A 115,343-nucleotide genomic window follows, 5' to 3' on the forward strand; every position below is an offset into this window, starting at 1 on the left:
GGCAACGGCGCCGTCTACGCGGCGCTCGGGCTCGCGCTGGTCATGACCTTCCGGAGCTCCGGGGTCGTGAACTTCGCGACCGGCGCGATCGCACTGTACGTGGCGTACACCTACGGGTTCCTGCGCAAGGGCGAGTTGCTCAATCCGATTCCGGGGATGCCGACCACCGTCGACCTCGGCGGTCCGTGGGGATTCGTGCCGGCACTGGCACTGTCCCTGCTGATCGCCGCGGTCCTCGGCGTGGTGCTCTACGGCCTGGTGTTCCGGTTGGTGCGGAACGCCCCGCCGGTCGCCAAGGCGGTCGTGTCCATCGGCGTGATGCTGGTCGTGCAGGCGCTGCTCGCGCTGCGGGTCGGCACCACCCCCGTCTCGGTCAAGCCGATCCTGCCCAACGGTGCGCTCACCGTCGCCGGCATGCGGATCCCACAGGACCGGTTGTGGTTCGCGGTCCTCATGATCGCGATGACAGTCGTACTCGTGTGCCTGTTCCGGTACACCCGGTTCGGACTCGCGACCCGCGCGGCCGCCGAATCCGAGAAGGGCGCACTCGTCACGGGTCTGTCCCCCGATCGGATCGCGCTCGGCAACTGGGCGCTGAGCACCGTGGTCGCCGGCATCGGCGGCATCCTCATCGCACCCATCGTCCCGCTCGTCCCGGTGTCCTACTCGCTGTTCGTGATTCCGGCACTCGCGGCGGCGTTGGTCGGGAACTTCACCGCGATGGGCGTGACCGTCGCAGCCGGGTTCGCGATCGGCATGCTGCAATCCGAGATGACCCACCTGCAGGCGACCGTCGACTGGTTCCCTCGATCGGGGATGGCGGAACTCGTTCCGCTCGTGCTGATCCTGGCGTTCCTGGTGGTGCGCGGTAAGCCGTTGCCCACCCGCGGGGCGATCGTCAAGTCGTCGCTCGGTCGGGCACCGCGGCCGCGACGGATCCTGCTACCGACACTGGTCGGGGTGGTCGTCGCGGTCCTGGCCCTGACCCTGACCTCCGGAAGTTACCGGGCCGCCGTGATCGTCAGCCTCGTCCTCGCGATCATCGGCCTGTCGCAGGTCGTCGTGACCGGTTTCGCAGGCCAGATCTCACTGGCGCAGCTGCCCCTGGCCGGTGTCGGCGCGTTCACCCTCAGCCGCCTGACCACGGACTGGGGTATCCCGTTCCCGATCGCACCGATCATCGGGGCGCTGGCCGCGACGGTCATCGGCGTGGTCGTGGGACTGCCCGCGCTGCGGATCCGCGGATTGCCCGTCACCGTGGTCACTCTCGCGCTGGCGGTCTTCCTCGAGTTCGTGTGGTTCCGTAACACCGATCTCAACGGCGGGATGCAGGGCGCCCAGGTCGAACCACCGACGCTCTTCGGCATCGACTTGTCCATCGGGTCCGGTGCGGGTTATCCGCGGGTGGCCTTCGGATTCCTCTGCCTGGTGGTGCTCGTGATCGTCGCGGTGGCCGTGGCGAAGCTGCGGACCGGGAGGCTGGGGGCGGCGATGCTGGCGGTGCGCGCCGACGAGCGTGCCGCGGCGGCCTCGGGCATCGACGTGTCGCGCACCAAGCTGCTGGCCTTCGCCATCGGGGCGTTCATCGCGGGTCTGGGCGGGTCGCTGATGGCCTATCAACAGACCGTCGTGACCGCGGAGTCGTACACGACGATCGGTGGTATCGCGTTGTTCGCGATGATCTACATCGCCGGGGTCACTCTGGTCAGCGGCGGCATCCTCTCCGGTGTCCTCGGTGCCGGCGGACTGATGTTCATCCTGCTCGACCGGCTGCTCGGTTTCGCCGACTACTACGCGATCATCGGCGGGGTCCTGCTCACCGTCACCGTGATCAGCTACCCCGAAGGCATCGCCGGGCACTTCGCCGAGCGGATCGCGCGGCTGCAGGCAGCCCTTCGCGCGCGGTCGGGACGCCCGGAGAAGACCGACGTCGCCGTCCCGATCGACACGCAGGCCGAGCTGTCGACGATGCTGTCCGGCGGACCGGAAGGCGCGGTGGTGCTCACCGCGGACGGCCTGACCGTCACCCACGGTGCCGTCACGGCGCTGGCGGACTTCTCGATCGAGGTCCGTTCGGGCGAGATCGTCGGGCTCATCGGACCCAACGGTGCCGGCAAGACGACCTGCATCGACGCACTGAGCGGTTTCGCGGACGCCGCGGGATCGGTGACCCTCGAGGGCCGGCGGATCGACGGTCTCGTCCCGCACCGGCGGAGCCGTCTCGGGCTCGGCCGCACCTTCCAGGACATGTCGCTCTACGAGGACCTGTCGGTGCGCGAGAACGTGGCAGTCGGCACGTTCACGGCAGGTCCGCGAGCCGGTAAGACGGGTGGCCCGTGGATCGACACGCTCTTCCGGATCCTCGACCTGGAATCGTGCGCCGACGATCCGGTCGCCGAACTGTCGCAGGGCCGAAAGCAATTGGTGTCGGTCGCGCGCGCACTGGCGGGTCGTCCCCGGATGCTGTTGCTCGACGAACCGGCAGCAGGGCTGGCGAGCTCCGAAAGCCGTTGGCTCGGGGAGAAACTGCGCGCGGTGCGCGATGCCGGGGTCACCGTGCTCATCGTCGACCACGACATGGATCTGGTGCTCGAGCTGTGCGACCGCATCGTGGTGCTCGACCTCGGACGCATCATCGCCGACGGCACACCCGACGAGATCCGTGGCAACCCGGCAGTCGTCGCGGCCTACCTCGGTGCGACCCGGGAGGGGGCAGGCGAGCTCATGACAGCGAGCGACGGCGAACTCATGGCGACAGCGAAAGCGGAGGCGGGCTCGTGACGACGAAGTTCAGTGCCACCGGACTGTTCGCAGGCTACGGCCGCGGACGGCCGTGTGTGCGGGATGTGGACATCGAACTGTGGTCCGGGCAGGTGCTGGCATTGCTCGGCCCGAACGGGGCGGGCAAGACCACGCTGCTGCTGACCCTGGCGGGATTGCTCACCCCGCTCGGTGGGTCGATGGAACTCGACGGCCAACCCGTCGCGGCGGGCAACGCACGCGCGGCGTCGAAGGCCGGCATCGTGCTCGTCCCCGACGATCGCTCACTGTTCAAGTCCCTCACGGTCGTCGAGAACCTGCGCCTCGCCCGCCACAAGGACGGCCCGACGATCGACGAGGTGATCGAGTACTTCCCGGCACTCGGGGAACGCCGCTCGATCGCGGCGGGCATGCTCTCCGGCGGCGAACAGCAGATGCTCGCGCTCGGACGGGCTTTCGTCCAGGCACCGAAGGTGCTGCTCGTCGACGAACTGAGCATGGGTCTCGCGCCCGTGGTTGTCGACTCGTTGCTGCCCGTCGTCCGCAGTTTCGCCGATGAGAGGAACGCCGCGGTCGTGCTCGTCGAGCAGCACGTGCACATGGCGCTGTCGGTTGCCGACCACGCGATGGTGCTGCGGCACGGCGAGGTGACGACGAGCGGCCCCGCCGCCGAACTCGCGGCCTCCCCGCATCTGCTCGAGCAGGCATATCTGGGGGAATCGGCCGGAGCGGATTCGGTCGTCTTCTGATGGCACCGACCGTCGACGAGAACGGTGTGGTGTGCGGAACTCCTCGAAGAATCGCACGCCACACCGCCTCCAGGGTCGTCAGACGGAGGCGAGGACCTCGTCGAACAGGTCGGCGTAGCGCTCCTGCGCCGCGCGCCGACGGGTCGGCACGTGCTCGGACGGGATGCGGTCTGCGGGGGCCTCGTAGCCGCGAAGGATCAGCTTGGCGACGGTGTCGCGGTGTACCTCGTCGGGGCCGTCGTACAACCGTGCGGCGCGGGCCGCGCGGTACATGAAGTCCAGCGGCAGGTCGGAGCTGTAACCGAGAGAGCCGTGTGTCTGTATCGACCGATCGATGATGTCGTGCAGGATTTTCGCACCGTAGTACTTGATCATGGCGATCTCCTTGCGCGCCTCCTTCGTGCCCTTCGTGTCGATCACCCAGGCGGCCTGTAGGGTCATCAGGCGCAGGGCCTGCATCTCGGCGGCAGAGTCGGCGATCCAGTTGCGCACCGTCTGCTTCTCGCCCAGGACACTGCCATGGGCGAAACGGTAGGTGGCGCGCTCGCACATCATGTCGAAAGCGCGGTTGGCCTGCCCGATCCAGCGCATGCAGTGGTGGATCCGGCCGGGGCCGAGACGTTTCTGGGAGATGAGGAAGCCGTCGCCGGCATTGCCGAGCAGGGCGTCGTCACCGACGCGCACACCGCGCAGGACGACCTCGCAATGCGAACCGTAAGTGTTGTCCCGGGGTGAGGGATTCTCCATCGACGCGATGTCACGCACCACCTCGAGGCCGGGAGCGTCGATCGGGACGATGAACTGCGATGCCCGGCGGTGTCGTTCCGCGTCCGGATCGGTGACGGCGACGACGATGACGAAATCGGCGGTCGAGGCGTTGCTGATGAACCACTTGTGCCCGTCGAGCACCCACTCGTTGCCGTCGCGCACGGCGGTGGTCTGCAGGTTCGTCGGGTCGGCGCCGGCGTTGTCGGGCTCGGTCAGGGCGAAGGCGGAATACTTCTCACCGGCGAGCAACGGGTCGAGCCAGCGGCGCTTCTGCTCGTCGGTGCCCACCGCGGCCAGGATCTCGGCGTTGCCGGAATCCGGTGCCTGGCAACCGAACACGAGAGGGCCGAGCGGGGAGGAGCCGAGGATCTCGTGCATCAGGCCGAGTTTGACCTGACCATAGCCCTGGCCACCGAGTTCGGGATCGAGATGAGCGGCCCACAGTTGCTGGGACTTGACCTCCTGCTGCAGCGGCGCGATGGCTTTCAACAGCTGCGGCCAGGTGAGTTCGAGCGTTTCCAGCGGACGGATCTCGTCGCGCACGAAGGTGGTCATCCAGTCCAGCTTCTGCTGAAATTCGTGCTCGGTGGAGAAATCCCATGCCATCTTTCGTACCTCCGGTCGGTGGGTGAAGCGTCAGTCGAGGAACCGCAGAGTGCGGTCGAACAGTCGAAGGGCGTAGCGGTGCAGGCGATCACCGACCTCGGTGGATGCCTGCCCGGAACAGGCGCGCGCGTAGGTGCCTTCGAGGATGATGCCGAGTTTGAAGCCGGCCAGCGCCGTGTACCAGTCGATTGCGCTCAGATCGCGCTCGGTGTTCGCCGCGTACCGGTCGATCAGTTCGGTGCGGGACGGGAGACCACCTGCCGCGGCGAGACGGCTCTCGAGCAGGTCGGATCCGCCGTCCGTGTCCGGCCACATGGCGAGCATCCAGCCGAGGTCGAGGAGGGGATCCCCGATGGTCGCCATCTCCCAGTCGACGATGGCGGTGAGCACCGGATCGATGCGATCGAACATCACGTTGGAGACGTGATAGTCGCCGTGCAGGATTCCCGGTGTCCAGGTCCGGGGTTTGTGGTCGTCGAGCCAGGACGCGATCCGGTCGACACCGGGCAACAGCACTGTCGGGTAGCCCGGCAGCAGCGTGTAGGACTCGAGTTCGCTGCTCCAGCGAGCGACTTGGCGGTCGAGGAAACCGTCGGGACGACCGAAGTCGCTGAGCCCGATCTGCACGGGGTCGACACGACCGAGTTCTGTGAGCGCGTCCACCATGGCCAGTCCCATCCGGTGGCGGGCGCCGCGATCGGCGGCGTGGCCGGGGGCAAGTGACTCGGCGGCGTTGTAGCCGTCCACAGCGTGCATCAGGTAGAAGGCTGCGCCGAGAATGTCGGTGTTCTCGCTGCCGGCGACGAAGGTGGGATGCGGCACGGTGGTGCCGGCGAGTGCGCGGAGCAGCGTCATCTCTCTCGCCATCATCCGATTCGAATGTGGCCGAAGGTGTTTCGGTCCCCTTCGGAGGACGTAGTGGACGCCGGAACGTTCGAAGCCGAGCATGACGTTCTGCGTTCCACCCCCGATAGGCGAGGCGGCGGTCAGATCACCGGACCCGAGGCCCTGCGCGTCCATCCAGTCCCGCACGGCGGTGAGGTCGACCCCGAGGAGGTCGCTGTGTGTGGTGTCGGTCGGCATGAATAGAACGTATCGACCGGATCCGTCGGTGGCACCGTACCTCGTCGACCCTCGTTGTGGATTCCTACAATGGCATCCGGTCAGGGATCTGCGCTGGTCAGCGGGCCGCGAAGTCGAGGATCTGGAAGGCCAGGCGCGCAGCGAGCAGTACGTCCAGACTCGTCGGGTCCAGGCCGGTGAGTTCCTTGATCTTGCCCATGCGGTACCGGACCGTGTTCTCGTGGACCTCGAGCGCCAGCGCGGCGCCCTGCACCCTTCCCTCCGCGGCGACGAACGCCCGCCACGTCTCGAGCAGCACACCGTCGTCGGCACCGCGCACGGCGTGGACGTACTCGTGGGCGAAGCGCACTGCGTCCTTGACGCGTCCGGAACTGACGACGACGCGGAAGAGCCCGAGTTCGGTGACGTCGAGGACACCGTCGGACCAGTCGAACGATCGCGCGATGTCGGCAACCTCTTTCATCTCGCGGGCCGCCTGCGGGAAGCCGGTGATCTCGCGGCACACGCCGGAGATGACCGTGGCGCCGGTGGCGAGCTCGGGTTGCAGTGACTCCCGCACCCGCCCGACCCGGTCGCGGAGGGTCTGCATCTCCTCCGCCGACCCGCCGTCGGGGAGCGGGACGAGCACGATCACGTGGCCGGGCAGTTTCACCGCGGCGGGTTCGTCGATGCCGAAGACCTCCCGGAACCGGCGGGTGACGAGCCGTTGCGCCGCGGAGGCGGTGGTACGCGGGTCAGCGGACAGCTCGAAACGTACCAGCACGTGCGGGTGGGTGAGGTCGATGCCGAACTGGGGGCCCCGGCGCAGCAGATGCTCCTTGTCGCGGGTGTTGCGCAGCAGGTCGGACAGATAGTCGTCTCGCGCTTGACCCTGGGTTTCGATCTGGCGTCGTTCGGACAGGATCTGCAGTGACAGCACCGTCGCGCCGTGCTCGGCCAGATGGCTGTCCACCGTCTCGAGGGAACGCCCGACCTCGACGATGCCGAGATAGCCGTTCGGCCGCCCTTCGATGATCAGCCGGCACATCAGGTGCCGTCGTCCGAGTCCCACCGACAGAGTCGGTGGGACGATCGCGGAGGGACGTTCCGGGCTGAGACCCGCCAGTTCCGCCTCGACCGACGGCATCCTCCGCACCTGCTGGGAGATAACGGGCGGGCGGTCGAGACCGAGCGTTGCAGGAGACGCCCAGGCCAGGACCCGGAAGTCCTCGTCGTAGAGCACTACGGGTTTGGCGGACAAGCTCGACAGCAGCGTCACCACGCTGTGGATGTCGGCGCCTTCGAGGACGGCGTTGGTGAGTTTGCGGTGCACGTCCGCGAGATAGGCAAGCGTGTTGCGGCTGCGGGCGATCTCCGAGGCCTGGCTGCGCAGCCGGACGTTGAGCATCGCCTGACTGATGAACAGCGCACTGAGCTGCGCGAACATCTCCGCGATCTCGACGTCCTCTTGGGTGTAGACGTGATCGCGGTCCTTGTCGTCGACGAAGAGCAGGCCGATGACCTCGCCGTCGAACACCAGCGGCACACCCAGCATCGCCCGCACCCGCCAGTGCTCCATGGTGCGGCGGTGCGGGCGCGGATCGTTGGCGACGTCGTCGATGAGGACAGGGCGCGCGGTCTCGATGACTTCCCGGCTGAACCGGTCGCCCGCGATACCGGACTCCTGGCGTTTGACGGCCTCGGTGATGTCACCCTGGTCGGAACAGTGGCCGGCGGCGCCTCGGAACCGGCCGTCCGGACGTTTGAGGTAGAGCGATGACCGGGAGACTCCGATGACGCTGCACAGCTTCACACACACCGAGCGCAGGAGGTGTTCGAGGTCGGCGTCCCCGATGGCCTCCCCGGTTATCTCGGCGAAGGCGGTGATGACGTCGCGTTCTCGCGGCGGGTCGGCGGAGGCGGGTGGCACAGTGCCGACGGCGTCGGGCCGCGTGGTGCTCTCGGTGCCCGCGCTCGGCAGCAGTGTCATATCGTTCCCTCTCCTCCCAGGATGTGGCGGCCGTTACTCCACATCGTTGAATTGTGGAATATCACAATCTACCGGATCCCGTCACGTGGCCATCGCGTCGGGCAGGCCGTGATCGAGTACGTGGCCCATGCGGTCCCGCTTCGTCCGCAGATACCGCACGTTGTGGGCGGTCGCGACGGTGGGAAGTGCGACCCGACCGACGATGTCAATCGAATAACCTTCGAGTCCACCGAGTTTCGCTGGGTTGTTCGTAATCAGACGCATCCGGCGAACCCCGAGGTCGGCGAGGATGCGGGCGCCGACGCCGTAGCTTCGTGAATCGTCGGGCAGGCCGAGCGCGCGGTTGGCGTCCACGGTGTCGAGACCTTGTTCCTGCAGTGAGTACGCACGGATCTTGTGGGCGAGACCGATACCGCGACCCTCGTGGCCGCGAAGGTACACGAGCACCCCGCATCCTTCGCGAGCGATCTCGGCGAGGGCCTGTTCGAGTTGAGCGCCGCAGTCGCAGCGCAACGAACCGAGGATGTCGCCGGTGAGACACTCGCTGTGCACGCGGACCAGCACGCCTTCGTGGCTGCGTCCGGCAGCGGTGACATCACCCATCACCAACGCCAGGTGTTCGGTGCCGTCGAGAACCGACCGGAACGCCACCGCCCGGAACTGCCCGAACTCGGTGGGCATCGTCGCTTCGGCGACCAGTTCGACGAAAGGTTCGGTCGCGGCGCGATACCGCACCAGATCCGCGATGTGCAGCATCGGTAGATCGTGGACGCGCGCGAACTCGACGAGGTCGTCTCCCCGGCGCATCGAACCGTCCTCGGCGACGATCTCGCCGATCACGCCGACATCACCGGCGCCGGCGAGACGCAGCAGATCGACGGTCGCCTCGGTGTGTCCGGCCCGGGCGAGGACCCCACCCTCGCGGGCGCGCAGCGGGAAGATGTGACCCGGTCGGCGCAGGTCCGGGGACTCGGTGGTGTCGGCGGCGAGCGCCCGCACGGTCGCCGCTCGGTCCTCGGCGCTGACCCCGGTACCGGTCGAGACGTGATCGACGGTGATGGTGAACGCCGTGCCGTGCGCATCGGTGTTGCGTTCGACCATCGGAGGCAGCTCGAGCACATCGGCACGATGGGCCGTCATGGGCGCGCACACGATGCCGGTGGTGTGGCGGACGACGAATGCCATCTGTTCGGCGGTCATCGTGGCCGCCGCGGCGACCAGATCGCCTTCGTTCTCACGCTCGTCGTCGTCCACGACGACGACCATGCCGCCGGCGGCGAGGGTCTCGACGGCGAGCTCGACCTGCTGTGCGGGTGTGTGAGGCATGGCGACTACTCCTGTCCTGCGCTGTGTGTTCCGAAGGCGCGCCGGTGGTAGGTGAGCGGCGGGTTGTCCGTACAGTCGGCGTCCTCGACGTGTCCGAGGACCACTACGTGGTCACCGCCGTCGACGAGATCCGCCACGGTGCAGGCCACCCAGCCGGGGACGCCTTGGATTCGAGGCACGTCGGACGACAGCGACCAGTCGATGCCGGCGAACTTGTCGGTGCCCTTGCGGGCGAAGGCCAGGGCCAGGGCGTCCTGACCGTGACCGAGGATGTTGATGCCGAAGCGGCGCTGCTTGCGGACCACCGTCAACAGATCCGAGGCACGATCGAGTGCGACGAGCACCATCGGAGGAGCCATCGACAACGACGCGAAGGCACTGACGGTGGTGCCGTGCGGTCGATCACCGTCGAGTGCGGTCACCACCGTGACCGGGGTGCAGACGCCGGCCATCACGTCGCGGAACGCGGTGGTGAAGTCCTGGGTGGCAGGGGAGTTCATGTCGTCCTCCGAGGGGAATCGAACGGGCGGTGCCCGAGGGTTCGGGCACCGCCCGGGTCAGGGGTCAGGCGTTGGCCGGAACCGGTGCCTTCATCTTGTGCAGCTCGGGAACGACCTTTTCGCCGTACAGCTTCAGAGCTTTCTCGGCCTGCTCGATGGGAAGGCCACCGAATGCGAACGCGGCGTTGGCGAAGAAGTCGCCGATCTTCTCGTGCCGGGCCGCGTACTTCTCGACGATCTGCTCCGGCGTGCCGTAGACGTTCGCCTCCACGTAGGCGTCGGCGGCGGCCTCCATGCCGGCTTCGCGGATCATGTCCGCCCCCACCTGGTACGTCTCGTAGCCCTTCGTGTTCCGCCAGTGCTCACCGGCGAAGTCGTAGTGCTTGATAACCGAAAGGAAGTAGCGGGCGACGTGCTCGTAGGCGAGCCGGCGGGCCTCTTCGGCGTCCTCGTGGCAGATGACGAAGTCCTGGATGACGGGCGGCAGCGGTTCGGTGCCCCAGCGCTCCCGGTACAGGTCGCGCCAGCGATTGATCGTCTCGGCGTGCTTTTCGAACTCGAACTGCATGAAGGTCATCATGCGGACGCCGAGGTCGGCGATGACGGGCACAGAATCGGGCGACATCGCCGCACCGAACAGACGGTCGCGACCCCACTCGTATGTCGGGTTCGGGGCGGGCCGGATCTCCACACGTGACTGGGGGTAGAACTCGCCTTCCGGGTTGTCGACGACACCGGTGCGTAGGCCCTCGATGGTGATCTTCGCGCCTTCGATGAACCGTCCGCGGGCCTCGTCCATGGGGATCCCGAAGGCGTCGTACTCCATCTTCGCCAGGCCACGGCCCATGCCGTAGAGGGCGCGACCACCGGACATCATGTCGAGCATCGTCATCTTCTCGACGACGCGCACCGGGTTGTTCCACGGCAGGATCACGGCGCCGGTGCCGAGCTTGACCGTCGAGGTGCGCGCGGCGAGGTACGACATGATCTGCATGTTGTCCGGGCACATCGAGTAGTCGTCGAAGTGGTGCTCGGCGGACCAGACGGCGTCGAAGCCGTACTTCTCCGCGTCGACGCCCATGTCGAGCTCGCGAGTGAAGACTTCCTGGTCGCTGACGTTCTCGTGGTAGTTCTGGAAGACCAGCAGCATTCCGACGTCCATGGACGTATCTCCTTGTGTAGGTGAAAGAACGGGATGGGAATGGAGAGGTGTGGGTCAGGGTGCGAGGAAGACGGCCCGGGTGTGTTCGGTGTCGAGGAACTCCTTCACCGACCGGATCAGTCCGTCTCGGACTTCGAAGACGAAGTGGTAGAGGTTGTTGTAGACGCGGCCGTTGTTCATCTCCGAATACGACTCGGTCTCCACCGCGACGCGGTCGCCCTCGGCGGTCCATGCGAGCGGAGTCAGCGCGATCGCGCCGGTCTTCGTGTTCGCCGACAACCCCGAGAGCATCGCGCGGAATTCTTCCTTGGTCTTGGTGCCGGAGATGCCTTCGATGGTGCCGGCAACCCACCAGGTCGCGTCGGGGGAGAGATAGCCGAGGATCGCTTCGACGTTGCCGGTGGAGAAGACCTCCATGAATTCGGCGATGAGCTTCTTGTTGGCCGCTTCGAGGCTTCCGGCACTCGCGACGTTGTCCATCTGAGCTCCTTGAAGAGGGGAATTGGACGAATCCTGCAGCGGGGGAACGAGTTTCTGTGCTGCCAGGGTCGAGAGTAATCGGATTTCTGTGGTGTGGGTCACGCGAGTTCTCCGGTCGTTGTAGGTCGCTACAACGACCGGAACCTCAACTACGCGAGCTGAACGAGCTCATCAGCCCGCCATCGGTGGCCACAATGCTGCCCGTCATGTAGGGCGCATCCGCGACACCCACGACGACCTGCGCAATCTCCTCGGGCCGGCCGGTACGGCCCATGGGAATGGCAGCGACGACCTTCTCGCGGGCACGCCCTGTGAGCGCCGAGGTCATGTCGGTATCCACGAAACCCGGGATGACCAGATTCACCCGGATGTCGCGCGGAGCGAGTTCGACGGCCAGCACCTGGGTCAACCCGCTCAGCCCGGCCTTGGCCGCACCGTAGGCTACATCCCCGGGAAAACCCCGGAAACCCACCACCGCACCGACATTGATCAGTGCGGCGCCGGCGTCGAGTCGCGGCACCACCGTACGCGCGAGTTCGAACGCCCCTGTCAGGTTGGTCGCGATCACCTCGTCCCAGTGCTGCCGGGACAGATCGCCGATCCGTCCGCCGCGGTGCACGCCCGCGGCGTTGACCACGACGTCGAGCGAACCGAACCGGTCGAACACCTCGGCCACCCCACTGCCGACCGAGGCCGAATCGCCGATATCGGTATGGATTTCGACCACCCGATCGGGATGGGTCCACTGCTCGGTGGCCGGTTTGCGAGCGAACACCGCGACGCGGTCCCCGCGAGCGGTGGCAGCCTCGACGACGGCGCGGCCGATGCCGCGCGAACCACCGGTGACCAGCCAATTCTTCGAGTCGCTCATCGGTTCAGGAATCCCGTCAACTCGGCGAGGTAGCGGTCGCGCTCCTCGAGGAAGGGCGCGTGCCCGCTGGACGTGAATTCCACGACCTCGGCTCGCGGGTTGAGCGCAGGTACGGCTTCGGCCGCGGAGAACGGAACGAAGTTGTCGGCCCGGCCGTGCAGCAACAGGATGGGCACCTCGAGGGAGGCGATCTCCTTGCGCAGATCGATCGTGGCCAGATCCCGCAGCGAGTCGTCCCCGCGGGGGCCCATGGCCATGAACATGTCCCAGATCGAATCGAGCACGGCCTCGCCCGGATTCTCGGCGCACACCGCCGCAGCAACGCCGCGGAAGGTCTCGGCGCGGTTGGCGGCAGCCGACGCCAGGACGCCTTCGACATCGGCGACGCTGCCGCCGTGCGGCCAGGCGTCGGTGGCGGTGTAGCGGGGAGAGGCGCCACCGGTCAGGACCAGCGCAGACGCCCGTTCGCCGAGCTGGGCGACCGCCGCGGTGGCAACCGCCCCGCCGAGCGACCATCCGTTGATCACCGGCCGGTCGAGATCGAGATGATCGACCAGGCGCACGATGTCCGACGCCAGCGCCTCGATGGAGACGTCGTCGAAGTCCTTGTCCGAGCGTCCGCAGCAACGCAGGTCGACGGTTACGACCTCGTTGCCGTTGGCGCGCAGGGCCGGCAGGGTCGTGTCCCAGGCCCGAGTGGTGGCACCCCAGCCGTGGATCAGGACGATCGGCCGTCCGTCACCGCGGTGATGTTCGAAGTAGATGCTGCGGTCGTTCTCGACGGGCAGAAATCCCATGGTGTCCTCCTGTGCGAGTGGGGAAGTGGGGTAGGTATGGATTTCGGGTACGGATGTCGCAGTGTGCGAGTCGGATTCGCGCAGCGCGCGGGGGACGACGGGTTCGCGTCCGCGGAAATGCGGGATGACGTGTTCGGCGAACAGTTCCAGCGAGCGCATGACCTTTTCGTGTTCGAGTCCGCCGAAGCGCATCCAGCAGATGAGGTGCTGCAGACCGGTCTCGTCGTGCAGGGTCTCGATCTGGCGGATCAATCCGTCGGGCTCGCCGACGTAGACCACGCCGCCTTCGCGCAGGCCGTCGACGGTCATGCCCCCGGCCTCCTCGCTGGCGGTGACGAGCTGGGCGTAGCGTTCGTAGGTGGCCGGCACGTCCGGTCCCTGCGGCACCGCGGTGAGCGCAGCGTCGAAATACCAGGTCAGGGCGTCGTGTGCGTTCTCGACCGCCGCGTCCTCGGTGTCGGCGAGGTGAATCTGCCAGTTCATGGGGAAGTCGAGGTCGAGGATGTCGCGACCCAGATCGCGCAGCCGCCGTTTGGCGTCGACGACGAAGGTGTTGAGCTCGGGCATCGTCATGAGCGTGGGCGTGACGAGCATGTTGTAACCCTGGTCGGCAGCCAGATCCAGGGTTTCGGGACTGATGGACGCGATATAGATCGGCGGAGTGGGTTGCTGGACGGGCGCAGGCCGGCAGTCGATATCGACGAGGTCGAAGTGCTTACCGTGATGGGAGAACGGTGCTCCGACCGGCTTGCTCCACAGGCCTCGCACGATCTCCAGGGCTTCGACGAACCGCTCGCGGCTCTCGCTCTGCAGATGTCCCACGCCCATGTTGTGGAACTCCTGCGGCTGGTAACCACGACCGACCCCGAAGTCGAGGCGGCCGCCGGACAGGACGTCGACCATCGCGTAGTCCTCGGCGATGCGGACCGGCCAGTCGAAGGTCAGGTTGCTCACGGCGATACCGATGCGCATCCGCTCGGTGCGAGCTGCGATGGCCGCCGCCGCGACCTGTGGCGACGGCATCGAGCCGTAATCGGTTCCGTGATGCTCGGCCAGCCACACCTCGTCGAAACCGAGCTTCTCGGCGTAGGCGATCTGGTCGAGCATCTCGCGGTAGGCCCGCGCGAAGTCGTGGTCGGGGCATTCGAGGACGTAGAAGATCCCGAACTTCACGGTGTTCCTCCTCGGGACGACGGATGCCCCCGGATCGGTGGGCCGGTGGACCCGACGCTAGAGCGAGGGCGGCCTCACCCGGGCGAACCTGCGGTCGAGCTGTTGTGGGTATCCACAAACAACCGGTCTCGGACGGTGCTGCGCAGGCGTTTCTTGTCGAGTTTGCCGACGCTGGTGCGGGGCAGGTCGTCGACCACGACGATGCGCTCGGGCAGCCACCACCGCGGCACGATCGCGGCGAGCGCGTCGGCTACGGCATCCGGAGCGAGCATGGTTCCCTCGGTGGGGCACACGAAAGCCAAGGGACGTTCCTGCCAGCGTTCGTGCGGCACCGCGATCACCGCGGCTTCGGCCACACCTGTGATGGTGGTCAGTGCCTGTTCGAGGGCGAGCGAGCTGATCCACTCACCGCCGCTCTTGATCAGGTCCTTCGCCCGATCGACGATGGTCAGATAGCCTTCGGGATCGATCGTGGCGATGTCGCCGGTGCGCAGCCAGCCGTCGACGAACGCCTCCGGGTGCTCGTCGCGGAAGTAGTTTTCGGCCACCCACGGTCCCCGCATGAGCAGTTCGCCGCGGTCGATGCCGTTGTGGGGAACTACAGTGCCCTCGTCGTCGACGAGCTTCCACCGCAGTCCCGGGAGCAGCCGTCCCTGCCTGCGGATGTAGGAATATCGCAGTTGCGGGTCGTCGTCGGCGGTTCGTGGCGGTCGGGCGAAGGTACCCATCGGCGAGAGCTCGGTCATGCCCCAGCCCTGATAGGCGCGCACATCGAGGTCTTCCTCGATGCTGCGCACCAGCTCCGGGGTCGGGGTCGACCCACCGAGGACGAGTGCGCGCAGGCACGTCAGATCGATGCCCAAGGACACCGCGTGTCGCACGAGGTCTACGGCGACCGTCGGCACCATGCCGGTGTAGGTGACCTGTTGCTCGGCGAGGATGGTGGCGATGTCGGGCACAACCGGATGCTCGCCGGGAAGCACCTGGTTCGCGCCGGTCATCAGGGCGGCGAAGGGGATACCCCATGCGTTGGCGTGGAACATCGGCACCACGTGGCAGACTGTGTCACGTTCGCTGATCGCGTGGCCGTCGGCAAGGCAGGCCGTGAAGGTGTGCAGGTACAGGCCCCGATGCGAATACCCGACGCCCTTCGGTGATCCTGTGGTGCCCGAGGTGTAACACAGTGCGGCAAGGTCGTTCTCGTCCCGTGGCACCGGCTCGGAGAGTGGGTCGACGGCTGCGGCGAGCGCGTCCAGGTTCGGCAGGCCATTGCCGTCCCCGTCGGTGGTGAACACGGGCATGTGGGGACGTTGCGCGCGCGTCGCGTCGAGCAGGGGAAGCAGGGAGGAGTCGACGAAGACGACGCGGTCGTCGGCGTGGTCGACGATGTAGGCGATCTCGTCGGATTCGAGCCGCAGATTGACGGTGTGGAGAACAGCGCCGGCCAACGGAACCGCCATGTACAGCTCGAGATGACGGTAGTGGTTCCACGCGAGGGTGGCGACCCGATCACCGGGACGCACGCCGAGGTCCACGAGCGCCGCTGCGAGCCGCAGCACGCGGTCGGCGTACTCGCCGTAGGTATATTCGAAGACCTTCGCGCCGCCCTGGTATTGGGTGATGGTCTTCGCGGAGAACAGATCTCGCGCCCGGTAGAGGAAATCGGTGATCACGAGGGGAGTGGTGGAGCCGGTGGTCGGCGCCGGGGTCATGCGGATACCTCCTGTCGGGCGGCGGCGACCGCCGCGCGTACCTGTGGGATCACCTTGGAGGTGAGCAGTTCGATACGTGCCGAGCCGCTGTCGACGGATTCGCCCGGCAGTTGCGCCCAGAAATGAACGTCCTTGATCTGCGGGCGTGCCACGAGCATCGTGGTCAGTTCGGAGACCGCGATGTCGGCGTCCCACAGGGTGAACGAGCCCGCGTCGAGCAGGTCCTGGGGAGTCGTGAAAGTCGGGACGGCGTCCGGCGGACCGAACGCGCCCATCTCGATGTACCCGTTGATCTGGTACAGCGCGTGCTCGCCGATGCGTGCCCATTCGCGTTCGGGATCGTCGGCGATCACCGCCCATTGGCCGGCATAGATCCGGCCGTCCTCGCGTGAACGACCGACACGATCGAGGGCGTCCAGATACATCTCATGGTGGGCGTTCTGGGTGCTGAGATAACCGTCGGCAATCCGAGCGGCCCGTTCGATCGCCGGTTCGGCCATTGCTCCGACGAGCAGTTGCGGGGTGGATTCGGGTCGCGGGGTGACGGGCAGGGCGGGGAAGTCGTAGCGCTTGCCATGGAATTCGCCGCACTCACCCGACCAGGCGCGACGGATGAGATCGAGACCCTCCTCGAGCAGACTCGGGCGGTTGCGCAAGTTCTGCCCGAAGGCGGCGAATTCCGGCTTCCAGTAGCCCTGCCCGACCCCCAGATCGAAGCGACCCGCGGTGAGCAGCGAGAGGGTCGCGGCGTCCTCCGCGAGGCGGATGGGATTGTGTAGCGGCGAGACGATGAGATTCGTGCCGATGCGCAGCGAACGGGTGCGTGCTCCGATTGCTGCGGCGAGCACGAACGGCGACGGGGTGTAGCCGTCGGCCATGAAGTGGTGCTCCGTCAACCAGACCGATTCGATGCCCCGGGCCTCGGCCCAGGTGATTTGTTCGAGGGTCTGGGCATAGAAGTCGGTGAACGTCCGCGGCCACCGTTCCGGGTTGCGGAAGTCGTACCACAGGCCGAACGTGCAGTTCTCATCGTTCACGGCGCATCTCCTCGAGCTTCGTCGGCGGGCTTCGGGTATGTCGTGGATCACACGATGCCTTGCCGAGGCTGCACGGTGAAGCGCTCCGTGCCGCCGCCTTTGTGGGCGGATCCAAAGGATCAGAAGTTGCCCTTCGCCGCCCATCCGCCGTCGACGGGGTAGATCTCGCCGGTGAGGAAACTGCCCTCACGCATGAGATACGCGACCATCGATGCGATCTCCGTGGGTTCGCCGAGACGTCGCACGATATGGGCGTTTGCGTTGGCCTGCCGCATCTCGTCGGTGATGTCGGCGAGAATCGGGGTGTCGATCGTGCCCGGGCAGATCGCGTTGATGAGGATGTTCTTCTCGCCGTACTCGAAGGCCGCCTGCTTGGTCAGCGAGACCACCCCGCCCTTCGCGGCGGAATAGGACGCCAGGTTCGGCAGTCCGCGGAGCGCGGCCATGGACGCGATGTTCACGATCCGTCCGCCGCCGCGTTCGATCATGTGGGGAATTACGGCCTGCATGCCGAGCCACACGCCCTTGAGATCGGTGCCGACGACGTGGTCCCACGCCTCTTCGGTGAGTCCGACGACGCTGTCCTCGCTGAGCATGTTGACCACGCCCGCGACGTTGGCGAGCAGGTCGACGCGGCCGTGGCGCTCGACGACCTCGCGGACGACGTTCGCCCAGTTGTCCTTGAGCCGCACGTCGAGATGGTGGGCTTCGGCCTTACCGCCGAGTTTCAGGATCGTGTCGAGGGTGCGGGTCGAATCCTGGATGTCTGCTACGACGACGGTGGCGCCTTCGCCGGCGAGACGCTTGGCGGTGGCCTCACCGATACCCTGTGCGGCGCCCGTGACGATTGCGATCTTTCCGTTCAACGACATCGTTCTCTCGTTTCTGTCCGTGGAGTCGGGTGGAGGAACAGGATCGAGTCCTGTGCCGCCAGACGCTACGAACGCGAGGGTCCCGATGGTGAGAGAACTGTGACGACGATTGGAGAGCGGAACAACGAAAGTGCTCCGTGCAACGATTCGAGGTTGATGTTGTTTGCGATTTCCCACCGGATCTCGCGAACAACATCGGTCTCGATCAGCCCCGGACGAGTCTGGTGCGGGTCGGGCCGTGGTCGTCCCAGTACTGCTCGCGGATGTGGCGTTTGTAGAGTTTGCCGTTCGGGTCGCGCGGCAGGTCTGGCACGAAGTCCACGCTGGTCGGGCACTTGTAGGTGGCGAGTTCGCGTCGGCAGTGGGTGAGCAGCTCGTCGGCGAGCGTGTCGGAGGCGGCATCGGGATCGACGAGTTGCACGACCGCCTTCACCGCCTCACCCATGTCCTCGTCGGGGACCCCGATGACGGCGACGTCGAGGACGGCGGGGTGCCCGATGAGCACGTTCTCGGCCTCCTGCGGGTAGATGTTGACCCCGCCCGAGATGATCATCAGAGCCTGGCGATCGGTGAGGTAGAGGTAACCGTCGTCGTCCAGATAACCCATGTCGCCGAGCGTGCGCCAACCGTTGGGGTGGGTGATACCGGCGGTCTTCTCCGGATCGTTGTGGTACTCGAACGGCCGACCGCCCGCGAAGTACACGACGCCGATCTCCCCGGGCGGTAGTTCCTCGCCGTCCTCGCCGACGATGTGGCATTCCTGCATGGGCAGGCCGACGGAGCCGGGATGCGCGAGCCATTCCGTCGCCGAGATCTGGCTGGCGCCGACATCCTCGGTGCCCGAATAGTATTCGTGCACGATCGGACCCAACCACTCGATCATCCGGTGTTTCACCGAGACCGGGCACGGCGCCGCGCCGTGCGTGACCTCCTGCAGCGACGACAGGTCGTAGCGTGTTCGCTCGTCGTCGGAGAGTTTGAGCATGCGCACGAACATGGTCGGTACGAACTGCGCGTAGGTGACGCGGTGCCGTTCGATCAGTTCGAGGCAGTGCAGCGGATCGAACCGTTCCATCACCACGACGGTCGCGCCGAGACGCTGCGCCGACATGCAGAACACCAGGGGAGAGCCGTGATACAGCGGGGCGGGGGACAGGTAGACGCTGCCCGGTCCGATGCCGCGCGCCGCGACGCCCTGTGCGATCAGCACCGGCGGGGCGGTGGGATCACCGAACGAGGTGCCGGGCAGGGGTTTGCGAACTCCCTTGGGGCGACCGGTGGTTCCCGACGAGTACAGCATCTCGCGGCCTTCGACGGACTCGTCGATCGGGAGCGGGTCGTGACCGGCGAGGATCGCGGTGTAATCGTCGAAACCGGGGAGAGTGCCGTCGGTGCACACCCGGATGTGGGCGGCCGACAGTTCGAGTCCGTCGACGACATCGGTCATCGACTCCGAGGTGATCAGTGCGGCCGCCCCGGCGTCGTCGAGGATGTACTGGACCTCCGACTGGCGCAGATGCCGGTTGATCGCGGTGTAGTACAGGCCCGAGCGCTGGGCGGCCCAGGCGACTTCGAGGAAGGCGCGGGAGTTCTCCATGAGGATGGCGATGTGGTCGCCGGGTGTCAGTCCTCGATCGCGCAGGTAGGTCGCGAGTCGCGCGGATCGGTCGTCGAGTTCCCGGTAGGTGACCACCTCGCCCCGTCCCATGACGATCGCCGGCACGTCGGGGGTGTGCCGAGCGTGCGCGGCGGGGGTGAGTTCGAGCTGGGTCGGATCGGCGGCCGATGCCGTCATGGGGACCTCCGGACATTCACTCTGTGTTACAAGAAGATGATTCTCTTTTGTGAGAGTATCGTTTCGATCCGGTCGTGGCCAGGCTTCGACCGCAACCGATATTCCACCCCGAAGTCCCGCTGCCACAGGCACTGCCGGTGAAGGAGTCCCGATGCTGCACCACCTACGTCGTCGAACCCGACGCACGATTTCGGCGGTTGCCGCGGCCGTGTCGGTGGCCCTGGTACTCACCGCCTGCGGAAGCAATGGTTCCGTGGCCACGGCGGACGCGGAGGTCGGTGACCCGGTCCACGGTGGGACGGTGCGCATCGTCCAGGGCGGGGAGCCGCGTTCGCTCGATCCCGCGACCCTCGTCAACGCCTGGGTCTCCAACAGTCTCATCGGCAACGCCCTGTACGGCACGTTGCTGGTCAACGACCCCGAGACCGGCGATCCGAGCCCCGTCCTCGCGGAATCGTTCGACACCACCGACGGTGGCACCACCTTCGAACTGACACTGCGTGAGGGCATCACCTTCACGGACGGCACCGCCTACGACGCCGAGGCCGTCCGCCACAACTGGGACCGGATGCGCGACCCCGCCGCGGGCTCGCCGTCGTTGATCCAGGCATCACAGATCGAGGCACTCGAGGTCACCGACCCGCTCACGCTGCGGGTGACGCTGCGGGCACCCAACCCGCACTACGGCCAGGCCGTGCTGTGGAGCGGGTTGAACTGGATCGCCTCCCCGGCCGCACTCGACGGCGGCCGGCAAGCGTTCGACGAACAACCCGTCGGGGCCGGTCCGTTCACGATGACGCAGTGGCGGCGGCAGGACCGGATCATCCTCGAACGCAACCCCGGATACGAACCGGCGCCCTATCTCGACGGCATCGAACTGATCCACAACGGCGACACCAACCAGCGGATCAACGCGGTGATCGCCGGGGAGGCCGGCGTCGCCGTCGAGGGGAGCTGGGCGTCACTCGGCCGCGCCGAGGACGCCGGGCTCCGCACTCTCGTCCAGCCGACGGGCGGCGGGCAGTTCCTCGCCCTGAACACCCGGCGGGCGCCTTTCGACGACGAACGAGCGCGACGCGCTCTCGCCCTCGCCATCGACATCGACGCGCTCAACGACGTCGTCTTCGCCGGACGCGCGGAACTCCCGCGCACCCTCTTCGACGAGTCGTCACCGTTCCACACCGACATCGCGGTCCCGGCCCACGACCCGCAGGCCGCGCAGGAGCTGTTCGACGAACTCGCCGCGGAGGGCCGACCGGTGTCGTTCACCTTCCTGGCCTACACCTCCGTCGAGAACAAGGCAGTCGCCGAAGCGGTGCAGGCCCAACTGAGCGCGTTCGACGGTGTCGACGTCCGGGTCGAGGTCCTCGAATTCGCCTCGGCGTTGCCGCGGCTCAACACCTACGACTTCGACGTCGCGATCACCTCGGCCACGATCCTCGATCCTGATACCGCCCTGTGGTCGAACTTTCACGGCGACTCGACCGGCAACTTCACCGGCATCGACGACGCGGAACTGAACACTGCCATCGACGAGGGGCGACGCGCGGCCGATCTCGACGCGCGTATCGCCGCCTACGAGATCGCGCAACAGCGCATCGTCGACCTGAACCCCGTCGTGTGGTACATCCGCACCGCCCCGGCCGCGGTCCTCGGCGACGGCGTGCACGGCGTGCAGATGTACGGGATGGGATCGATCCGTCCGGAACTGCTGTGGACGACGGGCTGACGACCCTCCCGCATCGCGAAGGTCAGCGGGAACGCTGCCGCTTCTTGCGTTTCTTCTTCTTGTTCTTCGTGCGCCGGCGCGCGGGGGCCGGGCGCGGTTCGTCGGTCGGCGCGGCGGCCTCGAGCAGTACCCGCTGCATCTCCCGGCGCAAGCTGTCCATGAGCTCGGGGGAACGCAGCAGGAAGGTCGCCTCCTGCAGCGCCGCGTAGCGGTCCTGAGAGATCAGCACGCCCGTGCCGCGTTTGCCGACGATCTCGACGGCGACGGTGTCGTCGTTGACCTCCCGGACCAGCTCACCGAGCCGCTTGCGTGCGGCTTTCACGGACACGGACGTTGATGGCACTCGCGGCGACTCCGATCTGTTCCCCCGACGCGGGCATCCTTTCATCACCGATGTCGGATTCGGGGGCGGACACGACGGAAAATCCCTTCGATGTCACAACGGAAAGTCCGTTCGATGTCACAACGGAAAGTCCGTTCGATGTCACAGAAGCGCGCGCACGGAGCGGGGCAGCGCGGTCGAGGACCCGGTGATCGGCGACGGGATCGGATCGCCGGCGACGGTACGCAACGGCACCACTCCCGCCCACACGGAGTGGTCGTCACCGTCCCCGGGGTCCTCTCCCGGCCCGGCTGCCCGGACCTTCACGCTCACCTCGGCGAGCGGCAGTTCCAGGACCGTGGTGGCGGCCAGTTCCTTCGGTGTCGGCGACCGGACCTCGTCCCACCGACCGGGAATCAAATGCTCCGTCACCACCTTCAATGCGTGTTCCTTCTCGCCCGGCGCGACGGGTGTGGCCACGCCGAACAACACGGCGCTGCGGTAGTTCATGCTGTGGTCGAAGGCCGACCGGGCGAAGACGAGCCCGTCGAGATGCGTCACCGCGACCGACACCTCGATTCCGGACCGCGCAGCGAGGAACATGCCGGCGCCGGTCGAGCCGTGCAGCAGCAACCGGTCCTCGTCGCGGCCCATGGCCATCGGCAGCACCACGGGCGATCCGTCGCGGACGAAACCCACGTGCGCGATGCGGGCCTCGTCGAGGAGGCGGTGCAGCACCGCTGGATCGTCGGTGCCGCGTTCAGGTTTGCGGGTCAGGCGCGTGCGGTCGCTCATGGCACCGATCGAAGCAGCGACGCCGCGGCCGGGCAACCGGATTCCGAATCGAGTAGTGCGCTACTCGCGACCGTCGACGATCGCCACCACAGACTTCGTGTACAGGCACGAAGTGCGACAGTCGATCGGACGACGGAGATGACGAGATGAACAAGATCGGTGACCACGCAATCGTTCTGGGCGCGAGCGTCGGTGGTCTGCTCACGGCCCGCGCGCTGGCCGAGTCCTACGACGTGGTGACAGTGGTCGAACGCGACGTCCTCCCGTCCGGTGCAGAGAACCGTCACGGGGTACCGCAGGGGCGGCACGGCCACGGGCTCCTGGCCCGCGGTGCCCGCACCATGGACGAGTTGTTCCCCGGCATCCTCGACGAACTGATCGCCGACGGCGCACCGGTGATCGCCGACGGCGACCTGTCGGAGATGCACTTCGTCCTCGGTGGGCACCGGCTGGCATCCTCGGGCCGGTTCCGCGACCGCCGAGCCACCTACGTGCCGAGTCGGCCGCTGCTCGAACACCATGTCCGGCGACGCGTCCGCGCCATCCCGAACATCACCCTCCTCGACGGACATAACGTCGGCGACCTGGCGACGACACCCGACCGCTGCCGGGTCACCGGGGTGCAAGTGGGCAGCCGCGAGGGTGTTCGGACCATGACGGCGGATCTGGTGGTCGACGCGATGGGACGGGGCGCCCGCACCCCGGCGGGCCTCGAGAAACTCGGCTACGGGCGGCCTGCCGAAGAGCACGTCGTCGTCCACGTCGTGTACCGCAGCCAACTGCTGCGACTCGCGCCCGGCACACCGATGGAGAAGATGGTGCTGATCGGTGCCGTACCGGGACGCCCCTCGGGCATGGCGCTGTTCGGCTACGAGAACGACACATGGCTGTTCACGGTCGCTGCGATGGCCGGTCGCGAACCGCCACCGAGCCTGGACGGCATGATCTCCGCCGTGGAGGCGTACGCACCCGACCACGTCGTGGCCGCGCTCCGTACCGCCGAACCCCTCGGCGAGGTGGCACAGCACAAGTTCCCATCCAGCCAGTGGCGGCACTACGAACGGATGCACCGTTTCCCGGACGGGCTGCTCGTCTTCGGCGACGCGATCTGCAGCTTCAACCCGATCTACGGTCAGGGCATGACGGTCGCCGCTGTCGAAGCGATGTCGCTGCGGGAGTGCCTGCGGCGCGGCGAGGACGACCTGTCCCGCAGGTTCTTCCGGGCCGCAACGAAACCGATCGGTGCTGCGTGGCAGCTCGCCGTCGGCTCCGACCTGGCGCTACCCGAGGTCGAAGGACCCCGCAGCGTGCAGACCCGGCTCGGCAACGCGTACGTGGCGCGGGTCCTGGCCGCCGCCGAGAACGATCCCGTGGTCGTCGACCGATTCCTTCGGGTCAGCAGCCTGATGGATCCGCCCGGACATCTGATGCATCCCGCGCTCGTGGGTCGGGTGTGCGTGGGCAACCTCCGGCGACACCGGAGAACCAGCGGCGAGCCCGCGGCCGTCCCCAGCGAGAGGCGGAGGAGCTTCTCGGCCGTCCGCAGATGAATTCCGCCTCTGTCCATTGCGCAGCGGTCCTCCGACGGGTAGAAGTGTCGGATGCCCAGCACGCTCATCGAGGTTCGTACCCGCCACGACCGCGACGTCGAGACCGGCATGATCGACGCAGTCCACGACGCGCTCGTCGCCGCCTTCCGAATCCCGGCGGCCGACAAGCACATCCGGCTCGTGGTTCACGAACCCGGACGCTTCGCGGTGCCGCCGACCCTGACCTCGCCCGAGCTCTACACCCTCGTGATCGTCGACTGCTTCGCCGGGCGCAGCGTGGACGCCAAGCGTCACCTCTACCGCGAGATCACCGAGCGGCTGGGCGCATTCGCGATCCCCGCCGACCACGTGACCGTGATCGTGCGCGACATCCCGACCGAGAGTTGGGGGATCCGCGCCGGACAGGCTGCCTGCGATGTGGACCTCGGCTTCACCGTCGACGTGTGAGGACTGCTCTTATGGAGAGAACTGCGCGTTGGGGAGGGCGGAGGGTTCGAGGGACCCGAGATTCTCGACCACATCCCACAGTGGGTCGTCGAATCCGATGTCGTAGGTGCAGTCGCCTTCCCTCGGGTCGGGCACGAACGCCCACAGCAGTGCACCCGCGGTGCCGGCGGCGCGTTGGCCCTCGATCTTCGTGGTGATGTGGTCGGCGCGGTCACCGAGCGCCCCGCAGGACCCGGCGAGTTCGCCGATCTCCGCCACGAGCAACGGCTTTCCGACGGCTGCGGCCTGTGCGACCCGCCGGGCGAGGCCGTTCCACTGATCGCCGGGCAACGGCACGGCGTCGGCACCGTAGTCGTGGTACTGCACGGCATCGACATAGGGGGAGGCGCTGACGAACTGGTATTCGTCACCCTGGGTTCCGCACTGGCCACCCCCGGTGTAACCGGCCGTGATCAGGGTGCGAGGGTCGACGGCGCGCAGTTCGGCGCCGGCCGTGTCGAAGAAGTCGCGCAGCACCTGCGCGGCGCCGGGTTCGCACGACCGGGTCCACCACTGGCACGCGGCGTCGGTGCACGAACTCGTCTCCGGTTCGCCGATCAGCTCCCACGCCGCGAGGGACGGGGAGTTCCGGTAGCGGGCGACGGCGGTGTGCATCCAGTCGCGGTAGCTCATCACCACCCGCTCGTGACCCGGGGTGAATTCGGTCCACCCGTCGACGTACCACTGCCGTCCCTTGAAGACCTCGTCCTCGCACGCGCCGTCCTGCGGTGCCAGGACCGGCAACAGCATCTGATCGTGCGCTTCGGCGGCCGCGAAGACCGCGTCGATCGGTCCGAAGTCGAGCTGCCCGGTGAACCGGTTGACGGCCAGCGCCTGGAAGAGGTTGAAGCGGGTGAGCGAATTCGGGGGCAGTGCACCGAAATAGGCATCGAGGTCGACCATCGCTCCGCATCCCCAGTTCACCGACCAGTCGGTGGCGAGCTGGTAGGCGTTGAACCCGGTGGGCCACCAGGCCCGACCGTCGAGCGCGAAACCGTCCGGCGACGCGGTCACCCGCGCGCCGGGCTCCGGTGCCGCTGCCGCGGGGCTCGTGCCCAGCAGTAGCCCGGCCACGGTCGCAACGCCGACGATGAGTCTGGATACCCGAAGCCTCGTCATCTTCGGATCGTAGGACCGCGACGCAGGTGAAAGCCCCGATCGAGGCGGAACACGCCGCAGTGACCGTCGTCACGATCAGGCGAACTCGAGGGCCCCCTCCACCGGACGTGTCACCCGCCGGGTCCGCGGAGATCCGAGCGCGCTCTCCAGATCCGACCCGTCGTGCTCGGCGAGCAGTTCGCCACCCGACCACACCAGCAGCGTGGTGGCGACGGTGTGCTCGGCCACCGAATGCGACAGATCGTAGTGCGCACAACCCGGCACGCCGGCATAGGTGATCCACAGGTCGAAACCGGTCATGAACAGATCGAGGTCGAATTGCACGGACAGACCGAGCAATTCGCTGCGGCCGGTGTCGTCGACGCCGGCGAAGGCCTCGTCCAGGGCGAGCAGACGCGGCGCATGCGGGTCGGCGGAATCGAGCATCACGTGCGCTGCGGCGAACAACGGCAGGTGCAGGGAGACGGACTGCTCGCCACCGGACAGCGCCGAATGTCGGGCCGGGGTGAGCCGGTCCTCGCTGCCGTCCGAACCGACGAGACTGAACGAGAACACCCGCCACCGGCGGTAATCCAGCGTCGCGGCGAGGATCTCCGGGTACGACCGTTCCGGATGCGCAGCCCGCTCCGCGCGGATCCGCGACGCGAAATGCGCGCGGATCCCCGCCAGATCCTCCGGAGCCAGCATCGACGCGTCGCGGTCCAGAAGCTTGCACACCGCCCGCGCCGGCTCGTCGAGATGGTCGGCGAGCACCCAGTGCACCCCGATGGTGTTGCCCGAGGACATGTGCCGCTGCCGCATCTCGGTACCCATCCGGGCGATGAGGTCGCGGGCGTCGACGGTGCGTTCGTGGATCTGCTGCGCGAGACCGGTGAGCAGTGCGTCCTCGAGGATGCGCCGTTCGGAGTCGGTGAGCAGAGTTTCCTGTTCCTGCCGCGCCCGCGCGATGCGCTGCGCGAACGCCGCGACGGACGTGTAACCCTGTTCGTCCTGCACCTGCACGACGGTGATGCCGTCGGCGGCATCCCAGTGCAGCCGGTAGTCGCGGCCCCGGGCGAGTTCGGCGTCGAACTCCTGCAGTGCGGAGGTCAGTGCCGAGGCCGTGGACTTGCGGGTCGACTCGGAGGCCGTGACCGACTCGGTGGCGGCGTCGAGTGCCCGGAACAACGCGAGGACCGCGGTGGGCAGCACGTCGACCGTGTCGTCGGGGGACTGCCGGATCCGGTAGGCCAGCTGATCGGCGTCGAGCCACGCGGCCGCGCTGGACGGCCACACGTGCTCGCTCTCCACGCCGAGCAGGGTCAGCAGGTCGCGCCGGGCGAAGGGCGCCAGGGCATCGGCGTCGGCGCGGGCCTCGGTGAGCGCCGACCGCAGCGTCTGCTCGGCGCCCGTATGGGCGGCCTCGGCCTTGCCGATCCGTTCGAGCGCCGATTCGTGGGCCTTACGTGCGGTCCGCTCGGCGGTCTTCGCCACCTCGATCCGGCGCCGGGCCTCGTCGAGCTGGGCATCGATCCGGTCGGCGCTCGCCCCGATCGACTCGCGGAGCGTCTCGAGCTTCTGCTGCTCGTTGGCCAGCGTCTCGGCGTTCTCCGCCGCGAGCTCGGCCGCATTCTCGGCGGAGACCCGCGCCTCGTCGAGCCGAACCTCGGTGTCGCGGAGGCGATCACCACAGGTGACCTGCTCGCGCAGGGCGCGCTGCAGGGCCTGGCCCTGCGAACGGAAGTGCCGCACGGCCGCGTCGAGACTGTCGAGTTCCGTCGCGGTGAGCGGCGCCCGGTGCCGGCCGGCGGTCGAGCGCAGGTGCTGCTCCTTGGTGGCGACCGCGGCGATCGCCTGGTCCAGGTCGCGATCGGCGGCAGCCGCGGATCCGGATGCGGTCCGCAACGCGCCGGCGCATTCGGTGACCTTGCGCAGCGCCGCGAGCACGGATCCGGTGCGCGGCAACGACTTCGCGGCCTCGTCGAGTGCCGTGATCCGGTCGCCGATCTCGCGGTCCTGCTCGCGCAGCGACTCCACGTCGGCGCGGCACTCGGCGATGGTCGTCTCGAGTTCGACGATGCGACGCTGCCGGCGCCGGGCGCGGGCGGTGGCTCCGATGAACTCGGCCTGCTCCTTGACGTGGCGACCGAGCTGCACTCCCTGACGGAACCCGCCGTGCGCATCGACCGACACCCGCGCGTCCGGACGGGGATCGGTGGCCCACGCGATCGACGACAGCACCGCGGCGACCCGTTCCTCGGGCACGGCCGTGTCGGATTCGGGAACGAGCACATCCGTGAGCGTGGGGCCGCTGGGGCGGTGCTCGGGCGCCAGCGGAACCAACAACTGCTCCGACTCGATGTCCGGCAGGTCGCCGGCACCGTCGGTGATCCACCCGTCGAGCAGGTTCGCGGCCTGCAAGGCCGCTTCGATACCGGCGGCGTCGTGCGCCGACACGTCGTCGCGGAACCGGACGAGCTGCCACAGCGGCGCGCCGACGAGATCGTCGCGGCTGCCGGTGCGAGCCGGGAACGCCGGGGGAGCGTCGTCGCGTTCGGCCGCGACGGCGGTGCGTTCGGTCTCGAGTTCGGCGATCCGGGTGCCGAGCGACTCGATCTCCGAGGCGCACACGCGACGCCGGAACCGCAGGTCGTCGAGCACGGGCCCGGTGTGATCGGCGAACACCGCTGCCGGGGACGGGGCATCGTCCTGACCGACGGTGCCGAATGCGGTGTCGAGCGCCTCGAAGGCCGGAGTGGACACACCCACGGCGGCGAAGGTCTCGGCGCGATCGGACCACCACCGGCCCAGCTCGGCGGCGACCTCGCTGCGGGACAGCTCGACCATGGTCTCGGCGGCCTCCACCGCGGCCGACGCGGTGTCGCGTTGCGCGCGGGCACGCACCGCGGCGGCCTCGGCCCGCGACCGCGCGGCGGTCGCACCGTCGAGCTGGGACAGTGCGTTGCGCACCGCGCGCACGTCGGCGTCGCGTTCCTCGGCGAGCGCGTCGATCGCGGCGTTGAGCTGCTCGGTCCGTTCGATGCCGTCGAGGCCGGTCCATGTGATGCCGGCGTCCTCGGCGGCCGCACTCAGTCCGTCCTCGGCGCGACGACGTGCCGCCGTCGCCGTTTCGAGGGCGTCGCGGGCGCTGTCGTGGTCGCGGAGCCGGTCGGCCACGACGGCCTGGGCGCGGTTCGCCTGCTCGGCCTGTGCGGCGGTGGTGCGCTCGAGGTTCTTCACCGCGGACGCGAGGTCGTCGAGTTGTTGTTTGCCCTCGTAGGCGCTGGAGCGGTGCAATGCTTCGAGGGTGGTGCGGGCCTGTTCGTGGTCGCGTTCGGCCACCAGGAGCTGTTCCTCGGAGGCCGTGCGGGCGGCGGCGGCCTCGGTGCGGGCTTCGGTCGCCTCGCACAGCGACCGGACCGCGGTGTCGACTACCCCGAGACGGGTGGCGACCTTGTCGACGGCGGTGCGCGCCTGCTGACGGATGTACTTCGAATACACCTTGACGAACTGTTGCGCCGCATCGTCGGCGGCGGCGAGGGATTCGAGGGTGCGCTCGACCTCCTCGATCGCGGAGAACGAGCGGGCGGCCTCGACGATGAGATCGTCGTCGAGGGGGCGAAGGCCGTCGGTCAGCGCCTGCGACAGGCCCTTCGGGTCGAGGTTCTTGGCGAGTTGGGGGCGGCGCAGCGTGAGGATCAGGTTGATCAGCTGGTCGTAGCGTTGCGCGCCCAGCCCGAACATGCGCGCGTCGATCGCGGCCCGGTAGTCGACGGGACGATCGGCGATCGCGTCGGCTCCGATCTGATCGACGAGCTGCTTGCGGGTGAGCGGGCGATCCTCGTCGTCGAGCAGCGAGAAGTCCACTCCCACACGGCCGTCGACGACGAAATGCCAGCGGGTGACCTTGTCGTTGCCGCGGGTGGCGCGCATCCCGATACCGACGGTGACGGCCTCCGGGTCGTCGGCGCGGCCGCGACAGAACTCCATCCACACGTACGAGTGGGCGCTGTCCTGCCCGCGGTACAGCAGGTTCGAGCGCATGGTGCGTTCCTCGCCGGCGAACGGATTCAGGCGTCGAGGTTCGATCCGGCCGTCGAGCACGAACGGGAACAACACCTCGAGCGCCTTGGTCTTGCCCGACCCGTTCGGCCCGCGCAGCACCAATCGCCCGTCGGCGAACGAGAACTCCTGGTCGCGGTAATCCCACAGATTGATGATCCCGGCACGCGTGGGGCGGAATCGGGCGCTGCTCATGAGATCTCCGTCGTGGTCGTATCGGGGGCGGGAACTGTCGGTGGGGTGGTCGCGGGGAACAGGTCGATCTCCGGATCCCGTTCGCGCACACTGACCGTCACGCCGCGGAAGCGGGCGATCGCGGGCAGGACGAGCACCCCGCCGGGCACCCGGGCCACCAAGCGCAGCCGATCGAGCATGTCCACCGCGGCCTCGGCCAGTCCCGCGGGGTCGGCTTGCCACTGCGCGGCGAAGGTCCGGCCGTAGATGTCGACGAGGCGACCGACCGTGCCCGCCAGCCACGAATCCTCGAGCAGTGGATGCTCGAGCGGAGCGCGAGCGTCGTCGTCCTGCTCCTGCTCGTCGGGGATCGGGGTGTCGGACGCCGCGAGCGGGGTGAACACCGTCGACCTCGGGATCGCGGAATCGACCGCCGCGACGAGGACGTCCTGTATCTGTGCGGGCACCGGCATCCGTGGCGGAGCGGGGGCGTCGGGATCGAGGACGCGATCGCACATCTCCCCGGCCAGCAGCAGCGCGACCTGCGCGACCGTTCCCGTGTTCGGGAACCGCACATCCGACAACCGTCCCGAGGTATCGACCAGCGCAACGCCTTCGGCGCGACGCTCACAGATCAGGCCGGTGAGCAACTCCACTTCGTCGGTGGTGCGCGGCAACGCCAACTGCAGCGCTTCGTCGTCGTCGAGATCGTCGGCGTATACCACGGGACGCTGCACCAGCGCGCGTCGCACCCGCCGCCGAACCTCCGCCGTATCGGAGTGCGGGGCACCGGCATTGCCGAGCAGACCGCGAACCGATTCGAGATGCTGCAACGCCCGCGGCGGTCGGAACAGGGCGTGCACGACCGCACGGTCGACGTCATAGAGCGCCTCACCGCTGTCGGGATCGCTCGCCCACCTGCCTGCATCACCGTCGGCGAGGGTGATCGCGCCGCGCACGCCGAGCCAGGTCACGGCATCGACGAAGGCATCACGATCGGCGGCACGCTCGGTATCGAGCTCGACACCGTCCACCCGGCTCGCCTCGGACGCGACGTGCTCGGCGAGTTCGGACAGCGTGATCTGCCCGGCGCCGCGACCGAGCGCGGCGATCGCCAACGCGAGATAGGCATAGCGGCGCCGGTCGAACGGCCGGCCGGTGTGCGTCGACGTGCCTGCCCCCGCGTCGAGGCGATCGGCGACGGTGAACAGTCGCGCGGTGGTCTCGGTGACCTCGAGCCGGTACCCGAAGGTGGCGAGCAGATCCTCGCGCAGCTCGGTGGCCCAGCGGCGCACCGTCGCCAGCGCCGACCGGTCGGGAAAGGTCGCGGTGACGAGATGGTGGGTGAGCACCAGCCGCGCGGCGCGCTGATACGAATCCAGCTCGACGGACGGAATCGAACGGACCCTCATCGCACCTCCACCGACAGGCCGTCGAGATACAGGCGCCCGCGCGCGGTGTGCACCACCGTCGACTCGCCGCTCGGTCGGAGGGTGAGCTTGACGCCGTTCTGCGTACCGGAGGAGGCATCGTCGCTGCGCACCCGGCCGCTCACGGGCACCCGGGCCGACAGTGCGGCGTCGAGCAAGCTCAACAGCACCTCGGCTTCCGGTTCACTCAGTTTCCGTTCGCGCACACCTCCGGCGGCGAGGGAGCGCGCCGCTTCGGCCCGGCGACGCTGCTTCTCGAGCTGCGCCTCGCGCAGCCGCCGTACTCCGGCGTCGTTGCGCTGGATCCGCCCCGGCGCTCCCGCTGCGGGGCGCCGGCCGGTCTCGGCGAGGGTGCGGGCGATCTCCACGGGAGGCGCGTCCCACCACGACCGGGTGACCGGCACGATGTCGGCATCGGGATGGGCGACGGAGAAGTGTCGGGGCCGCCCCAGGTCGAACACCGCATCGAACAGCGCGTGCGCGGCCTCCTCGGACGGCGCGGCAGCGAACCAGCCCGCGAGATGCCGCAGCTGCGACTCGCGGCTGACACCCCCACGACGCTGCTCGGTGAGCCGGCGCAGCAGCCCGAGCACCGCGGAGATCGCGTTGATGGTCGCGCCGCGCAGGCGTTCGGATTCGCTCGGTTCGGAGCCCACACCGACGAACCAGTGTTCGATGCCCCACCAGCGCTGCGCCCAGTCCGCTTCGCGTTCCTCGAACGAGAGCAGCACCCGCTCGTCGTGCCGGGCCGCGGCCGCGGTGAGCTTCTGAACCCCGGTGGCCTGCACCCGGTCGAGCGCCGCGGAAAGCTTCGGGGCGTAGCGGGCCAGATCGGTGCTGAACTCACGCATGTGGGTGAGCAGCGCGTCCTTGTGGGCGAGGAAGGTCTCCGGGGTGACCTCGGTGGTGCGCAGCAGCTCGCCGAGGACGAGATAGAAACGGGCAGCGCGCTCGGCCATGTCCGACAGCGTCGCGTCGAGGCGACTCAACTTCCGGTAGACCAGTTCGCCGTCGCCGGCCGCGTTCGCATCGGCGAGATCGTTCAGGTCGGCGAGCAGATCGGGGAGGGCCAGACGCGACAGCGAGACGTCCTCCCCACGGGAGGACAGCACGTCCTCCACGGCGCGGAACACCCGGTAACCGGCCTGCCCGAACTGGTAGACGTAGTGCCGGTTGCGGTACTCGGCGAGCGTCGCCGCCCGGGATCCGTCGTAGCTGCGTTCGAGCACACCCCACGCGTGCAGCTGCTCGAGCAGGGCCGGGATCTCGGAGGAATCGGGCACGTCGTCGCTGCTCGCTCCCGGGAGCCGGGCGAGGACGTTCTCGACGTCGCCGGCGTGCAGCAGCACCGAGTAGTTGCCGCGCGCATGATCGAATGCGCGCAGAACCCACAGGTAGTGCACCCTTTTCTCGGCCGTTGCGAACGAGAAGAGGCGCAGGCGGTCGTCCCGCACCAACGCGTCCTCCATCGCGCCGAACCGCGCTCGGCCTGATTCACTCACCGTGACAGGTTAGGCGGCGCAACCGACGGGTCCGGACAACACCCGGCGTGAGTGTCGGCACGATCGTTGCCCGATGGACGCCCCGATCCGCGGCGGCGGCCCGCCCCGAGCCGTTACGGTCGAGGCGGTGCGCTCGGCGAGGGCAGTGCACCCGGACAGACGCCGCAGCCTCCGGAATCGGACACGATGAATCCTCACGAGATCGGACCGGACACCCACAGAGTGGGCGATCCCGGACCCGCCACGCGTGCACTGATCGAGGCGGTCGCCGACCTGTCGACGACGCGGCAGGCCGAGATCACGCAGTACATGACCGAGCGGATCTCGGCCGAGATCGAGGCGATGTCCACCGACCGCCACACCCGCCGCTCCCTCGCCCAGGCCGCGGAGGAGGGTGTCGCAGCCATCACCCGGTTCCTGCGGGACGATCTTGCCGAGATCGAGATCCCGGCGGCGTCCTATTCACTGGTGCGCATGCTGGCCCGGCAGGGATTCCCGGTCTCGGTGGTCGACCGCAGCAACCGGCTCGCGCAGGACAGCATCATGCGCTGGTGCCTCGAGGTGCTGGCGGGACTCAGCGACGACGCCGCGGCAGTGATGCAGGCGGGCGTGGAGATCCTGATGAAACTCTCCGCCGGGATCGACGGGGTGTCGCAGAAGCTGCTCGGGGTCTACGAGACCGAGCGCGACACCTGGCTGCTCAACCGCAACGCCTCCCGGACCGCCCGCATCCAGGACATCCTGGCCGGACGACCGATCGAGGTGGGGGACGCCGAGCGCACCCTCGGCTACCGGCTGGGCCAGCACCACCTCGGGGTGATCGTCTGGACGGACGATATCGAGGTGGTCGGCGGGGACCGGTCCGGCACCGAATGGAACGGCCTCGAGCAGGCAGTGACGGCCTTGGCCGAACATCTCGGGCGGGGAGGTCGGGTGCTGTTCGAGCAGTTCGACGAGTACACCGCCTGGGCATGGATCCCGCTCGGCACGGTCGATCGCATCGACCCGAGCGGATTGTCCGGGATCGTCGCGGCATGGCAGCGACCCGTCGGTGTCGCCGTCGGCGCGCCGCAGGAGGGGATCGACGGTTTCGTCCGCACCCATCGGCAGGCGGCGCAGGCGCGGGAGGTGGCTCTGACATCGGCTCTGCCGGGTCCGCGTCTCGTCTCGATCGACGAGGTCGGCGCGGTCGCGTTGATGTGCACGAATCTCGAGTGGGCCCGCGGCTGGGTGGGGGATGTGCTCGGCCGGCTCGCCGCCGACGATCCCGCCGCCGCGCAACTGCGGCACACGCTGCGGGAATTCCTCTCCAGCGGAGGAAGTTTCGTCGCCACCGCGGAAAAGCTGCATCTGCACCGGAATTCGGTCGCCTACCGGATCAGCAAGGCGGAGGAGCAGATCGGGCACAGTGTCCGCGAGTGTCGACTCGACCTCGAGAACGCGCTCGCGCTGTGCCACTGGCTCGGCGCCGCCGTGCTCGCGCCCGATTCGGAAGGTCCACCTTCGCCCGGATGACGGCCTGTTATCGGGAGCCGGGCACGGCGCTGCGAACGAACCGTCCGATCTCGCCGATCGCGCGGACTCCTTCGGGTAGCAGATCCGCGGCGGCCTGGAAAACGTGTACCTGCCGGTCCCAGACCTGCAGTTCGCACGCGATACCGGCGTCGGCGAGACGGTCGGCCATCGACTCCGCGTCCACCAGGAACAATTCGTGCGAGCCGGCCTGGATGAGCGTGGGCGGCATGCCAAACAGATCCGCGTCGGCGGGGCAGATCCGTCCCGACTCCCCGCGAGGTCCTGCAAGGTCGGCCAGCGCTTCGAGTGCGTTGCCGGGCAGCAGCGCGCAGTGTGCGGCGTTGGAGTGACCGAGCTTGCGGGCGGGATCCAGCTCGGTGAGCGGGGACAGGGCGACGATCGCTCCCGGCACCGGCACGCCTCGGTCCCGCAACGCGAGCGACACCATGAAGGCCAGATAACCGCCGGCGGAATCACCGGCGATCACGATCTGCTCGGGCCGGTAACCGGCGGCGAGCAGAAAGAGATAACCCTCGACACCATCGTCGACGGCGTCGTCGATCGAGTGCTTCGGCAACATTCGGTAGTCGACCATGAGCACGGGGGTGCGGCCGGCATCGGAGATCCGCGAGACGAGGCGGAGGTGGCTGCGCATCCCGCCGCACAGGAAGCCGCCGCCGTGCAGATAGAGCATCACACGATCGAATCCCGTTCTCGGGCCTTCCACCCAGGAACCTGTGCAGTTCGGCAACCGGACGGGAGCGCACACCGTCCCCTCGATCGCGGGGAGCAACGCTCCGGCGGCGTCCAGCAGACCCGTCGGCCAGGGCAGCGTCGTCGAACGGCCCCACAACCCGAGCAGTGGACGTACCGACGTGCGGATCGCCTGCGCCAGAAGTTTGGACTGACGGCTCGACCCGGGGAAGTCGCGTCGGCGGACCGGAGCCGAGCGAATGGGGGAGTGCGGCGGCCGAGGCGTGGGCAGATCGCGCGGAACGAAGGGTGCGCGCACGTCACGTGCGGTCGTCACGGGAAATGGCTCCTCACAACCGGTGGGATATCTACGACCGGTCGATCCACGAAGGGGGGACGGTCGAGCAGCGGCGAGTGGACCCGGCGAAGCGGGTGCCGCCGTCTTCCACGGTAAGGACGAACGTCCCTCGGTTCACCGGTACGGCTGCACACTGTTTCCGTGATGGTTCGGGTCGCGCGCACAGTGTCCGATCATGGCACTGAGTGCCGATGCGAGCCGGATCACGTCCGAACAGGGTGAATCCGCACTTCATCGGCGTATCTCGGGGGCTCGTCCAAGTGGCATTCGGTAGCACCAGTAGCCCGACCGAAAGGCTCGATATTGTGCGCCGCGACCAGCGGGCCCCGCGATCTGTGTGCTCGCGTACCGATGGAAAAGGTCCCGGGCCGACCTACCTTCGTATAGGGGCCGATGCTCGGAGCCACGTCATCGGCCCGTCGGGGGTCCCGCCCCTCTACGGCGGACCACTTCGTGGCTCGGAGATTCTCCGTTGACGGAAGGACCGCGATGGCGCCCCACGCGACGCAGAACTGCATGACGATCCTGCGCTGCGGGAGTTGTACGACGCTTCTCGCTCCCGAGGCAGCGCGCTGCTCCTCCTGCGGCGGCGAGAACCTCGAGTCCGCCAGCTGCTCCGGCACCGGCTCGATCGTGTCCTGGAAGGTCGTCGAGCCGCTCGATGTCGGCGCGCAGGACGACAGCTCGGTCACCCTCGCGATCGTCGAACTCGACGACGGGCCGTGGCTCTACTCGAAGATCGAAGGATCGTTCCCCGAATGCGCCGACGCCCGAGTTCGGGTGGCGTTCCGGTCCACTGCGTGCGACGACGGGTTCCCGGTCTTCGGGGTCTGTGCGGCCTGACACACGACGCTCACTCCCCGAGGATCGCAGTGGCGTCGATCTCCACGAGCACCGCGGGTTCATACAGTGCCGCGACACCGATCAGCGATGCCGGCGGCATCGGATCGGGCAGATCGATCTCCTGTGCGACGGTCTGCACGCCGGCCATGAACTGTTCGATCTTCTCGGGTTGCCAGTCGGTGACGTAGAAGGTCAGGCGCACCACATCGCGGAAGGTTGCGCCGGCTCCGTCCAGGCCTCGTGCGACGCTGCGCAGTGCCTGAGACACCTGACCGGCCAGGTCGGTAGGAATCGGTAAGCCGTCCGGCATGTGTGCGACCTGTCCGGCGAGGTGGACCTGTCGTGTGCCGGTGGAGACGGCGACGTGGTGGTAGGGCGCGTTCGGCAGCATGCCTTCGGGACTGAACAAGGTGACGGGCACGAACTTCTCCTGGGATCGGAACCGAGTGGTATCCGATTTATACTTGTTAGCTGGAAGTCACTTCAACGAAACCAGGTTTCATGTCGGATACCGCTTACCACGATCTGCTCGCCGTCGCCGCCCACCGGGAACTGTTGGGACAGATCCTCGACAAGTGGTCCCTGAGCGTGCTCACCGAATTGTGCGAGGCGCCGCGTCGCTTCAACGAACTGCGGCGCGCGGTTCCCGAGGTCACGCAGAAATCCCTGACGACCACGCTGCGCAGACTCGAACGCAACGGAATCGTCGAACGTCGAGTGGTGAACACCCGTCCCGTCGCGGTCGAATACCGCATCACCCCGCTGGGGAAGACGGTGCGCGAACCGATCGACGCTCTGTTGCTGTGGGCGTCGACTAACCTCCCTCGCATCGAGGAAGCACGGCGCGGATTCGACGGTGATGCCGACGAGTGAGCGCGGCAGCGCTCGGGCCCCGGAACGACGGTGGACCGAGGATGCTAGGCCTGACGCGACCGTGCCTTCCAGGCCGACCAGGCGGCGGTCACGATGATCGCGCCGGCGAGGGAGCCGATGATCCCGCTGGGACGCAGTTCGAGTCCGTCACCTGCGAGAAGGCTGATGAGCAGACCACCGACGAACGAACCCCCTACGCCCGCGACGAACGCGAGCGTCCAGTCGATCCCGGTTCCGGACCTGCCCACGATGAGCTGTGCCGCCGCGCCGACGAGCAGTCCGAACAGAATGATTCCGATGATCAACATTGCGCGAGTATAGGCCGGGATCGATACGGCGACAGTGCTTCCGCGATATGAACACAGCGGCGAACACTGCATTTCACCAGGGGAGTGGCGCTCGGCCACGAATTCACCCTATGGATTCATCCCGAGTGTGTGAGTTGTCCGAGCGCGGTCCGAGGTCGGTCTTCCCCTGCGGCGGTCCGATTCGGATGTTCCTCCCCAGATCCCGTGACGTTCGCGGGTTTCCAGCGCGTAGTCGCGGCAGGGGATGCGGACGGGGCACGACGTGCAGATCCGTTTCGCCGTCCGTTCACGGCGCTGCCGCATCCCGCGCGATTCGTCGTCCGGCGGGAAGAAGATCGAGGGATCGATGAGACGGCAGTCGGCGCGCGACTGCCACGGCTGCAGTTCCACGTCGGGGCTGCTACCGAATGGGGCGAAGAATGGCGTTGTTGTCATGGTGCTCGTCCGGCGACCGAAGTGAAAACGGTGCCGTCCGGTGTCCGACCACGAGGGTGCATGAGCGGACACCGGACGGAGTGGTCAGTGCATGTGGCTGCCGCCGTTGATGTCGACGGTCGTACCGGTCAGGTAGGCAGCGTCCTCCGACGACAGGAACGTGATGACCGAGGCCACCTCACGGGTGGTGGCGGTGCGTCCGATGGGAACGTCGCGGCAGATGGCGGCCTCCTGCTCCGGGGTGCTGCCGACGCGGATGCTGGTGTCGACCGCGCCGGGGGTGACCGCGTTGACGGTGACGCCGCAGTCGCCGAGCTCGCGGGCGAGGGACTTGGTGAATCCGAGGACCGCGGCCTTCGCCGACGAGTAGGGGACCTTGCCGAAGACACCGCCGCCACGCTGGGCGGAGACCGACGACATGTTCACGATGCGTCCCCATCCGTTCTCGATCATGCCCGGCAGGAATACCCGGGTGACGAGATAGGTGCCGGTGGCGTTGACGGCCATCACCTTGTTCCACAGTTCGAGGCTCGTTTCGAGGAACGGCACCGGCGAGGTGATGCCGGCGATGTTCGCGACCGCTCCGACGGGCGGGAGGCTTCCCGCGGCGACTTCCGCGGCGACGGCATCGTGCGCTGCCTGTACCGACGCCTCGTCGGCCACGTCGACCTCGTGTCCGAAGGACGGGACGGAGTACTCGCTGCCGATCTCGGCGGCGACCTTGGCGGATTTCTCACCGTCCAGATCGAGGACGACGACGGCCCAGCCGTCCTCGGCGTAGCGACGGGCGGTGGCGAGGCCGATGCCGCGCTCGGAGGTCGCTCCGGTGACGACTGCGGTGCGTCGGATCGAGGACATGGGTTTTCTCCTTGAAGGTTGGGTCAGGGGATAAGGGTGGTGACGAATCGAGCTGCCCGAGAGGCACTTTCGGGTCGCTCGGGGTCGGTGATGTCGCGGGTCTCGAGTTCGAGGGCGAAATGCCCGGTGTACCCGCGGGCGTCGAGGGCGGCGAGGCCGCCGGCGAAGTCGGCGTGCCCGTTGCCGATGCTGAGCTTGATGTTTCCGGGCACGGCGTCCCGGAGGTGGACGTGCGTGATGCGCGAGGCGAACAGGTCGACGAAATCGATGGGATCTCCGCCCGAGGCGACGATGTGGCTGAAGTCCATCACCACGCCGATGCCGGGGGACAGTCGTGCTGTCAGCCGGGCGGCGCGAGAGATGTCGCAGCACAGTCGGTGGACGTGGAGGGATTCGGTCCACAGGCCCACCCCGAAGTCCCGGGCCCGCACGTGTGCCCGCTCGAGTTGTGCCGCGACGGTGTCGAGGTCTTCGTCGAGGGACCGTATCGGCCGGTCGTCGAGGTGTCCGCACGGCAGCACCAGGGCGCGTGCCTCGATGCGAGAGGTGAGGGTCAGCAACCGGTCGAGATGGTGATCCCGCCGGTCCTGTTCTTCGGGGGTCAACGGCGCGTCGAGGTCACCGATGTCGCCGTTGACGCTACGGACGCGCAGGCCCGAGGCTGCCACGTCGTCGGCGACCCGATCGACGGCGTCCGCGTCGAGCACGAACGGAACGTGATCGCAGACTCCGGGTAGAGCGCCGAGATCGATCTCAGTGAAGCCCAGGCCGGCGATGGTTCGTAGCGCCGTGGGCAGGTCTAGGTGGCGGAAGCTGATCGTCGAGCAGCCGAGCCGATCGTGGAACACGAGAACCTCCTGGAAGGTGATGGGGACCACGCTAACTGTGCTGACTGTCAACAGTCAACCGTTGCCTACTGACAGTTGACATGAGGGGGTGGCCGCGCTCACACTGGGCTCACTGTTGACAGTCGACATCTTCTTTCCCCGTCGCACCAGCGGCCGTATTCTCGGTCCGCAAGGAGAAATTCATGAGCACAGAAGCTCTTAAGATGCGAGGTCCCGTCGAGGGCACCAAGGACGCCAAACGCGTCGCGATCGGTTCCTCTGTCGGCGCCGTCATCGAGACCTACGACTTCATCGGCTTCGGCACCGCCGCAGCGTTGTACTTCGGGACGGCCTTCTTCCCCAGCGGTGATCCCGTCATCGGAACCCTCGCCGCCTTCGCCACCCTCGGCGTCGGATTCGCCGCACGACCTCTCGGGGGGATCCTCGGTGGCCACCTCGGAGACAAGGTGGGGCGCAAGCCGGTCCTCGTCGCCTCACTGATCGTCATGGGCCTGGCCACCTTCGCCATCGGCCTGCTTCCGACCTACGGCCAGGTCGGTCTCGTCGCACCGGCGCTGCTGGTGACCGTCCGCATCATCCAGGGACTCGCCTTCGGCGCCGAATGGGGCGGAGCGATCCTGATGAGTTACGAACACGCGCCGTGGAAATCGAAGGGCCGCTATACCGGCATCGTCCAAGCGGGATTCCCCGTCGGGCTGCTGTTGGCCAACCTCGTATTCCTGTTCAGCGTCCACCTCGGTGGCGACTGGGCGTGGCGGGTGCCGTTCCTCGCGAGCATCGTCCTCGTCGTCGTCGGACTGATCATCCGGTCCAAGGTGCCCGAGTCCCCGGTCTTCGAGGACGTCAAGGACAGCGGCGAGATCGCTGCCTCCCCGATCCTGGACTCCGTCAAGAAGGACTGGCGCGACATCCTCCGCGGCATCGGCCTGCGCGTGGCCGAAACCGCCGGCTACGCCGTCTCGATCACCTACATGATCTCCTACCTGCACGAGAACGGCCTCGCCGGGAAATCGGAAACCCTGCTGGCGCTGTGTGTGGCCTCGGCGATCGGCATCTTCGCCACGATCGGCTGGGCCACCCTGACCGACCGTATCGGCCGCCGCCCGGTGTATCTCGGAGTCTGCGCGTTCGCCGCCCTCTTCGGGGTCCCGATGTTCCTCCTGGTCAACACCGGCACGTTCGTGCTGATCCTGGCCACCGTCGTGATCGCGTACGCCGTCTGCCAGAACGCCCTTGCCGGAGCGCAGGGCGCCTGGTTCCCCGAACTGTTCCAGGCAGCCCGCCGCGCCTCGGGCGCATCGCTGGCCTACCAGATCTCGGCGATGGTCTCCGGGTTCACCCCGTTCATCACCGCGCTGCTCTACTTCGCCTTCGGCTGGATCGGCCCGGCCCTGCTCTTCAGCTTCTACGGCCTCGTCGGTCTCGTCTGCGCCCTCGTCACCCGTGAGACCTGGGGACCGACCGAGCGTCGTCTCGCCGATCAGGCCGGCCGGTCGAACTCACACCCTTCCGATAGCCCCGGGGGCCCCCTGTCCGGTGGGACCGCCGCGGCATCGAGCACCAAGGAAAAGGAACTTCTGTGACCACCACAGCGCATCCCCGTCCCGACATCGCCCCGACCCGGAACGAGCGACTCGCCGCCATCGACGAATTCGCCTACCGACTCCGGCACAACGTGATCGACATGGGCCAGGAACAGGGCCAGGGCTACGTCGGCCAGGCGCTCGGCGCCGCGGACATCCTCGCCACCGTCTACGGAGACCATCTGCGCTTCCGCGCCGACGACCCGCACTGGGACGGCCGCGACCGGTTCCTCCTGTCGACAGGCCACTACGCCATCGGCCTGTACGCGGCGCTCGCGGAGGCGGGGATCATCTCCCACGACGAGTTGCTCACCTACGGCTCGGACGATTCGCGCCTGCCGATGTCGGGCATGTCGACTTATACCCCCGGCATGGAGATCTCCGGCGGCTCGCTCGGCCACGGCCTTCCGATCGCGGTCGGCATGGCACTGGGCCTGCGTCACCAGGATTCGCCGGCACGGGTCTTCAACTTCCTGTCGGACGGCGAACTCGACGAAGGGTCGACCTGGGAAGCGGCCATGAGCGCGCACCACCACCGGCTCGGCAACCTCATTGCGATGGTCGACATCAACGCACTGCAGGCCGACGGCGCCACCCGCGGAGTGCTGAGCACGGAACCGGTCCACGACAAATGGACGGCCTGCGGGTGGCGCACCTACCGGGTCGACGGCAACGACACCGCTGCGCTGCTCGACGCGTTCGATGCGGCCCTCGCCGAGGCCGCCCCGACCGGATCCCCGGCGATCGTCCTGTGCGACACCCGCGTCGGCAAGGGCGTTCCGTTGCTCGAAACCCGGGAGAAGGCGCACTTCATGCGCATCGACGAAGACGAATGGCAGATCTGCCGCGACCAGCTGACCGCCGGCCACAACCGCGAGGACGTCCGATGACCACCACCGCTCCCAAGCTCAAGACCTCGGCGATGATCGCCTCCTTCGTCGACCCGGGGCAGCGGACCACCGCCGCACCGTTCGGTCACGCGCTGGTCGCGGCGGCCCAGGAGGACGACCGGATCGTCGGCCTGTCCGCCGATCTCGCGAAGTACACCGACATGCACATCTTCGCCGAGGCGTTCCCGGACCGGTTCTTCCAGATGGGCATGGCCGAGCAGTTGCTTTTCGGCGCCGCGGCGGGCATGGCCGAGACCGGCCTGATCCCGTTCGCATCGACCTACTCGGTGTTCGCCGCCCGCCGGGCCTACGACTTCCTGTGCCTGGACATCGCCGAGCCGAACCTCAACGTCAACATCGTCGGCGGACTCCCCGGCCTGACCACCGGATACGGACCCAGCCACCAGGCCACCGAGGACATCGCCATCTTCCGCGGCATGCCCAACCTGACGATCGTCGATCCGTGCGACTCGATCGACATCGAACAGGCCGTGCCGCAGCTCGCCGCGAGTGAGGGGCCCACCTATCTCCGCTTGCTGCGGGGCAAGGTCGCCACCGTCCTCGACGAGTACGACTACCGCTTCGAACTCGGCAAGGCGAAGGTGCTGCGCGGCGGGAACGACGTCGTCTTCGTTACCAGCGGGCTGATGACCATGCGGGCGTTGCAGGCGGCGGACGTGCTGGCCACCCACCATGTGGACGTCGGGGTGGTCCACACGCCCACCATCAAGCCGTTCGATGCGGCGACGGTACTGGCGGAGATCGACACCGACCGGCTGGCGGTCACCCTCGAGAACCACACCGTCGTGGGTGGGCTGTTCGAAACCGTCGCTGCGGCGGTCGTGGGGGCGGGTCTGGGAAAAAGGGTCGTCCCCATCGGTCTGCCCGACCGGTTCCTCGATGCCGGCGCGCTTCCGACCCTCCACGACCGGTACGGATTGAGCACCGAGCGGGTGGTCGCGCGGGTGCTCGACGAGCTCGGCTGACCGACACGCTGTACGGGTCCCGTACCCAGCTCGGTGCGGGACCCGTATCATTGTCGACAGACTGTTGTCGACAGTCGGCCGCTGACACCTGGAGGCAACTCATGGCTGCTCAACCCGCTGCGCTGCTGGGGCTCGAGAGGACCAGCCTGCGCCAGCAGGCCGTCACCGCTCTGCGCACCGCGATCACGAGCGGCGCGCTCGCCCCGAGCAGCCCCCTCGTCGAGACCGAGCTGTCCGAGATGCTCCAGATCAGCCGGGGGACCCTGCGCGAGGCGATGCGCCAGCTGCAGCAGGAAGGTCTGATCTCTGCCGGTGCCCGCGGTCGCCTCTACGTTCGCCACCTCGACGCCAAGGAGATCGGCGACATCTTCGCCGTGCGCGCGGCCCTGGAAGCGTTGGCCGTCCGCGACCTCGCGGAGCGGGACGACCGGGCCTCGGTGATCCCGGCCCTGCGCGAAGCTCTCGAGGCGATGGCTCATGCCGAGAACGACCTCGAGGCGCGCATCGAGTCCGACCTGAACTTTCACCGCTTGCTCTGCCGTCTGACCGGCAACGAAACGCTTATGCACTCGTGGCAGTCGCTCGAGGGATCGATCCGCATGTCCATCATGTTCGCCGGTCTGGAGAAGGCGGTCGGAAACATGGACGTCGGGCGTCACAGTGCCATCGTCGACGCCATCGAAACCGGCGATTCCGACACGGCTGCGTCCACAGTGCGATCGCACATGGCGTGGGCGGCAAGCAATCTCGTGTCCTGATCCGTACTTCTCAGGGTGTCGCTGCCGATTCCGGAGGTCTCGTCGGGCAGGATGGTGGCCATGCAGACCACACCTCTGACCTTCGAGTCCTCCGTCGTCGTTTCCGCCACCCCCGACGAGGTGTACGCCCTCGTCTCCGATGTCACCCGCACCGGTGAATGGTCGCCCGTCTGCGCGGAATGCTGGTGGGACGAAGGGCAGGGCCCTGAGGTCGGTTCCTTCTTCACCGGTCGGAACGTCACCCCCGAACGCACCTGGGAGACCCGGTCGGAGGTCGTCGTCGCCTCCCCGGGCCGCGAATTCGCGTGGTCGGTCGGTCCCGGCCTCGTGCGCTGGAGCTACGTCATCAAGCCCGCGGACGCCGGCACGGAACTGACGGAGACCTGGGAGTTCACCGATGCGGGGCAGAAGTTCTTCCACGAGAAGTTCGGGGCGGAGGCACCTGCCCAGATCGCTGCGCGGGAACAGGCCGCCCGCAGCGGAATTCCGGAGACCTTGGACGCGATCAAGCGCATCCTCGAGGGCTGACCCGGGACGGTCGTCGTCCCGTCGCGTTTCCGACGCTCGTCGTCCCGTCCCGTTTCCACGGTATCGCGCAGGTGGGGGCTTGTCGCAAGCCCCCACCTGGGGCTCATACTGCCCGTCCGGTGTCGTGGAGAGGGGCGGACATGCATGAGGTCGCAGTGGTCGGGTGCGGGCCGACGGGAATGATGCTGGCGGGGGAGTTGCGCCTTGCCGGCGCAGACGTCGTCGTACTCGAACGTCGCGAATCGCAGGATCTCGCAGGGTCGCGGGGTGGTGGTATCCACGCCCGCACCATCGAACTGCTCGATCAACGAGGGATCGCCGAGCGCTTCCTTGCCGAGGGGCGAACGGTGAACACCGCGACCTTCGGGGGCACCAGGCTCGACGTGGGCCGTCTGCCCACCCGCCATCCGTACACGCTGGCGTTGTTCCAGAACCACATCGAACGGCTGCTCCTGCAGTGGATCGAGGAACTCGGCGTGCCGATCCGGCGGAACATCGAGGTCGTCGGGGTTCACGCGGACGAGGACAACGTGCACCTTCGGCTCGCATCAGGGGAGACGGCGGAGGCTCGGTACGTGGTGGGTGCCGACGGCGGGCGCAGTGTCGTACGCCGCGAGGCCGGGGTCGGATTCGAAGGGGCGGCTGCGACACGCAGCAGCCTGATCGCCGAAGTACGGGTCACCGAGGAACTCCCCACCGACGCGAAGATCGACGAGCGCGGTGTTCACGGTCTGTATTCGATGGGGGAGAGCCGAGCGCGGGTCGTGGTGACCGAAGCCGAACTGGGACCGCCCACGATGCCGACGCTCGACGACCTGCGACGAGAACTGGTCCACGTGTTCGGCACCGATTTCGGTGTGCACGATCCCACCTGGCTCTCGCGGTTCACCGACGCGACCAGACAGGCGACGACCTATCGCGCGGGCCGGGTCCTGCTCGCGGGCGACGCCGCACACGTGCATTCACCCACCGGCGGACTAGGTATCGGCCTGGGCATCCAGGATGCCGTCAATCTCGGCTGGAAACTCGGGCAGGTCGTGCGCGGGGTCTCGGGGGAGGACCTGCTCGACACCTATCACGCCGAACGGCACCCGTCCGGGGCGCGGGCGCTGAAATTCACGATGGCCCAATCTCTTTTCCAGAAGGCCGATCCGCGCCAGGAGGCCCTGCGCGATCTGATCGACGAGGTGCTTCGCGTCGGCGATGCCGGATCACCGATCGCGGCGTTGATCTCCGGTCTCGACGTCGCCTACGACCTCGGTGAGGGACACCCGCTGCTGGGACGGCGCATGCCGGATCTCGACATCATCGCCGAGGAGAAGCCGCTGCGCGTGTTCGGGCTCATGCACCGGGCTCGTCCGCTTCTGCTGCAATTCGACGGTCCACCAATCGATTCCGGTGATCTTGCTGAACGCGTCGACCTCGTGCGGGTGCGCTACGACGGCGCCTGGGAGTTGCCGTTGCTCGGTGAGGTCGTGGCGCCGTCGGCTGTGCTCGTGCGCCCGGACGGGCACGTGGCCTGGGTGGGGGAGGGCTCGACGGAGGGTCTCGATGCCGCGCTCGCGAAGTGGTGCGGCACTGCGGCCCGCCGAGCAGGAACCGTTGCGTGAACAAGGGATTCCTGACCTACACGGGTAGGCCGTACCGACCTTGCGCGCCGAACCGGGCTTCGCGCGCGTTGCAGCGGCGGCGAGAATCGGTTCGGCGCGCGAGGATCGGCGGAACAGCGATCGATGCGTCAGCGACGAGGGACAGCGACGTACTTGACCTCGAGGAACTCGTCGATACCGATGGTGCTCCCCTCACGTCCGAGACCCGATGCCTTGATGCCGCCGAACGGTGCCGCGGGGTTGGACACGATGCCGGTGTTCAGCCCGACCATGCCGACCTCGAGCGCTTCGCTGACACGGAAACTGCGGTCGACGTCCTGGGTGAAGATGTATCCGGCCAATCCCCAGGGCGTTTTGTTGGCGATCTCGACGACCTCGTCCTCGGTATCGAAGACGACGATGGGTGCGACCGGCCCGAAGATCTCCTCGCTCATCAATGCGGAGTCCTTCGACACGTCGGCGAGGACGGTGGGTGGGTAGAAGTAGCCGGGTCCCTCGGACCGGCTACCGCCGCACACGACGCGCGCTCCGCGTTCCACGGCATCGGCGACGAGACGTTCCACCTTCGCCAGGGCCTTCTCCTCGACCAGCGGACCGACCTGGGTGCCCTCGACCAGGCCGTCCCCGACAACGAGGGCATCCATACGGGCAGCGAGCTTCTCGGCGAACCGATCGGCGACCGCGCGCTGCACGAAGATGCGGTTCGCCGCGGTGCACGCCTCACCCATGTTGCGCATCTTCGCGGCGAGCGCGCCGTCGACGGCCCGGTCGAGATCCGCGTCCTCGAACACGATGAACGGGGCATTCCCTCCCAGTTCCATCGAGCTGCGCATGACGTGCTGGGATGCCTGTTCGAGCAATCGGATGCCCACCGCGGTCGAACCGGTGAAACTGATCTTGCGTGCGATGCCGCTGGACATCCAGGTGGAGACGACCTCCCCGGGTGCGGTGGTGGGCACGACGTTCAGCACACCCTTCGGCACACCGGCCTCGATGAGCACGTCGACCAGGGCCAGCGAGGTCAACGGCGTCAGCTCCGAGGGTTTGAAGACGATGGTGCACCCGGCCGCGATCGCGGGTCCGATCTTGCGAGTGCCCATGGCGAGCGGGAAGTTCCACGGCGTGACGAGGACACAGGGTCCCACCGGTTCCTTGGACACCAGAATACGGGTAGCGCCGTCGCCGGTGCTGGTCACATCACCGCCGATGCGGACGGCTTCCTCGGAGAACCACCGGAAGAACTCTGCAGCGTAGGCGACCTCGCCCTTCGCCTCGGCGAAGGGCTTTCCCATCTCGGTGGTCATGATGGTCGCGAACTCGTCCTGCCGGTCCAGGATGAGCTCGTAGGCCCGGCGAAGGATGACGCTGCGTTCGCGCGGAGCGGTCTTCGCCCACTGTTTCTGCACGCGAGCGCAGGTCTCGATGGCACGCCGGGCGTCGTCGGCGTTGCCGTTCGCGACGGTCGCGACGACCTCCTCGGTCGCCGGGGCGACGACGTCGAATCGTTCGCCGGTGGTCGATTCGACCCACTCACCGTCGATGAACAATCCAGTGCTGACTCGGGACACTGCGTCGGAGACGCCCACCCGTGTCCCGACAATCGTTGCGTCGGTCATGCGCTTTCCTCCTCGGAGATGGTGTTGTTCATCGACATTCGCGGTCCGGGATCGAGCAGTTCTGCGAGATGTTGCCCCGGGGCGGATAAACCGATCTGCGCGACCTGCATCGCGCACGAAAAGCCGTCCGTGACCACCGCGGAATCGTCGCCGGCCGCGCGCAGTGCCGGCGCGAGGGAGGTCTCGGCGACCTTCATGCTGATGTCGTGGTGTTGTTTCTCGAATCCGAAGTTGCCTGCCACGCCGCAGCATCCGACTGCGTCGCGGACGTCGTCGACTCCCGCTGCGGTCAGGATCCGGCGATGGCTTCCGGCGCCGAACACGGAGTACTCGTGGCAGTGCGTCTGCAGCACCATCTCGTTCGGCAGCGGCGGTACAGGGGCGGGTGTCCAACCGTTGCGCACCAAGGTGTCCACGTAGGACGCGAAGCTGTGGACCCGTGCGGCGACGCGACGCGCAGCCTCGGTAGGCACCAGCTCGGGCAGGTCCTTGCGCAGTGCGGCCGCGCAACTCGGCTCGACGACGACGATCGGCCGGTCGGTGCCGTCGTCGAGTGTGCGGGCGGCGTGGGAGAGTTTCTTCTTCGCGGTGTCGAGCTGACCGGTGGAAATCCACGTCAGTCCGCAGCACGCGTCCGCGGAGCAGCTCACCTGCTGATCCGCCGAGGCGAGCACGCGGGCGGCGGCACCGGCGACCTCCGGCCGCAACCCCCGAGTGAAGGTGTCGACGAACAGCACCACGGGCGTCGAACCGGACCGGCCGCTCAGCGCGTCGCTCACGGCCTTCTTCCAGGCTCGCCGGGGGGCGAAGGGCGGAAGTACCCGGTCGGGGGAGATGCCGCCGAGTGCGGCGGCGCGCTTCGCGAGAGAAGTGCGCAGGACCGCGTTGACCAGCGGTGCTGCCAAACCCGTGACGCGGAGCCAGCGTGGCAGCCAACCCAGCGAATAGTGCGATACCGGTCGTCGTGTGCCGTCGTAGTAGTGCGAGAAGAACTCGGATTTGTAGGTGGCCATGTCGACGCCGGCCGGGCAGTCGGTCGAGCAGGCCTTGCACGACAGGCATAGATCGAGTGCCTCACGCACCTCCTCGGACTTCCACCCTTGTTCGAGCGTGCGGGCGCCGCGCACCATCTCCTGCAGGACCCGGGCCCGGCCGCGAGTGGAGTCCTTCTCGTCGCGGGTCGCGCGGTAGCTCGGGCACATCACGCCACCGGAGTCGGATCGGCATCGTCCGACGCCGATGCAGCCCTGGACGGCGTGTATCCACGGGTCGGGGGTGTGTTGCGGCCGCGCGCCGTCGGGGCGGACGGCCTCGATCGGGTGCAGGTCGTAGTGGGTACGCCAGGTGCGTTCGGGAACGCCCGCCAACGCCAGATCGGCATCGATCCGCGCCGGGTCGGTCAGCGATCCCGGGTTCAGGATGCCTTTCGGGTCCCAAATCGTGCGGAAGGCGCGGAATGCGCTCATCATCCGCGGGGAGTACATCACCGGCAGCAGTTCCGAGCGGGCACGGCCGTCGCCGTGTTCTCCGGAGAGCGATCCGCCGTGACGGACCACCAGATGTGCGGCCTCGAAGGTGAACTCGCGGAAGACCTGCCGGCCCTCCTCGGTGCGCAGGTCGTAGGTGATGCGGATGTGCATGCAGCCGGCGCCGAAGTGCCCGTACATCACGCCCTGCAGACCGTGCCGGTCGAGCAGTGCGCGAAAGTCCCGCAGGTAATCGGCGAGGTTCTCCGGCGCGACGGCGGAATCCTCCCAGCCCGGCCAGGATTCGCCGCCGGATGCCAGGCGGGACGAGAGTCCGGCGCCGTCCTCGCGCACCCGCCACAGGGAAGCGCGCTCGGTGGTGTCGGCCGCGATGCGGCCGTCGACGAGACGGCCGTTCCGGCGAAGTTTGTCGAGCAGTGCGTCGGCAGCGGTGGCCACCGAGTCCGGGTCGTTACCGTCCAAGTCGACGTAGAGCCACGCGTTTCCCGCGGGCAGGCCGAGGACGGAGTTCTCGCCCCGGCGGAACCGCATGGTCTCGACGATCGCCGCGTCGACACCCTCGACCGCCGCAGGGGAGAATTCCAGGATGGTTCCGATGTCGCGGGCCGCGTCGACCACGTCGTCGTAGCCGAGGCAGACCAGCAACGCGCTGGACGGGCGGGGAACCAGCTTGACGCGGGCCCCGACGATCACCGCGCACGTTCCCTCGGATCCGACGATCGCACGGGCGACGTCGAACCGCTTCTCCGGCAACAGATTGTCGAGGTGGTAGCCCGAGACCTGCCGTTGGATCCTCCCGAGTTCGGTGCGGAACTCGAACAGGTGCTCCGCCGCCAGCGCGGTGAGCTCGGCGTCGAGCTGTTCCGCGCGAGCCGCAGCGGCCGCGTCGTCGGGATCGGTGGCACGTAGGCCTCGCTGCGCAGCGGTGAGCCGGAACCCGTCGGCGGTGACGAGGTCGATCTCGTGGACGTGATCGGACATGCGGCCGTAGCGCACCGAGTGGTTTCCGCAGGCGTCGTTGCCCAGCGCACCACCGACCGTGGCCCGGTTCTTCGACGAGGGATCGGGGGCGAAGGTCACCCGGCCCGAGGACGCGTCCTCGGCCACCCGTGTGAGGGTCGCGAGCACGACGCCCGGTTCGACGTCGGCGACACCGGACGTCTCGTCGATGGCGAGGATGCGGTTCATGTGCCGGGAGAAGTCGACGACGACACCGGGGCCGACGGCGTTACCCGCCATCGACGTCCCGCCCCCTCTGCTGACCAGCGGGATCCCGGTGTCGCCGCAGGCACTCACCACCGCCACGACGTCGTCCACCGACCGAGGAAAGACCACGGCCGCCGGTGGCACCCGGTAGTTGGAGGCGTCGTAGGAGTACTCGGCCCGTCGACGCCGGGAGGTATCGATCGGGATGCCCAGCGCCTGGAGCCTGTCGGTGAGGAGCCGGATCCGGACGTCCTCGTCCGTGGAGGAGACGCTGGGGCGCTGTCCTATGGTGAGATGGTCGTCATTCATCGCGTGCGCCGCGTCGGGAACGGAGACCGCAGAGAATATGGGCGCGTCGGTTCAAGGAACACCATCGGCCACCTCCCAGTTTGTAGGATTGTCGACAATACTGCCACGCACGGAGCGTACAAAGCGGAGACGGTGAACGCAACGCAGGCCGGGCCGGCGTTCTCACCGGCGGCGGAGGATGTTCGCACCCTCACTCGGTCTGATCGCCCCGTGACGTCTGCCGCCTGCACCCCGAGTCTGTGTAGGGTGCAGACGGCAGTCTTCCGTATCGACGTCGGTCGGTAGCTGTGACGCGGCCGTGAATGCCGACTGCGTGCGGTCGAGTTACGCCGTACGGGCGCGACGATCGTCGACGCTGTCGGTGTGGCGGAGGCACTGATGCGTGTCTACACCAGCCGAGTCACGCCGATGGTGTGATCGGTGGTGAACTCCTCGATCGCCCACTCGCCGTTGAATCGTCCGAGACCGGAGTTGCGTTCGCCACCGAATGCCACGTGCGCCTCGTCCTGAACGGTCATCTCGTTGATGAACGTCATGCCTGCCTCGACCCGATGCGCGAATTGCAGTCCGCGGTCGATGTTCTGCGTGAAGACCGCGCTGGACAGACCGAATTCGTGGTCGTTGGCCAGTTCGAGGGCGTGTGCTTCGTCATCGGCGCGCAGGACCGCGACCATCGGGCCGAAGATCTCCTCGCGGGCGATCTCCATGTCGGGCGTGACGTCGACGAACACGTGCGGAGGCACGACCCGGCCGTCGATCTCCCCACCGAGCGCAACGCGTGCTCCGGCGTTCCGGGCCTGCTCGATCTTCTCCTCGAGGCCCTTCAACTGCGAATCGTTGACGACGGGCCCGACCAAAGTGCCGTCTGCGGAGGGATCGCCGTAGGGCACGGCCTGCGCGGCTCGGGTGAACCGTTCGACGAAATCGTCGTACACCGGCGCCTGCACGATGATGCGGTTCACAGCCATGCAGATCTGTCCGGAATGCAGGAACGACCCGGTCACCGCTGCCTCGACGGCCGCGTCGAGGTCGGCGTCGTCGAGGACCACGAGGGGTGCGTTGCCGCCCAATTCGAGTGCCACCTTCTTGAGGTGCTCACCACCGGTGGCGACCGCACCGACCTGCTTGCCGACCGGTGTCGAGCCGGTGAAGGAGATCAACCGCGGGACGGGATGCTCGACGAAAGCGTCGCCGATCTCCGAACCGGAGCCGATCACGACCGACAACACCCCCGCCGGTAGGCCTGCTTCCTCGAAGATCCGAGCGATCAACAGACCGCCGGTCACCGGAGTGTCCGAGGCCGGCTTGATCACCACGGCATTGCCCAACGCCAACGCCGGTGCCACCGATCGCTGCGACAGGTGCAGCGGGAAATTCCACGGGCTGATCACCCCGACCACTCCGATGGGCTTGCGGTACACCCGCATCTCACGGTTCGGGGTGTTCGAATCGAAGATCGATCCGTGGACCCGGGACGGGAACGATGCCGCCTCCTGAGTGATGCCGATGGCCAGGGAGACTTCGGTATCGGCCTTGATCCGCGTCGAGCCGGACTCGGCGACCAGCCAGTCGATGATCTCGGCTCGTCGTTGCTCGAGAATCTGCGCGGCGCGACGCAGGACCGCGGCGCGGTCGGCGGGACCGGTCGTGGCCCACTCGACCTGTGCTGCCCGGGCGGAGGTGTAGGCGGCGTCGACGTCCTCGGCGGAGGCGAGGCGGATCGTGGCGACCACGCTGTCGTCGAACGGATTGGTGTCGGTCAGGACGCGGTCGGAGCGTCCCTCGCGCCACTGCCCATCGATGAACTGGGAGGCGACCGGTTTCCCGGCGAACGTGGCGGTGGAACCGAGATCTGTTGCTGTCATGGAGAACTCCTCGACGGTAGGTAGGTCAGGGAAAAGCGACGACGGGCTCGAAGGTCGATGCGTTTACCGAATCGCCGAATGTGGTGTTGATCTGCTCGAATAAATAGGCTCCACCTGCCGGTCTGGATGCCGCAGTCCGCACGACGTCCTCGTCTCCGAGAACTGCCGACAGCGGCGTCGGGTAACACTCGTTGCAGACGATCGCATCTGTGTGGCATACCCCGCCGGCCACCAATCGAACCCGGAGCTTGCGCCTCGTCGGCACCGGCGACGCAGGAGATGGCGCACGGCTCGCGAAGCTGTGCACCGTCTCCGGCGCTCGAGAGGGATGCCTATGAATCGAACCGGCGATCGTCGAATCTGGCGGCGTGCCCGGCGATGTGAGCGTGCAGTCGCGCGACCGCCGGGGACGGCGTCCGCGTACCGGTCGTCAGTCCGATGGTGCGATTCGCGATTCCGGCGACCGGCATGGTGGCGATTCCGGGGACAGGCGTTTCGGAGCGAGGTAGCAGTGCAACCCCGAGGCCCTGGGCGACCAGTGCCCGGATCGTTTCGAACTCACTGATCTCGAACGCGATGTACGGTTCGAATCCTGCTTCGCCGCACACAGTTTCGAGCTCTCTGCGGATGTGGTAGTCGGGCGGGCTCGCGATGAAGTGGTCGTCCGCGAGCTCGCGCAGGTCGAGGCAGGCACGGCCGGCGAGTCGATGGCTGCTCGGGAGGTGGAGCAACAGTCGCTGCTGGGCCAGCACGGTGACCGGTAGATCCTCCGGCGGAGGAATGATGACGGCGAGATCGAGCCGGCCGTCCCGAACCATGTCGGCGAGCGCTTCGCCGTGCGCCTGGACCAGGTGCAACCGGACGCCGGGGGCGAGACGGTGGAACTCGGCCAGTAGCGACGGGATGCTCACCGGCCCGAGGGTGAGCGGGAATCCGAAACGGACGACGCCGTGGTCGGGATCGGCGTGCTCACGCAGCGTGGTGATCGCAACGTCGAGTTCCCGGATCAGATGCCGGGTGCGTTCGTGCAACTCCCGTCCGGCCGTCGTCAATACGACCCCTCGCCCGGACTGCTGGAACAACGCCACACCCACTGCCTTCTCGAGTGCCCGGAGTCGGCGACTGACCGAGGACTGGGGAACGTCGAGCAGATCCGCGGCGCGTGTGATGTGACCTTCGCGCGCCGCGGCGTCGAAGGCGACGAGCAGCGGGGCAATCGTTGCGGTCTCGGGCGTCACGTACCAATCCACATCTGCATGGTAATACCTGCGATATCTCATTGGACGGATGAATGGGGAAGGGGCACGCTGAAGATCGACAACGGCGAAAGCAGGAGAATGATGGTGAATCGGAAGCACTCTGCCGACGGGCCACAGCACGACGACCACGAGTACGACGCCGTCCTGATCGGCGGCGGCATCATGTCGGCGACACTGGGTGCACTGCTGACACGGCTCGAACCCGATCGGTCGGTCCTCGTCCTGGAACGACTCGACGAGGTCGCGGCCGAGAGCAGCGCCCCATGGAACAACGCCGGCACCGGCCACGCGGGCCTGTGCGAACTGAACTACATGCCCGATCCCACGGATTCGACCCGGGCCGAGGAGATCGGACGACAGTTCCGGATCTCACGGCAGTTCTGGGAGTCCCTCGACGAGCCGGATGAGACGACATTCGTGAACGCGACATCGCACATGAACGTCGTCTTCGGTGAGCGTGATGTGAACTATCTACGTCGGCGGCACGCCACGCTGCAACGCTCTCCACTGTTCTCCGCCATGGAGTACAGCGAGGACCCCGACACGATCGCCCGATGGGCACCGCTGGTGATGACCGGTCGCTCGGGGTCCGAGCCGATCGCGGCCACGCGCTACGAGGCAGGCACCGACGTCGACTTCGGTGCCCTGACACACCGATTGCTGGTGGACGCACGCGATCGTGGCGCCGAGATTCGTACAGGGCACGAGGTCACGCGACTGCGCCGCGCCGCCGACGGGCGGTGGACGGTCTCCGGACGTACCAGGACGGGACGGTTCTCGGTCAGGTCCCGGTTCGTGTTCGTCGGCGCAGGCGGGTACGCCCTGAAACTGTTGCAGAAGGCCCGGATCCCGGAGGTGCGAGGTTTCGCGGTCTTTCCCATCGGCGCGCAGTTCCTGCGCACCGGCGATCCCGACGTGGTGTCCCAGCATGCGGCGAAGGTCTACAGCCAGGCCGACGTGGGCGCACCACCGATGTCGGTGCCGCATCTCGACAAGCGGATCGTCGACGGATGCGAGTGGCTGATGTTCGGCCCGTACGCCACGTTCAGCACCAGGTTGCTCGAACACGGCCGGCTCACCGATCTGTTCACCACGCTGCGCCTGCACAACATCGCCCCGTTGGTGGCGGTGGGCCTGCAGAATCTGTCGCTGGTGCGCTATCTTGTCGGCCAACTGCTCGCGTCCCCGACGCGGAAGTTCCGGCAGTTGCAGCGATTCTGTCCCGAGGCACGGGAGTCCGACTGGGAGTTGATCGACGCGGGTCAGCGGGCCCAGCTCGTCAAGCCCGATCGTCGTAGGATCGGGGTTCTGGCCTTCGGCACGGAGGTCGTGGCGAGCGCGGACGGCAGCATCGCCGGGTTGCTCGGGGCGTCGCCCGGCGCCTCGATCGCTCCGTCGGCGATGGTCGAGCTGCTGAGCACGTGTTTCCCGGATGATGCGGCGCGATGGCGGCCGGTGCTCGAACGGATGATGCCCGACCTGTCTCGGATGACCGAAATGACCTCGCGCGCCGAACCGGGCCCCGCCTGCACTACAGCAGCGGCGAGAAACGGTTCGGCGCGCAAGGATCCGAACTCCTCGTAGGGCTTACGCTCAGACGGTCTGCAGGAACGGGTAGTCGGTGTACCCCTCGGCTCCGGACGCGTAGAACAGCTCCGGACGCGGTGCGTTCTCCGGCTGCCCGTCCCGCCAGCGCTCGGCCAGGTCGGGATTGGCGATCAGTGCGCGGCCGACGGCCACGGCGTCGGCGTGCGAATCCTCGATCAGCTGCACGGCCTCGTCGCGCGTGGTCGGCGAACCGAAGCCACTGTTGGCGATCACCTTGCCGCCGAAACGCTTCCGGAGTTCCTGCACGAGATCGCCGGTCGGCTCCTTGTGGAGGACGGACAGATAGGCCAGACCGAGGGGCTGCAGGGCCTCGACCAGAGCACCGTAGGCGGCACGCACATCGTCGCGATCGGTCTCGACGGCGTCCTGGATGTTGTGTTCGGGGGAGATCCGCAGTCCGACGCGCCCGGCGCCGACCGCTTCCGACACGGCCTTCACGACCTCGACGACGAGACGGATCCGGTTCTCCACCGAACCGCCGTACTCGTCGTCCCGCACGTTCGATGCGGGGGAGAGGAATTCGTGCAACAGATATCCGTTGGCGCTGTGGACCTCGACACCGTCGAGTCCGGCGTCGATCGCACGGCGGGCCGAGGCGACGAAGTCGTCGATGACGGACGGAATCTCGTCGGTGGTCAGTGCGTGGGGCACGGGGTAGGGCTGCTTGCCCTGCTCGGTGTGCACCTGGCCGTCGATCGCGATGGCGCTCGGCCCGACGACGCGTCGGCCGCCGTTGACGTCGGGATGCGTGACGCGGCCGCCGTGCATCAACTGCACCACGATGCGTCCGTCGCGCTCGTGCACGGCATCCGCGACGCGACGCCAGCCGGCGACCTGCTCGTCGGTGACGATGCCGGGCTGACCGACGAAGGCCTGCGATTCGAAGTTCACATAGGTTCCCTCGGCGATGATCAGGCCGACACTCGCCCGCTGACGGTAGTGCTCGACGATCAGATCTCCGGGTACACCGGCGGAACCACCACGCAGGCGGGTCAGCGGGGCCATGACGATGCGGTTCGCGAGTTCGAGGTCTCCGAGGGCTACAGGTGTGAACAGATCCATGGGTGGCGCAACCACCCCCACCCCCGACGGCATTCCGATGCCCGGCCGATTGTGGGATGGGTCATAGCGCCGGATGGTGGTCATTCCGAGTGTTCGACGGCGGTGACCAGCCGATTCGACCAGTTCTCCAGGTACTCGACGAACTCCGGTGGCGACGCGCCGAGCAGCCGCCCACCGGACATGCCCACGGCGAAGACCGCCCAGTCCATGCTGTCGGCGTCCACCTCGATCCGGCAGCGCTCGGAGTCGATCGCGATCACCTCGGTCCACTGACCGATCCGACGCCGCACCTCGTGCGCCGACGCCTCCAGTTCCGCGCTGACCTTCACCTGGGAACGGCTCCGGATGCCGCGTTCGACGAAGGTCGCGGCGTCACCCCCGGGCAGCTCGCGTTGCCGGAATCGCATCCCGGTGGCGGCGGTCTCGGCCATGCGGTCGAGCCGGAAGCTGCGCCAGTCGCCGCGGTCGAGGTCGTAGCCGACGAGATACCAGCGTCGTCCGAGGGAGACGAGTTGCCGGGGTTCGACGCGCCGGCTCGTCGCGGTGCCATCGGCCGCGGTGTACTCGAAGACGATGCGTTCGTCGTCGCGGCAGGCCCGCGCGACGGTGACGAGTTGCTGCGAATCGGTCGCGCGGGTCGCCCAGGGGATGTCGGCGGAGACCGTCGCCGCATCGAGCGCCTCCACCTGGCGTCGCAGCCGCGGCGGCATCACCTGGATGACCTTGGCCAGCGCCCGCACCGAGATCTCGGCGATCCCGGTGATGGAGGTCTGCGCCGCGGTGAGAAGTCCCACCGCGAGCGCGACCGCTTCGTCGTCGTCGAGGGCCAGCGGTGGCAACGACGCGCCCGGCGCGAGCTGGTACCCGCCGCCGACCCCACGATCGGACCGCACCGGATAACCGAGATCGCGGAGACGTTCGATGTCGCGGCGCAGGGTTCGCAGCGAGACTCCCATCCGGTCGGCGAGTTCGGCGCCGAGCCAGTAGCGGTGGGTCTGCAACAGCGACAGAAGCCGCAGGGTGCGGGAGCTCGTGTCGGACATGACCTCATTCTTCCGCACCTGCAGACCTATAAGTGACAGAAACTGGCACCAATGGCTCGTAGCGTAGTTCTTGCCGGACCACGACGACGAGGAGCACCCGATGACCGAGACCACCACCACCCGGAACGCCACCCCGACCCTCGACCAGGAACGCCGCGATCTGCTGTCGAGCCTCGCCCACGCGCGGCACTTCCTGCGGTTCACGGCTCGCGATCTCACCACTGAACAGGCGTCGCAACGAACGACGGTGAGCGCCTTGACGATCGGCGGACTCATCAAGCACGTCACCGAAGTCGAGCGGGGATGGGCGGATTTCCTCGTGGTCGGAGCCGACTACATGGAGAAGGATTTCACCGAGTGGACCGAAGAGGATTTCGCCGAACGCGACAAGGACTTCCAGCTGCAGCCCGGTGAGACCCTCGAAGGTGCGCTGCGCGCCTACGACGAGGTGGCGGCCCGAACCGACGAGCTGGTGCGCACGCTGCCGTCGCTGGACGTCGTGCACGAACTTCCCAAGGCGCCGTGGAACACCGAGGACGCCTGGTCGGTGCGTCGCGCCCTACTGCACATCGTCGCCGAGACGACGCAGCACGCCGGCCACGCCGACATCATCCGCGAGTCCCTCGACGGAGCGAAGTCGATGGGGTGAACCTGCGGTCGCGCTAGTGCCGGCCGGTGTCGCGCATCAACTCGGCGAGCTCCGTGCGGTCGGAGACGTCGAGTTTGGTGCACGCCCGGTAGATGTGCCCCTCGACGGTGCGGACCGACACCACGAGCCGCTCGGCGATCTGCCGGTTGGACAACCCGGCGGTGACCATGGCGGCGATCTCCCGTTCCCGGCTCGTGAGGGGGAGCGGGCGGGCCGCTTCGTCCAGCGCCGGCGACGAGGCGTGATCGCATCGCGCGGCCAGAGCCGCGGCCGCGGCAGCGGCTTCGACGGATCGACGGGTGTCGCCGTGGTCGCGGTAGGCGATGGCGGCCAGGGCGTGGGCATCGGCCGCGTCGGCGAGGGCGCCGAGCGCCTCGAAGGTCTCCGCGGCGGCGGTCAGTCCTCGCCCGTCCGCCTCCGCGGAAGCGGTCGCGTGGGCGGCCATGACGGCGACGAGACGTCCGTCGCACTGCCCTGCCAGCTCCGAGAGCCGTTCCGCGGTGGTGCGATCCCCGAACCGGGTGGCGGCGTGCAGGGCGATCGCCTCGACGGCGAACTGATCGTGTCGCGCCGCGATCTCCGCTGCCTCCCGGACCGAGGTGATCGCGTTCGTGGTCTCGCCGCGCGCCGCGGCGAGCCACGCCTCCGCGATCCGGAGTTGCGGCTCGAAGACGGCGACGTGCCGGCCGCTGCGCGAGGTCGCCTGAGCCAGTGCGGTATCCGCATCGTTGACGCGCCCGAGGACGGCGTAACCGTGCGTGAGGGCGATGTAGGCCGGCACGTTCCAGGAGACGGTGGCAGCTCGATCGTCCACCTGGAGCGCGGCGACGGCTTGTTCGAGGCGGTACACGGCGTGCACGAACCGCCCGCGGGTGGTGTCGACGACGCCGAGCAGGATGTTCGCCAGGCCCCACGCGAGGTACTGGCCCATCGAGGTGGTGGTTCCGTGGGCGTCGGCGGGGCCGCGCACCGCGCTCTCCCGGTAGGTCTCGGCCCGCCGCTCGGCCTCGTCGAGATCTCCGGTGAGAAGCAATGCGAGAACCTCACCCAGGCCGGCGGGATAGCGCAGCAGGCCGTCGACCTGGTGGGCGACCGCTGCGCAGCGCGCGGCCATCGCAGGGACTTCGTGACCGCGTCCCATCACCGCGAGGGACAGTCCGCCGCCGAAGAACGCCCACTCGACCGCCCAGGGGAGTGCGGTTTCGGTGGCGAAGATGCGGTGAGCGAGGGTGAGCGCATCGCGGGGACGCCCTTCGTACACCGCGCATGCGCAGTCGATCGCGTCGACCACCACCCTCAGGTGCGGGCGCGTGACCAGTTCGCGGAGGGTCGCGAGCACCTGCTGGGCCTCGGCGGCGTTACCCATCCCCCAGAAGAGATTGGAGATGCGGGTCGCGCCCCAGCGCACGAGCTCGCTCTCGTCGAGGGTGCGGGGATCGAACGAGGCCAGCACGGACTCGACCTCACTGATCCCACCCAGCCACACCAGCGCGCGGGCGAGGAGATCCGCCGCCGAGAACGTGCCCGTGGCATCGAACGCCGCGCGTGCGAGACGTTCGGCCAACGGGGCATCGCCCAGAGCGATCGCGTCGTGGGCCGCGGTCTCGAGCAACTCGGGGTCGACGGCCCGGCTGCTGTCCAAGGAGAGTTCGGCCAGACGGATCCGGTCGGTCGGGCCCCGTTGGACGCGCGATCCCAATGCCTCGACGAGCTGACCGCGGATCCTGCGCCCGGCGATCCGGCCGACACGGCGGCGCACGACCTCACCGAAGAGGGGGTGGGTGTAGCGGACGCGGTAATTGCGGTTGTCGTCGACGACGTCGATCAGTCCTCGTCGTTCCGCTTCCTCGACCGCGTCGTCGCCGGCGAGACCGCACAGGATCTCGAGGTCGAGCGGTTCGCAGAACGCCAGCAGCTGCAGGGCCTGCAGCACCTCGGGCGTGAGGTGGTCGATGCGATGTTCGAGGAGTGATGCGAGTTCGGAGGTGACGGCGGTGCCGCCCCGGAGCTGCCACACGTTCCCCACCCGGCGGAGCGTGCCGGCCTCGCGGGTCCCGACCACGAGGTGGTGGACGAACAGCGCATTCCCACCCGAAGCCTTCCAGATCAGGTCGGCACTCAACTCCTCCAGGGGACCACCGAGCACGGTTTCGATCAGATCGATGCTCTGCTGCCGGGTGAACGGTGACAGCTCCAGGCGGATGAGATGGCCGTCCTTCCACAAGGAGGTGACGGCGTCGGGCACGGCTTCACCGTTGCGGACCGTGGCGACTGTGTGGACCGCGCGATCGAGGGCGAGCTGATGGAGGAAAGTGGCCGACAGCGGATCGAGCAGGTGGGCGTCGTCGACACCGAGGACGAGCCGTGCACGATCGGAACCGTGTTCGCTCAGCAGTGCCTGTCGTGCGGCGGCGAGGAAGGCGACGGGATCGCCGGCAGGGGGAGCTTCGATGAGGTGCGCGAAGGCACCGAGAGGGATGCTCCGAGCGGATTCCGTCCCCGCGATCCAGCGCACCGGGGCGGACAGCGAGTCGGTGGCCATCCGGGCCAGGGTGGTCTTGCCGACTCCGGGATCTCCGGTGAGGACCACACCGCCTCGGCCGGGGTCCGTCAGGGCCGCGACAATGATTTCCAGTTCCCCCCGCCGCTGAATCAGTGGCCAGCGCTGATCCATGCACACGATCGTAGATCCGCGAAGTGCGGATATCTCCGGGTTGGAGATTTCACCTCCTGCCCGTGACCGCAGATCGAGTACTCCACTACGCGCGACGTCGGCACCTTCGGCGACCACGATGGAGTCGTCGGAGCAATCGAACGGAAAACGGCCGAAGGAGCTGGTGATGACCACGACATCGTCGGAGCCGTTCTTCAGCTGGACGTCGAGACGGATCGACCTGAGCGCTGCAGCGGATGCGCGCACGGTGGCACCGGAACTCGACGAGTCGCTGCGCTGCGGCTCCCGGAAGGCCCGATTGCTGGCGATCCGCGACTCGGAGAGCGAGACCGACTACGTGGCGTTGCTGGTGGGCGACGTCTCGGGACACAGCGACGTCACCGTCCGCGAGGTCGACGAAGAGCGTCTGCTGGTCGAGGGGAGCCGGCCGTCCACCGAACCCGAGATCCTGTTGGGCATCACCCCGGAGCCCGGGTATTCCGGCCCCCATCACGTCGATCGAGAGGTCTTCGTGGACGGGCCGGTGCGGTCGCTGATCATCCGCAGTGGAGCGCGGTCGGTGGTGGTCGACTGGTGCCACGAAGAACACACGCGCTCGGCTCCGAGAGAGCAACTTCTGTCACCCGCGCCGCCGGCGCGCACCGGACCCGGGACGATCCGGTTCCGCGTCGCGCAGCTGTTTCCGAGCCCGCGCGTGATCCGATGGTGGCAGCGATTGCTGCCTCACCCGGAACCCGTGGGTCCGCGCCGCACCCCGGCGGTCTGCGGCTGACCGATCAGAGCCCGGGAATGCGGGGCAGCTGCGGGAGCTGGAACTGCGGGGGCGGGGGCAGTGTCGGCAGTTCGAACTGGGGGAGCCCGGGGACCGTCGGGGCCGGCTCCGGTTCGAGTGACGGCACCGAGGTGTCGGGCGCCGCCTCGTCCTGCGTCCCGGTGGTGGCGGGGACCTGCGTGGAGGTCGTGGAGGTTTCCGCCGTCGTCTGCGGCCGGTAGGTGGTGCGGGTCTCGCTGCGATCGGTGACCGTCGACTGCTCGTCCGAGACCGCCGGGACGGTTTCCGCCGCGGTCGATGTGTCGGTGGGGGTCGTGGACCGGGGTTCCGCTGCCGGTTGCGCCGGCGGCTCCTGTATCTCCTGCTGCGTGGCGGTGGGCTGCGGATCGCGACCGGAATCCTGCAGCAGGTCGACACCCAGGGCGATCGCCGCCGCGACGACGACGGCACCACCCGCGAGCAGGAGACGTCGACGGTTCCGTGGCTGCGCGGGCGCCTCGGTCTCCTGCCGGATGTCGGCGGTAGCGAAGCTCTCGGTCGGCGCGTCCGGCGCGACCAACTGCGGGGCGAACTGTGCCGTCTCGGTGAGTTCCGTCGGTGCGGCGAACTCCGCTGTTTCGGCGACCTTCGCGGTGTCCGGGCGGGCGAGGAGTGCCGCACCTTCCGCTGCCACGAGTTCGGGCTGCGGGGGCACGATCACCGGAATGTCGAGCCACGACTCCATCACGGCGGTGACCAGCGGAATATTTGCTCCGCCCCCGATGAGCACCGCCGCGTCGGGAGTGCGTCCCGAACGGCGGATGACGTCGAGGGTGAGGCGGGCGGACGCCTTCACGGGGCCGTCGATGAGCGAATCGAAGCTGTCCTGCGAGAGCAGCAGCAGACCGCCCTCACCGGGCATGCACACTGCGTCCTTCGACGACAGTTGCTCCTTCGCGTCGCGGCACCGGGCCGTGAGCGCCCGTTGCGCCGCCATGTCGGTCGGCTCGGCGAAACGCTGCAGGTCGACGTGGTGGTCGTAGATCAGCCGGTCGACGAGGTCACCGCTGATCCGGTCCGAGCGCGCCGTGCTCAGTGCGATGCGGGTGCCCCGGTCGACGACGGTGACGGTGAGGCCCGAACTGCCGAGATCGTAGAACACGAGCGTCTCGTGGTCGCCGAGATCTCCTGTGGTCTCCAGCATTTCGAGCGCCGCGGTCACTTCCGGGACGAGCCGGAAGTTGTCGATGTCCAGTCGGCTCATCGCGCCCTGGACGAAATCGGCCTGCGTCTCGTTCTGATAGGCGACGCCGATGGCGCGCACCTGCTCGATCTCGTCGGTCTCGGCGAGCATCGTCTCGATGGACTCCGCGGCCAGTTCGGCCGGCCGGTCGAGCAGGGCGGGCATCGAGCGGGAGCGGAAGATCGGGCTGTCCACGCTCCCGGTGTCACGTCGCGCAAAGCGCACCGCGCTGGCACCGACCGAGACACCGAGAACTGTAGTCATGACGCCGACTATAACGGTTCGGTCACGGTCTGCACGCCGGAGGCGGGCGGGACTCGGATGACGGCGTGTCTCCGAACGGCCGCCGAGGACGTTGGCGAGGCCGCTCGCATGTTCGCCGTCGGCGGCGAAATCCTTGCTGTACAGTCGGCTTCGCGATCGTGGGCAGGATTTTCCGGACGTCCCGATCCCCACCGGTTTCCGAGGAGGTTCGGCGGATGAGCGAGCAGAGAGTGCGGATCGAGATCGACGAGTTCGGTGTCGCAACCGTGACCTTGGACCGCGCCGAGAAGCACAACGCGCTCGACCCGGCGATGTTCGATGCGATCGTCGACGCCACCGAGCAGCTCGCGACCGACCGCACGGTCCGCGCCGTCGTGCTCCACGGCGCCGGTAAGAGCTTCTGCTCCGGACTCGACATCACCGGTCTCGGCAACCGCGACGGCAGTGGCCCGCGAGATCTGCTCGCCCGCGCGGACGGCCACATCGCCAACCACGCCCAGCGCGTGGCCTACGGCTGGTCCCGCGTCCCGGCCCCGGTGATCGCCGCGATCACGGGCAACTGCTTCGGCGGCGGCCTGCAGATCGCCCTCGGCGCCGACATCCGCTTCGCGACGCCCGACGCGCGGCTGTCGATCATGGAGGTCAAGTGGGGCCTCGTCCCCGACATGGGGATCACCCAGAGCCTGCCGCGACTCGTCGGCCTCGACGTGGCGAAAGAACTCACCTTCACCGGGCGCATCCTCACCGGCGCCGAGGCCGCCGCACTGGGCCTTGTCACCCACGTCTCGGACGATCCGCTCGCCGCAGCGCAGGAGCTGGCCCACGAGATCGCCGGCAAGTCGCCGCACGCCGTGCAGGCGGCCAAGCGCCTGTACGAGGAGACGTGGACGGGCTCGGATGCGGAGTCCGCGCTGATGCTCGAGAGCACGCTGCAGGTCGAGTTGATGGGGTCGCCCAATCAGATCGAGGCGGTCACGGCGGGAATGACCGAGCGTGCTCCCGCCTTCGCCGATCCGGACTGACCGGGCTCAGATCTCCACGGCGGTACCGCAGATCCCGCACTGCTCCGACTGTCGGCGGCCCCACCGCGCGACCGGCACGAAGAACAATGTGAACTGCTTGGACTCCCGGACGCGGAGCCACTGCGTGGTGTTGTGGCAGCGCGGACACGTCCGGTCCTGCCCCGGACCGAGGTTCTGTCGCTTGGTGCCGAAGCCGAAGAGAAGGAACATCGTCCGAGCATAGAGCGACGACGCGTGGTCCTTCAGTGCATGACCGGAAGGATCGCCGCGTCGGAGCGACCCGACGCGGCCTCGACGAAGGTGAGCGGATCGGGCACCGCGGCGAGGATGTTCCGTGTCCGTTCGAGCGCCATCGTCTCGGGTCGTGGTCCGCCGACCGCGTCGATCACGTCGAGCCAGTGGATCGTGGTCTCCAGGATCGCCATGTCGAGGAAGGCGCCGAGCGCGACCGACTCCAGGAACGGGTGCGCGATCACGGAGGCACGGCTCAATCCGGGGATCCGGTCGAAGGCGGCGGGGAACTCGGATTCGAAGCGGGTCGCGACGGCGGCGCGCTCGACATCGGCTGCCAGTCGGCGCACCGTCTCGGCCATCCGCTCGTGCCTCGGTTCGGCTTCGACCGGATCGGCGTTGAGGATCCGGAGCATCTCCGCGGCGCTGGTCACCTTCGCCTCACCGTCCGCCGGTGGCGCGGTGAGCATCTCGATCATCACGTCCGGTGTGATGTGCACGTAGACGTCCCGGACCGTCCAGCCCGGTAGCCGGGTCTCGGTCGTCCACTGCTCGTCGGACAGTTCGGCGGCGCGAGAACCCCACATGCGCCACAGCCGGATCATCAGCGCGCGATCCTGTTCGAAAACCGCCACAACAACCCCCTCCGTCGACGTGCGGCGATTCCGACCGTATCGCCACGTCCACCTGCTCCGCCGGACGTTCGCCGACAGGAAAGGGCAGCGCCCTGCTACTGCGACGGTATTCCGGTTCGGGGAGTCACCGCTGCTTCTTCTTGCGTCGCGGAGCTTCCTGTCGCTTCTCCGCCACGTCGTCGAAGAACCCGAGGACCTTCTCGGCCGCGGAGTCGAGGGCACCGCGGGTCTTGTGCTCGGCGGCGCTCTCCACGGCCTTCCCGCCGACGTCGCCGACGATCTCGGGCACACCTTTCGGCTGGGTCTGCGAGATCTCGAGTCTGTCCACGGCCTGGGCGAACCGCAGATAGGTGTCGACGCTCGCGACCACGATGCGGGCGTCGATGGTCACGAGTTCGATGCCGACGAGGGAGACCCGCACGAACGCGTCGATGACGAGCCCCTTGTCCAGGATGGTGTCGATGACGTCGGCCAACCCGGACGAATTCGGGCGGGCCATCGTCCCGCCACCCCCGCCGCCGGCGGGTTCGATCGAAGTCATGGTGCTGCTCCTCGTGCGTGAACGGAATCGGCGCACAGCGATTCCGGATCACACGAGTGGATCCGGGCGAGGAGGACGAGCTCTCCGGGCGACGCGGGCGTCACTTCTCCATCATGACGCCTTCCCGGCGGCACGACCAGGACCACGAAGACATCATGGTTGCAGGAGAAGGACTGTCGGTGGGGGCTCTGCTGGTCGCGGTGACCGTGATCGCCGTCTCCGTCGTGATCGACCGGGTGCGCCTCTCGACGACCCCGCGATCGTCCCCCACTCGAGGGGAGTAACGCGGTGGATCGGAGGAGGGTCAGAACAATCGCGGAGTTGCGTGAGATCCGTCCCGGGCTTCGCAGATACGGGCGTGCCAGCGGTCGACGAGCCACATCTCGACCATCTCCGGACGCGTGGCGATCAACGACGCCCACATGTTGAGGAGTTCGACGTACCGGAGATAGCGCCGCAGCGTGAAGTCCGCGACCGACGGATCCTCGAGCCATCCTTCGTGGACGAGCGTCGACACCGCATGCTGATCGAGAAGTTGCGCCGGGCCCGCCTCGGTCCGCACCTCGACCGCCCACAGATAGGTCGCCAGCAGTGGTACGCCGACCCCGGGGGTATCCGGCCATCCGGACCAGGTCTGCCGCGCGGTGTCGGGCAGGGACTTGGTCTTCGCGCAGTAGTCGAGGACTCCCTTGATCTTGGTGAACCGGTCCCGGCCCTTCGGGGCGTGTGCGTCCCGGACATCCGGAAAACGTCGAGCGCCACGTCGTCGCGCATGCGCGCTGCGCCACGCCGCGCACAGGAACAACAGGCCCAGGCCCGCGTGGTCGGCCTCGATCAGTTCACTGTCCGAGCGGAGGTCGTTGCGTTGGACGATCGCGTCGCCGTCATCGATGATCCGTCCGTCGAGATTCCGTCCCCGGAGGCGGATCTCGTGCCCGGCGCGCTCGAGGTGGCTGTTCCACCACTTCAGATCGACGGTGACGCCTTCGTCGAGCACCTGCAGGTCGAACGAACGCGCTCGGCACCACTCCGAGCATGCTTGCGGAGGCTCGAACCCCTGGTCGTACGGATGCATTCTGTGGACATTGCCACGAGTGTCCGGCGATTCCGGGGCAGGACACGCGCGTGGGGCCGACCTGTTCGCCACCTGTAACAGCAGAGGAGCCTCCACGACCGCCCGAGGAAATCGATGGACCGGAACCACGCGGCGATGAGAGCGTGAATCGCATGAGTCCGTTCGACGTCACCGATGCCCTTTCGCTCGCCGCCAGGCACGGCCTGCACCTGTCGGCCGACGACGTCACGGTGAACGAGGCGGGACTCGACTACCGCGTCGTTCTCGCGTCCGACGACACCGGCCGACGGTGGGTCCTGCGCATCCCACGCAGGTCCGACGTGTCGGCGAAGACGGCCGACGAACTGCGCATCCTCGATCTGGTCGGACCCGTCCTCGCCGAGGACGGCATCGCGGTGCCACGCTGGGAGATCCACGAGCCCGACCTCATCGCCTACCGTGCTCTTCCGGGCGCGCCGGGACTGACCCTGAACGATGCCGGTGAACCCGTCTGGCACATGGACCCCGCCGACCCTCGCTATGCCCGGCGGCTGGGACGTCTTCTGGCACGCCTGCACTCGATCGACGCGGAACGAGCAGATGCGGTCGGTGTGGAAGTACGCTCACCCGACCGGACACGCCGGGCCTGGCGGGACGACATCACACGGGTGCACGACGCCTTCACCGTCGCGCCCGCCCTCGCCGGCGCGTGGGCGGAGTGGCTCGACGACGACAGCTGCTGGCCCGACCACACGGTCATGACACATGGCGAGATCTATCCCGCACATGTCCTGCTCGACGAGGACGGTGCCGTCACCGGTGTCCTGGACTGGACGACGGCACGCGTGGACGACCCCGCGCGCGATTTCGTGATCCAGTACGGGGCGGCGGGGGAGGAGATGCTCCGGGTCACCCTCGCTGCCTATGTCGATGCAGGCGGACGTGTTCACGACGGTCTGGCGGCACAGGTCGAGCATCTCTGGAACGCGGCCCCGGTCGGGTACGCATTGTTCGCCCTGATCACCGAGAAGGAATCCGACCTGGCCACGGCAGCAGCGATGCTCGATCCACAGGATCGACCGTGCTCACGGTGATTGCGCTGCGCGAGCCAAAGCGACTGTTGCTGCGCGTAATTCGTCGGCGGAGTCGAGCGGCGACAGATAACCGGCGCGCGTCATGGCTCGCCCACGCGGCGTGGTGACATCGAGGTCGAGGCCGTATCGGTCGGCTCCGACACAGGTTGCCGCTGTCGCATCCGGGAATCCGCCGAGCTTGCGGGCCATCGTCAGCAATGCGTCGGCGTGATCGTCGTTGAGATGGGCGATCGCAGGAGCGGCCGACGGGGTCACAGGATCCGGCAAGGCTTCGGCATAGTCCTCGGCGGTGGCCGAATCCATCCGTCCGTACCCACCGACCCAGCGCACGCGCTGAACCCGAAGAACCCAGAGCGTGAAGTCGCTGAAATCGATGTAGACGCGGGCCGCGGGGACAGCGGCCAGGTGTGCTTCGCGCGCGGCGGCCAGCTCCTCACCTTCGGGACGCTCGACGTACCCGGCGAGGGTGATGCGGGTACCGGCGAGCGGGTCGGACTGCGGGTCGGGTGCCACGACCGCGATGCTTGCGCGTGGATCGCGCGCAAGATTGCGGCCGTGCTCTGCCATGTGCGACACGCACAACACCGGTGAGCCTCCGACCAGTCCGTACGTCACGAAGGAGGCCCAGGGATCCCCTTCCTTCGTGAGGGTCGCGAGAGTGCCGGTGTTCGTCGACGCCGCGACCGTCCGCGCTTCCTCGGCGGCAGACGGTCGTGTCGCGTTGACGACTTCCGTCAATGGCGGCGGCACGGTGGGAGCGTCGCCGGGGTCTCCGTGATCCGAGTTCGTCATTCACGAGACGCTACCGGCGCGCCGGGTTCCGGGTGAGCCGTCACGGATGGAGCAGCGGGGCCGCGGTCGAGCGGCCACCGGAGGACGGGTGCATCGAGTGCACGAGTTGTCCTGCAGCAGTGTCGTGTAGGCGGTAGCGTCCGTGCGCATGAAGCGCTCCGTGCAGGGTGTACTCGCGGCGATGGTCTGTGCTGTAACGGTGGCGGTGCCCGGGTGGGCCCATGCCACCCCGAGTGAGGGAATCTCAGGGGTCACCTGGGTGGACATCGAGGTGCCTCCGGGACTGCTGCCGTTCGTACCCGACGGCGTGCACGCCGTCGCCCGGGAGATCACCATCGAACCGGGCGGTAGCACCGGTTGGCACTATCACGATGGCCCCGTGCTCGGCCTCGTGCGGGCCGGCACGTTGACGCATCCGGAAGGGGACTGCAAGCCTGTCGTGTTCGAGACCGGCGATTTCATCAACGAACCCTCGGGTCGGGACCACCTGCACGTGGGCCGGAATCTCGGTACGGAACCGGTGATCCTCGACGTGGTGTACCTCGTGCCGATCGGGTCGCCGCTGTTCGAGGATGTTCCGGCGCCCGCCTGCGATTGATGCCGCCGCGGTCACGAGCTCCCGTCGGTGATCGAAAAATGTGAAATTTTCCATCGCGACGTGGACGTGCGACTTCGCCTCGGGCCCGCGGTCGTCTCCCTCGAGCGACGATCGACGAACCTCGATTCCCGACGGAACGGTCGTCCGCGCCGAGGTCATCTGCTGGGTGTCGGCGTTCGACCCGCCATCGGACAGCCGAAGGGATCGAAGACGAGTTCGACAACGGAATCGACTGTGACAGCAGTCTTTCCGCTGATCGCGGGGCCTGTTTTCGACGGCGATGCTGCGCACCGGGCGAACCCGCATCACGACAGGTCGACGGATCATCTAATCGGTGGCGTGCCGGACTGCGGCGTTCTCGGTCGCGACCGGACATGGGGTCGACGGTACGGCGCCCGGCGGGCGGTCGACGCCTGTCGGCGGAGTTCGAGTTACCGGCGAGTAAATATCGTTCTCGAGTTCTCGCACGTAGCCTGATACCCGATGCAATCCCGCACGCGGAGCATTTCGTGAGGCGGACCGAACTGACGTAGGGAGTCGAGACAAGAATGAGCGCCGACAAACAGTCGACCATTATCTATACGTTGACCGACGAGGCGCCGTTGCTTGCGACCTACGCCTTCCTGCCAATCGTGCGTACCTTCGCCGGGGCTGCGGGCATCGAGGTCGAGACCAGCGACATCTCGGTGCCTGCGCGGATCCTGGCCGAGTTCCCCGAGCACCTCACGGAAGAGCAGCGCGTCCCGGACAACCTGGCCGAGCTCGGTCGTCTGACGCAGCTGCCCGAGACCAACATCATCAAACTGCCCAACATCAGTGCGTCGGTGCCGCAGCTCCTGGCTGCCATCAAGGAACTGCAGAGCAAGGGCTACCAGGTCCCGGATTTCCCGGACGCCCCGAAGACGGACGAAGAGCGTGCCATCCGGGAGCGCTACGGCAAGATTCTCGGCAGCGCGGTCAACCCGGTCCTGCGTGAGGGCAACTCCGATCGGCGCGCGCCCCGCGCGGTGAAGGAGTACGCCCGTAAGCACCCGCACAGCATGGGCGAGTGGTCGATGGCCTCACGCAGCCACGTCGCGCACATGCGGCACGGCGACTTCTACCACGGCGAGAAGTCGATGACGCTGGACCGGGCGCGCAAGGTCCGGATGGAGCTGGTGACCAAGAGTGGCGAGACGATCGTCCTCAAGCCCGAGGTGGACCTGGGTGAGGGCGACATCATGGACAGCATGTTCATGAGCAAGAAGGCGTTGCTCGAGTTCTACGAGGAGCAGATGGAGGATGCGCGCAAGACGGGCGTGATGTTCTCCCTCCACGTCAAGGCGACGATGATGAAGGTCTCGCACCCCATCGTCTTCGGCCATGCGGTGAAGACCTTCTACAAGGACGCCTTCGCCAAGCATCAGAAGCTGTTCGACGAACTGGGCGTCAACGTCAACAACGGTCTCGGCGACCTGTACGACAAGATCGAGACGCTCCCCAGCACGCAGCGCGACGAAATCAAGCAGGACCTGCACAACTGCCATGAGCACCGTCCCGAATTGGCCATGGTCGATTCCGCCCGCGGCATCTCCAACTTCCATTCCCCCAGCGATGTCATCGTGGATGCCTCGATGCCCGCAATGATTCGCTCGGGCGGCAAGATGTACGGCGCCGACGGACGACCCAAGGACGTCAAGGCGGTCATGCCGGAGTCCACTTTCGCGCGCATCTACCAGGAGATCATCAACTTCTGTAAGACCAACGGCGCGTTCGACCCGACGACCATGGGTACCGTTCCCAACGTCGGTCTCATGGCGCAGAAGGCCGAGGAGTACGGCTCGCACGACAAGACCTTCGAAGTTCCGGAGGAGGGCGAGGCCAACTTCGTCGATGTCGAGACCGGTGAGGTGCTGCTCACCCAGCACGTCGAGGCGGGTGACATCTGGCGCATGTGCACCGTCAAGGACGCGCCGATCCGCGACTGGGTCAAGCTCGCGGTCACCCGGGCACGCAACTCCGGTATGCCGGTCCTGTTCTGGCTCGACCCGTACCGCCCCCACGAGAACGAGTTGATCAAGAAGGTCGAACTGTACCTGCAGGATCATGACACCGAGGGCCTCGACATCCACATCATGTCGCAGGTGCGCTCGATGCGGTACACGCTGGAGCGGCTGATCCGCGGGATGGACACCATCGCCGCGACCGGCAACATCCTGCGCGACTACCTCACCGACCTGTTCCCCATCCTCGAACTCGGTACGAGCGCCAAGATGCTGTCGATCGTGCCGCTGATGGCGGGCGGTGGCCTCTACGAGACGGGTGCCGGCGGGTCGGCGCCCAAGCACGTCAAGCAGTTGGTGGAGGAGAACCACCTGCGCTGGGATTCGCTCGGTGAGTTCCTGGCGTTGGCCGTAAGCCTGGAGGACCTCGGCATCAAGACCGGCAACGAGCGCGCCAAGATCGTGGCGAACGCGCTCGATGCAGCGACCGGCAAGCTGCTGGAGACGAACAAGAGCCCGTCGCGCAAGGTCGGCGAGCTCGACAACCGGGGCAGCCAGTTCTACCTCGCGATGTACTGGGCACAGGAACTTGCCGCGCAGACCGAGGACCCGGAACTCGCAGAACAGTTCGCCCCGCTGGCCGAGGCGCTGGCCAGGGACGAGGACACGATCGTGCGGGAGCTGAACGAAGTGCAGGGCGCGCCGGTCGACATCGGCGGCTACTACCGGCCGGACAGGGACAAGACGGTGGCCGTGATGCGGCCGAGTCGGACCCTGGCCACCGCGCTGACGGCAGTCGACCCTGAGGCCGGAAACGCACCGTGACAGGTAGACCTGCATCCGTGTAGGCAAGCCGCCGCTCCTCGACCGGTGTGACCGCGCGGGTCGTCGAGCAGTCCCGAGAATGCACGGGCAGAGAGAGGTCGACCGGCCCCCGAACGGAGGGCCGGTCGACCTCCCTCGCGTGGTACGCCTCGGCCCGGTTCTCGTGTTCCGGTCTACGGGACCGTTCCGCTGCGGTCGGCGGAGGAATCCGGTGTCGAGTCGAGCCGGTCGATCGTGTCGAGCGCCTCGTCCAGCCAGGTCAGCCAGGTCTCTTCGAGGAGGATGCCGAGGCGGAGCACGAGATGCTGCAGGGTGCTCCGCGCGTCGCCCCGAGCATCGGCGAAGTCGCGTTGCTCGATGGTGCGATATTGCTCGAGCATCGCCGCGCGGTATGCGCGTTGATGTTCCAACGCGGGACGCGCGGAGTCGGGATCGTCGAGCGCCGCGGCCGCGCGTAGGCGCACGGAGACACCGGAGCGCACTACGTCCGGATCCTCGATCTCGGAGATCCAGCCGCGCAGCAGTCGGCGACCATCGGGTGTGATGGTGAAACGTCGGGGCTGACCGCGACCGGGTTTTCCGTCCGTCGGGACTTCGCGGATCAGGTCGCCCGCCCGCATCCGGTCCAGTTCGCGGTAGATCTGCTGGTGGGTCGCGGGCCAGAAGTACCCGATCGACCGGTCGAAGCGCCGCGCCAGTTCCAGACCGGTGCTGTCGCGCTCGACCAGTGCGGTGAGGATGGCGAACCTGAGAGACACCGCGTCAGCCTAGGTCACGCTATCCGGCGTCGATCATGGCGACTCGGCGTCGTTCGAGGGACGTCCACGCCTGCTCGTATTCGTCGCGGAGTCGTTGGACGAGCTCGCGGGCGGGGACGACGGACTCGATCGCGCCGAGGCCCTGGCCGGCGCCCCAGATGTCGCGCCAGGCCTTGGCGTCGGTGTTGCCGCCGGACCCGAAGTTCATGGCGGACGGATCGGACTCGGGGAGGTCGTCGGGGTCGAGTCCGGCGGCGACGATGCTTCCTCGCAGGTAGTTGCCGTGCACGCCGGTGAACAGGTTGCTGTAGACGATGTCCTTGGCGGTGCTGTCGACGATCATGTTCTTGTAGTCGTCGGCGCTGCGAGCCTCCTCGGTGGCGAGGAAGGCCGTGCCGGCGTATGCGAGGTCGGCGCCGGCGGCCTGGGCAGCGAGGATCGAGCGGCCGTGGGCGATGGAGCCGGACAGCAGCAGGGGGCCGTCGAACCACCGGCGGATCTCTTGGAGCAATGCGAACGGTGACTGCGTCCCGGCGTGGCCGCCTGCGCCTGCGGCGACGGCGACGATGCCGTCCGCGCCCTTGTCGATCGCCTTGTGCGCGAACTCGTTCGAGATCACGTCGTGGAGGACGATGCCGCCGTAGGAGTGAACAGCCTCGTTGACCTCCTCGCGGGCACCGAGCGAGGTGATCACAATGGGGACCCGATGCTCGACGATCACCTCGAGGTCCTGCTCGAGTCGCTCGTTGGAGCGGTGCACGATCTGATTGACGGCGAACGGCGCGACGTACTCCTCGGGGTGGCGCGCCGCGTAGTCGGCGTTGCTCTCGGTGATCTGCTGCAGCCAGTCGACGAGCATCGACTGGGGACGGGCGTTGAGTGCCGGGAACGACCCGACGACTCCGGCCTGGCACTGGGCGGACACCAGTTCCGGTCCCGACGCGATGAACATCGGGGAAGCGACCAGGGGCACGCTCAGCGGGCCGGACAGGATCGGTGGCAGCGTCATGGTGTGTTCCTTCTTCGTCTCCGAACGGTCCCTCTGCCGTCAGACTATGTGCAACAAGGTGCAAAAAACAATGGGTCGACGTAACCTAGCTTGGAACAGAGGATTTTCGGGGATCACAGCTGAGTGCACCCAGTGGCACTACGGGCGTCAGCGGGTGATCTCGCTCAGTGTGCAACGAGGGGCACCGCTCGGTGCGTATTGAGCGTGATCGCTCAGTGCGCGGACCCGATCGTCGGCGTGCGCGGGGCGTCCTCGTCGTGGCCGACCCCCTGACCGGACCGACTCAGCAGCACCGCGAGCATGCACCGGTGGATGTTCTCCGCCTGCTGCTGTGCGGCGGACGTGCCCAGCAGGACCCCGAGGTCCGGCACCAGGTTGATCGCGGCGTACATGAGGAAGCGGGCATCCGCCGCGGACAGGCCATCGCAGATCGCCTGCAGATAGGACGACCACTGCTCCACATTGGCGCGCTGTCGTAGTCGCAGATCGGCGCGCGAGGCATCCGGAACGTTGACGAGCTCGGCGAAGTACACCGACATCAGTTCCCGTTGGGAGAACGACAGGTCGACGTAGATCGAGACCAGTGACCGCAGCGCGTCCTCCGGATCGGACGCTGCGGCCGTCCCGGAGGCCACGGCCGTCTCGAGTCGGTCGGCCGCTCGGTGGAAAGCCGCGGCGAGGATGTCGGCCTTCGAAACGAAATAACGGTAGATCCCGGAGGCGGGGAGGCCGACCGTGGCAGCGATGTCCTCGACCGCGACCTCGTTGTAGCCCCGTTGGTGGAACAGCACGATCGCCGAGCGCAACAGGTTCTCCCGCATGTTGTCCTGGCCCGGACGATCCGCGGCGGCGGCACGCTCGGGTGCGGCGGGAGCTGGGGAGAAGCAGGTCTCGGCGAGTGCGGTGCACGCATCGAGCAAGAGTTGTTCCATGTACCGCGGCGGCAGCGTCAGATTGTGCACGGTGATGCTGCCGATGGTGCTGAGCATCGCCGCGACGAGCACGAACGCGTCCTCATCGGACAGATCCGGCCGGATCCGTTGCAGTGTGCGACGGATGCGGGCGTTGACCGCCCACGAGCGTTCCCGGATGGCGGGCCGGTCCTCCTCGCGGAGATACCTGCGTTCCCATCGGTAGATCCCGGCCGACCGACGCTGCTCGACCGTCACCGCGACGATGGCGGACACCTGGGCACGGAGGGTCTCGCGTGGATCGCGCGCGGGATCGTCGTGCACGGAATCGAGAGCGCCCTCGAGCGAATCGATCAGCATGAGCGCCGAATTCAGGAACAGTGCGTACTTCCCCGGAAAGTGCCGGTACAACGCGGACTTGGTGACACCGACTTCTGTCGCGATGTCCTCGACGCTCACACCGTGGTAGCCGCGCTCGGCGAAGGCGACGGCGGCTGCGGCGGCGATCCGCGCACGACGATCCTTCGGGCGGGTTCGTCGTCCGGTGTCGGGGGACGTCTTGCCGACCACGCGTGTTCGCCTCACTGATTCTGGATGTCGTTCACGGAGGATCGGTGTCGCTCCGTCGGGGGAATTCTCGACCCATTCTGCGAGCAGAGTACACACCGGCGGGGCATCGATCCATCCGAGCGGCCGGTTCGTTGTTGCCATCAGGGCTCTCCGAACGATGCCCGCGCGGCGTCGGCGGGCTCTCCGGAGTCCTTCGGAATGAACGTTCACAAATTTCGGACGCTCCTGATAACCTCCCGGCGGTCGTGCCGGCGGACCGGTTCGATCGATCCTGATCCGGCCCGGACCGGGACCGTCGTTCTCCGCTCGTTCTTCCATCCATCGAGGAGGGCTCTGCCATGCTTGCCATCGCCCGCAGGATCCTGTCCTACGAGATGACCGTCGCCGAGTTCATCGGACTCGTCATCCTCGTCGCTATCCCGTACGGCCTGGTCGGGGTGATCTGGACCCTCACCCACACCTCGCATCTCGGTGCCATGGACGGGGTGGATCTGGTGATCTCGTTCCTCGGATCGATCGTGTGCTGGCCGGTCCTCGTCTTCTCCGATGTGTGCATGACGTGAGCGTCGGAATGGTTGTTCACTTAGCTCTTGTCCGGCATGGGAGGGGTGTGGCACACTTCACGCGCTCGGACCGTGACGTGCTCCGCCGGCCGGACAGTTCCACTCGGCGCCGACGGGCGGTTTCCGGCGCCGACATCCAGGGGGGTTCGAAGAAGGGAACCGGTAGATGACCTACGAGTTGCCGAACTCGCGTGGTCCCATCAGGGACGTCGCGACGGAAGGTGGCTATCTCATCGGCTTCGCCGTCCAATCGCTCGTGGTCCTCGCGGCCGCGGTGCTCAGACGTCGACTTTCGTTGCACGAGACGGTCACTCAGACACTCTTCATCGGGAGGGTCTGTACCGGGCCGTCCCTGCTGCTCATGGTCCCGGTGGGGGTGTTCATCGCGGTGTCCGTCGGCGAACTCGCCGGCCGCATCGGAGCCGGCGGCTACTCGGGCGCCGTCGTCGCGTTCATCATCGTCGGTCAGGCCTCGGCCCTGGTCTGCGCGCTCATGCTCGCCGGCGTCGCAGGCTCCGCCATTTGCACCGACCTCGGGTCCCGCAAGATCCGCGAGGAGATCGACGCGATGGAGGTGATGGGTCTCGACATCCTCGAGCGCCTCGTCGCCCCCCGCCTCGTCGGAGCGGTCATCGTCTCGTTGGCGCTGTGCTCGATGGTCACGGTCGGTGGTGTCGCCGCATGCTGGCTGTATCACATCTACGTGCAGCATCTGCCCGCCGGCACGTTCATGGCGACCTTCGCCGAGTACGGCCGCCCGGCAGACTTCGTCATGGCTCTCGTGAAGTCCGCGGTTTTCGGGTTGCTCGCGGCACTGGTCGCCACGTTCAAAGGGCTGCACACCAAGGGCGGTCCGCGCGGGGTGGCCGACGCGGTGAACGAAGCCGTCGTCATCGCCTTCGCGCTCGTCTTCATCGTCAACACGGTTCTGTCGGCGCTGTACACGGTGATCGTCCCGGCAGTAGGTGAGTTCCGATGAGCACCGATGTCCGATTACAGGCCACACGGCTGGCGCAACCGATCCGGCAGACCGGCGACAACCTGGCCACGCTCGGGATGCACGTCACCTTCTACTGCCGCACCGTGGCGTCGATTCCCTACGCACTCAGCAGATTCCGCAAGCACGTCATCGCGCAGATCAGCGAGGTCAGCTTCGGTACCCAGTCACTGCTCTCCGGCGGCGGCACGATCGGCATCGTCTTCGCGATGTCGCTCGCCGCAGCCATGATGCTCGGCGTCGAGACCCAGCGCGGCCTCGAACTCGTCGGGATGACCACGATGTCGGGCATGCTCTCCGCGGTGGCCAACACCCGCGAGCTGGCGCCGGTCGTCGTCGCCATCGCCCTGTCGGCGAAGGTGGGCGTCGGCTTCACCGCCCAGATCGGCGCGATGCGCATCTCCGACGAGATCGACGCGCTCGACTCGATGGCCATCAAGTCGATCCCGTTCCTGGCCGCCACCCGCACCATCGCCGCGATGGTGTGTGTCATCCCGATCTACATGATCGGGCTGCTTGCCAGCTACCTGTCCACCCGGCTGGTCGTGGTGGTGTTCAACGGCGCGTCCGCGGGCACCTACGACTACTTCTTCCACCTCGTGCTCACTCCGCAGGACCTGCTGTACTCGGGCATCAAGGCCATGGTCTTCGCGATGGTCGTCAGCCTGGTGCACTGCGCCTACGGCTACTACGCCTCGGGCGGTCCCGCCGGCGTCGGTGCCGCCGCGGGCCGGGCGCTGCGCACGGCGATCCTGTCCATCGGTGTGCTCGACGTGCTGCTGACCTTCGCGCTGTGGGGACTGGTTCCCGAAATTCCTGGTATGGGGGTGTGATTCGTGGACCGTCCCAGTTCACGCGAACGACTGAGTTACCTGGTCCGCGGTGCCGTGGCGTTCACCGTGGCCGTCGGGGTCGCGGCCGTGATGGTGCTGCGTGGCACCGGTGCGCTCGATCGGACCGAAGACGTCTTCGTCGAGGTGCCCTCGGCCGTCGGCCTCGTCAACGCCGGAGCGCCGGTCCGGTATCTCGGCGTCGACATCGGTCGGATCGCCTCGATCGAGGCCGGCGCCACCGAATCGCGGGTGCGACTCGCGATCGACGTCGGCGCCTCCCGCACGATCCCGTCCGACGTCCTGGTGCGCGTGGTGCCCCGCACCTTCTTCGGCGACATCTACGTCGAGCTGGTGACCGATACCGACGAAGAGAATGCTGCGCGCCGCAGTTCCGCGCGCACTGAGGCGGTCGCACTCGCCGACGTCGACTCGATCGCCGTCGACACCGGCCCCGAGGCCGTCGCGATGTACGACGTGTTCACCCGCATGTCGAGTGTGCTCGAGCAGATGCAGCCGCAGGAGATGGCCAAGGCCCTCGATGCGCTCGGGCGAGCCCTGGACGGCAACGGTGAGACCATCGGACGCACCATCGACCGGCTCGCCGTGACCACCGGCCAGCTCACTCCGTCGCTGAACGGGTTCATCGACGCGACACCGCAATTCGTCACGGTCATAGAATCGCTCCAGGCCGCGACCCCGGACATGATAGGCATGCTCTCCGCCGCGACCGAGGTCTCCCGGGCCATCGTCGAACACCGCGGCGACCTGGCCGACACGATGGGAGCGGCGACCCTGCTCGCCGCCTCCGTCGACGGATTCACCGGCCCCAGACTGGACACGATGATCACGGTCACCGACTCGGTCGGCACGATCCTTGCGACCACCGGCGCCGACCCGGACGGCCTCTATGCCACCCTCGCGAACGCGGAGACCTTCGGCGCCGCCGGGACCCGGGTCTTCGGCAGTGGCCGGTTCGACATCACCGCCGTCCCGACCTTTGCCGGCCCGCTGCCCTACACCGCCGCGGATTGCCCGAGCTACGGGTCTCTGACCGGCGCGAACTGCAACAGCCCCGGTAACGGCTCCTACAGTGCCGCCAAGCCGGTGATCAACGCGGCCGCCGAGGCCGGCCCCCTGCAACTTCTCGAGCAGCAATTGCGCGGCGAGCCCGCTGCGGCGCCGGCGGAACAGAGCACGGCGGAGCCCACCGGACCGCACGCCGCGGTCACGGCACTGCTCGCCCCCCTCTTCCGCGGAAGCGAGGTACGGATTCCGTGAAACTGACACGACTCCAGGTCTCGACCCTGGTCGGCTACTGCACCATCGGCGTCGTCTGCGGCACCCTGGTCTACAACGCGCTGGCCGTGCCGGTGCGGGGTGCGAGCGACAACTACGTCCTCGAGTTCACCGATGTCGAAGGACTCAACCCCGGCAACCCCGTGACCCTGTCCGGGGTGCGGGTGGGCCGGGTCGACGCGGTCGACGTCGCCGACACCGTCGACGGTCGCGCGCTCGCCCGCGTCACCGTCGAGGTCGAACGGGGACGCACTCTCCCGAAGGACGTCGAGGCGTCCGTCCGGTACGGCGACATGCTCGGCGCCCGCTATGTTGCGCTGACCCTGCCCGAGGCGGAGGTCCCCGCCGGATCCGACGACAGCGAGATGCTCGAACCGGGAGGTGTGGTGCCCGTCGCGCAGACCGCCCCGCCCATCGACCTCACCGCCCTGATGAACGGTTTCCGGCCCCTGTTCGAGTCGTTGCCCCCGCAGGAGGTGAACGTTCTCGCCCGGAACGTGGTCGACACCTTCAACGGCCGAGGCGACGCGGTCGCCCGGTTCCTGGACCGGGTGGCGGTGCTGTCGACGCAGCTCGGCGACCGCGAACATATCCTCGGCGAGGTCACAATCAACATGAACCGCATCCTCGGTTCGCTCGACAACCGGCACGACGAACTACGCGACCTCACCGACGGGCTCGCCGCGCTCAGCGCCTCGGTGGTGGGGGACGGGCAGCAACTGGCCGCCTTCCTCGACACCGGTGCGCAGAGCGTGTCCGCACTGGCGGACACCATCGCCGACTCGCAGGGCGCCTTCACGCGCAGCCTGCAGCAGTTCGGAGCCGTCACCGACCAGTGGATCGCGTCGACACCCGAGTTCGAACGCATGCTCGCCGGCCTGCCTGCCTTCGCCGACAACATCAATCACACGGGGCAGTACGGCAGCTTCATCAGTCTCTACCTCTGCAATTTCACCCTGAAAGCAGGCGACGCGGAAGTGAACATCTTCGGCCCGACCCATTCGCCGGTGTGCTCATGATGACCCTCACCCGAATCATCGATCTGCTCGTGCGTTTCGTCACCGCACTCGGTGGCCGCATCGGCCGCGTGCCCCAGTTCGCGGCCTGGACGGTCGTCGTCGTGGTGGCGGTCGTCGGTGTCTCGCTTGTCGCGGTGGGCATCACCTACATCGACGATCTCGTGCACGTCCTCGAAGGCGACGCAGCCTCGGCAGCCGGGGGAGGGGCACGCATCCGATGATGTTCCTCGTCAAGCTCATCGACGTCTTCGTCGGTGCCCTCGAATTCCTGTTCGGCGGTGGCCGACGGCAGAACACCACCCACATGCCGCTCGTACTCGGTACCATCGGAATCTTCGTCCTCGTCATCGGCCTCGGTGCCGCCGTGGGACTTCCGCGGGTGTGGTACCAGGTGCGCACCGAGCCGTACACGGCCGAGTTCACCAACGCCGCCGGACTCGCCACCGGCGATCCGGTCTACGTCGCGGGCGTGCCCGCCGGGCGCGTGGAGGGCATCCGGCTCGCCGGCACCCACGTCGACGTCGACTTCCGCCTCGACAAGCAGCGCGGCGTGGGCAACACTTCCACCGCCTCGGTGCGGCTCGAAACCGTGCTCGGCAAGCGGTATCTCGACCTCCGTCCCGCCGGAGTCGACGACGGGTCGAACCGGATCCCGCTGGCCCGCACCACCGTTCCCTACTCGCTCGACGAGATCGGAGCCGGTGCCGACGCGGTCGCCGAGGATCTCGACCTCGACGCGATGACCGAGATGATGAGCACCCTGTCGCAGGTGCTGCCGCGGGAGAGCGACGAGCTCGACCGTGCCCTCACCGGTATCAGCGCCGCCTCGACCGCGTTCTCGCGGCACGGCGTACAGTTCGACCAGCTCCTCGACACCGCCCGGAAGCTCTCGGAGATGGCGGTCGACCAGCAGGACACCCTGGTGCAGAATGCGGTCGACGCCCGCACCCTCGTGCAGACCCTCGTCGTCCGCAAGGACACGCTCACCCAGCTCGTCGACAACCTGCGGGTCGTCATCGCGACCATGTCGGAGACGCTCACCGCCAACCGCGCCGACGCCGACCGGCTCGTCGCCGACCTGGTGGAGGTCTCCGGGACCCTCCAGCGCAACGCCGACCAGATCGGCCTGCTCATGGACCGTCTGCCCCCGGCCCTGCGCACCGTCACCGATGCCACGGGCAACGGTTCGTGGGCGGACGTCGTCACCCCGGCCACGGTCCTTCCCGACAATCTTCTCTGCGCGATCGGAGTGATGCAGGAATGCCGGTGACCTCGACACCGACGGGAACCTCGCGACGAAAGAAGATCGTCGCGGCGACCCTTGTCCTACTCCTCCTGATCGCACTGCCCGCGTGGTACGTCTTCGGCCGCACCGACCGCAGCCACACCGTCCACGCCGACTTCGAATACGTCAACGGCATCTACGTGGGCAGCACCGTCGCCGTGCTCGGCGTGGAGGTCGGCACCGTCACCGACATCGAACCCCAGGGGACCTCGGTACGGGTGACGATGACCGTCCCCGACGAGGTGACACTGCCCGAGGACGTCTCCGCCTACGTGATGAGCCCCGCGATCATCAGCGAACGCTACGTCGAACTGGGCCCCGCCTACGACGGCGGCCCGAGCTTCCCGGACGGCGGGGTGATCCCGAAGGACCGCAGCCACTCGCCGATCGACATCGACAACATGCTCGACAGCCTGTCCACGATCATCGAGACGATGGGACCGGACAACGCCGACCTCGGCGCCGTCCTCACCAGCGGAGCCGACGTGTGGGAGGGGCGCGGCGCGGCCTTCCACGACGCCATCGCCGATCTCGCCGCCGCCACGGGCGTCGTCGGGGCATCCAGCGAGGACTTCGCACTGCTCGTCGAGAATCTGTCGATGCTGCTGCGCGCCCTCGACGAACGGTCGGTGGGTCTCGACAGCATGGTCACCGATCTCAGTGCGCTCGCCGCGGTCTGGGAGGAGAGCGATCTCGACGTCACCGATCCGTTGCAGCAACTGCAGGTCGTGTTCGACGAGGTCGACACCTTCGTTGCTCAGCACCAGGAGAGCTTCGGTGCGATCTCCGACAACCTGAAGGTCATCGGCGACACGCTCGGCGAGAACCCGCAGGGCCTGGCCGAGTTCATGGACCTCGTCCCGTTGATGATGGAGAACCTGACCAACACGATCGGCCCCGACGGTCGCGGCCGCATCCGTCTGAACATCTCCACCGCGCTGACGCAGTTCGCGGTCGCGGCCCCACTGTGCGCGGAGCACCCGCTCCCGTTGTGCACGGGAGCCGGCTTCACCAACCCGATCTCCTTCCCGATCAGCGCCTCGGATCCGCTCGGCATCGTCAGCGCGGTCACCGGTGGACAACCAGGAGGCAACCCGTGAGCCCAGTTTCTGCAGCGTCACCGCGCCGATCCGTGACGCGGGGCCCGGCCCTCGTCGGTGCTGCTCTCACCTGCGCGGCAGTGATGTCCGGATGCGGCTACGGCATTCAGGATCTCCCCGTCGGACGCTCCATCGGTGGTGGCGACTTCGAGGTCACCGTGCAACTGCCGTCCGCGGACGGCCTGGTCCTCGGAGCCGACGTGCGCTACGGCCAGCAGATCGTCGGTCGCGTCGCCGGACTCGACACCGCGCCCGGGGGCGCCGACGTGCGGGTCTCGCTCGAGGAGGAGCTCGAGGTCCCGTCCGATGTCCTCGTCTCCGTCGAGATCCCGTCCGCGCTGGGCAGCCCGTACCTGCGGCTCGTCCCGCCACCGAACCCGAGTTCGTCGCTGCTCGCCGACGGTGACGTCGTCTCCGAGCAGAATGTCGACCTCGGTCCCCGGGTCGAGACGATGCTCGCCGCACTCGGCAATGTCGTCAGCGGCAGCGGCCTGACCCAACTCGAAACCGTTGTGCGCGAACTCAACGTCGCGTTCACCGGCCGATCCGGAAGCGTCCAGGCCCTCGCCGACACCGCCACCGAGATGATGACCCGCGCGATCGACGAACAGACCTCCTTCGACCAGGCCATGACGCTCGCCGCCGACGTCACCCGACGGATGGTCGAGGAGGAGGAGATGTTCGACCGCTATCTCGTCGAAACCGCCGGCGCTGTCGACGTGCTGGTGGCCCAGCGCGAGAGCATGGCCTCTCTGCTCGACGCCACCACGCGCCTGGCGGCAAACGTCAACGAGTTGACCGCCGCGACCCCCGAGGGGGTCGGCGGACTGTTGCGCGACGCCGACACGATCACCGCCACGCTCGCGTCGTTCAACGACCGCATCGGCACCACCCTCGTCAACATGAACGCCTTCATGGCCGCCTTCGACAGTTCCGTCCGCGGCGACTACCTGGTGTTCGACGGTGCCCTGGAGATCCCGGAGAGTCTCGACACGATCTTCACCGGCGGCTATTTCACCGGTGACTTCACCGGATTCGACGACGCATCCGCACCGGCCTCGCTGGAAGAACTGCTCGGAGGAGAGCGATGAAGAAGATCGTCGTCGTCCAGCTGGTCCTGTTCGTCATCACCGCGCTGACCGTGGTGCCCTACGGCATCTACTACATCGTCGGACCCACCGGCGTCGGCGACCGCATCAACATCCACGCCACGGTCGACAACGCCCTCGGTGTCGGCGAGGGCACCGTCGTGACCTATCGCGGTGTCCAGGCGGGCATGGTCACCGGCATCGGATTCGACCCCGAGACCCGGGGTGCCCGAATCGATTTCGCGCTCGACGGTGACACCCGTATCCCCGTCGACTCCTACGCCAAGATCACCCAGGGCACCATGGCCGGCATGCTCAACGTCGACATCTTTCCGCGTGTCGACCACGGCCCCTATCTCTCCGACGGCGACGAGATCGCGATGCCCGCAGACGAACAGCCCACCCAGATCTCCGAAACGCTCGCCCATACCGCCGATCTGCTCGAAACCATCGACCCCGCGGTGATCTCGACCGTCGGTCAGGAGCTCGGCAGCGCCTTCGAAGGACTCGGACCCGACCTGGCCCGTCTCGTCACCGACGCCGACCGGCTCTCCGCGCAGCTGGCCGAGGACGCACCCGCCGTCGCCGAACTGCTCGACCGCGCGGCCGGATTGACAGGCACCATGGCCGAGAACTCCAGCGAGTTCGTCGACGGGATGGCGTCGGCGCGGACCGTCGCCGAATCACTACAGGCCAACGAGGATCGCATCGCCTCGATGATGGCCACCGGCCCCGACGCGATGCGCCGTGCCGACGAGGCCATCGGCGCGAACCAGGAGTCGTTCTCCGCGGTGCTCGCCAACCTCGGCGCCGTCGGTCCGGTGATCTCCGACCGGTCCGCGGCGCTGCGCACCGGCCTGGACGCGATTCCCCGCGGCCTGGCGGCACTCGAATCGATCGTGCACGGCGACCGCGCGGACTTCGCCCTGATTGCCACGCAGGGACCGGCCTGCTACTACGACAATCCCCGCCGCGCGCTCGGCGACACGTCCCCGATCGAACCGAACCTCGACTACTACTGCCCACCGGGGCAGGACCTCGAGCAACGCGGCTCCCGCAACGCACCCCGCCCGAACGATCTCGGGCTCGGAGGCACCACCCCGGGAACGGTGATCGGACCACCCGTCGTCGCCGATCCGATCCTCATCCCGAGCGGCACCGAACTGCTGTACTTCTGGAAGAGCCTGCTGGAAGGCAACATTCATGGCACACGATGACACCGGTACGGCAGTCCTCGACAAGACTCCGGTCGCAGAGTCCGCGACCGTCGAACGACGCTCGTCGAAACCCCGCGGGCTGGTGGTCGCGCTGATCCTCTCGATCAACGCTCTGCTCGGGATGCTGGCAGCGCTCGTCGTGGTCCTCGTCGATCACCGCACCGACGAGCAGACCGAGCAGGAGGCGGTGGCACTGGCGCGCGAGTACGCCGTGGTGATGTCGACCTTCGACTACCAGAACCTCGACGCCAACCGCGAACGGATCGCGGAGATGTCCACGCCGGCCTTCGCCGAACGCTACGGATCGATGGTCGACGCGCTGCGCGAACTCGTCACCGAGGGGCAGGGGAGCGCCGAAGCGCAGGCGCTGCACGCGGCCGCCGAGCACTCCGACGGCGACACCGCCACGGTGCTCGTCTTCGCCGACCAGAACGCCACGAACGTCTCGACGCCCGACGGGGGCACCTCGCGTTTCCGCATGGTGTTCTCCCTGGTCCGCGTCGACGACCGCTGGCTCGTCGACAACGTCGAAACACTCTGACCCACACCACGAGGAGACACGCGATGCCCACTCCCTATCTCGACGACCTGGACCGGGAACCGGTACTGAGCTCGCGCCGGACCCGCATCACCATCACCAGCGGCCCCAACCGGTGGAGTCGCAAGCAGCACAAGGTCTCCGACGCCGTCGACTTCTGGTCGTTCGCCGGGGCCGCCGCGAACGTCATCATGCAGCTCGGCTGGCCCGAAGTGGCGTACGGCGTCATGGAGAGCAAGGTCGAATCCGGTTCGCTGGTCAAACACCCGTGGAAGCGGGCCCGCACCACCGCCACCTACCTGGCTGTGGCGATCCTCGGCAACGACGAGGACCGCAAGGCCTACCGCGAGGCCGTCAACGGTGCCCACCGGTTCGTGCGCTCCGACGAGAACAGCCCGGTCAAGTACAACGCGTTCAACCGCGAGCTGCAGTTGTGGGTCGCGGCCTGCCTGTATATCGGCATCGAGGACATGTACCAACTGCTGCACGGCAAGCTCGACGACGAGCAGCTCGAGGCGTTCTACCGCACCGGCTCCACTCTCGGCACGACCCTGCAGGTCACCGAGGACATGTGGCCGACGACGCGAGCCGACTTCGACAGGTACTGGAACATCGCGTGCGAGAGGGTCGTCTTCGACGAGACCACCAAGGCGTACCTGATCGACCTGGTGGATCTGAAGATGATCAACTGGCCGATGCGTCTGATGTTCCGGAATCTGCTGCGCTTCCTCACCATCGGGAGCCTGCCCCCGATCTTCCGGGAAGCGCTCGATCTGGAATGGAGCGAAGCCGACCGCCGGCGTTACGAGCATCTGTTCGTGTTCGTCTCGTTCGTCAACCGGTTCATCCCGCGTTTCCTGCGGCACAGTGGAAGCGAAGCGCTCGTCGCCGATCTGCGTCGCCGCGTCAAGTCCGGCCGCAATCTGATCTGACAGGCGCATGACCGTTCCCGACACCGACATCGACCCGGACGGGTTGCTCCGGCGCTATCTGCACGACCGGCGTTTCCTGCTCGTCCTGCCGCGCGCGGTGGCGCTGCAGATGCTGCATCCGGCGATCGCGGCGGGCATGGACCATTCGCGGACACCGCGCCGGCTCTGGTTGCACAATCGCCGGACGGTGCCCGTGCTCGTCCGCGCCGCCTACGACGATCGACACATCCGCCCGATCGTCCGGTTCGCGCACGAGGACGTGAAGGGAACGGACGACCTCGGCCGCCGGTACCACGCGCTCGACCCGGACGTCTTCTTCTTCCAGCACGCCACCTACGTCGACACGCTCGTGACGATGATCGACGTCTTCGTCCGGCGCCTCGAGGTGGGGGAGAAGGAGGCGCTCTACCGGGACAGCTGCGCGTGGTACCGGCGCTACGGCATCTCGGATCGGCGGATGCCGCAGGACTGGACAGAGTTCACGGACTATTTCGACGACGCTTGCGCCTCGGTCCTGGCACGCACACCCAGCGGCGACCGCTACCGCGACCAGATCCTGCGTCCCCGCGACTGGGTCCAGCGCGGGATCCCGGCCCGGGTCGTCCGCGCGCTGCTGCACCCGGCCGCGCGCACGCTGTGGGAAGTCGACGTCGGCGCCGCCGATCGACGCGCACTGGCCGCGTACGCGACGTACCGGCGACTGCGTCGAGGACCGATCACGCGGTAACCGCACCGCGGATCGACAGAATGGATCATCACCCGGCACCGCGCCGGGTCCATCAGGAGGTAAGTGTGGGAGTCGAGGTTTCCGTCGAGGGGCTGACCAAGTCCTTCGGCTCGCAACGTATCTGGCAGGACGTGACGTTGACGTTGCCGGCCGGTGAGGTCAGTGCGTTGCTCGGTCCGTCGGGTACCGGTAAGTCGGTGTTCCTCAAGTCGTTGATCGGTCTGCTGCGCCCGGAGGAGGGCTCGATCGTCATCGACGGCACCGACATCCTGCAGTGCTCGAGCAAGGAGCTCTACGAGATCCGCAAGTTGTTCGGGGTGCTGTTCCAGGACGGTGCGTTGTTCGGGTCGATGAACCTCTACGACAATGTCGCCTTCCCGTTGCGCGAGCACACCCGCAAGTCCGAGTCGGAGATCCGGCAGATCGTGATGAGCAAGCTCGAGCTCGTCGGTCTGCTCGGCGCCGAGGACAAGCTGCCCGGGGAGATCTCCGGGGGGATGCGCAAGCGCGCCGGGCTGGCGCGGGCGTTGGTGCTCGATCCGGAGATCATCCTGGTCGACGAGCCGGACTCGGGTCTCGATCCGGTGCGCACGACCTATATTTCGCAGACGTTGATCGATATCAATGCGGAGATCGATGCGACGATCCTGATCGTGTCGCACAACATCAATCTGGCGCGCACGGTGCCGGACAATATCGGGATGTTGTTCCGTCGGCAGTTGGTGATGTTCGGTCCGCGGGAGGTGTTGTTGACTTCGGATGAGCCGGTGGTCAAGCAGTTCCTCAACGGCACGATGATCGGTCCGATCGGGATGTCGGAGGAGAAGGACGAGGCGACGATGGCGTACGAGCAGGCGCTCGTCGAGGCGGGTCATCATGCCGGTGGTGTCGATGATGTCGAGGGGATCGTGCCGCAGATGCAGGCCACGCCGGGGATGCCGGAGCGGCAGGCGGTGGCGCGTCGGCAGGAGCGGGTGCGCTCGATCCTGCACACTCTGCCCCCGGCCGCCCAGCACGCCATCCTCGACGACTTGGACTCTCAGCCCCGAATCGCGGCGTTCACGGGGTCCGACGCGCCCACCGAACTGATCCCGGTGGTGCTGCGCTAGATAGGGGACGACAGCGACGGCCGGGGCACCTGCCGGCCGGCCAACCGAGCGACGAGTTCCGCGCGACTACCCGATCCCGTCTTCGCATAGACGGATTTGAGGTGGTCGTGCACCGTGTTCGGCGTGATGCCCCGGTGCCGAGCGATCTCGGCCGTCGACAGTCCGCTCAGCACGTCGGTGCACACCTCGCACTCGCGGGCGGTCAGCGCGTACGCGGCGAACAGCATGTCTGTGAGCTCGCTGCCGGCCGCGGGTTCGATCGTGACCGCGGTGCGGGATTCGTCGCCGTCGGTGCTCAACGGCGCCGCACGGACGACGATCCAGCCTCCACCGTCGTTGCGGATACGCGCCCGGAACACTCCGGTCGAACTCGCCCGAGCCCCGAACGTTGCCGCCCGCAACAGCAGTGCCAATCGCAGGGGACCGGCGAGCCATTCCTCCCATGCCCGCGCCGCGACCGTCGATGCGACCGGCTGACCCGCTGGATCCGTCACGATCACCGCCGGTCCCGGATCGGCTCCGGGGCGCGCGTGCAGGGTGTGGACGGCGGCCGCCCGGGTCGCGACGGCCACCGCCGGCGCGACCATCGTCAGGAACTCCAGCTCCCGCTCCGTGAAGTCCGGTCCCGAACGGACGAAACCCGCTGCTCCCCAACAGAACCCGTCCACTGTGAAGACGACCCGCACCTCACGGTCGAGTCCGAGTGGGCACCATACCGCAGCGTGCCGAAGGCTGTGGGCGACTTCGGTCGACGGTAGATCCGAGGCCCGCACCACCGTTCGTCCACTGCGGGCGATGTCTGCGAAGGTCGCGGGATCGTGTCCACCGCATTCCGATTCGGCGAGTAATGGCTCGTATTCGGAGGGAATGCGGTTGCGCCCACTGGTCATCGAACCGAATGCCGGGGTCAGGGGATCGAACAGTGCCCAGCACGTCAGGTCGCTGCGTACAGTGCGATCGACCAGTTCGATGGCACGCTGGTGCAGTGCGGTGACGCCGGCACCGGTGCCCGCGAACGCCAGGATCTCGCGGCGTAGCCGCTCCGCCCGCACTTCGAGCATGAACCCAGTATGCGCCGGATCCGGAAGACGGGAGCATCCCCGATTCAGGGGATGGTCCGGCTGCTTCCGGATCCATAGCGTCGCAGTTGTGTCCACGATTCATCTCCAACGTGCCGGTACGGGCAGGCGATTGTCGGTGCCGGATGCCGTCGTCACCGTGCTGTCGTCCGGTGAACACACCGGCGACGCCTACGAGCTCATGCTGGTCGAGGCGCCCTGCGGCAGCCCACCGCCGCTGCACACCGAGCCCTGGCCCAAGACCTACCACCTGCTGCGCGGCCGGATCCTCGTCCTCCTCGGCGGTGAGGGCTGCGAACTCGCCACCGGTGACACGCTCACCATCGCGGCGGGAACGACGAACAGCTTCTCGGTCCTCACCGACGACGCGGTTTTTCTCCTCGTCTGCCACGGCACCGGGATGAGCGGTTTCTTCACCGACCTCGACGCGCTGGGGGAGGAACACCTGCCCGAGGACGCGCTGACGAGCAGGTTAAGGCAGATCGCTACGCGCTATGGCATCCGATTCGCCGAGGAGGTCTCGCCATGATCGTCGTTGCGCAACTCGCGGCCTTGGTCGCTGCCGCGGTGCATCTGCTGGTCTTCGTGTGGGAGACGATCCTGTTCCGCCGTCCGAGCATCCACCGAGACGTGTTCCGCATCCCGACCGAGGACGTCCAGCCGGTGCGGATGTGGGCGTTCAACGTCGGCTTCTACAACCTCTTCCTCGGATCCGGAGCGCTCGCCGGCGTGATCCTGTGGTGGACCGGCCACGAGACGCCGGGCCGCACCCTCGTCGTCTACACGTGCTCGTTCATGTTCCTGGCCGGCATCGCACTGTTCGCCTCGGATCGGATGGCCATGAGCCGTCCACGCGGGGCCGGGGTCGTGGGGTCGCTGTGCCAGAGCGTGCCGTCGCTGGTCGCGCTCGTGACGCTGGCACTGGCGTAGAGGCGTCGCGGCCGACGATTCGGTGTTGTCGCAACTACCCGTTCAGGCTTCCTCGTCCGAGGTGTGCACGGCGGGAATCGAACCGAATCGCCCGGCCTGGAAGTCCTCCATCGCCTCGATGATCTCGGCGCGGGTGTTCATGACGAACGGACCGGCCATGACGACGCGTTCACGAATCGGCTTGCCTCCGAGCACGAACACCTCGAGGGCGTCGGTGCGCGAATCCTGCGTCGCGGCAGCAGAGATGGTCAGGCTCTCACCCCTGCCGAAGACGGCGGTCTGTCCGGTCCGGATCGGACGGTGTTCCGGTCCGGCCGCGCCATCACCGGCGAGCACGTATGCCAGGGCGTTGAACTCAGGGTTCCACGGCAGGGTGACGCTCGCTCCCGGTGCCACGGTCGCGTGCAGCAGGGTGATCGGCGTGTACGTCGAACCGGGGCCGCGGCGCCCGTCGAGTTCTCCGGCGATCATGCGGATGAGCGCGCCACCGTCGGCCGAGGACAGCAGGGCGACCTCGCCGCCGCCGATGTCCTGGTACCGCGGGGCGACGAACTTCTCGGCCTTGGGCAGGTTCACCCACAGTTGCACGCCGTGGAACAGTCCACCGCTGACCACGAGATGTTCCGGTGGTGCTTCGATGTGCAGGATGCCACTGCCGGCGGTCATCCACTGGGTATCGCCGCCACCGATGGTGCCGCCGCCTCCGTGGGAGTCGCGGTGCTGCATGATGCCGTCGATCATGTAGGTGACGGTCTCGAAGCCGCGGTGCGGATGCCAGGGTGTGCCTTTCGGTTCGCCGGGCGCGTAGTTCACCTCGCCCATCTGATCCATGTGGATGAACGGATCGAGGTACTTCGTCTCGATGCCCGCGAACGCACGGCGAACCGGGAAGCCTTCGCCTTCGAAGCCGCGCGGTGCGGTGGTCACGGACAGGACGGGACGCGAGAGCGCGTCGGGTGCGGGCTCTTCCACGCGGGGAAGAGTGAGAACGTTGTCGACAGTTACGGCAGGCACGGTAACCCCTCTCAGGCATGTAGTTGATTTGTCAACTACCTTACTGCACTCAACCTCCGTCCTCCTCGGGTTGTTCCCAGCCGAGGCGCGCCGCATCCACGACTTGACCCTGACGTAGCGTCAGGGTCGATGCTGAAGCCATGAGGATCAGCGACTTGGCCCAGGCCGCAGGAACCACCGTTCGCGCCGTCCGGCACTACCACCGGCTCGGGCTCATGCCCGAACCCCTACGGACACCCAACGGATACCGCGACTACGAACTCGCCGACCTGGTGCGCCTGCTGCGCATCCGATGGTTGGCCCAGTCGGGTGTTCCACTGGGTTCGGTGGCGACCGTCCTCGGCGGCCACTTCACCGACGGCGCCGACCGCGATGCCGAGTCCGACCTCACCGCAGACCTCGAATCGCTGCTCGAGGCGGCGGATGCCCAGATCCGGACCCTGCAGGTCAAGCGTGATGCTCTCGCCGCGATCCTCGAACGCCACCGCGCCGGCGACCGGCTCTCGCCCTTGCCGTCACCGATCGTCGACGCGTTCGACGAACTCATCGACGGCGAGGACGACCCGCACACCCGGTCGCTGTTCGTCCGCGAACGCGACAGCTGGGAGATGCTCGCACTCACCGGGCAGGCATCGCCGGAGTATCTCGACGCCATGCGAACCCTGCTCGACGACCCCGAACAACGGCACGCGATGGTCGCCGTCTACCGACGCTTCGGAGCGCTCGCCGGACAGGATCCCACCGCGACAGCCGACGAGATCACCGCCGTCATCGACGGCATGACCGCGCTGCTCGACGACATCCCGATCATGGCGGAGGTGCTCGGCTCGTGGGCGGCCGAGGCGGCAACTGCCCTCGAATCGAACACCGAGGTGCTCGCCGAGTTCCTTCCGGACCCGGCCCAGCAGGCCGTCGCGATCGGGTTCGTCCGGCGCGTCGCCGCACAGTCGGGACGGCAGCAGGACGGAACGCGGGCATGACCGGGCGCACCGTCCGGCTCGCCCACCGAGCCGCCCTCGTCCTCACCGTGGCGGTGGCTTGTACGAACGCCGTCCTCGCTGCGCTGGGCGTCTTCACACCGGCGACAGCACTGAAGGTCTGGCTCGGCTTCGAGTTACCTCTCGGGATCCTGGTGCTGATCGTCGGCGCACTGCGCGTCCGAGTTCTACGCCGATCCGGAATACCGTGGGCGGGGGTGCTCGACGAGCTCGTCGGCCGCGTGCCCGCGACCCTGATGCGCGCGGAGTTGAGAAGCTACCGCGCACTGTGGTTCCTGATACGAGGACGTCGCGTCGGCGCCGGCCCCGGGGTGACGACGATCGGCTACACCCGCGGCACGATGAGCGTGCCGATCGCGTGGCTTGTGGCGTCGGTCATCGAGATCGCGGTGGTCCACATACTCGTACCCTGGGAATGGCTGCGCTGGACCTTGTTGATCGTGTCGGTGTACTCGCTTCTTCCTCTCGTGGGGTGGCTCGCGGATCGTGTCGTCAACCCGCATCTTCTGACGCGGGACGGCCTGGTCCTGCGCTCCGGGCATCAGGTCGTGGCCCATATCGATGCCGACAACCTGCAGCGATGCATCCCGCGCCATCGCTTCCAGCCGACGGAGACGGGCGTGGACGGCGAGGTGCTGTTCCTGCCCGGTCCCGACGGCACCAATCTCGACCTCGTCCTCGCGGAACCCGTCGAGGCCCTGCTGCCGGCATTCTTCGAACATCGCCGCCGTCCGGCGCTCGTGAGCCGGTTCGCGATCCACATCGACGATGCCGCAGCGGCGCGCCGAGTGCTCGACGCCGCGCTCCTCGCCTGACGCGGCGAGGGGGAAATCGACGACTTCGTCCACCGAATCCGTTCCACAGGCGGTGACCTGCGTTTATCGTGGATGCGACGAACGGAGCCTCCGTGTCCCGCAATTCATCCCGAGCCCTCCGCGCTCGCCTCGTCGCCGCGATCGCGTTCCTGTGCGCGAGCATCACGGTCACCGTGCCCCCGGCCGCCGGCGCCGAACCGGCCTTGTGCGCGTGGCGGTTCATGTCGAACGAGACGGTGCTCAACGTGGCGTTCCCCGACGTCAACGCCACCTACTGGGTGCTGCCCTATGCGCTGGGCCCGGGCGACTCGATCGAGGTGTCCGGCACCTATCCGGCCGCACGATACTTCTCGCTCAACACCTACGGCACGAACTTCGACACCGTCGACACGCTGCGTGACGACATGATCGTGCCGGATTCGGGCAGCGGGAACCCCTTCGCGGATGCGGCGGCGCGGAATCTTCCTCCGTCACAGCAGAAGTGGCGTGCCACCGTGGTACCCGGTCCGGCGGACCACGCGCGCAACGAGATCCGCGGGGTTCGAGAGGGGCAGAGCACCCCGGTGGGCTTCCTGATCATCCGCGTGTACGTGCCCGACGACGCCACATCTGTCAGCGGCGGCGTGCCGTTGCCCGAGGTGACCATGCGCCTCGGTGGGGCGACGATGCTCAGGCAGCCGTGCGAGCAACCGTTCGACCCGAACTCCTACACCGGACCCGTCGCACAGTTCGCGCAGGCAGGTTTCGACCAGGTCATCGCCGGTGCGGCGAGCGGTGCGTTCCCCGGTGGCACACCCGAGACGGTGTTCGTGAACCCGGCGAGTTCGTCGGGCCTGTTCCCCAACGGCGACAACAAGTATCTCGGAACGGCGCTGACCTACCAGCCGGGGCGGATCGTCGTGGTGCGGGCCAAGGCGCCACTGTTCCCCGACACCCGTGCGGGAGTGCCGGTCACGGTTCCCGATCAGCAGGTGCGGTACTGGTCGATGTGTCAGAACGATCTGGTCTCGCCGTATCCGGTGGTGGCGTGTGCCGGCGACTTCGAGACCGCGCTCGACGCGTCGGGCTACTACACGTACGTGATTGCTGCACCCACCGACCTTCCCTCGGTCGCCGACCCGACCGTGACCGTGCTGCCGTGGGGCGATACCACGGTGCCGAAGAAGGTGCTGTTCCTGCGCTACATGCTGCCGTCGTCGGCCTTCTACCCGCAGTCGATCCAGGCGTCGCAGGCGACCGGCACCGATCCTGCGACGGTGATGGGTCCGTACTATCCCGAGGCCGTGTACTGCTCCGCGACGACCTTCGTCGCCGGAGGCTACGCGGCATGCCGGGACGAAGCCGCGGGCTGACTCTCCGGGACGCGATGGTGCGGTGATCGCACACTGCGCACGAGAATTTTCTGATAGACGAGTGCAATGAACGATGACGCCCGACGCGGGACTCCGCCGAAGGATGCGCGTGCCGTCGAGGTGCAGGAACTCGTCGTGGTGGTCGGTGAGCGGCTGCAACGGCGGTCCGACGAGATCGTTGCGAGCATGGACGCGGCGATCGAGTCGGTCGTCGAGGATCTCGGCGAGTCCGAACTGACGGACATGCTGCGGGCGAGTGTGGAGGGCAATGTCGCCACGATCCTGCACATGATCAGCCACGACATCCCGCTCGATCGCATTCAGCCGATCACCGCGGCCACGGAGTATGCGGTGAGGCTCGCGCGGCACGGCGTTCCTGCGGCGGGCGTACCACATCGGCTCCGACGACCTGTTCAACCAGGTGTTCGCCGAGATCCAGCAGCTCGATTGTGCACCCGACCTGAAACTCGAGCTGCTCCATCATTTCGCCGGGTGGATGCACAAGTACGTGGACTGGATGACGCGCGTCGTGCTCGACGCGCACGAAGAGGAGCAGCGGGTGCTGGTCCAGCAGTCCGAGAACGTGACGTCGGCGCTGGTGGAGCAGGTGTTAAGCGGCGGTGCGTTCGATACCGAGGAGTTCGCGACGAAGACGGGTTACCGGCTCGACGGAACCCACCTCGGTGCGATCGTGTGGATCGAAGGCCCGGCCCAGGGTGCAGACCAGACACCCGCGCTCGCGGTGGTGGCGGAGACTCTCACCGTCGCGGCCGGTGGGGGAGGCTCACCCCTGTTCGTGCCGGTGGATCGGCGCACGGCCTGGTTGTGGACGACGGCCGGTGGCACGGTCGTCGACGTGTCACGCCTTCGGACGGCTGTGCAGGCCGTCCCCGGGTTGCGCGTGGCGTTCGGGAAGCCGGGGGTCGGGGTCGCGGGATTCCGGCGGAGTCACGAGCAGGCCGAGGTGGTGCGGATCGTCGCGAGCACCGCGACCGTTCGGCACAGCCGAGCGGTGTACTACGGCGAGGACGGCATGTCCGCGACGGCGGTGCTGGCGCGCGATCTCGCGACGACCAGGCGTTTCGTCGCCGATACGCTGGGGCGGCTCGCGATCGACAGCCCGGCCGCGGAGCGGTTGCGGGACACGACGCGGGTGTTCCTGCGGACCGGCGGAAGCTATGTGCAGACGTCCGAGGAACTCGTCCTCCACCGGAACACCGTGAAGTACCGGCTGCAGAAGGCGGAGGACGAACGGGGGCGGCCGATCTCCGACAACCGGCTGGATCTCGAGTTGGCTCTGCACGTCTGTCATGTGCTCGGACGACCCGTGCTGATTCCCAAGGAGAAGCGTTCGTCCGGCCGCTGACCCGATTTTTGTGCAGGATCGACAAGAGAAGCGTCGAAGTTGGTCTCGTGGGGACGTGTCCTGGATCACGCCGGCAGCATAGTGTCGTGCATCACAACCGATACGTGCTCGTCGGACCGAGGAGCTGTAGATGCCCTTCTCCCGCTTTCCCTTCCTCCCCTGGAACGTCCCCGCCGAGGATCGCTCTCGTGCGGCGGTCCGGGACGACAGGCTCGAACTCACTTACGCTCAGCTCGACGACCGAACCCGCGCTGTCGCAGCACAGTTCGCGCGGCACAGCGTCGGCGCGGGCGACATCGTCGCGATCATGCTGCCGAACCGGGTCGAACTGCTCGTCGCGATGCTCGCGTCGTGGCGTCTCGGTGCTGCTGCGACACCCGTCAATCCGGCGTTCACGGAATCCGAAGCGGCCTATCAGATCTCGGACTCCGGCGCTGTCCTGGTGGTCAACCACTCGGTGGACGCACCGGCCGGCGGCCGACCCAGCATCGCAGTGGACGATCTCGCCGACGAGGGCGACGGCCCCGACCCTGTGGCCCTGCGCGGCGACGAATTGAGCCTGGTCATCTACACCAGCGGGTCCACCGGACGGCCGAAGGGCGTGATGCTCGATCACGACAACGCCGAGGCCATGTCGTCGACGATGGCGCAGCATTTCCGTCTCACCGCCGACGACCACTGCATGCTCGTCCTGCCATTGTTCCACGTCAACGCGATCATGGTGAGTGCACTGGCGGTCTGGCGTTCGCACGGACAGCTCAGTGTCATCGGGTCGTTCTCCGCGACCCGGTTCTTCGACCACGTGGAAAAGCTCCGTCCCACATACTTTTCCGCTGTACCCGCGATCTACGCGATGCTCGCGGCGTTGCCCGACACCGTGAGCCCCGACACCTCGTCGCTGCGGTTCGTGGTGTGCGGCGCCGCGCCGGTATCGAAGGAACTGCTGCAGCGGTGCCACGACCGCTTCGGCTTCGTCATGGTCGAGGGATACGGACTCACCGAAGCGACCTGTGCGTCCGCCTGCAATCCCGTCGACGGTGTCCGCAAACTCGGAACGGTCGGACCGGCACTGCCCGGACAGCGGATCGGGATCATGTCCCCGGAGGATGAACTGCTGGCACCCGGCGAGACAGGGGAGGTGGTCATCGCGGGACCGACGGTCATGCGTGGCTACCTCGATCGCCCCGATGCGACCGCCGAGACCGTCCGCGACGGTTGGCTGCACACCGGGGACATCGGGCTCCTGGACGAGGACGGTTATCTGCGCATCGTCGACCGCGTCAAGGACATGATCATCCGCGGAGGTGAGAACATCTATCCCAAGGAGATCGAAACCGTCCTGACCTCGGTCGACGACGTTCTCGAAGCCGCGGTCGTCGGGCGGCCCGACCCGGTCCTCGGCGAGGTTCCCGTCGCCTACGTGGAGCTGTACCCGGATGCGACGACGACCGCCGAGGACCTCCTCGAGCACTGCCGGCGGCACCTGATGCGCGCGAAGGTGCCCGAGCGGATCGACATCCTCGACGCGCTACCGAAGAACCCCGTCGGCAAGATCGACAAACCCTCACTCAGGCGCGCATTGCAACACGCCTGACCCTCATCCCTCGTCCTACCTCGACGCGAGTGCCCCTCGCGGTGATGAGCCCTGCCCACCTTCAGGAGTCACAATGGGATTCAAGACGGCAGACATGCCACCGGTCGACCCGGCCACCTACGACGACATGCCCTTCATGGAGCGCATGCGGGTGCTGGCGACCCACTGGGCCGAATACGGTTTCGGCAGCCCCAAACAGATGCACATGCTCTACGTGTACAAGCTGATCTTCTACGTTCTCGGTGGGGTGGCGGTCGTCGGACTCACCACGCCCGGACTGGGTTTCGCCGATCTCGCCGACTGGTGGGGCGAGCCGATCGTCTACCAGAAGCTGATGGTGTGGACGATCCTGTTCGAGATCACCGGCTACGCGTCGTCCTCCGGCCCGCTGGCGTTCAAGTTCAAGCCGTTCACGGGTGGCTGGCGTTACTGGACCCGCCGCGGCACCCTGCGGCTCCCACCCTGGCCGAAGGTGGTGCCGTTCACCCGCGGTGACCATCGCACCGTCGTCGATGTCGCGATCTACTTCGCGCTCCTGGCCACGCTGCTGTTCCTACTGCTCGGACCCGGCGTCACGACCGCTACCCTGCCGGGAAGCGAGGTCGGGTTGCTCCCGCAGTGGGCGCTGCTGACCTATGTCGGCCTCATCGTCGTCATGGGTCTGCGCGACCGCGTGGTCTTCCTGGCCGCACGCTCGGAACAGTACGTCGCCGTCATGTTCTTCTTCGGCATCTTCAGCAACCACGTCGACATGATCCTGGCCGCCAAGATCGCGCTGGTCACCGTGTGGTTCGGCGCAGGTGTCTCCAAATTCGGTCACCACTTCACCAATGTGATCCCGCCGATGCTCAGCAACACCCCGTGGATCACTTCGAAGCGGTTCAAGCGCTCGCTCTACCGCAACTTCCCGCAGGATCTTCGTCCGTCGAAGGTCAGCTGGTTCCTTGCCCACGTCTGCGGCACCGTCGTCGAACTCGTCGTCCCGCTGGTGCTGCTGTTCTCGACGAACACGACGATCACCTGGCTCGCCATCATCGGCATGGTCATGTTCCACATCTTCATCACCTCGACCTTCCCGCTGGCGGTCCCGCTCGAGTGGAACGTCTTCTACATGTTCGCCGCCGTCTGGCTCTTCGGTGGATTCCCCGCCGGCGCCGGCTACGGGGTGGGCGACGTAAGCTCCGTTTGGATCCTCGCGCCGATCCTCGTCGCCTTCCTGCTGTTCCCGATCCTCGGCAACCTGCGCCCCGACCTCGTCTCCTTCCTGCCGTCGATGCGTCAGTACGCCGGCAACTGGGCGTCGGCCCTGTGGGCCTTCCGCGGTGACGAGGCGGAGAACAAGCTCAACGAGAACCTCACCAAGTTCAACGACAACCAGATCGACCAGCTGAGTGGGGCGTTCGGCAAGGAGGTCGCCGAGATCTTCATGCAGAAGGCAGTCGCATGGCGCACCATGCACAGCCAGGGTCGCGGCCTGATGTCGCTGATGATGCGGCACCTCGACAAGCTCGAGAACTACCGCATCCGCGAAGGCGAGTTCACCTGCACGACCCTGGTGGGCTGGCAGTTCGGCGACGGTCACCTGCACAACGAGCAGACCATCAGCGCGGTGCAGGAACGGTGCCGGTTCGAACCGGGAGAATGCGTCATCGTGTGGATCGAGTCCCAGCCGATCCATCGGAAGACGCTGGATTACAAGGTGATCGACGCGGCGCTCGGTGTCGTCGAGCGCGGTCACTATCACATCGAGGACGCGGTCTCTGCGCAGCCGTGGCTGCCCGACGGCCCGATCCCGCACACCGTCACCTGGCGGATGTCCGGCTACGAACCAGCCGGGACGGCCTACCTCCACCCGCAGGTCCGGCCCGATCGTGTCAAGGTTGGAGCATGACCGACGCGGTGATAGTCGGCAGCGGGCCCAACGGGCTCGCTGCCGCCGTCGTCCTCTCCTCCGAGGGCGTACGGGTACGAGTGCTCGAGGCAGCAGAGACGATCGGTGGCGGTACGCGCAGCAGCGAACTGACCCTGCCGGGCCTGCTCCACGACGAATGCAGCGGCTTCCACCCGCTGGCCGTGGACACACCCTTCAGCCGGGAGTACGACCTCGCGGAACACGGGCTGAGCTGGTCGTGGCCCGAGGTGCAGTACACCCATCCGCTCGACGGCGGACGTGGCGGCGCGGCCTATCGATCTGTAGACGACACCGCCGCGGAACTCGGGACCGACGGGTCCATGTGGCGCCGGATCTTCGGCGCGCTGACCGAACGATTCGGCGGCATCACCGAGGACTTCCTGCGCCCGATGCTGCACGTGCCCGTCCATCCGGTGCTACTCGCCAGATTCGGGATGTTCGCCGCGATGCCCGCCGACGTGCTCGCACGCGCCTGGTCCACACCCGAGGCGCGCGCCCTCTTCGGTGGGGTGGCGGCCCACGCCCTGCGGCCCTTCGGCTCGCCGATGTCCTCGGCCATCGGCGTCGCGCTGGGCACGGCCGCGCACGCCTACGGGTGGCCGGTCGCGCAGGGCGGATCGCGCGCCATCGCCGCAGCGATGGCGTCACTGATCGAGAAGAACGGCGGCACCGTCGAAACCGGGGTACGCGTGGAGTCCCTCGACGAACTCGGCGACCCCGATCTGGTGTTCCTCGACACCTCACCCGCCGACGCCGTGCGGATCGTCGGCGACAGGCTGCCCCGCCGCACCGCCCGCGCCTACCGCCGGTACAAGCACGGTCCGGGGGCGTTCAAGGTCGAGTACGCCGTCGAGGGCACCGTGCCCTGGCAGCACGAACCGTCCCGCCGCGCCGGCACCGTCCACGTCTGCGGTTCGTACGCCGAGACGGCGGCAGCCGAACGCCAGGTGAACCGGGGGATCATGCCCGATCGTCCCTACGTCCTGGTCGGCCAACAGTTCCTCGCCGACCCGTCGCGATCCGCAGGGAACCTGAACCCGCTCTACGCCTACGCGCACGTCCCGCACGGGTACACCGGCGACGCGACCGAGCCGATCACCGCACAGATCGAACGGTTCGCCCCGGGCTTCCGCGACACGATCCGTGCCGTGCACGTGCGGACGACGACCGAGATGTCGGTCCACAACGCGAACTACGTGGGTGGGGACATCGTCACCGGAGCCAACAGTGCGGTGCAACTCGTGCTCCGGCCCCGCCCGGCACTGGACCCGTACGCGACCGGCGTTCCCGGGGTGTACCTGTGCTCGGCGGCGACTCCGCCGGGTGCCGGGGCGCACGGCATGTGCGGCTACCACGCCGCCCGGTCGGCGTTGGCGTACCTGCAGACACGAGGTGATCTTCCGGGGTGAATGTGCGGTGACGGGCGCGCGCGGCGCGCGAAACTTCGCACACGCAAATAACATTCTCCCGACATGCACTCCCCCCGGTGCTGAAGGAGCCCCCGTGACCGCAACCACCCCCCACCCTGCCCAGAACGCGCCGCGTGAAGACGACGGCTACTTCGGCCCCGGCTCCGTCTCGTGGAGGGTGTACGCCGACCCGTCCTCTCGCGTCGCGGGCATGGCGGGTCTGCTGCTGCAGGCACTCAACCCCGGGATGATGCGGCTGTTCGAGCACGCGTCGGCCGCGTACGTCGATCCGAAGGGGCGGGACGAGCGCACCGGCCGCTATCTCGACACGGTCATGTTCGGTGACAAGGCCCATGCGGATGCCGCCGCTGCGTCGGTGCGCCGCATGCACGCGCACGCCGTCTGGGACGACCCGCACACCGGCACCACGCTGCGCGCCGACGAGCCCGCGTGGATCGACTGGACGCACAACGCCCTCGCGTTCGCGCTGCTGCGCGGTGCGGAAGCCTTCGGCCTCGACCTGACCCCGGCCGAGCAGGACAAGTTCGTCGTCGAGCAGCACATCGCCGCAGAACTCGTCGGCGCGGACCCGGTCCGCCTGCCCGCTACCCGGGCCGACCTCGAGGCGTACGTCGACGAGCAGCGCCACTGGTTGTCGCTGTCGCTCGCGGCCGCCGAGGTGACGCACGCGCTCCGCAAGCCGAACCTGTGGGGCAATCCGGTGAAGGTGTTCACCTTCGTCGTCGTGCAGGACGGCATGCTGTCGCTGCTGCCGGAGTGGGCGCGCCTGATGTACGGAATCGAGGGGCGCCCGATGAACCTGCGCGCCGCGGCACGCACCACCAAGCGGCTCATCGGCATCGCTCGTAAGAACGAGTCGTACGACAAGATGGTCGCCGAGATCACCACGCGCATCGACGAGGCTCCCTACCGCAAGGTGCGTGCGCGCAAGGCCTGACCCTGTCTCAGAAGGAGGGATTCGGCCGGACGAACCGTTCGTCGATGTCGGCGATCGATCGGGCGCCGGTCAATGCCATGGTGAGGTCGAACTCGGCGATCACGTTGCGGATCACCTCCTCGACACCCTGTCGACCTGCGATCGCCAATCCGTACATGTAGGGCCGGCCGAGCAGCACGGCGTCCGCGCCGAGCGCGAGCGCAACGAAGACGTCGGCACCGCTTCGGATCCCGCTGTCCAGCAGCACGGTCGGCTCCCGGCCGATCGCGGCACGGATGTCGAGCAGGGCATCGAGCGAGGCGATCGATCCGTCGACCTGGCGTCCACCGTGGTTCGACACGACGAGGGCGTCGACTCCGAGATCCACGGCGCGACGCGCATCGTCGGGATGCAGAATTCCCTTGAGCACGATGGGAAGTCGCGTCCGATCACGCAACGTTGCCAGATGCTCCCAGCTCAGTCCCGGATTGGAGTAGATGTCGAGGAAGGTCTCCGCGGCGGCGCGCGGCACGGGGGAGCGGAGGTTGTCGAGGAGTCGACCCGGATGGTTGCGGGTCATCGACAGCAGCGTGCGGATCGCGCCGAGTGTGACATCGGGTCGCTCCGTCACCATCTCGCGGGCGGCGTCGATCCGCTCCCGGACGATGTCGAGGAAGCGGGGATCCGAGGTGTACTGTGCGATGCCCTCGCCACGTGCGAACGGCAGCGACCCGAGATTCAGGTCCTGCGGACGCCACCCCAGCATCGTCGTGTCGAGGGTGACGACGACGGCTTCGGCGCCGGCTGCTTCGGCCCGTCGCAGCAGGCTGTCGACGAGATCCTCGTCGGAACTCCAGTACAGCTGGAACCAGCGGGACGCAGAGCCCATCGCGCCGGCACAGTCCTCCATGGAATTGCAGCCTTGGTTGGAGAAGATGTACGGCACGCCGGTCGCGGCAGCCGCCCGCGCGATCGCCAGGTCGCTGTCGGCAGCCATCAACGCTCCCGCCCCGATCGGGGCCAGCAGCAGCGGCGAGGAGAGCGACGTGCCCGCCACGGTCGTACGCAGGTCGCGTTCGGTGATGCCGTGGGCCATGCGCGGGACGAACGCCCACCGGTCGAACGCGCGCCGATTGTTGCGCATGGTGCGTCCCTCACCGGCACCGCCCGCGACATACGCCCAGGCCCGCTTCGAACTCGCACGTCGGGCGGCGCGTTCGAGGTCGCCGAAGGACGTCGGAACGGCCGGACGCCGGCCCAACGCTCCATTGCGGTACACGACCCCCTGACGTTCCCGGCCGGGGCCGGCGGGTGCAGATGCGGCAGTTTCGGTCACGAGTGAGTTCCCCTCTCGAGCGGTGGCGCTTGTCGATCCTTCCTCACGAACCCGGTCGAGTGAACCGGTTACCGGTGTCGAATTCGTAATCGGTGCGGTGGATCCGACGGCGGGCGTACCGTCGGATCCATGACCGAGGACGGCCAGGTTGCCCCGTGGGACGACATCTACCGGGGCGTCGCCGAAGGGTTTTCGGGCCCCGTACCGTGGAACATCGGCGAACCCCAGCCCGAGATCGCCCGATTGATCGACGAGGGCAGATTCCGCAGCGACGTGCTGGACGCAGGCTGCGGACATGCCGAGACCTCCCTCCACCTGGCGGCACAGGGCTACACGGTGGTCGGTCTCGACCTGTCACCGACCGCCATCGAGGCCGCTCGAGACGCGGCAACGGAGCGGGGTCTGACGACCGCGACCTTTCAGGTCGCCGACATCACTTCGTTCACGGGTTTCGACGGCCGGTTCGCGACGATCGTCGACAGCACCCTGTTCCATTCGCTGCCTGTGGACCGGCGCCGCGCCTACCTGAGCGCCGTCACTCGTGCCGCTGCTCCGAGTGCGTTCTTCTTCGTCCTTGCCTTCTCGAAGGACGCCTTCCCTGAAGAGGGCCAGGGACCCAATCCGGTGACGGACGACGAGTTGCGCGACGCGGTTGCAGAGTTCTGGACCGTCGACGACGTGCGGCCGGCGTTCATCCACGCATTTCTCGGCGACGAGGATGCTGCCGCGTGGCAGCGTGACGACAAGGGCCGCTCGAAGCTCCCGGCCTGGTTGTTGTCGGCCCACCGCGGTTGAGGGTGCACGCGGACATTCGATTGCAGTGCCGGGGTGCGGAGTTCACCATCGGATCTGTCGGAGCGGACCACCCGCGCCTCGTCATGATCCAGGAGTCACCGTGCACCCGGATGTCCTACCCGGAACCGATCCGCTGGTCGAGTACGGCTGGTCCGAGCAGATCGCGGAACGGTTCGCGAACAACGATATCCAGGGAACTCCCGGCCGGATCGTGCGGGTCGGTCACCGTCTGTGCGGTGCTGCCGCGTACCGGCGCGATTCGTCGTGCCGACGCGTCGGGACGTTCGGGAGAGCAGGTTCTCGCCGCGAACGTCGACACCGTTCCGCCTTCCCCCGAGATCGACGAGCTCGCTCAGTACTGCCGCTTTACGGACTGTTCGCACGAGACCGAGCCGGGATGTGCGGTCCACGCCGCCGTCGACTGTGGCGACCTCGATGCCCGGCGAGTGGAGAGTCATCGCAAACTGCGGCGTGAGAACGAGTGGATCGCGGCCCGGTCCGATGCCCGGTTGCGGCACGAGCGGACCCGCGAGATCAAGGTGATGAGCCGCGCGATCCGGGCGTATTACCGCGACCGCTGAAGTTCTCGGCGCGGCATACAGGGCGGTCGGTACCAGTCAGTGCAGTTCGCGCGATGAACCGGGGCTTGCTACCGCAACACGCCGCGTCGACCCCGTTTCGGCGCGCTGATCATGGACGCCCCTGACCGAACGGTCGGGTCTTCGACCTGCGCGAACATACCGGTCGGTACTTCCGATTCGGGTCCGTTGCACCGTGAAGGCGGATGGACTCTTCTGCTCACGGCAGCGCGTTATCGAGGTGTGTCGTCGGACACGAAATGATTACGACCCGGCTCGGGGGTGTACACCTTCTCGGTCGAATCGAACTGGTCTGTTCTCGAGGGGGCGACCCATCGCGGCCTCGATTCGATCATCTGTGGGGCGAACCTTCGGCGCGTGCGGTCGTGTCATCGAAGGTGTTGCTACGCAGGGAATTCGGTGAGAGCACGTCGATCCTCCGTGGACGAGGGACAGGATCGGCCAGGTGCCGTTGCGGAAGGTTCTCGCTGGGCCGGCCGAATGCGAGGGCCGCAATGATCGACTTTCGAGTATGGCGTGGCTCACTTGCTTCGGTTCAGATGGCGTCGGCCACGATCGCTTGAAAACCTCTCGACCTGCGACGTTACCTGGTTGTGACCTGATGGTCGCGTGTTGGCCCTCCGTGCGGTGGTAACGATCCCGCCGGTGATGCCCGCGGCCCCGTTCGAAGGCCGAACCCAGCTTCGGCGAATCTTGGAGCACGACCCTTGTCCGTTTCATCATTGCGCCGTTTCCGTGCCGCGGTCGCCACCGCGGCCGTCCTCACCGCCGCGCTCGGCGTCGGCACCTCCGCCGCCCACGCCGACACCGCACCCACCACCCCCACCCAGACCCGTTTCCAGGAGCCCCGCGACCTGCTCCGGGCGCTCGACTTCGACGCCCTGGCCGCCGACGGCTGGACCGTGACCGACGACGAGGAAGAGGCCGAATCCGCAGAGACGACCGAGGTGGTCGAACTCGTCGCCGAGACGACTCCCGCGCCGCCCCCCGCCGTCACACCCGAGGAGCTGGCTCGCATCGTGCCGGGCATCCCGGCGGAGAAGGTCGAGCAGTTCATCGCACCGCTGAACGACGCGATGGCGCGCAGCGGCATCGACAACCCGGTCCGTCAGGCGGCGTTCATCGCCCAGCTGGCCGTCGAATCGGACTCCTTCCGCACCTTCGAGGAGTACGCGTCCGGTCGCGCCTACGAGGGGCGTGCCGATCTCGGCAACACCCATCCCGGCGACGGTGAGCGCTACAAGGGTCGCGGCGCGATCCAGATCACGGGCCGCCACAACTACGAGAAGGTCAGCGAGCACATCGGCGTCGACTTCGTCGCGCACCCCGAGCTGCTCGCTGCGCCGGAGAACGCCTTCACCACCGCTGCCTGGTACTGGACGTCGCGCAACCTCAACGAGGTCGCGGATACCGCAGGAATCGTCCGGGTGTCCGAGCTCGTCAACGGCGGTCACCACGCCCTCGGTCGCCGCATCGACGACTTCAAGCGTGGTCTGGACGTGCTGCTCCAGCCGTAAGCCCGACACGGTCGCACCGGGCCGATGAGTTCGGGGTGCGCCGGCGGTCTATCGGAGCATGAGAAAACTGATCTACGACTTCGGCGTGTCCCTCGACGGCTACATCAACGACCGCGACGGCAATATCGACTGGACCGACCCCGACGACGAACTGCACCAGTTCCACAACGACCGGTTCCGTCAGCTCGAGCTTTCGCTGCACGGCCGGCGGATGTACGAGCTGATGGCCGAGTACTGGCCTCACCTGCCCGAGGACGCCTCGCCCATCGAACGCGACTTTGCCGAACTGTGGACGACCACGCCGAAGGTCGTCTTCTCCCGCACCCTCACCGAGGTCCACTGGAACAGTCGTCTCGTCGGCGACGACGCGGTGGAGGAGGTGCGCAGGCTCAAGGCCGAGGGAGACGGCGTCATGGAGGTCGGTGGGGCGAACCTCGCCGCGTCGCTGATCCCGCACGGTCTCATCGACGAGTACCAGGTGTTCGTCTCACCCGTCCTGCTCGGTGGAGGGACACCGATGTTCCCGCCCCTCGAGAAGCGCGTGGATCTGCGCCTGGTCGAGACACGACAGTTCACGACCGCCGTGATGCTCCGCTATCTCGCCGACTGAAAGTCCGCCGGCCGCCGCTCAGAAGAGCTCCGGCGTCACCGGCGGCACGTCGTCGAGGAACGCCGTCACCATTGGCACCAGCACGTCCGCCTCTCCGGAGATGCCGAGGTGTGACATCGCCGGGAGGATCACGAGGCGTGCCCGGGGAACCTTCTGCAGCATCCCCGTCGTCGCTGCTTCCTCGTCCCCACCACCGAGCAACCGGAACATCGTCACCGCATGTTCCGGTTTCACGCCGTCCGCGTCGCCGACGATCACCATCGCGTTCGCAGTGATCGACCGCATCTGTTCGTCCGTGATCTGCTGGTCCTCGATGTTGAGGACCTTCATCTTGTCGACGTAGGCGGCGAACGCCGCGGGATCGGGCGTGTGCTCCGTGAACGACTTCTCGACCGAGGAACCGGCGAACACCTCGGCATCGAGATGTCCGACGCCCTCGAGCACCGACGCGTACCAACCGTCCTGCCGGTAGGTGGCCGACAACGTGACGAGCTTTCCGAGAAGGTCCGGATGGCGGAGCGCTACCTGCAACGCCACCCCGCCGCCCTGCGAATAGCCCATCACGTCCGCACGCTCGACGTTCAGAGCCCGCAGCAACTCCGCCGCATCGTCGCCGAACTGCACGTACGACATCGGACGATCGGTGTCCGGGGTGCGGCCGTGCCCCTGCTGATCGAAGACGATCACCGGGCGCCGTTCGGCGAAGGCGGTCACCCAGGACGGCATCGACTCGGTGCTCATGAACGCGCCGGGAATCAGCAGCAAGGGCAGCGGAGCGGACCCGCCGAGTTCGCCGTGCACCTCGAAGTACAGGCTCAGACCGTTGATGGGTAGATGTCCGCTGCGCGAGGGTGTCGAGTCCGCCATGTCACCCGGCCTTCACTGCGCGCCGGTGCCGGGACCGTAGAGCCGCGCCACGTCCGGGGAATCGAGCCACCCCGAATAGGTCGGCGACTGCGGCCAGCCCTCGGGCGAATCCTGCCATTTCTCCTGACGGCCCCACGGAAGAAGGTCGATCAGCGCGAAGGTGTAGCTGAGCTGTTCGGTGCCGCGGCCGGTGGTGTGCCAGGTGCGGTAGACCTTGTCGCCGTCGCGCAGGAACACGTTGACCGCGAACCCGCCACCGGGAGGTGCGTCGACGTCGGCGCCGAACGAACTCTCCGACGACGAGTACCACTCCATCGTGTTGCCCACCTTCGCCTTGTAGGCGAGGGCTTCGTCGATCGGCCCGTTGGTGACGATGACCATGCGGGCGTCGTAGTTGTCGAGGATGCCGAGCCGGGTCCACTGCGTCGTGAGACTCGTGCATCCGCCGCACTGCCATTCGGCACCGTCGGACCACATGTGGTGATAGGTGATGAGCTGCGAGCGGCCCTGGAACACATCGACGAGCCGGATCGGGCCGTCGGCGCCGACCAGCGTGTAGTCGGGCAGTTCGACCATCGGCAGCCGGCGGCGCTGCGCTGCGATGGCGTCTAGTTCGCGAGTGGCGGCCTTCTCCCGTCGCCGTAGGTCGTCGAGCGCCGACCGCCATGTCTGCTCGTCGACGATCGGAGGAAGGGTGCGGGTGGTCTGCTGGGTCATGACATCTCCCGGAGTCGGACGGATCCGTTCACGAATGTTGACCGGGGCGGGAGCCGGGAATCATCGCGGACGCGGCCACGAGTCCGAACGCCGGAGTGAGCACGGCCCCGTACCGGCCGGTATGTAGTGTCGTCGCGTGTCTCCTGATCCGTCTGTGACCGACCTGATCGACGGCGCGTGCAAGGTGCTGCGCGCCTACAAGCACGACGAGGTCGCCGACCGCGCCGAACGCAAACTGGCCGACACCGGCCGGCCGACGTCGATCGTGGTGGTGGGGGAGATCAAGCGCGGCAAGAGTCTGCTGGTCAGTGCTCTCATCGGCCGCGACGGCGCCGCTCTCGACGACGTCGAGCACTCGACCGCCGTCGCAACCCGTTTCGTCACCGCCACCGACGATTTCCCGGAGGGCACCGCCGAATTGGTGTTCCCCGACGGGCGCCGGCGCATCGACCGCGACGAGCTGGGGGAGTGGATCACCACCGGTGGCCGCTACGTCCAGGACCCGACCGTCGAGGTGCTGCCGGTCGCGGCGGTCGTGGCGATCGCGTCCGAGAAGCTCTCGAACGCGTCGGTCGTCGACACTCCCGGCATCGGCGGCCTCGACCCCCGGCACGCCGCGATGGCCGCTCACTCCGCCGATCGGGCCGCCGTGCTCGTGCTGGTGTGCGATGCGTCGACCCCGCTGACAGAACCGGAGATGCGGTTCCTGCGCGAGAGCGCTGCCGGGGTGGAGAACGTGCTGGTCGTGGTCACCAAGACCGACAAGAACCTCACCCGCTGGGAACAGATCGTCGCGGAGAACCGCCGCGCCGTCGCGGAACACGTCGGTCGCGACATCCCCGTCGTCGCGGTGTCGAGCGTGCGTGCCCTGGCCGCGACCGCGCTACCGCTCTCCCCGGTGCGCGAGCGCAGCCTCGTCTGCTCCGGGCTCCCAGGACTGTGGGGGATGCTCGACGAGCGGGTCGCCGCCGCACGGCACCGCCCCGAAGCCGACGCGCTGCGCGTCGCCCTCGACGGGTTGCGACGCATCGAAACCGGAATCAGCGACGAACTCTCCGTCGTGCGCCACGGCGAATCCGCGACCCCGGACCTGACCGCCGAGATGGAACGGCTCGAGGGCCTCGAGGACGAGGCGCAGCAATGGGAACAGCACCTGCAGCGCGACCTCACCCTCGCACGGCAACGGGCGATCACCCGCCTCGACGAGGAGATCGCCCGCGTGCGCGAGGACTGGACGACACGCATCAACAAGTCGTCGATGCAGGTGCTGCGGCGCTCCCCGCAGGTGTTCACCGCCCAGATCCAGACCGACCTGCTCGACGCGATGGCCACCACCGCGCAGGTCTTCCTCGACGACCTCGAGAAGATCGTCACCGACCTCTTCGACGACCCGCAGCAGTGGGAGCACATCCGCGAGATCACCCTCGAGGCGCTGCAGACCGATCCATTGGTGACCGGGGAGGTGGGCTCGAAACGCCAAGGGCTGCTGGATCCGAGCGTGCTGACGATGGGCATGATCGGCACCACCATGCTCGGCGCGGTGATCGGGGCCGGTGCCATCGCCGGCGTCGCCTGGGTGGCGATCAATCTCGGGTTCAAGGCGATGCGCACCGGCAAGACGAACCTGCTGACCTGGCTGCGCGAGACCCTCGCGACCGTGCGGACCGTCACGACCCGCATGCTCGAGGCCGCGATGGCCACCACCCGCCCGGAGATCGTGCTGCGTCGCCGCAAACACCTCCAGGACCGGATCACCGAGTTGCAGAAGCGTATCGACGAGGCCAAGCGCGCCGCGCGGGCGGACGCCGCGACCCGCACCGCGAACATCGAACGACTGGAGAAGAACCTGCGCATCACCCGCGCCCGCATCACCCCGATGGAGACGGCTCTGAGGGGAGGTGCCGCATGAGTGCCCCGCATACCCCACCGCAAGCCGCGCCCGATCCGATGCACCAGCGCATCGACGCGGCCCTGCACCAACTCGCCGCGCTGAGCGGCGATCTCGTCGCCCACGCCAACCGCATCGGCGCGATCCTGTGGTCGCCGCCGCGTATCGTCGTCGTCGGGCGGCTCAAGGCCGGCAAATCCACCCTGGTGAACGCGTTGATCGGGGCGCCGGTCGCCGAGACCGCGGCGCTCGAGGCCACCAATGTCGTCACCGTCTACGAGAACGGTGCGCCCTCCCGCGCCGACGTGGTGTCCACCGATGGCACCCGCCGACCCGTGCCGCTGGCACTCGGCACCACCGTCGACCTCGGCGTCCCGCCGGAGCAGGTCGCGTACGTGCACCGCTACCTGCCCTCCCATGCGCTGAGCACCATCACCCTCGTCGACACCCCCGGTCTGGCGACACTGACTGTCACCAATGCCGCCGCAACCGAGCGCGCCCTGATCGACGGATTCGAGCAGACCCGCTCGGCGTCCGTCGACGCCGACGCGGCGGTGTTCCTGTTCGACTCGATGCCGCGCACCGACGAGGTCGAATTTCTGCAGCGCCTCGGCTTCACTCCGCTGAACACACTCGGAGTGCTGTCGCGCGCAGACGGTTTCGGCCGTGGGGTGCTCGGCAACCGCGATCCGCTCGGACACGCCGCCGAACACGCGAACGTGCTCGCGCGGCGGTTGGCGGGACAGGTCGGCACGGTGGTGCCGGTCGCCGGGTTGCTCGCGCAGACCTCCCACACCGGTGCGTTCACCGACGCCGACGCCCGCGCGCTCGCGGCGCTCGACCCACTGGTCCCGTTGGAGCTGTTCGATCTGCTCGACGCCGATCCGGCCGCGCTGCCGGTGCCACGCGACCAGGTGTGGCGACTGCTGGAGCTGATCGGGGAGTACGGGCTCGTGCACGCCCGCGCGCAGGCAACGGGTGGGGCGCACCAGGTCAACCAGTGGTTGTCCGGGGTGTCCGGCGTCCATCCGCTGCGAGCGGTGCTCGAACAGTCGTTGCGTCGCTTCGCGGTGCTGCACCGCGCCGGCCGGATCCTCGCCGAACTCGACGCCCTCGTCTATTCGCATCCGGCGCGCGACGCCATCCGGCAGATCGTCTCGGCGCTGCGCACTGACCCGGCGCTGGTGCCGGTGGAGTTGTTGCGGGCGTTGCGATCTCTGCTGCAGGCCGACCCGAGCGTGCCAGCGGTCGACGAACTGGTCCAGGTGCTGCGCGGCGGCACGATCACCGAGGCGTTGGGGCTGGAGTCGACGGCGTCACCCGAGCAGATCCGAGCGATGGCGCAACAGAAGCTTGTCGCGGTGCAGGCGCAGACGGTGTCGACGCGGTCTGCGGCGGAGGACACGGCGCTGACAGCGCTTGCGCACGCTTACACGGTGATCGTCCGCGGACACTGACCCGGTCGGCGGGTTACGCGCCGAGATCGGGCTCGTCGACGTTGTCGGTGAAGCCGAACGAGGCTGCCTCGTCGTCGGATGAAGCCTCGCCGTTGTCGTCGTCGACAAGGCCGGGGTCGGTTCCACCTGCGCTGTCGAGGTCGGCATCGGGGTCGAGGGCAGGATCGAGGTCGACAGAGTCGACGGTGACCGTCTCCGGAACGATCTCGTCGTCGTCCGGGACCAACGAGATATCGACCGCGGCAGTGCCGGGGTCGGTGGCGATGTCGAGCGCGCGCTCCCAGACCTGATCGGGCAGTTCCGGTAGGTCGGCGAGCACATCGATACCGAGCAGCTCCCCCAGTGAGGGCAGCGGATCGGTCTCATCGCTTGTCATGGGCTCTTCCTTCTTCCCCCGTTGTCCGTCGTCGTCAGGTTGGAGTCGTGCGGGCCCCGGAATGTTCCTGCCACGTCCCAATCTACCGGTCAGGGATCGAGACCGGCGGGATCGAGGCGGGTGGGATCGAGCAGTTCGACGAGTTGTGCTCGCCCCCGGTTGATGCGGGTCTTGACCGTCGCGACCGGCACGTTCTGATGCTCGGCGATCTCGGCGTAACTCATCTGGGCGTATTCGCGGAGCACCACCGCGACGCGGAACTGTTCCGGGAGTTGGGCAAGCGCGTGACGCACCGCGTCGGTGTCGACGACGCGATCGGCCGGTCCCGGCACCGTGGAGGTCCGACCGAGGTCGATCTCGTCGTCGGGGATCTCACGGCGCTTGCGCACGATCGCCAGCGCGGCATTGCTCGCGATGCGATAGAGCCAGGAACCGAAGCGGGAGGTGCCCCGGAATTTGTCCAGGTTCTGCCAGGCGGCGATCAACGCGTCCTGCAGGGCGTCCTCGGCGTCGTGGCGGTTGCCGGTGATCTGCACACATACCGCCCACACCTGGGTGCGGGACGGTTCCACCAGTGCGGCGAACGCGGCGCGGTCGCCGGACCGGCACCGCTCGATCAACTCGGTCTCGTTCATGGCACCCCCATCTGTACGCGGAGTAACCTACCCGGCCGCGTCGCGCAGCGGTCCGGTGACCGTCATCGGTGGCGCGCACCGACGTTCACCGGACCGCGAGGGAGGTCAGTTCTCACCCAGGCCCATTTCCTCGGCGCGGACGAACTTGACGTACTGCGTCGCGACGCGCTGTGGCACGGTGCGCAGGGTGTCGGAATCGGGGTTCTCGTTGCCGATCGAGCGGAAGCCGGACAGTTCGGCCATGTAGCGGCCGTAGGTCATCAGGCACGCGGCGGCTCGGCCCTCGGCGACGTCTCCCGACCAGCAGGTGGTGTTCGGAAGTCCCTGCGTCAGCGAGGGATCCTCGACGAGGTCCGGATAGGCCTCCGCCGTGTGTGCTGCGAACGCGTCCTTCAGGACCTCGGCCTCGTCGGGGCCGGCGGTGCGATAGACGACGCTGTTGACCTTCGCGACACGATCGGTGCCGGTCTGCTCGAACACCACCCCGGTGTCGGCCGGAGCGGAGTCGTAGTGCAACCAGCCGTCGGGTCCGTAGACCGCCATGTCGGAGTTACGCGAGTACTCGCTGTCGACGAATCCCACGGCTCGGGCCATCACCTTGTCCAGATCGATCGGCAGCGAGGCGATCTCGTCGGTGGGGGTGGCCGGGAACCGGTCGAGCAGTTCGATCTGCCGCTGCACGCCGCGGGTCGCGGCATCGGTGATCCACTCGGTCCCACTGCTGTCGTCGCCGCTGTAGGTGTAGACGACGAACATGCCGCGTGTGGTGAGCGTGCTCAGGGAGATGGTGTCCAGTTCCGGCCAGGAGTGGGTGGTGGCCAGCGTGTCGGGTAGCTCCGGCAGCGATATCGGGGTTTCCGGACCGGTGGCGAACGGGCCGTCCGCGGGCGCGAGCTTGTACTCGTACAGGGCCTGTGCGGCGCCGGAGGCGTCCTCGGTGGTGGGGAAGCGCCAGACACTGACACCGAATTCGCGGCTGTCGTCGTCGGTGCTCCGGAAGCTGGTGAAGGCGTTGATGATCGAGAACTCTTTCAGGATCTCGTTCTCGCTGCCGGAGAAGATGTTGCCCGTGCCGCCGAGGAACACCCCGTTGGTCGATCCGCCGACGGAGAGAGCCGGGTCGACGGTGTGCGGGTGGACGACGAACTCGGCGAGTCGCTGGCCTTCCACCGCCGGACCGAAATCCTCGGCCGCCATGCCCAGCGCAACGAAATCGCGCGGCTGGGTGTTGTAGTCACCGGTATCGAGCGAGTCGAGATCTACACCGGCAGAGGTCTGTTCGGTCGTGGTCTCGTCGACGACGGTGGCGTCGCTGTCGGAGGAGCAGCCGGCCACGGTGACGACGGTGACGGCCGCCAGGGCCAGGGCGAGACGGCCGGTTCGAGGGATGTGCATGAGAAGAGGACTCCTGAAGAGGAAGGTATGGAAAAGGGGAGACGGAGGGCGCTCAGGCGTTCCAACCGAGTTCGGCGAGCAGTGCCTCGCCGCGCTCCGTCGTCATCGAGAACTGCGCGACGAGTCCGGTGGACTTGTCGATGACGGTGAAGTACGAGTTGCCGCCCGGTGGGTGGTCGTAGTCGGCGATGCGCGTGCCGTCCGCCGAGACGATCCTGGTGTTGTCGTTCTTGGCGTCGCGGAGCCGGATGAAGTTCGAGCGTGCGTACTGATCGTCCCGGTACGCCGACACGGATTCGTAGTCGGTGGGCTCCATGCCCAGCGCCTTCCCGAGGTTGGAATTGGGGCTGATCTGGCACCGCACCTGCATGGCACCCTCCAAGGAGAAGCCGGACTTCTCGCACGAACTCGACCCGGTGAGCAACTTGGTGGGCAGCAGTTCCACCACCTCGTCGGTGCTCTCGCTGCGATAGACCGAATCCGACGTCGCCGGAGGCGGTGCTCCGCTGTCCGACCTGTCCTCGGCCACAGCGGGGGCGGCTGCGGCGCCGGCCGACGCTCCGTCGTCCGCGTCCCCACGGGTGAGTCCGAAGACCGCCCCGGCGGCGACGAGCACCGCCAGCACGGCGCCTCCGGCGATGAGCAGGGGCCGAGACGGTCGTGACCGCTCCGTGTCGCGCGTCGTTGCCGAGTCCGGTTGTGCCGCCGGGGTACCCGGACGGGGAACGCCGGGTCGCGGTGTTGCGGGGCGGGGAGTGTCCGGCCGCAGTACCTCGGTGTCGCGGTCGGCGGCGGGTTCGGTGGTGCGTCCGCCGGCGACGAACCCTGCCGCGCCCTTGGCCACGACGGTCTTCGGGTCGTCGAGGGTGGCGATGGACCCGAGTTCGGACAGCCGCCGATGCACGTACGGGATTCGGGAGGAGCCGCCGGTCAGATACAGCGCCTGCAGACCCGACCGGTCCACCCCGGCATCGCGCAGCACCTGGGCGGCGAGCTGCACGCCACGGGTGATCTGCGGTTCGATGAGCTGCTCGAACTCGTCGCGGGTGATGGTGAAGGTCAGGTCCGCGCCGTTGCCGGTGACCCGGATCGTCGCCGAGGGGTGCTCGGAGAGCAGTTCCTTGGCGCGGCGGATCTGATCGTCGAGGGTGCGTCGGGCGTCGAGTCCGTCCGGGGTGTGCAACCACGCCGCCAGGTCCGGGGCGTCGTCGCGCAGGCGTTCGTCGACCCACCGGGCGACGGTGGCATCGAGGTTCTTGCCGCCGAGGGTGTTGTCGCCGCCGGCCCGGATCACCTCGAAGGTCCACTCGCTCGTCGCGGTGAGAACGGCGATGTCGAGGGTGCCGCCACCGAAGTCGAAGACCGCGATCGTCGAGCCCTTGACGATCTTCGCGTCGTGCTGGCGCGAGTAGTAGAACGCCGCGGCGCGGGGTTCGGAGATCAGCGAGACGCTGCCGCCGAGACCGGCCAGGGACGCGGCGTGCCGCAGCACGTCGAGTTCGCGCTGGGACCAGGCCTCGGGGTGGGTGAGCACGACCTCCGCCGGAGGATGGTTGTTGTGCCGGGGCAACGCCTGGTTGTAGACGGTGCGCAGGACCGAGGCGATGGTGTGGGCGACGGGGACGTCCTGGCCGCGGACCATCACCGATCCGACCGCGACGTGGGTCTTGGGGTAGGCGACGAAGCCGGCCGGGTCCACGGTGGCCTGGTTGATGGCCACGTCGCCGGTGGTGATCGCACCGGTGTGGTCGACGTACACCGAGGACGGCATGAGGTTGGAGGTGTGGGTCAGCGGCAGTGATTCGACCCGGTCCGGGCCGATCCGGTGTGCCGCCGACGTGTTGGACGTGCCGAAATCGACCGCCAGAACCCAGCTCATCTCGATCGTGCCTCTCGAATGCGAACCCACAAAACCTGCATGGACGGTGCGATGACCGTCGCGGACTCTATAGCGGCGACCGGTCGTCGCCCGGTGGCGGGTGTCACGACGCCCCCGGAGCCGGGCACTGCGCCGGAGGAACCTGCACCCGCACCTCGACGTAGCGCAGGATCTGCCCCTCGTGACACCAGCCGGGCCGGATCATCGCGG

At 67.6% G+C, this 115,343-nt stretch carries 103 protein-coding genes (2 of these 103 running past the window's edge); 52 read left to right on the plus strand and 51 right to left on the minus strand.

Going from position 1 to position 115,343, the window contains the following annotated elements:
• Both C6Y44_RS12335 and C6Y44_RS12340 read left to right on the plus strand, forming a co-directional pair.
• Positions 1 to 2,781, plus strand: partial view of a branched-chain amino acid ABC transporter permease/ATP-binding protein gene (locus tag C6Y44_RS12335; protein ID WP_159418367.1) — the 3' portion only. The gene continues 36 nt to the left of window position 1, outside the view; 2,781 of the gene's 2,817 nt are visible here — the last part of the coding sequence; its start codon lies off the left edge, out of view; its stop codon occupies positions 2,779 to 2,781.
• Entirely contained in the window at positions 2,778 to 3,509 is a 732-nt protein-coding gene (locus C6Y44_RS12340; RefSeq protein WP_159418366.1) for an ABC transporter ATP-binding protein, read from the plus strand. The genes C6Y44_RS12335 and C6Y44_RS12340 overlap by 4 nt, the downstream gene beginning before the upstream one ends.
• 78 nt (positions 3,510 to 3,587) lie before the next feature.
• Here C6Y44_RS12340 and C6Y44_RS12345 read toward each other — a convergent pair whose 3' ends face one another.
• The 13 genes from C6Y44_RS12345 to C6Y44_RS12405 form a co-directional block, all read right to left on the minus strand.
• Complete coding sequence (locus C6Y44_RS12345; protein ID WP_159418365.1) at positions 3,588 to 4,883, minus strand: acyl-CoA dehydrogenase family protein; 1,296 nt, start codon at positions 4,881 to 4,883, stop codon at positions 3,588 to 3,590.
• A gap of 30 nt (positions 4,884 to 4,913) precedes the next feature.
• The gene (locus C6Y44_RS12350) at positions 4,914 to 5,966 is read right to left on the minus strand and encodes a phosphotransferase family protein (protein WP_120282550.1); all 1,053 of its coding nucleotides are present in this window, start codon (positions 5,964 to 5,966) and stop codon (positions 4,914 to 4,916) included.
• Positions 5,967 to 6,063: 97 nt separating this feature from the next.
• Positions 6,064 to 7,935: a GAF domain-containing protein gene (locus tag C6Y44_RS12355; protein ID WP_159418364.1), complete on the minus strand. Its 1,872-nt coding sequence runs from the start codon at positions 7,933 to 7,935 to the stop codon at positions 6,064 to 6,066.
• Between the two features lie 81 nt (positions 7,936 to 8,016).
• Positions 8,017 to 9,261, minus strand: a complete 1,245-nt coding sequence (locus tag C6Y44_RS12360; protein WP_159418363.1) for a bifunctional 3,4-dihydroxy-2-butanone-4-phosphate synthase/GTP cyclohydrolase II — start codon at positions 9,259 to 9,261, stop codon at positions 8,017 to 8,019.
• A gap of 5 nt (positions 9,262 to 9,266) precedes the next feature.
• On the minus strand, positions 9,267 to 9,761 hold the full coding sequence (locus tag C6Y44_RS12365) for a flavin reductase family protein (RefSeq protein ID WP_120282553.1): 495 nt from the start codon (positions 9,759 to 9,761) through the stop codon (positions 9,267 to 9,269).
• 64 nt (positions 9,762 to 9,825) lie between these two features.
• Positions 9,826 to 10,923, minus strand: coding sequence for an LLM class flavin-dependent oxidoreductase (locus C6Y44_RS12370; RefSeq protein ID WP_120282554.1), 1,098 nt, complete (start codon positions 10,921 to 10,923; stop codon positions 9,826 to 9,828).
• 54 nt (positions 10,924 to 10,977) lie between these two features.
• The gene (locus C6Y44_RS12375) at positions 10,978 to 11,403 is read right to left on the minus strand and encodes a nuclear transport factor 2 family protein (RefSeq protein ID WP_120282555.1); all 426 of its coding nucleotides are present in this window, start codon (positions 11,401 to 11,403) and stop codon (positions 10,978 to 10,980) included.
• A 145-nt stretch (positions 11,404 to 11,548) separates the two neighbouring features.
• The gene (locus C6Y44_RS12380; RefSeq protein WP_120282556.1) at positions 11,549 to 12,274 is read right to left on the minus strand and encodes an SDR family NAD(P)-dependent oxidoreductase; all 726 of its coding nucleotides are present in this window, start codon (positions 12,272 to 12,274) and stop codon (positions 11,549 to 11,551) included.
• A complete protein-coding gene (locus C6Y44_RS12385) occupies positions 12,271 to 14,244 on the minus strand; it encodes an LLM class flavin-dependent oxidoreductase (RefSeq protein WP_192378853.1) in 1,974 nt (657 codons plus the stop codon). The genes C6Y44_RS12380 and C6Y44_RS12385 overlap by 4 nt, the downstream gene beginning before the upstream one ends.
• Before the next feature lie 74 nt (positions 14,245 to 14,318).
• Positions 14,319 to 15,956 (minus strand): long-chain-fatty-acid--CoA ligase, encoded by a 1,638-nt coding sequence (locus C6Y44_RS12390; protein WP_192378854.1) that lies wholly within the window; start codon positions 15,954 to 15,956, stop codon positions 14,319 to 14,321.
• Positions 15,953 to 16,993 (minus strand): LLM class flavin-dependent oxidoreductase, encoded by a 1,041-nt coding sequence (locus C6Y44_RS12395; RefSeq protein WP_159418360.1) that lies wholly within the window; start codon positions 16,991 to 16,993, stop codon positions 15,953 to 15,955. Before C6Y44_RS12395 ends, C6Y44_RS12390 begins: the two co-directional genes overlap by 4 nt.
• A gap of 119 nt (positions 16,994 to 17,112) precedes the next feature.
• On the minus strand, positions 17,113 to 17,865 hold the full coding sequence (locus C6Y44_RS12400; RefSeq protein WP_159418359.1) for an SDR family NAD(P)-dependent oxidoreductase: 753 nt from the start codon (positions 17,863 to 17,865) through the stop codon (positions 17,113 to 17,115).
• Positions 17,866 to 18,070: 205 nt separating this feature from the next.
• Entirely contained in the window at positions 18,071 to 19,660 is a 1,590-nt protein-coding gene (locus C6Y44_RS12405) for an acyl-CoA synthetase (RefSeq protein WP_192378855.1), read from the minus strand.
• Positions 19,661 to 19,913: 253 nt separating this feature from the next.
• Between C6Y44_RS12405 and C6Y44_RS12410 the strand changes: the two genes are divergently transcribed.
• Entirely contained in the window at positions 19,914 to 21,389 is a 1,476-nt protein-coding gene (locus tag C6Y44_RS12410; protein WP_318653678.1) for an ABC transporter substrate-binding protein, read from the plus strand.
• Between the two features lie 22 nt (positions 21,390 to 21,411).
• On the opposite strand, the gene C6Y44_RS12415 is transcribed toward C6Y44_RS12410, so the two are convergent.
• Together C6Y44_RS12415 and C6Y44_RS12420 are read right to left on the minus strand one after the other, a co-directional pair.
• Entirely contained in the window at positions 21,412 to 21,711 is a 300-nt protein-coding gene (locus tag C6Y44_RS12415; RefSeq protein ID WP_263869921.1) for a type II toxin-antitoxin system Phd/YefM family antitoxin, read from the minus strand.
• Between the two features lie 162 nt (positions 21,712 to 21,873).
• On the minus strand, positions 21,874 to 22,506 hold the full coding sequence (locus C6Y44_RS12420; protein ID WP_192378856.1) for a pyridoxamine 5'-phosphate oxidase family protein: 633 nt from the start codon (positions 22,504 to 22,506) through the stop codon (positions 21,874 to 21,876).
• Positions 22,507 to 22,652: 146 nt separating this feature from the next.
• Here C6Y44_RS12420 and C6Y44_RS12425 point away from each other — a divergent pair, with 146 nt between their 5' ends.
• Complete coding sequence (locus tag C6Y44_RS12425) at positions 22,653 to 24,056, plus strand: FAD-dependent oxidoreductase (protein ID WP_192378857.1); 1,404 nt, start codon at positions 22,653 to 22,655, stop codon at positions 24,054 to 24,056.
• A gap of 51 nt (positions 24,057 to 24,107) precedes the next feature.
• On the plus strand, positions 24,108 to 24,503 hold the full coding sequence (locus C6Y44_RS12430; protein WP_192378858.1) for a tautomerase family protein: 396 nt from the start codon (positions 24,108 to 24,110) through the stop codon (positions 24,501 to 24,503).
• A 9-nt stretch (positions 24,504 to 24,512) separates the two neighbouring features.
• On the opposite strand, the gene C6Y44_RS12435 is transcribed toward C6Y44_RS12430, so the two are convergent.
• From C6Y44_RS12435 to C6Y44_RS12450, 4 genes are all read right to left on the minus strand, one after another.
• Complete coding sequence (locus C6Y44_RS12435; protein ID WP_192378859.1) at positions 24,513 to 25,661, minus strand: glycoside hydrolase 5 family protein; 1,149 nt, start codon at positions 25,659 to 25,661, stop codon at positions 24,513 to 24,515.
• Positions 25,662 to 25,736: 75 nt separating this feature from the next.
• Positions 25,737 to 29,897, minus strand: a complete 4,161-nt coding sequence (locus tag C6Y44_RS12440; protein ID WP_159418354.1) for a TIGR02680 family protein — start codon at positions 29,895 to 29,897, stop codon at positions 25,737 to 25,739.
• On the minus strand, positions 29,894 to 31,288 hold the full coding sequence (locus C6Y44_RS12445; protein ID WP_159418353.1) for a TIGR02678 family protein: 1,395 nt from the start codon (positions 31,286 to 31,288) through the stop codon (positions 29,894 to 29,896). Before C6Y44_RS12445 ends, C6Y44_RS12440 begins: the two co-directional genes overlap by 4 nt.
• Positions 31,285 to 32,775: a TIGR02677 family protein gene (locus tag C6Y44_RS12450; protein WP_159419230.1), complete on the minus strand. Its 1,491-nt coding sequence runs from the start codon at positions 32,773 to 32,775 to the stop codon at positions 31,285 to 31,287. Before C6Y44_RS12450 ends, C6Y44_RS12445 begins: the two co-directional genes overlap by 4 nt.
• 219 nt (positions 32,776 to 32,994) lie before the next feature.
• Between C6Y44_RS12450 and C6Y44_RS12455 the strand changes: the two genes are divergently transcribed.
• Entirely contained in the window at positions 32,995 to 34,323 is a 1,329-nt protein-coding gene (locus tag C6Y44_RS12455; RefSeq protein ID WP_159418352.1) for a PucR family transcriptional regulator, read from the plus strand.
• Between the two features lie 7 nt (positions 34,324 to 34,330).
• Here C6Y44_RS12455 and C6Y44_RS12460 read toward each other — a convergent pair whose 3' ends face one another.
• Positions 34,331 to 35,278 carry an alpha/beta hydrolase gene (locus tag C6Y44_RS12460; protein WP_404817798.1) on the minus strand — a complete coding sequence of 316 codons (948 nt, stop codon included), beginning with the start codon at positions 35,276 to 35,278 and terminating at the stop codon, positions 34,331 to 34,333.
• Positions 35,279 to 35,863: 585 nt separating this feature from the next.
• On the opposite strand from C6Y44_RS12460, the gene C6Y44_RS12465 reads away from it, so the two are divergent.
• Positions 35,864 to 36,217, plus strand: coding sequence for a Zn-ribbon domain-containing OB-fold protein (locus C6Y44_RS12465; RefSeq protein WP_159418351.1), 354 nt, complete (start codon positions 35,864 to 35,866; stop codon positions 36,215 to 36,217).
• A gap of 10 nt (positions 36,218 to 36,227) precedes the next feature.
• On the opposite strand, the gene C6Y44_RS12470 is transcribed toward C6Y44_RS12465, so the two are convergent.
• Positions 36,228 to 36,608, minus strand: a complete 381-nt coding sequence (locus tag C6Y44_RS12470; RefSeq protein ID WP_404817799.1) for a RidA family protein — start codon at positions 36,606 to 36,608, stop codon at positions 36,228 to 36,230.
• Between the two features lie 110 nt (positions 36,609 to 36,718).
• On the opposite strand from C6Y44_RS12470, the gene C6Y44_RS12475 reads away from it, so the two are divergent.
• Complete coding sequence (locus C6Y44_RS12475; protein WP_159418349.1) at positions 36,719 to 37,090, plus strand: winged helix-turn-helix transcriptional regulator; 372 nt, start codon at positions 36,719 to 36,721, stop codon at positions 37,088 to 37,090.
• 44 nt (positions 37,091 to 37,134) lie between these two features.
• Here the strand turns inward: C6Y44_RS12475 and C6Y44_RS12480 are convergent, their stop codons facing one another.
• From C6Y44_RS12480 to C6Y44_RS12495, 4 genes are all read right to left on the minus strand, one after another.
• Positions 37,135 to 37,398 carry a GlsB/YeaQ/YmgE family stress response membrane protein gene (locus C6Y44_RS12480; RefSeq protein ID WP_159418348.1) on the minus strand — a complete coding sequence of 88 codons (264 nt, stop codon included), beginning with the start codon at positions 37,396 to 37,398 and terminating at the stop codon, positions 37,135 to 37,137.
• Positions 37,399 to 37,506: 108 nt separating this feature from the next.
• Positions 37,507 to 37,833, minus strand: a complete 327-nt coding sequence (locus tag C6Y44_RS12485; RefSeq protein ID WP_159418347.1) for a WhiB family transcriptional regulator — start codon at positions 37,831 to 37,833, stop codon at positions 37,507 to 37,509.
• Positions 37,834 to 37,917: 84 nt separating this feature from the next.
• Entirely contained in the window at positions 37,918 to 38,691 is a 774-nt protein-coding gene (locus C6Y44_RS12490) for an SDR family NAD(P)-dependent oxidoreductase (protein WP_159418346.1), read from the minus strand.
• Between the two features lie 23 nt (positions 38,692 to 38,714).
• Positions 38,715 to 39,569: a sugar phosphate isomerase/epimerase family protein gene (locus C6Y44_RS12495; protein ID WP_225623791.1), complete on the minus strand. Its 855-nt coding sequence runs from the start codon at positions 39,567 to 39,569 to the stop codon at positions 38,715 to 38,717.
• A gap of 152 nt (positions 39,570 to 39,721) precedes the next feature.
• Between C6Y44_RS12495 and C6Y44_RS12500 the strand changes: the two genes are divergently transcribed.
• The 6 genes from C6Y44_RS12500 (at position 39,722) to C6Y44_RS12525 (ending at position 45,894) form a co-directional block, all read left to right on the plus strand.
• Positions 39,722 to 41,122 (plus strand): MFS transporter, encoded by a 1,401-nt coding sequence (locus C6Y44_RS12500; protein ID WP_159418345.1) that lies wholly within the window; start codon positions 39,722 to 39,724, stop codon positions 41,120 to 41,122.
• On the plus strand, positions 41,119 to 42,012 hold the full coding sequence (locus C6Y44_RS12505; RefSeq protein ID WP_159418344.1) for a transketolase: 894 nt from the start codon (positions 41,119 to 41,121) through the stop codon (positions 42,010 to 42,012). The genes C6Y44_RS12500 and C6Y44_RS12505 overlap by 4 nt, the downstream gene beginning before the upstream one ends.
• On the plus strand, positions 42,009 to 42,998 hold the full coding sequence (locus tag C6Y44_RS12510; RefSeq protein ID WP_159418343.1) for a transketolase family protein: 990 nt from the start codon (positions 42,009 to 42,011) through the stop codon (positions 42,996 to 42,998). Before C6Y44_RS12505 ends, C6Y44_RS12510 begins: the two co-directional genes overlap by 4 nt.
• Before the next feature lie 101 nt (positions 42,999 to 43,099).
• Positions 43,100 to 43,756 (plus strand): GntR family transcriptional regulator, encoded by a 657-nt coding sequence (locus C6Y44_RS12515; protein ID WP_159418342.1) that lies wholly within the window; start codon positions 43,100 to 43,102, stop codon positions 43,754 to 43,756.
• A gap of 51 nt (positions 43,757 to 43,807) precedes the next feature.
• Positions 43,808 to 44,284, plus strand: a complete 477-nt coding sequence (locus C6Y44_RS12520; protein ID WP_159419227.1) for an SRPBCC family protein — start codon at positions 43,808 to 43,810, stop codon at positions 44,282 to 44,284.
• A gap of 140 nt (positions 44,285 to 44,424) precedes the next feature.
• A complete protein-coding gene (locus C6Y44_RS12525) occupies positions 44,425 to 45,894 on the plus strand; it encodes an FAD-dependent monooxygenase (RefSeq protein ID WP_159418341.1) in 1,470 nt (489 codons plus the stop codon).
• Between the two features lie 128 nt (positions 45,895 to 46,022).
• Here C6Y44_RS12525 and C6Y44_RS12530 read toward each other — a convergent pair whose 3' ends face one another.
• The 4 genes from C6Y44_RS12530 to C6Y44_RS12545 all read right to left on the minus strand — a co-directional run bounded on the left by C6Y44_RS12530 (position 46,023) and on the right by C6Y44_RS12545 (position 53,627).
• On the minus strand, positions 46,023 to 47,510 hold the full coding sequence (locus tag C6Y44_RS12530; protein ID WP_159418340.1) for an NAD-dependent succinate-semialdehyde dehydrogenase: 1,488 nt from the start codon (positions 47,508 to 47,510) through the stop codon (positions 46,023 to 46,025).
• Positions 47,507 to 50,512, minus strand: a complete 3,006-nt coding sequence (locus C6Y44_RS12535) for an FAD-binding and (Fe-S)-binding domain-containing protein (protein WP_225623792.1) — start codon at positions 50,510 to 50,512, stop codon at positions 47,507 to 47,509. The genes C6Y44_RS12530 and C6Y44_RS12535 overlap by 4 nt, the downstream gene beginning before the upstream one ends.
• A gap of 386 nt (positions 50,513 to 50,898) precedes the next feature.
• A complete protein-coding gene (locus tag C6Y44_RS12540; protein WP_120282575.1) occupies positions 50,899 to 52,377 on the minus strand; it encodes an aldehyde dehydrogenase family protein in 1,479 nt (492 codons plus the stop codon).
• 332 nt (positions 52,378 to 52,709) lie between these two features.
• The gene (locus C6Y44_RS12545; protein ID WP_225623793.1) at positions 52,710 to 53,627 is read right to left on the minus strand and encodes a LysR family transcriptional regulator; all 918 of its coding nucleotides are present in this window, start codon (positions 53,625 to 53,627) and stop codon (positions 52,710 to 52,712) included.
• 87 nt (positions 53,628 to 53,714) lie between these two features.
• Here C6Y44_RS12545 and mqo point away from each other — a divergent pair, with 87 nt between their 5' ends.
• Entirely contained in the window at positions 53,715 to 55,220 is a 1,506-nt protein-coding gene (gene mqo / locus C6Y44_RS12550; protein ID WP_120282578.1) for a malate dehydrogenase (quinone), read from the plus strand.
• Positions 55,221 to 55,229: 9 nt separating this feature from the next.
• On the opposite strand, the gene C6Y44_RS12555 is transcribed toward mqo, so the two are convergent.
• Positions 55,230 to 56,306, minus strand: coding sequence for an alkene reductase (locus C6Y44_RS12555; RefSeq protein WP_120282579.1), 1,077 nt, complete (start codon positions 56,304 to 56,306; stop codon positions 55,230 to 55,232).
• Positions 56,307 to 56,386: 80 nt separating this feature from the next.
• Positions 56,387 to 57,349, minus strand: a complete 963-nt coding sequence (locus C6Y44_RS12560) for a helix-turn-helix transcriptional regulator (protein WP_159418338.1) — start codon at positions 57,347 to 57,349, stop codon at positions 56,387 to 56,389.
• Positions 57,350 to 57,449: 100 nt separating this feature from the next.
• On the opposite strand from C6Y44_RS12560, the gene C6Y44_RS12565 reads away from it, so the two are divergent.
• Positions 57,450 to 57,998: a DinB family protein gene (locus C6Y44_RS12565; protein ID WP_174247039.1), complete on the plus strand. Its 549-nt coding sequence runs from the start codon at positions 57,450 to 57,452 to the stop codon at positions 57,996 to 57,998.
• Positions 57,999 to 58,011: 13 nt separating this feature from the next.
• Here the strand turns inward: C6Y44_RS12565 and C6Y44_RS12570 are convergent, their stop codons facing one another.
• Complete coding sequence (locus C6Y44_RS12570) at positions 58,012 to 60,672, minus strand: helix-turn-helix transcriptional regulator (RefSeq protein ID WP_159418336.1); 2,661 nt, start codon at positions 60,670 to 60,672, stop codon at positions 58,012 to 58,014.
• Positions 60,673 to 60,838: 166 nt separating this feature from the next.
• On the opposite strand from C6Y44_RS12570, the gene C6Y44_RS12575 reads away from it, so the two are divergent.
• Positions 60,839 to 61,444, plus strand: a complete 606-nt coding sequence (locus C6Y44_RS12575) for a hypothetical protein (protein ID WP_225623794.1) — start codon at positions 60,839 to 60,841, stop codon at positions 61,442 to 61,444.
• Positions 61,445 to 61,448: 4 nt separating this feature from the next.
• Here C6Y44_RS12575 and C6Y44_RS12580 read toward each other — a convergent pair whose 3' ends face one another.
• Positions 61,449 to 62,930 carry an Hsp70 family protein gene (locus C6Y44_RS12580; protein WP_192378860.1) on the minus strand — a complete coding sequence of 494 codons (1,482 nt, stop codon included), beginning with the start codon at positions 62,928 to 62,930 and terminating at the stop codon, positions 61,449 to 61,451.
• Positions 62,931 to 63,145: 215 nt separating this feature from the next.
• On the opposite strand from C6Y44_RS12580, the gene C6Y44_RS12585 reads away from it, so the two are divergent.
• The gene (locus C6Y44_RS12585) at positions 63,146 to 63,952 is read left to right on the plus strand and encodes a crotonase/enoyl-CoA hydratase family protein (RefSeq protein WP_159418334.1); all 807 of its coding nucleotides are present in this window, start codon (positions 63,146 to 63,148) and stop codon (positions 63,950 to 63,952) included.
• A 6-nt stretch (positions 63,953 to 63,958) separates the two neighbouring features.
• On the opposite strand, the gene C6Y44_RS12590 is transcribed toward C6Y44_RS12585, so the two are convergent.
• From C6Y44_RS12590 to gvpJ, 3 genes are all read right to left on the minus strand, one after another.
• Positions 63,959 to 64,162 (minus strand): zinc-ribbon domain-containing protein, encoded by a 204-nt coding sequence (locus C6Y44_RS12590; protein ID WP_159418333.1) that lies wholly within the window; start codon positions 64,160 to 64,162, stop codon positions 63,959 to 63,961.
• A gap of 32 nt (positions 64,163 to 64,194) precedes the next feature.
• Entirely contained in the window at positions 64,195 to 64,818 is a 624-nt protein-coding gene (locus C6Y44_RS12595; RefSeq protein ID WP_174247037.1) for a maleylpyruvate isomerase N-terminal domain-containing protein, read from the minus strand.
• 124 nt (positions 64,819 to 64,942) lie between these two features.
• Positions 64,943 to 65,317 carry a gas vesicle protein GvpJ gene (gvpJ, locus tag C6Y44_RS12600; RefSeq protein WP_085468312.1) on the minus strand — a complete coding sequence of 125 codons (375 nt, stop codon included), beginning with the start codon at positions 65,315 to 65,317 and terminating at the stop codon, positions 64,943 to 64,945.
• 98 nt (positions 65,318 to 65,415) lie between these two features.
• Between gvpJ and C6Y44_RS12605 the strand changes: the two genes are divergently transcribed.
• Positions 65,416 to 65,643: a hypothetical protein gene (locus C6Y44_RS12605; RefSeq protein WP_143533331.1), complete on the plus strand. Its 228-nt coding sequence runs from the start codon at positions 65,416 to 65,418 to the stop codon at positions 65,641 to 65,643.
• Between the two features lie 20 nt (positions 65,644 to 65,663).
• On the opposite strand, the gene C6Y44_RS12610 is transcribed toward C6Y44_RS12605, so the two are convergent.
• Positions 65,664 to 66,434, minus strand: a complete 771-nt coding sequence (locus C6Y44_RS12610) for an 8-oxoguanine DNA glycosylase OGG fold protein (protein WP_085468197.1) — start codon at positions 66,432 to 66,434, stop codon at positions 65,664 to 65,666.
• 152 nt (positions 66,435 to 66,586) lie between these two features.
• Here C6Y44_RS12610 and C6Y44_RS12615 point away from each other — a divergent pair, with 152 nt between their 5' ends.
• Entirely contained in the window at positions 66,587 to 67,507 is a 921-nt protein-coding gene (locus C6Y44_RS12615; RefSeq protein ID WP_159418332.1) for a macrolide 2'-phosphotransferase, read from the plus strand.
• On the opposite strand, the gene C6Y44_RS12620 is transcribed toward C6Y44_RS12615, so the two are convergent.
• Positions 67,499 to 68,299, minus strand: a complete 801-nt coding sequence (locus C6Y44_RS12620; RefSeq protein ID WP_085468198.1) for a HugZ family pyridoxamine 5'-phosphate oxidase — start codon at positions 68,297 to 68,299, stop codon at positions 67,499 to 67,501. The genes C6Y44_RS12615 and C6Y44_RS12620 overlap by 9 nt on opposite strands.
• A 148-nt stretch (positions 68,300 to 68,447) precedes the next feature.
• Between C6Y44_RS12620 and C6Y44_RS12625 the strand changes: the two genes are divergently transcribed.
• Entirely contained in the window at positions 68,448 to 68,897 is a 450-nt protein-coding gene (locus tag C6Y44_RS12625; protein ID WP_085468199.1) for a cupin domain-containing protein, read from the plus strand.
• A gap of 548 nt (positions 68,898 to 69,445) precedes the next feature.
• A complete protein-coding gene (locus C6Y44_RS12630) occupies positions 69,446 to 71,704 on the plus strand; it encodes an NADP-dependent isocitrate dehydrogenase (RefSeq protein WP_159418331.1) in 2,259 nt (752 codons plus the stop codon).
• 173 nt (positions 71,705 to 71,877) lie between these two features.
• On the opposite strand, the gene C6Y44_RS12635 is transcribed toward C6Y44_RS12630, so the two are convergent.
• The 3 genes from C6Y44_RS12635 to C6Y44_RS12645 all read right to left on the minus strand — a co-directional run bounded on the left by C6Y44_RS12635 (position 71,878) and on the right by C6Y44_RS12645 (position 74,967).
• Positions 71,878 to 72,462 carry a PadR family transcriptional regulator gene (locus tag C6Y44_RS12635; RefSeq protein WP_120282594.1) on the minus strand — a complete coding sequence of 195 codons (585 nt, stop codon included), beginning with the start codon at positions 72,460 to 72,462 and terminating at the stop codon, positions 71,878 to 71,880.
• Positions 72,463 to 72,481: 19 nt separating this feature from the next.
• Entirely contained in the window at positions 72,482 to 73,471 is a 990-nt protein-coding gene (locus C6Y44_RS12640; RefSeq protein ID WP_106199766.1) for an NAD(P)H-dependent flavin oxidoreductase, read from the minus strand.
• A 212-nt stretch (positions 73,472 to 73,683) separates the two neighbouring features.
• Complete coding sequence (locus C6Y44_RS12645; protein WP_159418330.1) at positions 73,684 to 74,967, minus strand: TetR/AcrR family transcriptional regulator; 1,284 nt, start codon at positions 74,965 to 74,967, stop codon at positions 73,684 to 73,686.
• Between the two features lie 323 nt (positions 74,968 to 75,290).
• Here C6Y44_RS12645 and C6Y44_RS12650 point away from each other — a divergent pair, with 323 nt between their 5' ends.
• From C6Y44_RS12650 to C6Y44_RS12715, 14 genes are all read left to right on the plus strand, one after another.
• Positions 75,291 to 75,515: a hypothetical protein gene (locus tag C6Y44_RS12650; protein WP_159418329.1), complete on the plus strand. Its 225-nt coding sequence runs from the start codon at positions 75,291 to 75,293 to the stop codon at positions 75,513 to 75,515.
• Between the two features lie 166 nt (positions 75,516 to 75,681).
• The gene (locus C6Y44_RS12655; RefSeq protein WP_159418328.1) at positions 75,682 to 76,494 is read left to right on the plus strand and encodes an MlaE family ABC transporter permease; all 813 of its coding nucleotides are present in this window, start codon (positions 75,682 to 75,684) and stop codon (positions 76,492 to 76,494) included.
• On the plus strand, positions 76,491 to 77,345 hold the full coding sequence (locus C6Y44_RS12660; RefSeq protein ID WP_159418327.1) for an MlaE family ABC transporter permease: 855 nt from the start codon (positions 76,491 to 76,493) through the stop codon (positions 77,343 to 77,345). The genes C6Y44_RS12655 and C6Y44_RS12660 overlap by 4 nt, the downstream gene beginning before the upstream one ends.
• A 3-nt stretch (positions 77,346 to 77,348) precedes the next feature.
• Positions 77,349 to 78,623: an MCE family protein gene (locus C6Y44_RS12665; protein ID WP_225623796.1), complete on the plus strand. Its 1,275-nt coding sequence runs from the start codon at positions 77,349 to 77,351 to the stop codon at positions 78,621 to 78,623.
• Positions 78,620 to 79,660: an MCE family protein gene (locus C6Y44_RS12670; RefSeq protein WP_159418326.1), complete on the plus strand. Its 1,041-nt coding sequence runs from the start codon at positions 78,620 to 78,622 to the stop codon at positions 79,658 to 79,660. Before C6Y44_RS12665 ends, C6Y44_RS12670 begins: the two co-directional genes overlap by 4 nt.
• Entirely contained in the window at positions 79,657 to 79,881 is a 225-nt protein-coding gene (locus C6Y44_RS12675; RefSeq protein WP_159418325.1) for a hypothetical protein, read from the plus strand. The genes C6Y44_RS12670 and C6Y44_RS12675 overlap by 4 nt, the downstream gene beginning before the upstream one ends.
• Positions 79,878 to 80,930, plus strand: coding sequence for an MCE family protein (locus C6Y44_RS12680; protein ID WP_318653679.1), 1,053 nt, complete (start codon positions 79,878 to 79,880; stop codon positions 80,928 to 80,930). Before C6Y44_RS12675 ends, C6Y44_RS12680 begins: the two co-directional genes overlap by 4 nt.
• The gene (locus C6Y44_RS12685) at positions 80,921 to 82,045 is read left to right on the plus strand and encodes an MCE family protein (RefSeq protein WP_159418324.1); all 1,125 of its coding nucleotides are present in this window, start codon (positions 80,921 to 80,923) and stop codon (positions 82,043 to 82,045) included. The genes C6Y44_RS12680 and C6Y44_RS12685 overlap by 10 nt, the downstream gene beginning before the upstream one ends.
• Positions 82,042 to 83,136, plus strand: a complete 1,095-nt coding sequence (locus tag C6Y44_RS12690) for an MlaD family protein (protein WP_159418323.1) — start codon at positions 82,042 to 82,044, stop codon at positions 83,134 to 83,136. The genes C6Y44_RS12685 and C6Y44_RS12690 overlap by 4 nt, the downstream gene beginning before the upstream one ends.
• Positions 83,133 to 84,350: an MlaD family protein gene (locus C6Y44_RS12695; RefSeq protein WP_159418322.1), complete on the plus strand. Its 1,218-nt coding sequence runs from the start codon at positions 83,133 to 83,135 to the stop codon at positions 84,348 to 84,350. Before C6Y44_RS12690 ends, C6Y44_RS12695 begins: the two co-directional genes overlap by 4 nt.
• Positions 84,337 to 84,891, plus strand: coding sequence for a mce associated protein mas1a (locus C6Y44_RS12700; RefSeq protein WP_159418321.1), 555 nt, complete (start codon positions 84,337 to 84,339; stop codon positions 84,889 to 84,891). Before C6Y44_RS12695 ends, C6Y44_RS12700 begins: the two co-directional genes overlap by 14 nt.
• A 23-nt stretch (positions 84,892 to 84,914) precedes the next feature.
• Positions 84,915 to 85,820: an oxygenase MpaB family protein gene (locus tag C6Y44_RS12705; protein ID WP_159418320.1), complete on the plus strand. Its 906-nt coding sequence runs from the start codon at positions 84,915 to 84,917 to the stop codon at positions 85,818 to 85,820.
• A gap of 7 nt (positions 85,821 to 85,827) precedes the next feature.
• A complete protein-coding gene (locus C6Y44_RS12710; RefSeq protein ID WP_159418319.1) occupies positions 85,828 to 86,547 on the plus strand; it encodes an oxygenase MpaB family protein in 720 nt (239 codons plus the stop codon).
• Between the two features lie 20 nt (positions 86,548 to 86,567).
• A complete protein-coding gene (locus C6Y44_RS12715; protein WP_159418318.1) occupies positions 86,568 to 87,656 on the plus strand; it encodes an ABC transporter ATP-binding protein in 1,089 nt (362 codons plus the stop codon).
• Here the strand turns inward: C6Y44_RS12715 and C6Y44_RS12720 are convergent.
• Complete coding sequence (locus C6Y44_RS12720) at positions 87,653 to 88,717, minus strand: helix-turn-helix transcriptional regulator (protein WP_159418317.1); 1,065 nt, start codon at positions 88,715 to 88,717, stop codon at positions 87,653 to 87,655. The two genes, C6Y44_RS12715 and C6Y44_RS12720, sit on opposite strands and share 4 nt — an antisense overlap.
• An 88-nt stretch (positions 88,718 to 88,805) precedes the next feature.
• Here C6Y44_RS12720 and C6Y44_RS12725 point away from each other — a divergent pair, with 88 nt between their 5' ends.
• Together C6Y44_RS12725 and C6Y44_RS12730 are read left to right on the plus strand one after the other, a co-directional pair.
• The gene (locus C6Y44_RS12725) at positions 88,806 to 89,264 is read left to right on the plus strand and encodes a cupin domain-containing protein (RefSeq protein ID WP_159418316.1); all 459 of its coding nucleotides are present in this window, start codon (positions 88,806 to 88,808) and stop codon (positions 89,262 to 89,264) included.
• The gene (locus tag C6Y44_RS12730; RefSeq protein ID WP_120282600.1) at positions 89,261 to 89,665 is read left to right on the plus strand and encodes a DUF1304 domain-containing protein; all 405 of its coding nucleotides are present in this window, start codon (positions 89,261 to 89,263) and stop codon (positions 89,663 to 89,665) included. Before C6Y44_RS12725 ends, C6Y44_RS12730 begins: the two co-directional genes overlap by 4 nt.
• 42 nt (positions 89,666 to 89,707) lie before the next feature.
• Here C6Y44_RS12730 and C6Y44_RS12735 read toward each other — a convergent pair whose 3' ends face one another.
• Positions 89,708 to 90,679, minus strand: a complete 972-nt coding sequence (locus C6Y44_RS12735) for a pirin family protein (protein ID WP_159418315.1) — start codon at positions 90,677 to 90,679, stop codon at positions 89,708 to 89,710.
• A gap of 140 nt (positions 90,680 to 90,819) precedes the next feature.
• Here C6Y44_RS12735 and C6Y44_RS12740 point away from each other — a divergent pair, with 140 nt between their 5' ends.
• The 8 genes from C6Y44_RS12740 to C6Y44_RS12775 all read left to right on the plus strand — a co-directional run bounded on the left by C6Y44_RS12740 (position 90,820) and on the right by C6Y44_RS12775 (position 101,083).
• Positions 90,820 to 91,659 (plus strand): MerR family DNA-binding transcriptional regulator, encoded by an 840-nt coding sequence (locus C6Y44_RS12740; RefSeq protein WP_159418314.1) that lies wholly within the window; start codon positions 90,820 to 90,822, stop codon positions 91,657 to 91,659.
• Positions 91,656 to 92,492, plus strand: coding sequence for a hypothetical protein (locus C6Y44_RS12745; protein WP_159418313.1), 837 nt, complete (start codon positions 91,656 to 91,658; stop codon positions 92,490 to 92,492). Before C6Y44_RS12740 ends, C6Y44_RS12745 begins: the two co-directional genes overlap by 4 nt.
• Positions 92,493 to 92,584: 92 nt before the next feature.
• Positions 92,585 to 93,844 (plus strand): hypothetical protein, encoded by a 1,260-nt coding sequence (locus tag C6Y44_RS12750; RefSeq protein WP_404817793.1) that lies wholly within the window; start codon positions 92,585 to 92,587, stop codon positions 93,842 to 93,844.
• 421 nt (positions 93,845 to 94,265) lie between these two features.
• Complete coding sequence (locus C6Y44_RS12755; RefSeq protein ID WP_225623797.1) at positions 94,266 to 95,210, plus strand: PucR family transcriptional regulator; 945 nt, start codon at positions 94,266 to 94,268, stop codon at positions 95,208 to 95,210.
• 130 nt (positions 95,211 to 95,340) lie between these two features.
• The gene (locus C6Y44_RS12760) at positions 95,341 to 96,804 is read left to right on the plus strand and encodes a class I adenylate-forming enzyme family protein (protein ID WP_159418311.1); all 1,464 of its coding nucleotides are present in this window, start codon (positions 95,341 to 95,343) and stop codon (positions 96,802 to 96,804) included.
• A 73-nt stretch (positions 96,805 to 96,877) separates the two neighbouring features.
• The gene (locus C6Y44_RS12765; RefSeq protein ID WP_159418310.1) at positions 96,878 to 98,695 is read left to right on the plus strand and encodes a DUF3556 domain-containing protein; all 1,818 of its coding nucleotides are present in this window, start codon (positions 96,878 to 96,880) and stop codon (positions 98,693 to 98,695) included.
• Positions 98,692 to 100,125 (plus strand): phytoene desaturase family protein, encoded by a 1,434-nt coding sequence (locus C6Y44_RS12770; RefSeq protein WP_159418309.1) that lies wholly within the window; start codon positions 98,692 to 98,694, stop codon positions 100,123 to 100,125. Before C6Y44_RS12765 ends, C6Y44_RS12770 begins: the two co-directional genes overlap by 4 nt.
• Positions 100,126 to 100,219: 94 nt before the next feature.
• Positions 100,220 to 101,083: an oxygenase MpaB family protein gene (locus tag C6Y44_RS12775; protein ID WP_159418308.1), complete on the plus strand. Its 864-nt coding sequence runs from the start codon at positions 100,220 to 100,222 to the stop codon at positions 101,081 to 101,083.
• A gap of 7 nt (positions 101,084 to 101,090) precedes the next feature.
• Here C6Y44_RS12775 and C6Y44_RS12780 read toward each other — a convergent pair whose 3' ends face one another.
• Entirely contained in the window at positions 101,091 to 102,398 is a 1,308-nt protein-coding gene (locus C6Y44_RS12780; RefSeq protein WP_159418307.1) for an alpha-hydroxy-acid oxidizing protein, read from the minus strand.
• 129 nt (positions 102,399 to 102,527) lie between these two features.
• Here C6Y44_RS12780 and C6Y44_RS12785 point away from each other — a divergent pair, with 129 nt between their 5' ends.
• From C6Y44_RS12785 to C6Y44_RS12800, 4 genes are all read left to right on the plus strand, one after another.
• Positions 102,528 to 103,193, plus strand: a complete 666-nt coding sequence (locus C6Y44_RS12785) for a class I SAM-dependent methyltransferase (RefSeq protein WP_120282610.1) — start codon at positions 102,528 to 102,530, stop codon at positions 103,191 to 103,193.
• Between the two features lie 236 nt (positions 103,194 to 103,429).
• The gene (locus C6Y44_RS12790; protein WP_159418306.1) at positions 103,430 to 103,774 is read left to right on the plus strand and encodes a ribosome small subunit-dependent GTPase A; all 345 of its coding nucleotides are present in this window, start codon (positions 103,430 to 103,432) and stop codon (positions 103,772 to 103,774) included.
• A 725-nt stretch (positions 103,775 to 104,499) separates the two neighbouring features.
• Positions 104,500 to 105,309: a glycoside hydrolase family 19 protein gene (locus tag C6Y44_RS12795; RefSeq protein ID WP_225623545.1), complete on the plus strand. Its 810-nt coding sequence runs from the start codon at positions 104,500 to 104,502 to the stop codon at positions 105,307 to 105,309.
• 58 nt (positions 105,310 to 105,367) lie between these two features.
• Positions 105,368 to 105,919 (plus strand): dihydrofolate reductase family protein, encoded by a 552-nt coding sequence (locus tag C6Y44_RS12800; protein WP_120282613.1) that lies wholly within the window; start codon positions 105,368 to 105,370, stop codon positions 105,917 to 105,919.
• Positions 105,920 to 105,937: 18 nt separating this feature from the next.
• Here the strand turns inward: C6Y44_RS12800 and C6Y44_RS12805 are convergent, their stop codons facing one another.
• Both C6Y44_RS12805 and C6Y44_RS12810 read right to left on the minus strand, forming a co-directional pair.
• Positions 105,938 to 106,786: an alpha/beta fold hydrolase gene (locus tag C6Y44_RS12805; protein ID WP_159418305.1), complete on the minus strand. Its 849-nt coding sequence runs from the start codon at positions 106,784 to 106,786 to the stop codon at positions 105,938 to 105,940.
• 12 nt (positions 106,787 to 106,798) lie between these two features.
• The gene (locus C6Y44_RS12810) at positions 106,799 to 107,503 is read right to left on the minus strand and encodes a DUF899 domain-containing protein (protein ID WP_159418304.1); all 705 of its coding nucleotides are present in this window, start codon (positions 107,501 to 107,503) and stop codon (positions 106,799 to 106,801) included.
• A gap of 136 nt (positions 107,504 to 107,639) precedes the next feature.
• On the opposite strand from C6Y44_RS12810, the gene C6Y44_RS12815 reads away from it, so the two are divergent.
• Together C6Y44_RS12815 and C6Y44_RS12820 are read left to right on the plus strand one after the other, a co-directional pair.
• Entirely contained in the window at positions 107,640 to 109,412 is a 1,773-nt protein-coding gene (locus C6Y44_RS12815) for a dynamin family protein (protein WP_225623546.1), read from the plus strand.
• Complete coding sequence (locus C6Y44_RS12820; RefSeq protein ID WP_159418302.1) at positions 109,409 to 110,848, plus strand: GTPase; 1,440 nt, start codon at positions 109,409 to 109,411, stop codon at positions 110,846 to 110,848. The genes C6Y44_RS12815 and C6Y44_RS12820 overlap by 4 nt, the downstream gene beginning before the upstream one ends.
• 13 nt (positions 110,849 to 110,861) lie before the next feature.
• Here the strand turns inward: C6Y44_RS12820 and C6Y44_RS12825 are convergent, their stop codons facing one another.
• The 5 genes from C6Y44_RS12825 to grpE all read right to left on the minus strand — a co-directional run.
• Positions 110,862 to 111,224, minus strand: coding sequence for a hypothetical protein (locus C6Y44_RS12825; protein ID WP_159418301.1), 363 nt, complete (start codon positions 111,222 to 111,224; stop codon positions 110,862 to 110,864).
• A gap of 89 nt (positions 111,225 to 111,313) precedes the next feature.
• On the minus strand, positions 111,314 to 111,859 hold the full coding sequence (locus tag C6Y44_RS12830; protein ID WP_159418300.1) for an RNA polymerase sigma factor: 546 nt from the start codon (positions 111,857 to 111,859) through the stop codon (positions 111,314 to 111,316).
• A gap of 105 nt (positions 111,860 to 111,964) precedes the next feature.
• On the minus strand, positions 111,965 to 113,254 hold the full coding sequence (locus tag C6Y44_RS12835; RefSeq protein WP_120282620.1) for a DUF7373 family lipoprotein: 1,290 nt from the start codon (positions 113,252 to 113,254) through the stop codon (positions 111,965 to 111,967).
• A 52-nt stretch (positions 113,255 to 113,306) separates the two neighbouring features.
• A complete protein-coding gene (locus C6Y44_RS12840) occupies positions 113,307 to 115,133 on the minus strand; it encodes an Hsp70 family protein (protein ID WP_120282621.1) in 1,827 nt (608 codons plus the stop codon).
• A 103-nt stretch (positions 115,134 to 115,236) separates the two neighbouring features.
• On the minus strand, positions 115,237 to 115,343 hold the 3' end of the coding sequence (grpE, locus tag C6Y44_RS12845) for a nucleotide exchange factor GrpE (protein ID WP_120282622.1). Its footprint extends 211 nt past the window's final position; the window shows 107 of its 318 coding nt (coding positions 212–318); the start codon falls outside the window, past its right edge; its stop codon occupies positions 115,237 to 115,239.

It is taken from the genome of Rhodococcus rhodochrous, assembly GCF_014854695.1.
Classification (GTDB): domain Bacteria; phylum Actinomycetota; class Actinomycetes; order Mycobacteriales; family Mycobacteriaceae; genus Rhodococcus.

Bases quoted from the DNA above. Each gene is read 5' to 3' on its own strand.
- C6Y44_RS12770 (WP_159418309.1), top strand. From the start codon at position 98,692: ATGACCGACGCGGTGATAGTCGGCAGCGGGCCCAACGGGCTCGCTGCC.
- C6Y44_RS12480 (WP_159418348.1), bottom strand. From the start codon at position 37,398: ATGTTGATCATCGGAATCATTCTGTTCGGACTGCTCGTCGGCGCGGCG.
- C6Y44_RS12400 (WP_159418359.1), bottom strand. From the start codon at position 17,865: ATGTCGTTGAACGGAAAGATCGCAATCGTCACGGGCGCCGCACAGGGT.
- C6Y44_RS12820 (WP_159418302.1), top strand. From the start codon at position 109,409: ATGAGTGCCCCGCATACCCCACCGCAAGCCGCGCCCGATCCGATGCAC.
- C6Y44_RS12435 (WP_192378859.1), bottom strand. From the start codon at position 25,661: ATGACGAGGCTTCGGGTATCCAGACTCATCGTCGGCGTTGCGACCGTG.
- C6Y44_RS12680 (WP_318653679.1), top strand. From the start codon at position 79,878: ATGATGTTCCTCGTCAAGCTCATCGACGTCTTCGTCGGTGCCCTCGAA.
- C6Y44_RS12760 (WP_159418311.1), top strand. From the start codon at position 95,341: ATGCCCTTCTCCCGCTTTCCCTTCCTCCCCTGGAACGTCCCCGCCGAG.
- C6Y44_RS12535 (WP_225623792.1), bottom strand. From the start codon at position 50,512: ATGAATGACGACCATCTCACCATAGGACAGCGCCCCAGCGTCTCCTCC.
- C6Y44_RS12455 (WP_159418352.1), top strand. From the start codon at position 32,995: ATGAATCCTCACGAGATCGGACCGGACACCCACAGAGTGGGCGATCCC.
- C6Y44_RS12515 (WP_159418342.1), top strand. From the start codon at position 43,100: ATGGCTGCTCAACCCGCTGCGCTGCTGGGGCTCGAGAGGACCAGCCTG.
- C6Y44_RS12745 (WP_159418313.1), top strand. From the start codon at position 91,656: ATGACCGGGCGCACCGTCCGGCTCGCCCACCGAGCCGCCCTCGTCCTC.
- C6Y44_RS12720 (WP_159418317.1), bottom strand. From the start codon at position 88,717: ATGCTCGAAGTGCGGGCGGAGCGGCTACGCCGCGAGATCCTGGCGTTC.
- C6Y44_RS12710 (WP_159418319.1), top strand. From the start codon at position 85,828: ATGACCGTTCCCGACACCGACATCGACCCGGACGGGTTGCTCCGGCGC.
- C6Y44_RS12715 (WP_159418318.1), top strand. From the start codon at position 86,568: ATGGATCATCACCCGGCACCGCGCCGGGTCCATCAGGAGGTAAGTGTG.
- C6Y44_RS12630 (WP_159418331.1), top strand. From the start codon at position 69,446: ATGAGCGCCGACAAACAGTCGACCATTATCTATACGTTGACCGACGAG.
- C6Y44_RS12490 (WP_159418346.1), bottom strand. From the start codon at position 38,691: ATGTCCTCGATCCGACGCACCGCAGTCGTCACCGGAGCGACCTCCGAG.
- C6Y44_RS12660 (WP_159418327.1), top strand. From the start codon at position 76,491: ATGAGCACCGATGTCCGATTACAGGCCACACGGCTGGCGCAACCGATC.
- C6Y44_RS12525 (WP_159418341.1), top strand. From the start codon at position 44,425: ATGCATGAGGTCGCAGTGGTCGGGTGCGGGCCGACGGGAATGATGCTG.
- C6Y44_RS12805 (WP_159418305.1), bottom strand. From the start codon at position 106,786: ATGGCGGACTCGACACCCTCGCGCAGCGGACATCTACCCATCAACGGT.
- C6Y44_RS12685 (WP_159418324.1), top strand. From the start codon at position 80,921: ATGCCGGTGACCTCGACACCGACGGGAACCTCGCGACGAAAGAAGATC.
- C6Y44_RS12640 (WP_106199766.1), bottom strand. From the start codon at position 73,471: ATGACGCTGCCACCGATCCTGTCCGGCCCGCTGAGCGTGCCCCTGGTC.
- C6Y44_RS12590 (WP_159418333.1), bottom strand. From the start codon at position 64,162: ATGTTCCTTCTCTTCGGCTTCGGCACCAAGCGACAGAACCTCGGTCCG.
- C6Y44_RS12380 (WP_120282556.1), bottom strand. From the start codon at position 12,274: ATGAGCGACTCGAAGAATTGGCTGGTCACCGGTGGTTCGCGCGGCATC.
- C6Y44_RS12730 (WP_120282600.1), top strand. From the start codon at position 89,261: ATGATCGTCGTTGCGCAACTCGCGGCCTTGGTCGCTGCCGCGGTGCAT.
- C6Y44_RS12675 (WP_159418325.1), top strand. From the start codon at position 79,657: ATGATGACCCTCACCCGAATCATCGATCTGCTCGTGCGTTTCGTCACC.
- C6Y44_RS12520 (WP_159419227.1), top strand. From the start codon at position 43,808: ATGGTGGCCATGCAGACCACACCTCTGACCTTCGAGTCCTCCGTCGTC.
- C6Y44_RS12510 (WP_159418343.1), top strand. From the start codon at position 42,009: ATGACCACCACCGCTCCCAAGCTCAAGACCTCGGCGATGATCGCCTCC.
- C6Y44_RS12465 (WP_159418351.1), top strand. From the start codon at position 35,864: ATGGCGCCCCACGCGACGCAGAACTGCATGACGATCCTGCGCTGCGGG.
- C6Y44_RS12575 (WP_225623794.1), top strand. From the start codon at position 60,839: ATGACCACGACATCGTCGGAGCCGTTCTTCAGCTGGACGTCGAGACGG.
- C6Y44_RS12425 (WP_192378857.1), top strand. From the start codon at position 22,653: ATGAACAAGATCGGTGACCACGCAATCGTTCTGGGCGCGAGCGTCGGT.
- C6Y44_RS12610 (WP_085468197.1), bottom strand. From the start codon at position 66,434: ATGCATCCGTACGACCAGGGGTTCGAGCCTCCGCAAGCATGCTCGGAG.
- C6Y44_RS12540 (WP_120282575.1), bottom strand. From the start codon at position 52,377: ATGACAGCAACAGATCTCGGTTCCACCGCCACGTTCGCCGGGAAACCG.
- C6Y44_RS12390 (WP_192378854.1), bottom strand. From the start codon at position 15,956: ATGACCCCGGCGCCGACCACCGGCTCCACCACTCCCCTCGTGATCACC.
- C6Y44_RS12560 (WP_159418338.1), bottom strand. From the start codon at position 57,349: ATGTCCGACACGAGCTCCCGCACCCTGCGGCTTCTGTCGCTGTTGCAG.
- C6Y44_RS12700 (WP_159418321.1), top strand. From the start codon at position 84,337: ATGGCACACGATGACACCGGTACGGCAGTCCTCGACAAGACTCCGGTC.
- C6Y44_RS12420 (WP_192378856.1), bottom strand. From the start codon at position 22,506: ATGAGCGACCGCACGCGCCTGACCCGCAAACCTGAACGCGGCACCGAC.
- C6Y44_RS12485 (WP_159418347.1), bottom strand. From the start codon at position 37,833: ATGACAACAACGCCATTCTTCGCCCCATTCGGTAGCAGCCCCGACGTG.
- C6Y44_RS12555 (WP_120282579.1), bottom strand. From the start codon at position 56,306: ATGGATCTGTTCACACCTGTAGCCCTCGGAGACCTCGAACTCGCGAAC.
- C6Y44_RS12355 (WP_159418364.1), bottom strand. From the start codon at position 7,935: ATGACACTGCTGCCGAGCGCGGGCACCGAGAGCACCACGCGGCCCGAC.
- C6Y44_RS12695 (WP_159418322.1), top strand. From the start codon at position 83,133: ATGAAGAAGATCGTCGTCGTCCAGCTGGTCCTGTTCGTCATCACCGCG.
- C6Y44_RS12450 (WP_159419230.1), bottom strand. From the start codon at position 32,775: ATGGAGGACGCGTTGGTGCGGGACGACCGCCTGCGCCTCTTCTCGTTC.
- C6Y44_RS12765 (WP_159418310.1), top strand. From the start codon at position 96,878: ATGGGATTCAAGACGGCAGACATGCCACCGGTCGACCCGGCCACCTAC.
- C6Y44_RS12365 (WP_120282553.1), bottom strand. From the start codon at position 9,761: ATGAACTCCCCTGCCACCCAGGACTTCACCACCGCGTTCCGCGACGTG.
- C6Y44_RS12500 (WP_159418345.1), top strand. From the start codon at position 39,722: ATGAGCACAGAAGCTCTTAAGATGCGAGGTCCCGTCGAGGGCACCAAG.
- C6Y44_RS12360 (WP_159418363.1), bottom strand. From the start codon at position 9,261: ATGCCTCACACACCCGCACAGCAGGTCGAGCTCGCCGTCGAGACCCTC.
- C6Y44_RS12740 (WP_159418314.1), top strand. From the start codon at position 90,820: ATGAGGATCAGCGACTTGGCCCAGGCCGCAGGAACCACCGTTCGCGCC.
- C6Y44_RS12440 (WP_159418354.1), bottom strand. From the start codon at position 29,897: ATGAGCAGCGCCCGATTCCGCCCCACGCGTGCCGGGATCATCAATCTG.
- C6Y44_RS12615 (WP_159418332.1), top strand. From the start codon at position 66,587: ATGAGTCCGTTCGACGTCACCGATGCCCTTTCGCTCGCCGCCAGGCAC.
- C6Y44_RS12475 (WP_159418349.1), top strand. From the start codon at position 36,719: ATGTCGGATACCGCTTACCACGATCTGCTCGCCGTCGCCGCCCACCGG.
- C6Y44_RS12585 (WP_159418334.1), top strand. From the start codon at position 63,146: ATGAGCGAGCAGAGAGTGCGGATCGAGATCGACGAGTTCGGTGTCGCA.
- C6Y44_RS12470 (WP_404817799.1), bottom strand. From the start codon at position 36,608: ATGCTGCCGAACGCGCCCTACCACCACGTCGCCGTCTCCACCGGCACA.
- C6Y44_RS12565 (WP_174247039.1), top strand. From the start codon at position 57,450: ATGACCGAGACCACCACCACCCGGAACGCCACCCCGACCCTCGACCAG.
- C6Y44_RS12650 (WP_159418329.1), top strand. From the start codon at position 75,291: ATGCTTGCCATCGCCCGCAGGATCCTGTCCTACGAGATGACCGTCGCC.
- C6Y44_RS12570 (WP_159418336.1), bottom strand. From the start codon at position 60,672: ATGGATCAGCGCTGGCCACTGATTCAGCGGCGGGGGGAACTGGAAATC.
- C6Y44_RS12370 (WP_120282554.1), bottom strand. From the start codon at position 10,923: ATGGACGTCGGAATGCTGCTGGTCTTCCAGAACTACCACGAGAACGTC.
- C6Y44_RS12375 (WP_120282555.1), bottom strand. From the start codon at position 11,403: ATGGACAACGTCGCGAGTGCCGGAAGCCTCGAAGCGGCCAACAAGAAG.
- C6Y44_RS12620 (WP_085468198.1), bottom strand. From the start codon at position 68,299: ATGACGAACTCGGATCACGGAGACCCCGGCGACGCTCCCACCGTGCCG.
- C6Y44_RS12530 (WP_159418340.1), bottom strand. From the start codon at position 47,510: ATGACCGACGCAACGATTGTCGGGACACGGGTGGGCGTCTCCGACGCA.
- C6Y44_RS12835 (WP_120282620.1), bottom strand. From the start codon at position 113,254: ATGCACATCCCTCGAACCGGCCGTCTCGCCCTGGCCCTGGCGGCCGTC.
- C6Y44_RS12405 (WP_192378855.1), bottom strand. From the start codon at position 19,660: ATGACGGCATCGGCCGCCGATCCGACCCAGCTCGAACTCACCCCCGCC.
- C6Y44_RS12705 (WP_159418320.1), top strand. From the start codon at position 84,915: ATGCCCACTCCCTATCTCGACGACCTGGACCGGGAACCGGTACTGAGC.
- C6Y44_RS12350 (WP_120282550.1), bottom strand. From the start codon at position 5,966: ATGCCGACCGACACCACACACAGCGACCTCCTCGGGGTCGACCTCACC.
- C6Y44_RS12655 (WP_159418328.1), top strand. From the start codon at position 75,682: ATGACCTACGAGTTGCCGAACTCGCGTGGTCCCATCAGGGACGTCGCG.
- C6Y44_RS12785 (WP_120282610.1), top strand. From the start codon at position 102,528: ATGACCGAGGACGGCCAGGTTGCCCCGTGGGACGACATCTACCGGGGC.
- C6Y44_RS12445 (WP_159418353.1), bottom strand. From the start codon at position 31,288: ATGAGGGTCCGTTCGATTCCGTCCGTCGAGCTGGATTCGTATCAGCGC.
- C6Y44_RS12830 (WP_159418300.1), bottom strand. From the start codon at position 111,859: ATGAACGAGACCGAGTTGATCGAGCGGTGCCGGTCCGGCGACCGCGCC.
- C6Y44_RS12580 (WP_192378860.1), bottom strand. From the start codon at position 62,930: ATGACTACAGTTCTCGGTGTCTCGGTCGGTGCCAGCGCGGTGCGCTTT.
- C6Y44_RS12800 (WP_120282613.1), top strand. From the start codon at position 105,368: ATGAGAAAACTGATCTACGACTTCGGCGTGTCCCTCGACGGCTACATC.
- C6Y44_RS12825 (WP_159418301.1), bottom strand. From the start codon at position 111,224: ATGACAAGCGATGAGACCGATCCGCTGCCCTCACTGGGGGAGCTGCTC.
- C6Y44_RS12430 (WP_192378858.1), top strand. From the start codon at position 24,108: ATGCCCAGCACGCTCATCGAGGTTCGTACCCGCCACGACCGCGACGTC.
- mqo (WP_120282578.1), top strand. From the start codon at position 53,715: ATGATGGTGAATCGGAAGCACTCTGCCGACGGGCCACAGCACGACGAC.
- C6Y44_RS12810 (WP_159418304.1), bottom strand. From the start codon at position 107,503: ATGACCCAGCAGACCACCCGCACCCTTCCTCCGATCGTCGACGAGCAG.
- C6Y44_RS12625 (WP_085468199.1), top strand. From the start codon at position 68,448: ATGAAGCGCTCCGTGCAGGGTGTACTCGCGGCGATGGTCTGTGCTGTA.
- C6Y44_RS12840 (WP_120282621.1), bottom strand. From the start codon at position 115,133: ATGAGCTGGGTTCTGGCGGTCGATTTCGGCACGTCCAACACGTCGGCG.
- C6Y44_RS12345 (WP_159418365.1), bottom strand. From the start codon at position 4,883: ATGGCATGGGATTTCTCCACCGAGCACGAATTTCAGCAGAAGCTGGAC.
- gvpJ (WP_085468312.1), bottom strand. From the start codon at position 65,317: ATGGCCCGCCCGAATTCGTCCGGGTTGGCCGACGTCATCGACACCATC.